Source organism: Vibrio sp. 10N.286.49.E11 (genome assembly GCF_041469505.1).
GTDB lineage: Bacteria > Pseudomonadota > Gammaproteobacteria > Enterobacterales > Vibrionaceae > Vibrio > Vibrio crassostreae_C.
In genome coordinates this window covers 1-86,650 of sequence record NZ_JBFRKQ010000007.1, presented here as the reverse complement: position 1 = coordinate 86,650, position 86,650 = coordinate 1, and the positions used below count along the sequence as shown (strand labels likewise).

At 43.5% G+C, this 86,650-nt stretch carries 53 protein-coding genes and 5 pseudogenes; 23 read left to right on the top strand and 35 right to left on the bottom strand.

Translation table 11 applies throughout. The features are described 5' to 3' along the window. Positions 1–217 precede the first annotated feature (217 nt). Together AB4167_RS02200 and AB4167_RS02195 are read right to left on the bottom strand one after the other, a co-directional pair. On the bottom strand, positions 218–445 hold the full coding sequence (locus tag AB4167_RS02200; RefSeq protein ID WP_102336615.1) for a YegP family protein: 228 nt from the start codon (positions 443–445) through the stop codon (positions 218–220). 126 nt (positions 446–571) lie between these two features. Next, positions 572–1,351 (bottom strand): hypothetical protein, encoded by a 780-nt coding sequence (locus tag AB4167_RS02195; protein ID WP_372136063.1) that lies wholly within the window; start codon positions 1,349–1,351, stop codon positions 572–574. A 562-nt stretch (positions 1,352–1,913) separates the two neighbouring features. On the opposite strand from AB4167_RS02195, the gene AB4167_RS02190 reads away from it, so the two are divergent. Continuing rightward, on the top strand, positions 1,914–3,128 hold the full coding sequence (locus AB4167_RS02190; protein ID WP_372136062.1) for a hypothetical protein: 1,215 nt from the start codon (positions 1,914–1,916) through the stop codon (positions 3,126–3,128). Positions 3,129–3,484: 356 nt separating this feature from the next. Here AB4167_RS02190 and AB4167_RS02185 read toward each other — a convergent pair. The 3 genes and pseudogenes from AB4167_RS02185 to AB4167_RS02175 form a co-directional block, all read right to left on the bottom strand. Then, positions 3,485–4,404, bottom strand: a pseudogene (locus AB4167_RS02185) (IS5 family transposase). Positions 4,405–4,863: 459 nt separating this feature from the next. Then, positions 4,864–5,193, bottom strand: a pseudogene (locus AB4167_RS02180) (metal-dependent hydrolase); the annotation flags it as partial. A 227-nt stretch (positions 5,194–5,420) separates the two neighbouring features. Next, on the bottom strand, positions 5,421–6,230 hold the full coding sequence (locus AB4167_RS02175) for a sulfite exporter TauE/SafE family protein (protein WP_372136061.1): 810 nt from the start codon (positions 6,228–6,230) through the stop codon (positions 5,421–5,423). A gap of 344 nt (positions 6,231–6,574) precedes the next feature. Between AB4167_RS02175 and AB4167_RS02170 the strand changes: the two genes are divergently transcribed. Then, entirely contained in the window at positions 6,575–7,552 is a 978-nt protein-coding gene (locus tag AB4167_RS02170; protein ID WP_372136060.1) for a DUF1852 domain-containing protein, read from the top strand. 45 nt (positions 7,553–7,597) lie between these two features. Further along, a complete protein-coding gene (locus AB4167_RS02165) occupies positions 7,598–8,626 on the top strand; it encodes a methionine synthase (RefSeq protein WP_017062410.1) in 1,029 nt (342 codons plus the stop codon). 211 nt (positions 8,627–8,837) lie between these two features. Here AB4167_RS02165 and AB4167_RS02160 read toward each other — a convergent pair whose 3' ends face one another. The 8 genes from AB4167_RS02160 to AB4167_RS02125 form a co-directional block, all read right to left on the bottom strand. Next, positions 8,838–9,239 (bottom strand): hypothetical protein, encoded by a 402-nt coding sequence (locus AB4167_RS02160; protein WP_017062409.1) that lies wholly within the window; start codon positions 9,237–9,239, stop codon positions 8,838–8,840. Next, positions 9,232–9,681 carry an N-acetyltransferase gene (locus AB4167_RS02155; protein WP_136973884.1) on the bottom strand — a complete coding sequence of 150 codons (450 nt, stop codon included), beginning with the start codon at positions 9,679–9,681 and terminating at the stop codon, positions 9,232–9,234. The genes AB4167_RS02160 and AB4167_RS02155 overlap by 8 nt, the downstream gene beginning before the upstream one ends. Positions 9,682–9,767: 86 nt before the next feature. Next, positions 9,768–10,172 (bottom strand): N-acetyltransferase family protein, encoded by a 405-nt coding sequence (locus AB4167_RS02150; RefSeq protein ID WP_372136059.1) that lies wholly within the window; start codon positions 10,170–10,172, stop codon positions 9,768–9,770. Between the two features lie 46 nt (positions 10,173–10,218). Continuing rightward, positions 10,219–10,686, bottom strand: coding sequence for a cold shock domain-containing protein (locus AB4167_RS02145; RefSeq protein ID WP_372056914.1), 468 nt, complete (start codon positions 10,684–10,686; stop codon positions 10,219–10,221). A gap of 106 nt (positions 10,687–10,792) precedes the next feature. Then, on the bottom strand, positions 10,793–11,293 hold the full coding sequence (locus tag AB4167_RS02140; RefSeq protein ID WP_372136058.1) for an opioid growth factor receptor-related protein: 501 nt from the start codon (positions 11,291–11,293) through the stop codon (positions 10,793–10,795). A gap of 467 nt (positions 11,294–11,760) precedes the next feature. Further along, on the bottom strand, positions 11,761–12,234 hold the full coding sequence (locus AB4167_RS02135; protein WP_017063648.1) for a response regulator: 474 nt from the start codon (positions 12,232–12,234) through the stop codon (positions 11,761–11,763). Continuing rightward, positions 12,221–13,576, bottom strand: coding sequence for an ATP-binding protein (locus AB4167_RS02130; RefSeq protein ID WP_372136057.1), 1,356 nt, complete (start codon positions 13,574–13,576; stop codon positions 12,221–12,223). The genes AB4167_RS02135 and AB4167_RS02130 overlap by 14 nt, the downstream gene beginning before the upstream one ends. A gap of 6 nt (positions 13,577–13,582) precedes the next feature. Further along, positions 13,583–15,001, bottom strand: a complete 1,419-nt coding sequence (locus tag AB4167_RS02125) for a DASS family sodium-coupled anion symporter (protein ID WP_372136056.1) — start codon at positions 14,999–15,001, stop codon at positions 13,583–13,585. 483 nt (positions 15,002–15,484) lie between these two features. On the opposite strand from AB4167_RS02125, the gene AB4167_RS02120 reads away from it, so the two are divergent. Next, on the top strand, positions 15,485–18,502 hold the full coding sequence (locus AB4167_RS02120) for an EAL domain-containing protein (RefSeq protein ID WP_017069971.1): 3,018 nt from the start codon (positions 15,485–15,487) through the stop codon (positions 18,500–18,502). A 122-nt stretch (positions 18,503–18,624) separates the two neighbouring features. Next, positions 18,625–18,735 (top strand): annotated as a pseudogene (locus tag AB4167_RS02115) (DUF3103 family protein); the annotation flags it as partial. 146 nt (positions 18,736–18,881) lie between these two features. On the opposite strand, the gene AB4167_RS02110 reads toward AB4167_RS02115, so the two are convergent. Continuing rightward, positions 18,882–19,199: a Dabb family protein gene (locus tag AB4167_RS02110; protein WP_009846539.1), complete on the bottom strand. Its 318-nt coding sequence runs from the start codon at positions 19,197–19,199 to the stop codon at positions 18,882–18,884. Between the two features lie 232 nt (positions 19,200–19,431). Continuing rightward, on the bottom strand, positions 19,432–19,671 hold the full coding sequence (locus AB4167_RS02105) for a hypothetical protein (protein WP_372136055.1): 240 nt from the start codon (positions 19,669–19,671) through the stop codon (positions 19,432–19,434). Positions 19,672–19,752: 81 nt separating this feature from the next. On the opposite strand from AB4167_RS02105, the pseudogene AB4167_RS02100 reads away from it, so the two are divergent. Beyond that, positions 19,753–19,863: pseudogene (locus tag AB4167_RS02100) on the top strand (LysR family transcriptional regulator); the annotation flags it as partial. 127 nt (positions 19,864–19,990) lie between these two features. On the opposite strand, the gene tnaA reads toward AB4167_RS02100, so the two are convergent. The 3 genes from tnaA to AB4167_RS02085 all read right to left on the bottom strand — a co-directional run bounded on the left by tnaA (position 19,991) and on the right by AB4167_RS02085 (position 25,026). After that, the gene (tnaA, locus tag AB4167_RS02095) at positions 19,991–21,463 is read right to left on the bottom strand and encodes a tryptophanase (RefSeq protein ID WP_102394496.1); all 1,473 of its coding nucleotides are present in this window, start codon (positions 21,461–21,463) and stop codon (positions 19,991–19,993) included. Between the two features lie 760 nt (positions 21,464–22,223). Next, positions 22,224–23,924 (bottom strand): GTPase family protein, encoded by a 1,701-nt coding sequence (locus AB4167_RS02090; RefSeq protein WP_372136054.1) that lies wholly within the window; start codon positions 23,922–23,924, stop codon positions 22,224–22,226. Beyond that, the gene (locus AB4167_RS02085; RefSeq protein ID WP_372136053.1) at positions 23,911–25,026 is read right to left on the bottom strand and encodes a YcjF family protein; all 1,116 of its coding nucleotides are present in this window, start codon (positions 25,024–25,026) and stop codon (positions 23,911–23,913) included. The genes AB4167_RS02090 and AB4167_RS02085 overlap by 14 nt, the downstream gene beginning before the upstream one ends. 239 nt (positions 25,027–25,265) lie before the next feature. On the opposite strand from AB4167_RS02085, the gene AB4167_RS02080 reads away from it, so the two are divergent. After that, positions 25,266–25,793: a peptide-methionine (S)-S-oxide reductase gene (locus AB4167_RS02080; protein WP_372136052.1), complete on the top strand. Its 528-nt coding sequence runs from the start codon at positions 25,266–25,268 to the stop codon at positions 25,791–25,793. Between the two features lie 166 nt (positions 25,794–25,959). Here the strand turns inward: AB4167_RS02080 and AB4167_RS02075 are convergent, their stop codons facing one another. Continuing rightward, positions 25,960–27,576: a polysaccharide lyase 6 family protein gene (locus AB4167_RS02075; RefSeq protein WP_372136051.1), complete on the bottom strand. Its 1,617-nt coding sequence runs from the start codon at positions 27,574–27,576 to the stop codon at positions 25,960–25,962. A gap of 85 nt (positions 27,577–27,661) precedes the next feature. Next, a complete protein-coding gene (locus AB4167_RS02070) occupies positions 27,662–29,434 on the bottom strand; it encodes a sodium:solute symporter family transporter (protein WP_017067389.1) in 1,773 nt (590 codons plus the stop codon). A gap of 509 nt (positions 29,435–29,943) precedes the next feature. On the opposite strand from AB4167_RS02070, the gene AB4167_RS02065 reads away from it, so the two are divergent. Both AB4167_RS02065 and AB4167_RS02060 read left to right on the top strand, forming a co-directional pair. Beyond that, positions 29,944–30,555 (top strand): toxin-antitoxin system YwqK family antitoxin, encoded by a 612-nt coding sequence (locus AB4167_RS02065; RefSeq protein ID WP_017061462.1) that lies wholly within the window; start codon positions 29,944–29,946, stop codon positions 30,553–30,555. Positions 30,556–31,597: 1,042 nt separating this feature from the next. Further along, entirely contained in the window at positions 31,598–32,347 is a 750-nt protein-coding gene (locus AB4167_RS02060) for an oligogalacturonate-specific porin KdgM family protein (protein WP_017069963.1), read from the top strand. A gap of 134 nt (positions 32,348–32,481) precedes the next feature. Here AB4167_RS02060 and AB4167_RS02055 read toward each other — a convergent pair whose 3' ends face one another. The 3 genes from AB4167_RS02055 to AB4167_RS02045 all read right to left on the bottom strand — a co-directional run bounded on the left by AB4167_RS02055 (position 32,482) and on the right by AB4167_RS02045 (position 36,056). Next, positions 32,482–33,198: a 3'-5' exonuclease gene (locus AB4167_RS02055; protein WP_086969655.1), complete on the bottom strand. Its 717-nt coding sequence runs from the start codon at positions 33,196–33,198 to the stop codon at positions 32,482–32,484. After that, entirely contained in the window at positions 33,198–35,060 is a 1,863-nt protein-coding gene (locus AB4167_RS02050; RefSeq protein ID WP_372098158.1) for a DUF294 nucleotidyltransferase-like domain-containing protein, read from the bottom strand. The genes AB4167_RS02055 and AB4167_RS02050 overlap by 1 nt, the downstream gene beginning before the upstream one ends. A gap of 276 nt (positions 35,061–35,336) precedes the next feature. Beyond that, the gene (locus AB4167_RS02045) at positions 35,337–36,056 is read right to left on the bottom strand and encodes a FadR/GntR family transcriptional regulator (RefSeq protein WP_010438385.1); all 720 of its coding nucleotides are present in this window, start codon (positions 36,054–36,056) and stop codon (positions 35,337–35,339) included. A 342-nt stretch (positions 36,057–36,398) separates the two neighbouring features. Here AB4167_RS02045 and AB4167_RS02040 point away from each other — a divergent pair, with 342 nt between their 5' ends. The 3 genes from AB4167_RS02040 (at position 36,399) to AB4167_RS02030 (ending at position 39,588) form a co-directional block, all read left to right on the top strand. Next, complete coding sequence (locus AB4167_RS02040) at positions 36,399–37,175, top strand: SDR family NAD(P)-dependent oxidoreductase (RefSeq protein WP_372136050.1); 777 nt, start codon at positions 36,399–36,401, stop codon at positions 37,173–37,175. Positions 37,176–37,349: 174 nt separating this feature from the next. After that, a complete protein-coding gene (locus tag AB4167_RS02035) occupies positions 37,350–38,072 on the top strand; it encodes a FadR/GntR family transcriptional regulator (RefSeq protein WP_017061468.1) in 723 nt (240 codons plus the stop codon). A 148-nt stretch (positions 38,073–38,220) separates the two neighbouring features. Next, a complete protein-coding gene (locus AB4167_RS02030) occupies positions 38,221–39,588 on the top strand; it encodes an MATE family efflux transporter (RefSeq protein ID WP_080582237.1) in 1,368 nt (455 codons plus the stop codon). Positions 39,589–39,829: 241 nt separating this feature from the next. Here AB4167_RS02030 and AB4167_RS02025 read toward each other — a convergent pair whose 3' ends face one another. After that, positions 39,830–40,867: a polysaccharide lyase family 7 protein gene (locus AB4167_RS02025; RefSeq protein WP_017072469.1), complete on the bottom strand. Its 1,038-nt coding sequence runs from the start codon at positions 40,865–40,867 to the stop codon at positions 39,830–39,832. 538 nt (positions 40,868–41,405) lie between these two features. Between AB4167_RS02025 and AB4167_RS02020 the strand changes: the two genes are divergently transcribed. Then, entirely contained in the window at positions 41,406–42,266 is an 861-nt protein-coding gene (locus AB4167_RS02020; RefSeq protein WP_372136049.1) for an oligogalacturonate-specific porin KdgM family protein, read from the top strand. 190 nt (positions 42,267–42,456) lie between these two features. Continuing rightward, on the top strand, positions 42,457–44,283 hold the full coding sequence (locus tag AB4167_RS02015) for a hypothetical protein (RefSeq protein ID WP_372136048.1): 1,827 nt from the start codon (positions 42,457–42,459) through the stop codon (positions 44,281–44,283). A 933-nt stretch (positions 44,284–45,216) separates the two neighbouring features. On the opposite strand, the gene AB4167_RS02010 is transcribed toward AB4167_RS02015, so the two are convergent. From AB4167_RS02010 to AB4167_RS01980, 7 genes are all read right to left on the bottom strand, one after another. After that, entirely contained in the window at positions 45,217–46,785 is a 1,569-nt protein-coding gene (locus AB4167_RS02010) for a polysaccharide lyase family 7 protein (RefSeq protein ID WP_017069952.1), read from the bottom strand. 421 nt (positions 46,786–47,206) lie between these two features. Further along, a complete protein-coding gene (locus AB4167_RS02005; RefSeq protein WP_229647048.1) occupies positions 47,207–48,955 on the bottom strand; it encodes a polysaccharide lyase family 7 protein in 1,749 nt (582 codons plus the stop codon). A 237-nt stretch (positions 48,956–49,192) separates the two neighbouring features. Continuing rightward, the gene (locus AB4167_RS02000) at positions 49,193–51,064 is read right to left on the bottom strand and encodes a methyl-accepting chemotaxis protein (RefSeq protein WP_102428434.1); all 1,872 of its coding nucleotides are present in this window, start codon (positions 51,062–51,064) and stop codon (positions 49,193–49,195) included. 1,054 nt (positions 51,065–52,118) lie between these two features. Further along, positions 52,119–53,000 carry an NAD(P)-dependent oxidoreductase gene (locus tag AB4167_RS01995; protein ID WP_372136047.1) on the bottom strand — a complete coding sequence of 294 codons (882 nt, stop codon included), beginning with the start codon at positions 52,998–53,000 and terminating at the stop codon, positions 52,119–52,121. 541 nt (positions 53,001–53,541) lie between these two features. Beyond that, the gene (locus AB4167_RS01990) at positions 53,542–55,620 is read right to left on the bottom strand and encodes a DUF4962 domain-containing protein (protein WP_372136046.1); all 2,079 of its coding nucleotides are present in this window, start codon (positions 55,618–55,620) and stop codon (positions 53,542–53,544) included. Between the two features lie 218 nt (positions 55,621–55,838). After that, positions 55,839–57,617 carry a sodium:solute symporter family transporter gene (locus tag AB4167_RS01985; RefSeq protein WP_102332117.1) on the bottom strand — a complete coding sequence of 593 codons (1,779 nt, stop codon included), beginning with the start codon at positions 57,615–57,617 and terminating at the stop codon, positions 55,839–55,841. Positions 57,618–58,341: 724 nt separating this feature from the next. Further along, positions 58,342–59,061, bottom strand: a complete 720-nt coding sequence (locus AB4167_RS01980; protein WP_017069949.1) for a FadR/GntR family transcriptional regulator — start codon at positions 59,059–59,061, stop codon at positions 58,342–58,344. A 265-nt stretch (positions 59,062–59,326) separates the two neighbouring features. On the opposite strand from AB4167_RS01980, the gene phnD reads away from it, so the two are divergent. The 4 genes and pseudogenes from phnD to phnE (AB4167_RS01960) all read left to right on the top strand — a co-directional run bounded on the left by phnD (position 59,327) and on the right by phnE (AB4167_RS01960) (position 62,936). Continuing rightward, positions 59,327–60,283 (top strand): phosphate/phosphite/phosphonate ABC transporter substrate-binding protein, encoded by a 957-nt coding sequence (gene phnD, locus AB4167_RS01975; protein ID WP_048607068.1) that lies wholly within the window; start codon positions 59,327–59,329, stop codon positions 60,281–60,283. A gap of 143 nt (positions 60,284–60,426) precedes the next feature. Next, on the top strand, positions 60,427–61,245 hold the full coding sequence (phnC, locus tag AB4167_RS01970) for a phosphonate ABC transporter ATP-binding protein (protein WP_102320520.1): 819 nt from the start codon (positions 60,427–60,429) through the stop codon (positions 61,243–61,245). After that, positions 61,242–62,095: pseudogene (gene phnE / locus AB4167_RS01965) on the top strand (phosphonate ABC transporter, permease protein PhnE). The gene phnC and the pseudogene phnE (AB4167_RS01965) overlap by 4 nt, the downstream one beginning before the upstream one ends. Positions 62,096–62,105: 10 nt before the next feature. Continuing rightward, positions 62,106–62,936, top strand: coding sequence for a phosphonate ABC transporter, permease protein PhnE (phnE, locus tag AB4167_RS01960; protein ID WP_372136045.1), 831 nt, complete (start codon positions 62,106–62,108; stop codon positions 62,934–62,936). A gap of 98 nt (positions 62,937–63,034) precedes the next feature. Here phnE (AB4167_RS01960) and AB4167_RS01955 read toward each other — a convergent pair whose 3' ends face one another. The 3 genes from AB4167_RS01955 to AB4167_RS01945 form a co-directional block, all read right to left on the bottom strand. After that, entirely contained in the window at positions 63,035–63,832 is a 798-nt protein-coding gene (locus AB4167_RS01955; protein WP_372136064.1) for a fumarylacetoacetate hydrolase family protein, read from the bottom strand. A 321-nt stretch (positions 63,833–64,153) separates the two neighbouring features. Further along, entirely contained in the window at positions 64,154–66,307 is a 2,154-nt protein-coding gene (locus tag AB4167_RS01950) for a heparinase II/III family protein (RefSeq protein WP_372104967.1), read from the bottom strand. A gap of 2 nt (positions 66,308–66,309) precedes the next feature. Beyond that, positions 66,310–68,508 (bottom strand): heparinase II/III family protein, encoded by a 2,199-nt coding sequence (locus AB4167_RS01945; protein WP_372104969.1) that lies wholly within the window; start codon positions 68,506–68,508, stop codon positions 66,310–66,312. Between the two features lie 333 nt (positions 68,509–68,841). Between AB4167_RS01945 and AB4167_RS01940 the strand changes: the two genes are divergently transcribed. The 5 genes from AB4167_RS01940 (at position 68,842) to AB4167_RS01920 (ending at position 74,482) form a co-directional block, all read left to right on the top strand. Further along, on the top strand, positions 68,842–69,177 hold the full coding sequence (locus AB4167_RS01940; protein WP_009846518.1) for a cupin domain-containing protein: 336 nt from the start codon (positions 68,842–68,844) through the stop codon (positions 69,175–69,177). Positions 69,178–69,211: 34 nt separating this feature from the next. After that, complete coding sequence (locus AB4167_RS01935; protein ID WP_017061485.1) at positions 69,212–70,144, top strand: sugar kinase; 933 nt, start codon at positions 69,212–69,214, stop codon at positions 70,142–70,144. A 73-nt stretch (positions 70,145–70,217) separates the two neighbouring features. Continuing rightward, a complete protein-coding gene (locus AB4167_RS01930) occupies positions 70,218–70,844 on the top strand; it encodes a bifunctional 4-hydroxy-2-oxoglutarate aldolase/2-dehydro-3-deoxy-phosphogluconate aldolase (RefSeq protein WP_017069898.1) in 627 nt (208 codons plus the stop codon). Between the two features lie 851 nt (positions 70,845–71,695). Further along, a complete protein-coding gene (locus AB4167_RS01925) occupies positions 71,696–73,462 on the top strand; it encodes a sodium:solute symporter family protein (RefSeq protein WP_017061487.1) in 1,767 nt (588 codons plus the stop codon). Positions 73,463–73,717: 255 nt separating this feature from the next. Continuing rightward, the gene (locus AB4167_RS01920; RefSeq protein WP_017061488.1) at positions 73,718–74,482 is read left to right on the top strand and encodes a transporter substrate-binding domain-containing protein; all 765 of its coding nucleotides are present in this window, start codon (positions 73,718–73,720) and stop codon (positions 74,480–74,482) included. Between the two features lie 75 nt (positions 74,483–74,557). Here AB4167_RS01920 and AB4167_RS01915 read toward each other — a convergent pair. Beyond that, positions 74,558–86,650, bottom strand: a 12,093-nt coding sequence (locus AB4167_RS01915) for a cadherin-like domain-containing protein (protein ID WP_372136044.1), incomplete at its 5' end; no start/stop codon positions are given.

Below are 86,650 nucleotides of genomic sequence, written 5' to 3'. Positions count from 1 at the left end.
GACCTCAGGTCGCACGGACATAAATGCGTTACTAAAAATCGAACATTAGCAATTCATGAATAATTTTTTATAAGGCAAATGTTGACTAGCATAGGCTTATTAGAAATTAACTCCGTGCTAGAGATAAAAACTTCAACTAGGCTGCTTAAACTGTGAATCTAATTTATAAAATCAATTAAAAGGTGAAAATGGGGGAAACTCCCCCCATTTTTTGAGATTAAGTTAAATCATCAACTCTAGAGTTTGCATTAATCTTAATAGACTCTATGCCATCTAGTGCCGAAGCTTTAGCCTTATACATTTGACTAGTTAAAACAACTTCACCATTTCCGGCTTTTAATACAAAGTAAAATCGTTCGTCGGAACTCTTCATTACTTCATAACGGCCCTCTTTCTTTTTGAGTGCTTGATTAACTGCGTTTCTTAATAACTGTTCATTATCCATTAAATTAAATCCCTCTAAGATGTTTATATGAGCATGGTTTAGTGACTGATACGGATCATTTTCAGACATTCAAGTCGGGTATACAGCAACAGCACAAAAGAAATCAAAACACACCTATCAAAAAGTCTATAAATCATAGAGGTAGAACTTGAGTTCATAACCATTGCCACTTGGCCATTGTTCCTTAACTAGTTTCCAACGATGTTTACCATTAGCCATAGATAAAGGCAGTTTTGAGTGATCTTTAACTGCTTCTGCAATTTCTGTCGGTAGTTCCAGTCCAGTGCTTTTTAGTGACAGAGTTTTTGCCGAAGAAACTAGTTTATCAAATGACCTTTTAGTGTTGTTAGGAGCATTCATATTCAGCACTAACCAAGCCTGACCTTTCTGGTAATAGTATGCAATGTTGTTGGGCATTCCAGATGAGCCAACAATATTTGCGTCAATATTTAAATAATCGGAGTTACAAGATTTATACTCTTTGTTCCAAGCCCTTGTACTTAATTTATCGTCAGACAAAAAGTCACATTCTTCTGGTCGAGAATCTGAGCCAGAGCCAGAAAATATACCGACCAAAAATACCCCCCCTAACACCGACCAAACCACATTTTTCTTCGATTTTCTTTTTAACGGAAGTTCTGTTGAGATCGGGTTGTTGCCAAGCTTCACAAAACTATCATAGATAGCCAAGTAAGTTTTTTCTTTCATAGTAGCAACGAAAGATTGAGTAGAACCTAACTCAACAGTTACGTAATACTTCTTTCCTATTGCCTCATTCTTTTGAAGCTTAACAACGTCTTGTATAGGTATTTCTTGTACGTTGTAAGTCCCTGTAGTGAGTTTATTATCTTCGAAAGTCCAAAGGCCTAGCTCTATGTCACCCTTTTCAACTGTTATCGTTTTCATTTGCTCGAATAAATCCTTTTTGTCGAGGTGTGAATTGCCACCAAATCCATAGACACTTTGTGGCATAAGAAAAAATAGGTCAAATGACCTCATATAGAAATGAGAAACAGAACAGATCTAGCCTAGAATAGGGTAATTTTTAGTAAGCCATGATCACCGCTGAGAAGTCTCTGGACATTTCTGAGTCAGTGATTTTGCTAAATTAGCAATTCATGAATAAATTAAAGGACGGCAAATCGTTAACTTTATATCCGCTATCGGTAGTACTGCTCATACAACCTACCGTTAGAGGTGGCGCCCTTCAATAAATACTCGTTCCAGGTAAAAAGTTCACAGTGCCTTGGCATCCAATTCTCGCTGTTAACTGCTAGTAGACTTATAACCACTTATAAATTAACGATTTAATGGGTTCTGTTTATTATCGAATTGTGACTAATTCTGTAGACATAAAAACCAGGTTACATAATAATCTCAATCAAATTTCTAAATGGATCAACCAATACCTGCGCTCTCAACACTAGATGTTAAGTGGATATTCATTTCACAACGGTTGGAAAGACCATTGCGCAAGTTATGGGTAATTAATCAAATCGGAAACATCATCATGTCACTCTCCATCATAAAAAAACAAATAGCAATTACGTTGCTATTGGCGTTATCAGGATGCTCATCATCCGTCACATCTTCTAGTTCAACTGTTCCATCTGAACCTGTAGTGATCGACCGCAGCTTCAAGCCTGTAATTGGAGATAGTTACGACAATTACCTTGTGAATAGCGCTCTTTCCCTTGCTGCCTTTAATGTTGCTCAACAATACCCAAGCATCAATACTGCTCGAAATTATTACTATGATCTTTACAGTGATGATGGCTGGAAAATTAAGTTAAGAGTGCTCCGAGACGATACTGACGGAATTTATGCGTTTCAATATAACTTCACTGATGAGGATAAAGTTGTAAATCTTGGTAACTTACCAAGGCAACTGCAACTTGAATACAAAAAGGCGTTAGAAATATACACGCCTGAAATGCAAGAACTACATCAACTCGCAACAAAATACAGACAAATTTATCGCCTTGTGAGCGATGCCAACCCTGACTTAGAACTAGAATCGGAGGTTGATTTCTACAGCTTAAGCAGGAAAAGCTATCCATTCATATCATTTAATGCAAAGGACAATCTTAGCACTCAAGTATCGGATCTTTCTGAAAGTATAAAGAGTGGTGCTAAAGCTGATTTCATTGACGCTCTTAAGTCTGACCGTTTTGTGTTTTGCTCAGGTAACCCTGATAACTTAAAACTGTGCACCAACAAAAAACCAGTTGAGCTTTACGGACTAAAGATGGGAATAAGCAGTAGCTGTGAGCTAACAAACTCGAGAGATTATTTATCATCTAGTTCTCCTTTTTACAGCTTTAATAACAATGGCAAAAATCCGATTTTTATCAAAGAGCAGAGGTACATAAAGGGTAATAACCTCTCCCTTCCAAAAATCGATAAAGTTAGATTTGCTTTCCTAGAATATGGGGAAGGCAAGTGTGAAGATAAATTGGTTTTAATCGAGACCTCGTTTAAAACCCAAAGTGAGTCCGTCTTCCAAGATGTTCGAAATTTTGTTGCAAGAAAAAACTACAAAGAGACCGGAATGGACATTCCGTATAACAAATACCGAACAAGGAGTGTTGATTTCAGATCTCAACAAACTGACATTTCCGTTAACCTTTCATACGAAGATAAGTATATGACGCTTCGTTACAAGCATGACTCATATAATTAACGGTCTTAAGTACTCGATGACCAATCCTAGTCATCGACTACTCATAAAAACGTGCTAACGGGTTGCCTAATTTTGACAGCGCTCATGATCTTAAATATGAGCGCAATAAGTCAGATTTAGTAGGTAATTAATTGTAAGTAAATGAATTATGAACTGATCGGTTAGATCAATACTAGCAAAAGCACACGAAATAGTTTGTTCTTACATTGAGAACGTAATCAAGTAAAACTCATAGTAGGTAAAAGCGTGTTTGCTATCGTCGGTTCATATAACCTCTGCGGAATGAAATAGCAGAGGAAAAGGGCTTTGTTGCGTAATTAAATTTAAAGATAGAACAACCCCGTTTCGCGTATTTCTTAATCAATACGACAAGTTTCAGGCATACCTAACCCAGTAAGCTTGTTCACGCTTTTATCATCGCGTAAGTTTCACCCACCTGGGCATTGTAATTTCTTAAGCTCAATCGTCCTCCTAGCAACTGTTTAACTCGATACATCGCTGTTTCTGACAATGAACGTTTGTGGTATCCATACCGCTCTTTCCAATACTTATTTGAGCCGTATAATTTCTGGCAACCCACGGCGAGATTTCGAGGATGACCACGCTCCCAGAAGGCTGCCCCTTCTCTTGGGGGAATAAGCGCAACGGCTCGCTTCATCTTAATAGCAGCGCGACACGCTCTCGTGTCGTAAGCGCCATCACCAGACACCTCAAGGATGCTTCGACGTGTTTGTTTCAGTAGGTCCGGGAGTACTTCACCATCTGTAACCGTTGATAAACTTAGCTCGGCGGCAATGATCTCATGAGTGCTTGTATCAACTGCAATATGCAGCTTTCGCCAGACTCTCCGCTTGCCATCCGTCCCGTGTTTTTTGACTTTCCATTCACCTTCGCCATAAACCTTAAGGCCAGTTGCATCAATGGCTAGGTGTTGTATCGCTCCTCTCGCTTTAGTCTTAAATGAGACCTCAACTTGCTTGGCTCTACGACTGATGCAGGTGTAATGCGGACAACTTAACGGCACATGGGCTAACCTAAATATCGAGTCGATAAATCCTTGCAGCGCTCTCAGTGGCATAGAAAAAACTCGTTTCACCATGAGTGCTGTCGTAATAGCTAAATCACTGAACCGACGTGGCCTCCCGCGCTTATTCTGTTTGCTTTGCGCCCACCCACTTATTGCTTCTTCATCGATCCAGAAGGTCAGAGAACCACGGTTAATGAGCGATTGGTTGTATTGCTTCCAGTTGGTTGTTTTGTAACAAGGTTTAGGCATAAGGCTACGAGAGAGAGTGGTGGTAGCTGATCAGATCGTAGGTTCTTGATTTAGTTCCATTGAATTACGCAACAAAGCCTCTGTAGAGTATTAAATAATATGATAGAGAGTTAATGAGCACCTAATCAGACGGTGACGATTCAGATAGTATAGGCCCCGCCTACCGATTATCCCTTCAGGATGCTCTGTACCACACAATAACACGCCAAATATTATGTATATAAATACCCTTTGTCATACAAAGCCTCATTTACTAACAGAAAATCTATCATCGTTATTTTTATCAATGTCTATTTTCTAGTAGTCTATTCTACAAAATTTACTCAATAACAAAATAAACTGTTAGTAGGGAATCTTTGTATTTAAAATTTCACTTTGTATCTCTCGACTATTGCTAGACGCAGAACTATCACTCATTTACCTAACAGCCTAACAGAAAATCAGTCAGTATTTCGATTTGGTACAAGCGTCTAACAGTGCATGAGTACCATAGCCCAGAGCGCAAAACAGCCAACTTTGTTTGAAAGAAAGCCAACGTTTTTTTGCAATCAGGTGATGCAGAACCAAAGCGCAGATCAAACTGCCAATGGGAATAAAGAAGAGTGAATGGGTAAATTGTCGATGAAATTCCAAAGCCAACAAAGGGTCACTTTGAGACTTAATCAGTGCATCCAAATCTGGTGCTAACCCGGAGAGCAGCCCTAATACCCCAGCAACAACCAAATGTTGTTTTTTGCTGGCAGATTGTGACAAAGAAGCGCCTAACACGCCCTGCGTTAAAGGATCCATAAATCACTCATTGATAGCATTCCGTTGAATCAAACAAAATACATTTAGCTATAGCGGTGAACTGTTCATAACTAAACGGTTTTATCAATATACTCATGTACATAGTTGTATAAGCATAGACCGATAAACAAAAAAAGAGCAGTTATGAAACTGCCCCTTTCTAATTATTGGTGGTTGATCAATTTATTCGTTTTTGTTCTGTATATTCACACTTGAACGATCTTTTATTAACGAGCAACCATGCTTGCTGCGATAACCACCAGCAGTACTGAGAAGATTTTCTTAACCGTTGGAACCGGTAAATGGTTGGTGGCTTTTGCGCCTAACGGAGCCGTAAACCAAGACGTGCACACAATACCCAACAGCGCAGGCAGATAAACAAAGCCAGCAAAGCCATCTGATAGAGCAAAGTGGCTGCTGCCTGAACTGATGTAACCTATCGAGCCAAACAACGCGATCACAATGCCACAAGCCGAGGCACAACCGATGGCCTTTTTCATATCGACAGAGAAGAACGTTAATAGCGGAACCAGCAATGCTCCGCCACCAATACCTATCATGGCAGATAAGCCACCCGTAATGGTTGTCAGCACAGTGAGCACACCTTTGTTCGGCAGTTTTCGTTCCTTAGGCGCATCATTTTTGCTGCTTAAGAACATCTTGATCGCAATAAGAACCACACTCACAGCAAACACAATACGAACGACTTTTTCCGGTAACAACGCCGCCATAAAACCACTAACCAATGCACCCAGAGCAACACCGAGCATGATCCAAGGCGCCAGATCCCAAGGCACTTTGCCATTCTTGTGGTGAGCGAGTGCAGAAGAAGTAGAGGTGAAAAGTATTGATGCCAACGAAGTAGCGATGGCCGCAACAACCACTTGATCCGCAGGTAGAATCTCTAAGTGAAGTAAAATGCTGCTTAGCACCGGAACAATGATCAGCCCTCCGCCAATCCCCAAAAGCCCGGCAAGAAAACCAACACCACTGCCTAATAATGCACAGTATAAAATCAACAACAGCAATTCACTCATTTCATCCATCTCTTAATTAAATTAATCGTCTTAAATAACACACTATTAATGCGGTTATATTTCCATCAAGCTAATTAATATAACTGACACCGGCTTAAATATTCAAACAGAATAGATCATGAATATTCCTCATGTTCAATGTGAAGTAATACCATTGTTAATGGTGAACCTATCAACGTATAAAAACCTTAAGCGATTAACTTTATACGACATTAATTCTACTAAGCATTAATTTCAGACAGCATAGCCTTCGATTCTTAATCCGGTCACAAGCAAAAAATAAAAGCCGTTTTAATACTAAAGACCGAGAGAATCAGAAAAAAAAATTGGGATACCAAATCAGCATGAATAAAGAATTTAATTTTACGATTAAGAGCATTAGCCTCGACGAAAACTACCAGCCTGCAGACAGCACGCGTATCACTACCAACTTTGCTAACCTGGCTCGCGGTGACAGCCGTCAAGCGAACTTACGCAATGCACTACAAATGATCGATAACAGTTTCAACGCGTTAGCGCACTGGGATAACCCTAAGGGCGACCGCTACTCTGTTGAGCTTGAAATCATTTCTGTTGATATGGATATTGAAAGCAACGGCGAAGCATTCCCTTCAATTGAAGTGCTGAAAACCAATATTGTAGACCGTAAAACTAACGAGCGTATTGAAGGCATTATCGGAAATAACTTCTCTTCTTATGTTCGAGATTATGACTTTAGCGTACGTCTATTGGATCATAATAAAGGCCAAGATAAATTCAGCATTCCAGAAGATTTTGGTGACTTACACGGTAAGCTTTTTAAATATTTCGTTAACTCTGACGCTTACAAAAAGAACTTTAATAAACGACCTGTTATTTGCTTAAGCGTGTCAGATAATAAAACCTATTACCGCACTGAAAACCAACACCCAGTATTAGGTTTTGAATACCAACCGAATGAGTCTTCTTTAACTGAGCAATATTTCAAAAAGATGGGCTTACAGGTTCGTTATTTCATGCCGCTAAACAGTGTTGCACCTTTGGCCTTCTATTTCTTTGGTGATCTGCTGAACGATTACTCTAACCTAGAGCTTATCAGCACCATCAGTACCATGGGTACGTTCCAGAAAATCTACCGACCTGAGATTTACAACGCGAACGCGGTTGCGGGTAACTGTTACCAACCAAACTTGAAAAACTTGGATCACTCGCTGACTCAAATTGTGTACGACCGTGAAGAACGAAGCCAGCTAGCTGTTGAACAAGGTAAATTCGCAGAAGAGAAGTTCATTAAGCCATACCAATCAGTTCTAGAGAACTGGTCGGCAAATTACGCACTTTAATCGTCTATTGCGCTCTCAAACCACCCAAGGATAGGCAATATTATTATGAAAACACTATTACCGACTTCAACAGCGGGCAGCTTGCCGAAACCGTCTTGGCTTGCACAACCAGAGACGCTTTGGTCGCCATGGAAACTTCAAGGCGATGAACTCACAGACGGCAAACAAGATGCGCTGCGTGTCTCTCTGCACGAGCAACAGCAAGCAGGCATTGATATTGTGAGTGACGGCGAACAAACACGTCAACACTTTGTAACGACCTTCATTGAACACCTGAATGGCGTTGATTTTGAAAAGCGTGAAACCGTTAAAATCCGCGACCGTTACGATGCGAGTGTACCGACGGTTGTAGGCCCAGTTTCTCGTCAGAAATCTGTGTTTGTTGAAGATGCGAAGTTCTTACGTCAGCAAACCGACCAACCGATCAAATGGGCTCTGCCGGGGCCTATGACCATGATTGATACACTTTACGATGCGCATTACCAAAGCCGTGAAAAACTGGCGTGGGAATTTGCAAAGATCCTCAACGAAGAAGCCAAAGAACTTGAAGCGGCAGGCGTGGATATTATTCAGTTCGATGAACCTGCGTTTAACGTGTTTTTTGATGAAGTGAACAATTGGGGCATCGCTTGTTTGGAAAGAGCCATTGAAGGGCTTAAGTGCGAAACAGCAGTCCATATTTGTTATGGCTACGGCATTAAAGCGAATACGGATTGGAAAAAGACATTAGGCACCGAGTGGCGCCAATACGAAGAAGTCTTCCCTAAGCTGCAGCAATCGAATATCGACATTATCTCTTTAGAGTGTCACAACTCTCATGTACCTCTTGAGCTGCTTGAGCTCGTACGAGGCAAGAAAGTAATGGTCGGTGCGATTGATGTTGCAACCGATTCGATTGAAACACCGGAAGAAGTGGCTAGCACTCTACGTGAAACACTTAAGTACGTTGATGCCGACAAGCTCTACCCTTGCACCAACTGCGGCATGGCTCCCCTACCTCGCGAGATAGCCTCAGCGAAGCTTAATGCGCTAAGTGCTGGCGCAGAGATCGTTCGTAAAGAGCTTTCAGCGTAACGCTTTCCTAAAGAACAAAAACTATGCCTTTAAGCCTAAGTATCATATTGATGCTTAGGCTTTTTGTTATGTGAGTTAATGAGCTTTACGCGCTGCTTACCAGGTTTTATCTAGGTCTTGAGCATATAAAGAGATCACTCGTTGGTACTCTTTAATCGCATCGCTATTCGTCGTGGAAACTAAAAGCTCAAGTAACAGCGATGTCGCTTCTTTATGGCGACCTAGTTCGACACGCTAACATACGGCTCCATTCTTCTTTGCTCATTGCGCCTTTAGAAAGGTAAATATTGTGTTTCTGCATTGCACCTTTCGTGTATGAAAGCTTGATGAATGAGCCAATTTCAAACGGAAGAAAGCTACGCTGTAAAGTCACATCACAAGCAACGCCATTTAAACGTACATGACCGTTCGTGATTTCAAACGAGCTATCGCGAAGCTTCCACCACAACATTAGAATTTTTATTAATGGAGGAACACAAATTATCAGCCCTATGGTTAGCAGCGATGAACGATCACCGTCTGATATCCAATAGACAAGACCTAGTGCAATAACAATAAACAGCAACTCTGAAAATAAGTATTTAACAAAATTTAGTTGGATACGGTTATCCATGACACTCTCTCAATGATGACCCTAAAGGCAGCTCCATTTCAACGAGCCCTTTCACTTCAGACAACTGAGTAAAACCTTTTGATTGATAAAGCTTAATGGCGGGGTTCTCACTGAACACGCGCAACACTAACTGAGCCGATGCTTGATTGTTCGCATGTTCAATAGCCAAATCGAGACACTTAGAGCCAAAACCTTGACCTTGACAGTCAGCTAATATCTGCAAGTCCCTAAGAAACGTTGTACCACTAGCGTAACTGAAGCGAACAACACCAATACGGCGATCCCCCACATAAATTTCATAGTTATCCAGCTCATCCCAGCTGCGTAAAAACTGGCTATGACCCCAAGCGATTCCACGAGCTTGATAGTAACTCGCCATATTCGTTTTGGTGATCGATTCAGCGAACTTAGGCTCTGAACCTTTGACCAACCTTACTTCCATATTGTGTCCTTTTTTTCCTAGGCTAAACATTGAGTAATATGTAATTAAAGTACCAAGAGTATTGCATCATGTTTGAGCCATTCTTATCACTCTGCTCCCTTGTTTAATGCCTTCTCTAACCACATTGAACTGATGTATTGGCCGTTTTTCTTCGCGTATTCATTGAGCACTCCTACTTCTCGAAATCCAAAACGTTTATGCAGTGCTATTGAAGCCTCATTAGGCAAAGCAACACCTGAGACTACGCGGTGAACATCATAATCACTAATCGATGCAAATAGCTGAGAACACGCGAAGCCTAATACCACACCACCTTCTGTCGCGACATACAGTTGATGTTTACTTTGGCTCGAAAATTGAGAAAACCACTGTTGGCGATTTTCCAACGACAACTTCTCTTCTTCAAAGCGCGCATTGGTATGTTCAATATAAAAGTTGAAGATATCGGTGATGCCTGCAATATCAGGTAATGTCCCTACTCTGATTTCCATGTAATGTCCTTTTAGTTGTCTATTTGGAATGACTAATAAACAGGCATCAATAATGACTACAGAGCTGACTCTCGCAAGGAATACCATCACGATCACCATCTATTTTCACATTTGGACAGTTTGCCAAATAAAACTTTGCTTCATCACAAGATAGCATCTCACTACAATGCGTTTTACCTTGGCAACTAAACCCCATGTTCTCATATGCGGGATTTAACTTAGGCTCCAATACCAAAAGATACAAACCTGCGCAAATAAGACCGACGAAAAGTGCAGACAAAATAATTGAAAGAGGGTTAGATTTGGATGGTTCTATACCAACTAGTTGAGCACTCGAAGCGCTGAGTTTAGAGCCACTATTCGACAATTGAAATTCAACTTCATCCCCAACTTGAGGACGACGATAACCGTCCGTAAACTTCGATATATGAACAAAAACATCGCCCTCTAATTCATCTGAGTTGATGAAGCCGAAGCCTTTCTCATCAACCCAGCGAACAATTTTTCCATTCATAGCTATTCCTTCTTCAAACCGCTTTCAACTCTTGACTCATATCACCAACATTATGCAGATTACATTATGGCAGCTCAATAAAGGGCTTAGATTTAAGTAAAAGTATCTACCCCTTTAACGCATTACGCCAATACTGAACGGTTTTCTCCGGCACCGAGCCAGTCTCGGTCGCCGCTGATACTATGAAGTCACATAAGCGAGTTGCGACTTCTTCATTACCTAACAAGTATAAACTGCGAATGGCTCGCGTTAACCTTAGCTGGTTATGGTCATGATTCTTTAACCATACGTGATTAGCCGGGCTAAGTGGTAACGATGAAGATATTTCACTCCCGTTTCGCTGCATACCCCAAAACTCAAGCATCAGGTCAAGCACTTGTAGATGAGCTGTGCGGAGCGCTTCTGAATTAGCAAAAAGCACCTTATCTTCTTGAGTAACCAACGGGGCATGTTGATTAAACTTAGTCCCCTCATCTATTGGGAAGAACACTTGAATGTACTTATGGTCATGCTCCAACCAAAAATGATTGTAAGCCAATAACTGTTCTATATTTCGACCAAATTTGTCCGGCGCTTCACCAGATATAAAGCGAGCAATCTCACTCATTTTAAAATCCTACTGACTATAAACCCCCACTTGTGGGCGAATGCATTATTACGCAGTAAGCCGTCAAAAGCCTAGTCCTTTACGTTGTAAGTACCGATTTGGCTTAGAACTCCACGTCCCACGCGTTAGGAATCACTTTTGAATAATTTCGACTTACTTTTCTAACAAACGACACGGGAACTCTGCGACACATTTTAGCTCTGCTGTATGTTCAGGGAATCGTTCCTGAAGAAAACACAATGCATCCGTTGGCGTTGGCGTTGGCGTAGCGTATGAGTTTTAGACTAAAGCCAGCAACCAGTGTGTTAATAACTGAGTACCAAAACCTGAACGACTAAAAGAGGTAGGTAAAATAAGCAGCGAAAGATTACATCTTTCAAAGAAAAACCCTTCAGAAAGCGTCCTTCGGTGCATAGAATTTCAAGCGACTTACACTAGTGAATAATGTAAGTCGCTAACATAAGAGGCTAACGCAAGCGTCTGAACACAACCTGCTGGTCGAGCTCATTCTGATAGTCCGTGTAATCAAGACCTTGATCAAATATGTACTCAGTGACAAGAGTACGAATGCACTCAACCAATGTGCTTGCTTGCCAAGGCTTTTCAAAGTAACGGTCGATACCTGCTGCATTAATCGCATTGATGGTATCAGTATGAGTGGCCTGCCCCGTAAGAAGAATTTTCTTTGTATTCGGAAAGCGGCTGTCATGGAACACTTCGGTGAGTAACTCCACACCCGTTTTCCCTGGCATCACATGATCAGACACGATGACGGTAATGTGTTCGCCTTCTGCGTCAAGTTCATCAATGAGATCAAGCACTTCTTGCGCTGATTCACAATCTTCAATATTCAGCCAACTCGCCAGCGGCTCTAAATCTTGTATCACTGCGCTCAGTACTTCTCTCTGGTCATCGACACAGATTAAATTAAGCTTCTCCATGTTCACCCTCTATTGGTAACTTGATTCTAAATACAGTTTTAGAAGCATCACTTTTCACAATGATACTTCCGCCATAACCTGCCACAATCCGCTTAACTACTGATAAACCCAAGCCCAATCCAAACGATAGACCACCTTTTTTAGTGGTGAAGTTGGGCTGAAATATCTTTCTACGAGTCGCCTCGTCTATCTCAGGGCCGTTATTCGTGATCGTAACTAATATTCTTTTCTTACTTAATCTGGTTTGAATTTCTATTGTGGCATCGTCTGAATTCGACATTGCATCACAAGCATTCTTTACAATGTTGACCCAAATCTGAACGAGCTCTGTTTTCGAGCCTTTAAAAGACGGTAAATCCGCAGGGCTCAATCGCACAGACACTCTACGTAACTCACTTTGTAACAAGGATAAGGCATGATTAATGGAGTCGTTAATATCAACCGCTTCTTCGGTGTCGATATCAACTCTGCCAAGTTGTTTAACCGATTTTACGATGCCGACGGTGTGTCTAGATGCCAAACGCAAATCATGTAAATCACAGCCCATCTGCCAAAAACGAATCGCTTCTTCTGGTTTTTTCAGCCAATGCTTTGAAATAACGTCTGTTGCAGATAAAGCATCAATTGGAATCGCCTTTGCAAGAGAGCGAGCAATGTTTTTGTCTAAACCATATTTTCTTTCAAATTGTCGCCCACGTGTTCGTGCTTCTGACGACGACGTTTTCTGACCATGCATTAACCCAAAATCGAAAAATTGACTGGCTTCTGGATGCACTTCTTCAAGCAGATCCATGATGACCGTTTCAAGTCGACCAGATTTACTATTTACGACACCAATAGCGTTGTTAAGCTCATGAGCAATCCCTGCAGCCAATTGACCCAAGGTCGTCATTTGCTCAGCAGTATGTAACTTCTCTAGCGCTTTTTGTTTCGCTATCGCTTCTTGTGTTGCGCGGCGTTGACGCCGCGACAACTCATTGACAATTACAGGTGTGAACTGTGCGGTAAGAGGACCAAATTTACGTTCATCTTCTGCAGGCGTGTCTTTATCGATCCACGCTAACTCAACATCGGTTTTAGCAACAACCGTTGAAGATGCTGTCCAATTACCTGAAAAGAAGCTATGAACGCCTATAAAAGCCCCACTACCCGCGCTAAATACTCGCACTTGCGGTGTATTCGCATCGGTATAAAACCCTTCCAGTTCTCCACTAAACACATAATATAAACGAGTGTTTAACGCTGATTGTTCAATAATGGTGTTACCGGCACAGCACGTCACCCGACGTTCTGTTTGGTTAAAATAGCGCTCGATAAGTGCTTCTAGCTTTTGTTGATACACGTATCGTTATCCTATGTGACCAATTGAATGTAGCACCCACACCATAACAAAACTCAGTAGCACACCAACCACACCCAAAATAATACCGATTCTGGCCATTTGATTACTTTGCACATGACCAGTGGCATGAGCCAACGCATTCGGTGGCGTACTGATTGGCAGCGACATACCTAATGAAGCGGCAAAGGTCACAACCAAAATTAACGTTAGCTCACCGCCTAGTGGCGTGAGTGAAGCCATAGACGAACCTAATGCCGCCATAATTGGCATTAACAAGTTAGCCGTTGCGGTATGAGACATAAAGTTTGCCATTACCAAACACAAGAACGCCGCTCCGAACAACACCACATAGGGTGAGTAAGCATCAAACGGAATGCTGTGTACCACGAGCCTTGCTAAGCCAGTTTTATCGAGAGCTAAACCAAGCGCGATACCACCTGATACAAGCCACAGTACGTCCCAAGAAATCTTTTTCAGGTCTTCTTTATTGATGATCCCTGTGAGTGAGAACACAGCGACAGGAATCAGAGCGACGGTATAAGAGTTCATGCCATGGCTTGAACCCATTAACCAAAGAATGATGGTCAGCGCAAAAGTGACGTACACCGCAATGGCTTTTGGCGTTTTAAGGAATTTACCTTTAATACTTAGCTCGATTTTCTTTTGGTCAGCTTTGTACATAAAGCCGATTAAAAACCACGCTAACGCCATCATAATAACGACAAACGGCACACCAAATGCCATCCATTCGCCAAACGTAATTAGGTTATCTCCAACTAAATATTTAAGTGCGATAGCGTTCGGGGGGGTGCCGATCGGGGTACCAATGCCACCGATGTTAGCGGCAACAGGGATACAAAGCGCAAACGCTACACGACCGGGGTCTTTCGGGCCAAACACAGCCAGTACCGGCGTTAAAATAGATAGCATCATTGCCGTTGTTGCCGTGTTAGACATAAACATCGAAAAGATACCAGTGATCAACATTAAGCCGAGCATCACAAACTTTGGGTCTTTTCCAAATGGCTTCAACAACACGCGAGCTAAGTTTACGTCTAATCGATACTTAGTGGCGGCCATCGCTAAGAAAAAACCGCCCAAAAACAGCATGATGATTGGGCTGGCGAATGTCGCCATGATATCGCTGTATTTTAACAACTCACCAAAATGCTCCTCCCCATGCTCAAACCTTAGAAAGATCAGCCCTTTATCCGACAACATCAATAATTGCAGAACGATAATAACAACAGACGTCGCGTAAATCGGGATAGGCTCGAACACCCAGCACAATGCCGCTAATAAAAAGATCGCAATAACGCGTTGTTGAATAATCGTAAGGCCTTCAAATGGAAACGCTGATAGCGGCATTACGAGGATAATGAAAGGAATTAAAATGGGGATAATGTATTTAATATAGGGGCGCATAGCACAAAACTCTTCCTGAGATAACAACTACTTAGAAATTAGATTTACAGCTCTAATTTAGATCCGACAACGAATTATCGAGCTCTCGCCACTATCTCACTCTCGGCTAGATCAATGATTATGTGATCACGATATCCCCTTTTTCGATTCTGTGCGCTACCTCTACGTTTGTATGCCATTTATTGTTGCAATTAAATTCAGGAGAGTGGTTTCTGCGTTTCTAGTCATAATCCGTTCCGGTTATTCTAGGTACTGTCAGAACAGATCAGTCGCTTAAGTCATGTCCATAAATTGAGGACCGCTTCTGAGTAACCTCTCAAATATATGAGTTAGACTTACTCGGATTGTGCGTGGTTTTGCATTTCCTTTTGCCGTAAGTTTATTTTCAAGCTCGCTTAGTAGAGCATGGAAGAAATAATAAAAAGATACCTATTCTCCCCCGAAAACAGTTCTACACAACACAACTTTCGACCGGCTAATAACATGACTATTGTTACATCTAAAAAACGTCCTACCGTTGGCATTGTGCTGCCTATGCTCAGTGGCTTCTACATGGGCGAGCTAAATGCAACCCTTAGAAGGCTTGCGAAAAACCATAAAGTCAATCTGATCTTCATCCGCTCGGGTGAGCGAAGAGATTTTAAACTTCCTATATATTTTAATCATCTCGATGCCCTTGTGGTCGTTCTCCATGCAGCGACAGTAAAGTTGATCGAAGAAGCTATAAACGCAAACATTCCAGTCATTTCTATTGGAGCAAGCTATGCGCCGCTGCCCGTTGAGCAGTATTATAGTGTGCAAAGCGATGGTGTCACTAAGCTCTATGAATGGTTACAAAGTCAAGGACACGAAGAAATCGGCTTTTGTGGCGATCTCACTGTTAATGATATCAGGTCTCGCTTCAAAGCGTATCAACGCACGGTGATTGATCATAAAGGCTCATTCAACCAACGCCATTTCTTCCGCGTGTCGAATTGTTCTCTATCTGGGGGACGAGAAGCCGCAATAGAATTTATACAGCGTAAATCCAAATGCACTGCGGTTATCTGCGCAACTGACCACAATGCTGTAGGTATGATGGAGCAACTGTCTCACAGCAATATCTCGGTACCTGACGATGTCGCCATCGTAGGCATTGATAATATTTTCGTCGGTCAACAATTCAATCCCAAGTTAACAACAGTAGACCAACAGCTTGAGCTTCTAGCGACGCAAGTATTTCACCGCGTGTTGGAACGTATTTCTGGGAAGCCTTTTAATAATGCCAATAATAGTGTCCCGCAAAAGCTCATCGTTCATCAGTCTTGCGGTAACACAAACCCAGATCTCGAACATAAAGAAGATATCAACTCAACTCGCCAAATCCTCTTAAATGTGCAAGGGCGTTCTCCCGCTGAGATATTCGAAAATTTCTATTCACAAGCACAAGGAGGTTTTGACTCAATTAGAGATGCTCAAAGCCTTTACGGAAACAATCTTGACTGGGCCTGTCTCGCTGAGTGTAATTCGGAGCAATACACTATTAGGAAATGGGTAGAAAAAGGCATGACTCAGCCAACTACCCTACCGCAACAAACAGATATTCAAGACGATATTCGCAATTTCCCATTTTTCGAACGCTATGATCATTTCGTTGCTTCCATTCTTCCTATCAACTCAGGGCAAGAAGATCACTGGAAGCTCGTCGCTGTTGTTGATTCATTGCAAGATCACCAAGATATCGGTACACAATCGGTATTCAACAATTATTTAGATATGCTCGCACTGTTCATCGAGCGCGACGAGCTTATCAATACAAGTAACAATCGTCAGAAGAACTCCCAACAGTTGTTGCAACAGCTCAAAGTAGTATCTAACAGCTCAAACGATGGTATCTGGGATTGGGACTTACTAACCAATACTCTTGTCTGGAACAGTCGGTTAACCAAAATGATTGGCTGTCAAGATACCTTTTCTGATCGTAAGTTAGGATGTGACCATCTGTTCCAATATATACACTCAGAAGACTTAGAACTTCTCGAGTCCGCCATTCATAACCACTTAAACGAAGAAGTACCGTTCAAATGTGAATTCAGGATGAAGACGCAACATCGCGGATATATCTGGGTTCATGCCAATGGCTCAGCGGTTCATAATGCAGAAGGGCAGGCTGTGCGCTTCATTGGCTCAATGACGGATGTAACTCAAGAGCGAGAAGATGCGGAAAAGATTCAACACATGGCGTATTATGATGCGCTTACTGGCATCGCTAATCGCCGGAAAATAATGGAAAGCATCGCGCAACACATTGTGAATCGACCTAACCAAAAACGCGCGGTCATGTTGATGGATCTTAACCGTTTTAAGATTATCAACGACTCTTTTGGTCATCACGTCGGTGATGCACTTCTTTGCCACGTGACCAAACATATTCAGAACGTGCTATCAAGTGAACACCTTGTCGCACGTTTGGGAGGTGACGAATTCTTGTTTTTGTGTAATGTCAGTTCCGAAGCAGACATCAACGCACTCGCCACGCAGATTTTAAATGCCGTTCAAAACCCATTGATCGTTGATGATATTGAGATTATCAGCCAAGGAAGCCTAGGCATCGCTATGTATCCTTATGATGGCGTAAGTGCCGAAGAATTAATTAAGCAGGCCGACATTGCCATGTATCAAGCTAAAAAGCTGGGAGGACAAAGCTATCTCAACTTTCAAAGGTCAATGGCAAAAGAGACGGAAAACATAATCGAAATAGAGCACCAACTCAGTCGTGCCATCGCTCAACAAGAAATAAAGGTGCACTACCAACCTCAATATTGTGGGCAAGATGAAAAGATTACTGCTGTTGAAGCACTAGCAAGATGGGAATCTCCAACATTGGGGGATGTCCCTCCTGACCAGTTTATCGAGGTTGCTGAATCAGCTGGCCTAATCAGCAAGCTTGGTGAATGTATCATTCATCGAGTTTGTAAGGATGTTGAAGGATCTGAATGGCTACAAACCATGAGCCATATTTCCATTAATATCAGTGCAAAACAGCTGATACAGCCTCACTTCGCTCAAGAAATCATTCGAACTATTCGCCAATACCAGCTTCCTTTGACGTTATTCTGTATTGAGATAACCGAGTCAGCAGCAATTGTCGATTACGAGTTATGCATAAACTCACTTAAAGAACTACACGATGTAGGAATTTCTATCTCTCTTGACGATTTTGGCACGGGATTCTCTTCTCTATCTCTACTAAAGCAACTTCCACTAAGTGAAGTAAAGATCGACCGTTCATTTATCTCTGACATAACTCAAGGGCAGACCAACTTAGACTTCGTCAACACTATGATCATGATGGGTAAAAGCTTGGGCTATCGTGTTGTAGCTGAAGGGGTGGAAACTGCTGATCATAACCAACGCCTAAACGGACTGGGGATAGATCTGCTGCAAGGTTATTACTTCAGTAAACCTCGACCATTAAGTGAACTGGAATCAGAAGTGGCTATCAAATTGACTAGAGCTTAACCGTGGCACAACGGCATTATTTAAAAGTAATGCCATTCTTATTCACGCTTTGCGTTAACTTTACTGCCTATTGGCAGGTTAACGGAATAAAAATGAGCGTAAACAGTAGATGACATAAAGGTCGTTTAGAACCACAGATAGACCTCGTTGAGATGCCTTATCTGGACTACGACAAACAGACGTACTACCCCAATCAGACAGTTATCTTCTGGCCTCGCTACCGCTGGGGCGCAGGCGGGAATGCTGTCGCATCGTTTGCACCAGTCACTATTTCGCCAACAGAGTAAGTCGTTTCTTATTTAGTTAGGGCTTAAACGCTAGGCCCTAACTCTTCATTATCGAAGGTAAGTCAAACACAAGAGACCTGCTCAGAACCTAATTACAGGGAGTAATCAAACACAATGATGTCTTCTAAAAGCGGACGAAACACATCTTTCAGCGCATCATGCTCAGGGTGCGGAAGGTAATTCTGGCGGCCTTCTTCATCGGCGAATGTCATTAACACCGAGTGGGTATAACCTTGATTCTTGTTTTCAGGGCTGTCATTTAATCCCCATTCAACTGAAGTGACCCCTTCAACCTTGTTTGGCATCGCTTCAAACAGCATCTTTAGTTTTTGAACCTCTGAAGCCTCAGCGTTTTCTTTAAACTTAATCAGTAGAATATGACGAATCATTCCCGTTTCTTTTTGAGTCATTCCTTGTCCTTTCGAGTCGTTCGCTTACTGGTTTGTAATGCTTAACCAACACCTAATAGCGATCTAAATTAGAGAACAACAAAATGCCACACGTTACACAACATGCCAAGGCTAGATCGCTAGAGTTTATAAAATACTCCACAACCCAATAACGAAAAATGCTGCACCCGAGGGCGCAGCATTTCTCATGACAATGGTGATCACAATGACAATGGTAAGCACATCTTTAACGTTAATCACGACGACCTGTAAGCTGGATCGTTTGGTCTTGATCTACGTTCTTTTTGAATTGGATTCCGCCGTTAGACGCTTCATTTCTTCCTTCCAGTGTTAAGTCAGATTCAACACGCTCAGCCTTTACTTGATTACCTTCGCTTCTTGTCATGTCGATAGTCCCTGTATACGTACCGTCGGCAGCAAAAGCCGTGTTCATAGATAAAGCCATCAATCCAAGTGCGATTAACTTGTTCATACATCACCTCATTGTATTTCTAATTCTTTGTTCGTTTGGTATCTGTGTTTTTGTTGGAGTAACTTTAACAATCGAACATGAACCATAGATGTGAGCTATGTGATGAGCTGCCGCCGCTCGCAAAAAGACGCACCTTTGAATCAGTGGTTATTCCAAATGTTGAAGTCTACCCTGAAAAACAAACAAGCGTAGTTCAGCTTTTAACGGGTTAACTACTTAAAGGCTTAACTGCCTAACTCCCCTACCATCCAAAAAAAGAAAAGGCTCCCGAGGGAGCCTTTGATTAAGGTTCTAGTGACTATTCGCTTATGTTTTTATTTTAAAATGCTTCTTCGAGCGTTTGTTCGTTCTTTTTTTCTGTTTGTTTCTCGCTGGTCTCTACCTCTTTCAAGCGCGCAGTGAAGTGTCTTAACACCGGCGGCTCGTAGGTAAAATCGAGCCCTTTCACTTGTCCTGCATTCTCTTTCACTTTTTCGAATGCTTCGATAATGAAGTCCATGTGTGTTTGTGTGTAGGTCGCGCGAGGAATGGTAAGGCGCAACAACTCAGCAGGACATGGGTGTTGTTCACCTGTTGCTGGGTCGCGTCCTTGCAGCAAAGACCCAATCTCAACCGCTCTGATACCCGCGACTTTATAGAGTTCGCACGCCAAAGCATGTGCGGGAAACTGACCAGCCGGAATATGAGGCAGCAATTTACCCGCATCGACAAACGCAGCATGACCGCCTGCTTGCTGGCACACGATGCCCATCGCTTCTAAGCCATCAACAAGGTATTGAACCTGGCCAATACGGTACTCTAACCAATCTTGGCGCATGCCGTCATAAAGGCCAACCGCAAGACGCTCCATCGCGCCACCTTCTAAGCCACCATAGGTTGGGAAGCCCTCTTGCACCACACACAAGGTTCGACACTCTGTGTACACATCCATGAAAGCGTCGTCTTTAAAGCACAACAAGCCGCCCATTTGTACCATGGCATCTTTCTTGGCAGACATAGCTAAACCATCCGCGTATTTGTAAGACTCACGCGTGATCTGTTCGATTGTCCAATCCTGATAACCCGCTTCACGTTGTTGAATGAAGTAGGCATTTTCTGCGTAGCGTGCCGAGTCCATGATCACAGGAATATCGTACTTCTGAGCGATTTCATACACGGCTTTTAGATTGGCGATAGACACTGGCTGTCCACCAGCAGAGTTACAAGTAATGGTGCTCACAATGTAGGGAACATTGGCTGCGCCCGCTTCTAAGATCGCTTCTTCCAGCTTCACCACATCGAAGTTGCCTTTGAAATCCGCGTTCACTGAGGTATCGAACGCTTCTTTGGTATAAACGTTCTTCGCCACACAGCAATTCACTTGGGTGTGGCCTTGTGTTGTATCGAAGAAGTAGTTCGACAAGGCGACCATTTTGCTGCGATCGAGCCCTTTCTCCATTTCACGCTTCTTAATAAGAACCGGAATGTAGATCTGCTCTGCACCGCGTCCTTGGTGTGTTGGAATCGTCAACTCGTAACCGAAGATATCCTTAACCGCATTCGACAATGCGTAGTAACTGCGGCTACCACTGTAAGCTTCATCACCCATTAACATCGCGGCTTGCATACGCTGAGTGATAGATCCTGTTCCGCTGTCTGTCAGTAAGTCGATAAACACATCATCACTGTCGAGCAAAAATGGGTTCATGCCCGCGTCGACAATGGCTTGTTCACGATAGGCGCGAGTTGTTCTTTTTACTGGCTCTACAACACGAATACGAAACGGTTCTGGTAGATGTTTGAAGTTTTCCATAATAATACCTTTCAATACATTCCGATCAGGTCGAAATGTATTTTCTTTAGATGTCACGATTCCTCACTATTAAATTAATAGTTCCGTATAAAGATACACAGAAAATTAACAGTGAAAATAAACAAATTAAATAATGACTTATTAATCAAACCTAAACAGAGGCTAAGATAATTAGCGAGAACGACAAAAAACGAATACCCTACACGGAATAATAAGTGCGACATTCATACGTTCAAAGGTTATCAAAGCTGCTGATAGGTAAACAAAGCTCGCTGCTTTGCTGGCGCGTGACGCCCAGAGGGTACTACTCTGAAGAAAGGTGGAACGAGAGTTGGTGATCTAAGGTATACCAAGCTAACAAGGTTAGCCAAGTTGTTGATTGCCATTTCAGATACATGTTCACAATATATCCCTACGTTGAAATCAAGATGATCCGAAGTTTAAATATAGTGCAATTGTTTTATAAATACAGCTTAAAAAAGTATAAATGTGATCAATATTTAGAATGATGATTAAATACGATAGCGTGTTATATAAAATGTGAATCACAGCTGTTTATATACTATTAAACTAGTTCAGCGAGAACCTTAATAATATCAAATCCCTTTTGAAATCAACACCTCTCTAATAAGGGGCGAAGATAGCTGTTTTCTAAAAAAGCCATCATCTAATAAAGCCAAGATCCAAAACTCGCCGATCTAGAAAAGATAAATTCTGATGAGGCTCAAACCTCACCAGAACCGTATTCGCAGTGAATGACTTACTTCTTCTTCACGGCTTGCTTGATGGCCATTTCAGCCAGTTTTGGTGTCGCCGCTTTCAATACGCTGGGTGCCACCTTCTTACCCACTTTGACTGCTTTATTCAGATGGCCTTTAACCGACGAGCCTCTTTTCATGGCTTCTAAACGTTGGCGGTTTCTCTGAACGTTATTTGCGTCAGCGATACGCTCTATCAACGTCTGCCTTAAAGTATCTAAACCAAACTGTACCTTTTCTGGCGCAATCGCCAGCGGTAACACGATATCGGTTTGCAGCAATATATGATTGTATTCGAGCGCTTGAGCAATGATCTTCGCTTTGGTCGATGTTGGATTCTCTAAGTCATACGGTGGCTGCCAATCGTCTACAGGCTTTAATCTGTCTACCTGATTCACAACCGACACCACAATCGGTTTCTTGCGTGAGATGTTCTTAGGATCGTCATAGAAAGCATCAAATCTATCTTTCAATTGCTTATCCAAATCACGTGCAGACTGATTGGCTTTAAGCACCCATAGCACCACATCCGCTTGGGTCATCTCTTTCAGCATTAAGGCTTCGGTTTTAGGATTGCCATCAAGCCCCTGAAGATCAACAACGCGAACATCATTGTCGTCGACAAACGCGTTATACACCGTTGAAGTGTCGGTTGATGGCAGCACATCCACTTCTGCAACCAACTCTTGCTTGAGTGCATTGATAAGTGAAGATTTACCCGAACTGGTTTGTCCCACCAGCACGATTCGCACAGGCTCTAGCTTTGGAGCAAAGCGTTGTTCGTCGAGTTCAGAAACATCAGACACTTTAAGTGCCTCATCTTCAATGCTGAAACGTCCGCTGTAGAGGTCAATCGCCACCGCCGCAACTTCATCTAACAAGGCTTGTTTGGCGGCGTATTGCATGTCATCAACCACACCCCTTGTCATCGTTGCTGTCGCTTGTTCTCGTCCTAAATCAGAAATCACCTTGAGTGGATTCAAATACAAGTTTTTAAGGTGGTTACCCCAAATAGCCGCTTTGAAGATCTTCTGTCCTAGCTCACCGTATTTATCGTAGGCTTCGTAGCCCGCTTTGATGTAAGAAACCTTGAGATACTCAATGCCGGGGATATGCTCTCGCACTACCAATTTGTAGCGTCGGCTGACCTCTTCGAACAGCTTTAGCCCTTCAGGAATCGAAAAATCGAGTGATTTCTTATCAAACTTTTTCGCAACAAATTCAAGTACCTCTAAACCGGTTTGGTCTAGGTTACCCCACTCTATGTCGACCATTAATTGTTGGCGTACATGGTGTTTTGAATCATTCCAGATCGACAGTTCTTTTTGAGACCAATCAGCCGAAGCCTTAACCAATGCATCGTTGATATCAGCTTTTTTATGCTGTGATTCAGCTTCAGCAGTATCCTCGCCAAGGCCGCCACTCTCTTTATTCGAGAAAGACTCTTTATTTGAAGAGCGGCGTGAAGAGCGGCTTGAAGAATCGCGAGAAGAACGACTAGAAATGAACAAGGGAATGGTAAACACCAAGGTACTCACGGCAATGGCAATCGACATTTCGAGTAGGTAACCGTATTTGACCGCCAAGAACACACCAAAGCCCATCATGATAATGCTTGGGAAGATCGCCGAAATCAGGGCAATGCCCCAGCGTCCGCTCGATAGCACCGCCAGTAATCGAAATAGGTTTCTAATTTTCTTCATAACCCGACGCCGCCTTTCCTTTTTTCAGAGATTCTTTGTAGATCTTCTGCATCTCTTGTTCAGACACTTCTTCACCTTTGTTCTTATGATAGAAGTAAAAACAAGCCGCGCGACCTAAACCATAAGAGGTGCCGAAACTCATTGCCGCTGCAGCCACCGCACCTACCGTTTGACCATAAACTGGAATCAGCTTTATCAACTGTCGAGTGCCCAGCTTCATTCCGTATTGCAAAGCAAAGCTGCTTCCCAGAGTGCCTATCAACTCACTAAAGACTCTCTTATTCCATTCGACCCCATATTGATTGGCCAAGCTGTGAAGCATTTTGGCTTGAATCGCAGGTACCGACACCAAACCAACACCCGGAATCAGGTCACTCGCTGCGGCACTTCCTGCATACCAAAGCACTTCGTTTTCTACTTGATCAAAGTTGGCTTCTTCTTGCGTGGAATGTTCTTTGTCTTGCACCATCATTCCTATCACCGGAAGAATACTGCTCAGCTTTTCTAACAAGATGTCATAGTTGTAAACCGCTTCGCTGTTAGACATAGCGTTGTCATCCGTTTCGAAATCGACCGCTACCGATTCAAACTCTTTACCCCAAGCCTTCTCTACTTGGTTGTTGTTGAACTGAATTTGCCTTGCTCGATCTGGTTCACTGGAAGACAACACCGCCGTATGAACCAGCAACAAGTGTTTAATCTTCTTCTGTTTCTTAATCTGTTTTAGAGCCGTAAGCACAGCGGATTGTTCAGGTTCGTCGGCTTTCATTACAACGACTAACGCATTACCTGCCTGACCAATCTCTTCCAAATCCTCTTTCGCATCGTAATTCGCCTCACTTAAACCTCTGGTATCGAGAAAGCGCATCACCGGTTTGTCTTGCGGAAACTCATACGACATCGCCGTCATGGTACAAGGCGCAAAACCATTGCCAACTTCGACAGAAGAGTCGCCAGTCACCGCTTGAATAAACGATGACTTGCCCGCCCCCGTTTTGCCCAACAGCCACAATGTAGGAAGATGCTTGCGCTGATATTCATGGGCCTGAGTCAAGTCTGGGTTCTTGCTCGGATTAATGAAGTCTTTTATTTGATCAAACATGTTTAGAGTAACGCTCACTTGATGTTGAGATTCGAGTTGATGACAAAGCAATACTGACTTATATAATCACAAATCATATTAAACTTATGTTTGTTCAGTCGCACAGGTTTACAATGCCTAAATGCTTGTTTTTATTTGCGCGCTCATTTTTATACACGCTTTTTTATACGTGCGGGTATCATCGCATTGATTCGGGTACCTAACGAACATCAACAAACACAGAGAGCTCAAAGAGAAGTATGGAACAAATTTATTTAGCTGGCGGCTGCTTGTGGGGTGTACAAGAATTTATTAAGTACGTTCCTGGTGTTATCAGCACAGAAGCAGGCCGTGCCAATGGAAGCGCCCAGCTAACAGAAAACGGGACGACGCAATGCGATAGCACACAAAGCGACGGCACACAAAGCGATTACAATGGCTACGCGGAGTGCGTACAAATTGAATTTGATCCAAACATCACGTCAGTCACGATTTTGATGGAACACTTGTTTGAGATTATCGACCCTTACAGCTTGAATAAACAAGGTGTCGATGTCGGAGAGAAATACCGCACAGGTGTATACAGCACTAATGCAGAACACTTAACCGAAGCTAAGCACTATATTTCTTCAAGAGATGATGCCGACCGTATCGCTGTTGAGGTGTTGCCGTTGACCAATTATGTTGCCAGCGACGACATCCACCAGCATCACTTAAGTCACTTCCCTGAAGATCACCACTTATGTCATATCCCTTGGGATCTACTGCATAAGTATAAATCACAGTAGTCTCGACGTAAGATTGAGATGATCACGACCTAAGATCGATAAAGCCTCAACAGACATTATCTGTTGAGGCTTTTTAAGTGTTATGGTCAGGACAGCTATCGTGAATTGATTTGGTAGCTCAAGCCATTAACCTTTAGCCATTAGCCATTAGCCATTAACTAATAAATTACTTAGTCGTATTCTCAAGCACGTAGTCTGGACCCGCTGTTTCAGCTGTCACAACCGCAAGTTTAGACACGTCTGCGCCTTCACCTTGGTAAGCGTTAATGCCATTTTCTACAACGACTTTTGGTAGCTCAACCGAGTAGCCTTCGATCAGTTCAGAATCCGTTACTTGACCTACGTAAGTTTCGTCTGTGTAGGTTGCGCCGACTAATGGGTAATCTTGCGTTGCACGCACACTTACAAATTCAGGAGATTGCGAGTTATCAACCACGTTGTGTTTGAACGCCACATCAACGCCCGCATAAATGCCTTCCACTTCTGCGTTGTCAAACAAACTTACACGGTGGCTTTGGTTGCCGTAAACAATGCCCCACTCAGTGTCGACTAGAGAGTTATTCTCGATGGTGATGTTTTTCGGTGTCCACTGCTTGTTCAGCTCTTTGCCTTTCACCGATTGATCTAGCTGCTCACCATTCGCTACGTCGATAATACCTGTGTTAATAACAATGCCGCCACGTAGGTCAGCGTTGCCTTCGATCAAACCATCGCGGCCTCGAGTGTTTGCAATGTAGTTATTGCGAATCACATGATCTTCATCGTAGATACGGACGCCGCCGGTTAGGCGCTTTCCATTGCCAAGAATCATATTGTTCTCAACCGTGTTGCCTTTTCCGTGACGCAGTGAAATAAGCGCGGTGCTTTGGAAAATAGTATTACCTGAGATCGTGTTGTCGCCCGACTTAATCGAGATAAGCTCACGCTCACCATCCATATCGATCATCAGGTTGTTCACGAACTTAGAACTTGAATCCCACTGTGAAGCTTTAGAATCACCAATACGGATCGCTTCCCAGCTGTTGCCGTTGTAACGAATCGCTTCTTTGATATCGAATTCATTGAATTGGTTAGGCTTTTGATCCATGAAGATATTATTTGCGATCAGGTGGTTGTCGGCTGTGTCATCTTTTTGTACACCGATCAAAGTGCCGCGTTTTTGCTTACCTTCGAAACGGTTGTTGATGACTTTGCCATCTTTACCCCACAGAGAAACCCATAGGTACTTTGGATACTCAGAACGACGCTCGTCTGGCTCGTACGTGTAATCATGGTTGAAGTAGTAGAATGTTGAGTTTTGCAGCGTGTTGCCATTACCCATCATACGTACTGCACCAAAGCGTTCGTTAGGACCGCCCTCAGTAAATACCAAGCCATCAAGCGTGATGTCATCGCCTTTCAGTTCAAACTGAATCAAACCAGTGATCCACGCAGAGCCTGCTTGCTCAGCCTTGATAGTGATGTCATTCGCCGTGATCGTCACTTGACCTAAGTTCGCGTATTTACCGGCAGGGATAACCACTTCGTCGCCATCTTTTAGGTTTTCAAATTGTGCTTTAAGCGCAGCCACTTGCTCTTCCGAAGCAACGGCTAAAGTGTCGCCATCTACCTCTGTTAAGCGGTCACTGCTCAATAGGTAACTACGGTCAATTTCGCTAACAGCAGGCGTAGCTTGTTCAGCGACACTGACTACGGGTGCTGTTTTTTCTTGTGTTGTACAGCCTGTTGCAAAAGCGAGTGTGAACGCGCTAATAATGCTTACCGATAATAATTTTTTGTTCATCGTACATCTCACATTAAAGTTTGGATTATAAAAATGACGACCACCCGTTCAGGTGGCCGTGATGTTATTTAGGATGCGTATTAAATTAGCCTTCGGCTGGAGTCACTTCGTCTTGTTGCTCGACTTTGTCATCGACTGCTTTAACAAGTAACAGACCAACAGAGAACACAATCAAGCCACACAGAACGAATACCATGCGTCCCCACATTGGGTTTGGCAGTACGAACATAGTCATTACGCCCACACCCGCTACCGCGATAAGTGAACCCAACATACGACGTTGCTTGTTATCCAGTTTCTTCTGTTCATTACTTTCAGCAACTAGTGGCGTCGCTAGGTTGTTGAAGAACTTGTCTACGTCTTTCTCACGGTGCTCAGCAAGAGGCTTGTAGAACAGTGTTGAAAGAACAAAGAAGCCAGCAGTAAATATGATGTGACCGATAAGGCCGATAGCCACTTTCAGGTCAGCCCACTCACGGCCAGTTAGTTCATTTAGACCGAACCAGTTTTGAATCATGTCCGCAGTGATAACGAAACCAACGAAGTAAGAAACCACACCACCTACAACTAGCGTGCCCCAACCTGCCCAATCCGGTGTTTTACGGATGAAGAAGCCACAGAATGCTGGAATTGTCATTGGGAAGCCGATCAATGCGCCCACGTACATCATGGTGTCGAAAAGGCTCAGACCTTTAAGAGAGTTGATGAACAGAGCAACCAAGATGATCGCGATACCGAAGAAGGTAGACGTTAGTTTAGAAACAACCATTAGCTCTTTCTCTGTCGCTTTAGGACGAAGAATCGGCTCGTAGAAGTTCTTAACGAAGATACCTGAGTTACGGTTTAGACCTGAGTCCATTGAAGACATTGTTGCTGCGAACATAGCGGCAATCAGAAGGCCAACCATACCTGCAGGCATGTATTCTTGAACGAAGTAAAGGTAAGCGAAGTCAGCGGCTTTGCTGCCAGCTTCTGGGTAAGCAGCTGCTAAATCAACACCTTGACCAGCCATGAACCAAGAAGGCATGAACCAGATGATTGGACCAAGCGTCATTAGTACACAAGCAAGCAGTGCTGCTTTACGTGCGTTGTTTGAATCTTTTGCAGCAAGGTAACGGTAAGAGTTAAGCATGTTGTTGGTAATGCTGAACTGCTTTAAGAAGATGAACACAGCCCAGATGCTGAAGATGCTCATGTAATTAAGGTTGTCACCCGTGATGAACGAATCCGTTGGGAAGTCGCTAATGATCTGCGTAACACCGCCACCGTGGTAAATAGCAACGACTGCACATGTCACCGTTACTGCCATGATGATAACCATCTGCATAAAGTCAGATGCGATTACCGCCCAAGAGCCGCCCGTCACTGACATCACCAGTACAACCAGACCCGTTAGGACAATCGTCGTTGTCATATCAAAGCCGAAGATACCCGATGCGATGATTGCTAGACCATTCAACCAAATACCTGCAGAGATAACGCTGTTTGGCATACCAGACCAAGTAAATACTTGCTCATTCACCTTACCAAAACGCATACGAATCGCTTCAATTACCGTCACAACACGCAGTTGACGGAACTTCGGAGCGAAGTAAAGGTAGTTCATTAGGTAACCGAATGCGTTCGCGATGAAGATAATCGCTACGGCAAAGCCATCGGTAAAGGCTTTACCTGCTGCACCAGTAAATGTCCAAGCACTGAACTGGGTCATAAATGCGGTTGCACCTACCATCCACCACAGCATATTACCTCCCCCACGGAAGTAATCACTTGTCGTACTTGTAAACGTTCGAAACATCCACCCTATCGCAATTAAGAATAGGAAGTAGATGCCAACTATCAGGGTATTGAGTTCCATCGTTAGACCTTTTATTTATGTTTTTTTGTTGAGGTCACTATAAATAAATGGCAAGCATATTTGTACTACAATAATCCAAATGCGTGACAATGATCTTACAGTCTGACACTCAATTAATCATACAAGTGATCGAGTTCAAAGTTGCACCACCTAGGAGCGCAATTCCTCAAGTCAGTGCAGTTATCCGCACTAAATTTCGACCAAAACCCCGAAAAACATGAACAAAGTCTCTAAAAATCGAAGATTCATCGTTAAAAACTATTATTCTTGACGATCAAAGCTTAAAGAAGAGCAGCAAAAATATCGTTAGATATAATTTATAAAAATGAATTAAACCAATGCATTTGTAGTACAAATAAGATCGATAATTTGCTTTTAAAAGTTCCCTATATTAGGCAGCCAATAATGAAAACTTGAAAACCACTATTAGATACTGACAGGGATACACGGAAGTGAAATGCTTTTAACACACCCGTTACACTTTCCCCGTCCAATAAAAAGGTGTCATTATGAAGAAATACGTTCCAATCTTAATTGCTCTTAGTACGGTATCTTCTATGAGCTATGCAGCAACACCGCGTGAAGATGCTGTTGACTACTTACAGATGCGTAAAGGCGTGGCTTACCAAGTAAACCATTCAAAACCTTTCACTGGTCAATTTGAAGAGAAGTTCGATAACGGCCAAGTCGCGACCCAAGCTCAGTTTGCCGATGGCTTAGAACTTGGGCTAGAAACTAACTGGTATCCGAATGGCCAAGTCGCTTCTAAAGTGAATTACGTAAAAGGTGAACTGCAAGGCAAAGCTGAAACCTGGTATCCAAACGGACAGAAAAAAGCAGAACTCAATTATAAAGACAATGAACTATCAGGCACCGCCTCTCGCTGGTATCCCAATGGGGAACAAAGCTTGACAGCTGAATACAGCGACGGACAAAAAGATGGATTGGTAACGGACTACTACCCGAACGGAAATAAGGCCAGCCAAGCGAAGTTTGATGAAGGTGAAGTCGCGAACGGAAAACTTACTCGCTGGAATACTAACGGTGACAAAGTTGAAGAACTGACCTTTAAAGATCACAAAGTCACCTCTAAACAGGTGTGGATGCCTACAGAAAGCTAAGCCTCAAGAACAGCTCTCACGGAGCTCTTTGATATAACTAAACGCCTGCTGTTAAAGTTTGCAGCTACACGTCTGCAACTAAGAGACAAGAGAAGAGAAACGAACATTCATGTGATTAAGCGTGAATGTTCGTGGCTTTGATGCTGTAACAGACTCACTTGAGCGTGTTGTCATCAACCTAAAAGCCTATTCTTAAGCCGCGGTTTACACGCTTATTGAGCCGCACACGACTCTCTACTCAAATTTCAAATAAAAAAACGCTCATGTTGCCTGTATCAACATGAGCGCAAGGGTAGATCTTCGACTACCATCTCCTACCTTTCTAGATGAAAGCAGAAGTTATAATTAGAATAGTTGGGAGCAATAATCAAAATGCTTTCGCAAGCACTTCAACGATTTCTTCTTTGTCGCTGATGAGAACAACGGGTAACGATTCGAACCCAGTTCATTCCTATCAAGTTCATACTTATATAGCAGGCTATGTCACTACCTTGCCTACTACATTTCAAACCTTCTCTGATTGAGCTTTAAATCACCTCAAGTAAATGTCTCATGTTCTTAAAGCGGTGGATTTAATCCATTTAGCTTCAAGACCACTCTTACTTATTCGGCTTCACACCGTCTGTTCATGCAATCAACACAGCAAAGTTATGTGTTGCTAAAGAAAGTTAGTAAATAATAATGTATTACAAATAAAAATGGTATCTAAAGGTTCAATTTTTTGCTGTAGCGCACATTTATTGATGAACAAAACTCTTCAAAACCATGATCAACAGCCAAACAAATCACTAAAAAACATCAACTTAACGAAACAACTCGATTTTGTAACCCTTTGTAAATAGTGGTTTTGTCCTAACAACACGATCAAGTTCACAGATCATCACGCCTCGGATCGCTACCATATTTGTATTATTTAAATGCAAAACAAATTTGAAATAACCAAGAAATAATTTCAAAAACAAAATGCATTTAAGACAAGAACTACTCTATTTGGCTTGTAATTATGGCCAATACTCAACCATATAAATATGGAATTAATACCATGAATAAAACTAAAATCGTGATTGCTGTGGCATCTGTACTCGCTGCTGGCTCTGTATCTGCTGCGTCTTTCGATATGAGACACGAATACAAGAGTCATACAGATCAACACGCTACTCGTGTAAAACTTGGCGATAGCATTGGCAACTTCCTTGTAGATATCGAAGCGAAATTCAAGGGAGAAGACGGTAAATTCATGGAAGATTTGAAGAACAATGGTTGGGAGCTTGGTCTAAACTACCGTCATGTACTAAACGATAACTGGACAATGACTTACGGTATGCCAATTGAAGCTCGTGAATCTGGCGTTACATACAAGCCTCAAGTTCGTGCAACATACAAAGTGGATAGCGTTGATGGCCTAAGCCTAAGTGCTCGTTACCGTTACGATATGAGACAGAACACTAGCAGCTCAGAGTATCAATTCGATGACAATGGTGATGTTATTGTTGATAGTGACGGTGTTCCAATCACGGTTGATAAAAACGTTTCTAATCAACGTCGTCACCGTCTAACGGCAAACGTTAACTACTCAATGGAAAACTGGCGCTTTGGTCTAGAAGGTAACTACTACAAAGCGGATGGCTATGACATCTACGACAACGACGATACCAACTACGAGTTGAACGCAAGCATTCGCCATATTATGGGTCAATGGGCACCATATGTAGAGTTTGGTGATGTGAGCACTTCATCAACTAAAGCGACTCGTGAACTGCGTAGCCGTGTTGGTCTAACTTACAGCTTCTAATCGATAGCTACATGAATAATCTAAGATAATTACTGTCCTAATTTTCTAAGACCTAAACAAAAGCCAGCTTAATCGCTGGCTTTTTTTCCTTTAAAATCAGTAAAATAAGAGCCGCGCACTTGCAGCTCTTTTTCCTAGTGACTAATCCGATAGAGAAAGGCAACGGTCACATTATCGTTAGGCACAACTCGCTTCTGCTGAGCCAAAAACAATTCCGCTGTCGAAACGGCATCGGCTAATGCATTGTGGCTGTTGTACTCAGGAAGCCCGTACCTTTCGCGAGTCCCTGCCAAGGTTAAATCGACTTCTTCATGATTGCTGATCGCTTTCTCCATGCTTTTCTCAATACACAAGGTATCAAGCCAAAGCAGAGGAATCGCTCTTAAACCGTAGCAGCGAAGAAGGTATTGGCTAATGAACTTCTCTTCGACCACACAAGCGTGTGCGACAATGATCTTGCCTTTTGCTGCTTCGAAAAACGTCAGCATCGCATCATGAATAGAGGCGCCCTCTTCTAACATTTGCGGCGTAATATGGTTGATAACAGCGGTTTCAGCGTTGATCTGCGAATCGTTATTCAGATAAATATGCTTGGCTGACGCTAAATCGATTCTCCCTTTAACCACATCGACCCACCCCATAGATAAGATAAGGTCTTGCTCGCTGTCTAAGCCCGTGGTTTCGAGATCTAAAATGATGTATTCGCTGTCTTTGGCCAAGTCCGTCATTTCAGGACAAGGCTGCTCTACGAGATCATGTAACGCCTCTGGCAACTTAACCGTTCCCAAATATTGCTTACGTTTACGTTTAATTCGCTCAAGCGGGTGAAAATAGTTTAACAAGGCTTTCATTAACGTGCTCCGAAACGAATTTTCGCCGCTTCTTGAAGGTCAGCAATGATCCTAAAGGCATCTTTCAAATGTTTACGCTCAAAGCTACCAAAGCTATCTGGGTTGATGTTGTTGTCAGGCACATCCCCGTTCTTCAGCGCTTCAAGTTGATGGCCAAAACGGAAAGAGAGAATGAACTGGTAAGCACCCAGAATGTTCTTGAATGCATCGTCGCTCAGCATGCCTTTTTCATTAGCAGCAGCGAAACGTTCGTCAGTCGCCGACAAGTCGCACTCCACAGCAAGGCCATAAATACGCGCTAAGTCGATAATCAAGTTGATCGCGTACTTCTTCACGTTCAGCGTTTTCTTATTCTCACCTGACTTCTCTAGCACTAAGCTATTGAAGATGCCAAGTGGCGGGTTGGTATTGACCGCGTCTTTCACTAGCGTGCTTAAAAACTCACGGTTACCGCGAATATTGCTATGCAGCTCATCGCGCAGAATACCTTCGAACTCACTGTTGCCGTAGATAGTACGAATTTCTAGGAACACACTGATATTAAGCAAGCGTTCGTACTCTGGGTTAGCCACCCACTTCTTGTAGTAGTGCTTCCATACACTGAGTGGCTGACACCATTTTGGCGTCGCAGCCATGAAATTACCTGGACATAATGGGTAGTGACAGCTTGCTAAGCCGTTGGTCACCATCATCGCTAAGTGTTTGAAGTAAATACGGTCACTGTCGGTTGCATCGTCAGCAAGAACAATCGCGCTGTCTTGGTCCGACAACATGTGCACTTCATTACGTGCGTGCGATCCGGCTACGATCCAAGAGAAATCACACGGTGGTGGGCCTAACTTATCAATCGCTATTTGAATCAATCGACGGGTGTAGGCGTCCATAATCATGGTCATTACCTTGCCGACGGTTTCAGGCGCCACTTTACCTTCCACCAGCGCTTCAAAAATAGCTTGTCGCTCTGAGGTGAACGAAGACATGGTTTTCACGCTGCCCGCGTATTTGATTTTCTCGATCAAGAATATCGCTTGAACACGGTGGTTTTGAACCAAATGAGACGTAGTAAGAAGACCAACGACCTTATTCTCTTTCACAACGGGCAAGTTACGGATATTAAATTGCATCATGATAGAGGCCGCATGCAGCACCAGATCATCCGGTTTTACAGTAAGTGGAGAGTGCGTCATTACCTCTGAGATCAGGCTATCAGTACTCACGCCGTGGGCAATCACTCGCTTAGTCATGTCTCGGTCGGTGATCAAACCAACAATGGTTTCACCTTCATAGATCACGGCACACGGTGAGCGTTGATGAAGCATTTCAACCGCAACCGACTGGATGGTTTGCTCAGACTTAACAATTGCCACCTGCCCGCTTGCCACTTCCTCAACTTTACGAATGAACAGGCCTTTCTCTTTATTCGACCAGACCACATCCAGTGCCGACTTCAAGCGAACCTGCGCCTGTGAAGCAAAGTGTTCTGCGCAACTTGGAAAGGCTTTGAAAAGCGTTTGAAGTGCCGAGTGTGGAATCACATAAAGTAAGGTGTTTTCGATTGCGACAGCTCTATAGCCTTTTTCGTCGTTGACTTCAGAATCTAAGAACGTAAAGCCAAACAAATCTTCACTGCCTAGACGGGCACGAAGCACACCGTCCGATTTTCTTTGCTCCATAGATCCTGTTCGAATGATATAGAGCGACTTTTCTTTTCCTGACTCGCATAGATCGACGACATCCCCTTTGGCTAGATAGGTAATCTGAACATTAAAAGCGAGGTCACGAAGCGCTTCTTTAGGGATTTTATCGAAAGGGTCTATCTGACCGATGAACTGAAGAATATTTGGCAATAGAGACTGAGGCATATAATCACACTCGCATTAATTTGATTAGTATTATTATATAACTAACAATGCTGGTTACTAGCGGTTTTAGCAAAACAACGCACATAAGACTAAATATTGGACATCGGTCAAGTTTTCATCAATTTTGGATGTAAAAAAAGCACGTATTAAACGTGCTTTCAATAGATAACTGTCTGTAGTAACAGCAATTTTAGGTTGACTCCACTAGGTATCCAGAGCAACGTTCGATAGAAACGGCTAAGACCTTAGAGTTGAAACCTCACCCAAAACACTAAGCTAGCTTGCTACTGGCAATCTGTGGTTAGTATCTAATAGATGACTTGCAGAAGCTTGGCGTGCTTTATCACTGTTACCCGCCATGATTGCTTCATAAATTTGACGGTGTTCATTAATACACGTACTTCCCTCTTCTGAAGAATGAGAAATAAAGTTAACAAACATTGTCGTTAAGATATTGCCAAATGGAAGGTAAAAGTCATTACCTGTTGCATTGAAGATGAGGCTATGGAATTTCATATCAATATCTAGCCAACTGTCTTGGTTAAACTCTTCAGCACCTGATATTTCTACCATCTGTTGGAAAATGCCCGACAGTTCAATGCGTTGTTCAGCGCTCGCGAACTGAGCAGCCAATGCACATGCTTCTGGTTCAATCGCGCGACGTAAGCCCAAAAACTGATGACAGAATTGGTCTGTATCTGCCAAACCATCCATCCATTCGATCAATTGCGGGTCTAAAAAGTTCCAGAACGCACGGTCAACAACGCGAGTACCGATCTTTGGTCGAGATTCTAGTAGGCCTTTTGAAGTAAGAAGCTTAACCGCTTCTCTTAATGCAGTCCTACTAATTCCAAATTGCTCACACAGAGCCATTTCACCAGGGATAATAGAACCTTGAGGCAAATTGCCCGACAAAATACCACGAGCGATTTCACGTGCAACTTGCACATGAAGGCTTCGCTTAGAGCCTGAAATAGAATTGAAAGAGCCAGCCATGTGTCTACTTACTTATTAGATATGTATTATTTAACCCGGACTATAGCACTGATTTATATCTGCACCAACTAAGTATAAGAATAACGTGAGGTCACGAATGATATAGGCTAGCGAAGATTTTATGAATATTATAAGTATTTAGTTCATCAAACTAATTAAAAACATTTATTCATACAAATGGTTCTTATTTACACCGTTTTTTGTATGCGCAAACTCACAAAACGACTCTTACTCTCACTATTTATGTCGTTGATGATCAGTTTTGAGATGACTATCCTTGAATACCGCAAGTGTTATTGTATGATTTATTAACGCGAATAATCTACAATATAGGCGACTGTGATGTTTAACGATTTAAAAGGCAAACGCATTCTAATTACTGGCTCTACTGCAGGTATGGGCTTAGCTACAGCACGTATTTTCGCAAAGTATGGTGCAAAAGTTGGTATTAATAGTCGTGCTTCTAGCCCAAAAGTTGATGACGTTCTATCTGAACTTACCGCACTGGGTGGCGATGTTGCCTTTTTTCCTGCAAACCTAATGGACACATTAGAGTGCGAAAGGTTAGTCAAAGAGTTCACTGATCATTTTGGTGGCATGGACGTGTTGATTAACAACGCCGGTGGCCTTGGTGGTCGCGCCAATCTAGAAAATATCGATGATGAGTTTTATGAGCGCGTAATGAACCTTAATGTTCGCTCTGCGCTGATGACAACCAAGTTCTCTATCCCGCACTTACGCGCCTCTGCTGCTGAGTCCGGGCAAACATCTTGTGTGATTAGCACGGGTTCGATTGCCGCTCGCGAAGGCGGTGGTGTTGGTGCAGGCATCTATGCCGCGTCTAAGGCTTGGTTACACGACATTCACCGCAATTGGGTGAAAGAGTTCGCGCAAGACAATATCCGTTTCAACATTGTTTCACCGGGCACTATCGACACCGCATTTCACGATGGCAAGAGCGACGATTTGAAAGCGACCATTGCTAACAACATTCCAATGGGACGCTTTGGCAATATTGATGAAGTTGCTCCTTCATTTGCTTTCTTTGCATCGCACGCTTGCAGCGGTTACATCACAGGTCAAATCCTAGATGTTAATGGCGGACAAATAACGCCTTAGTTAGCTGGTTTATATAAGCTCACTCAGCGATTTAAGTTCGCCACACTATATAAGGTCAACAGACCAGAGTAGATGAGGGAAAACCTCACACTAAATTCGACGTATACACTGACACTAAACACCAGATTCGTCTGGCTTTTAGTGTTTTCAAAGTTTCAATTTCAGGTGGTTTAAATGTCAATATTTACATTGGTGGAAGATTCAAGCCGCCGAATTCATGTTCAAGTGGCGAGACAAATTGCTCGCAAGATCTTGTCAGGCGAGTTAGAAGAAAATCAAAAGTTACCCAGCGAAATGGAGCTGTGCGAAATCTTTGGAGTGAGCAGAACTGCCCTTCGAGAATCAACTAAGCTACTTTCGGCAAAAGGTTTAATCGAGTCGAAGCCAAAAGTGGGCACTCGTATCAAACCGAGAACACAGTGGCACTTCTTGGACCCGCAATTGCTGTACTGGATCCAAGATTTAGAAGATACTAAACCCTTCTTGTCTCAATTTTTAGGCTTAAGAAAAGCGATTGACCCGGAAGCGTGTGCGCTCGCTGCAACCAATGCAACTGTAGAGCAACGCAAAGAGCTTTCGATTCTTTTCCAGAAAATGACCATCGCAGCAAATAGCTTCGATTATGAAGAGTGGACGACCAACGATCACCTGTTTCACCAAACGATTTTCTTATCGACAGGTAATCAATTTTACATTCCATTCGCGAACATTCTGTCGACTATCTTCAAGCAGTTTATCGACCACTCCGCTGAAGGCGGTCGCTTCTGTTTAGAAGAACACAAAGCGATTTACGACGCAATAATGTCTGGCGATACCAAGCAAGCTCGAATTGCTTCTCAAGTCCTGCTAGACGATGAGAACCAAAAGCTCTCTAGGGTTGAATTAGCCATCGCATAACCGAGATTAACCAAACTGACTTGTTTTTCAAAGACACAAGTCAGTCTTGTTTTAGCACCCATTTTTTAACCATCAACTACCGTAGTGTTTTCTTCTTTAAACGCTCTACTCCGCCACCTCAGAGAAAGCTTACGGTTATACACATAAGGTGTTGTTTGTGTCTTCACAATCGTACGTAAGGAAAAATTTCTCTCTCGCCTGGCCCCTCGCCTTAAACGGTATCTTGATGCAGTCGATGTTGATGATCGACACACTGCTTGTCTCTCCTCTTGGTGAAATCCCTTTAGCTGCAATGGGGATTGCGACGACTATCGTTGCCTTTGTACTGGGAATTCAAATGGCGCTGGCAAACGGTACTCAGTTAGTATTAAGCCGCGCAGTGGGCTCTGGCATCGCCGCATCATTATCTAAAGCATTTTGGGCAGGGTTATTTATCAACCTTGGCGTAGCAACACTATTTTGGCTTCTACTTACTTTTTTCGAACAACCCTTGATTCAAGCTTTAACAGATGACGCTTCCCTTCACTTAGAAATCAGCCGCTATCTAGACATCTCGAAATACATCGTTATTTTTACCGCGTTAACGCAGGTGATCATTGCTTTATTTAATGCGCTAGGCAGAACTAAAGTCCCATTCAAAGGTTACTTAATTGAACTGCCTATCAATGCTGTACTCTCATATGTGCTGATTCATGGTTTTTCTAATTTTGAAGGGATTGGAGTACAAGGCGCTGCATTAGGCAGCATTATTGCAATAACGATCCGCTTGCTGTATTTGGTTTTGTGCGTGCATTTAAGCTCAGCGATTTCACTCAAATTAGACGCTCAGCGCTCTGAATTCTTTACCAACGTTCGCCGTCACTTTATCGAAATATTCCCTGTAGCAGCGAACGTGACCATGCTTTTGATTGGCGCAACGATATATCAATTGTTGTATTCGCAACTTAACATCAACGCTTACGTAGCGATTACTTTGGTGATGCCTTGGATCAGGGCTGTCTCTCAATTTATTACCGCTTGGGCTCACTCTTCCGCAATTACTATCAGCCAAGCGATTGGCTCTAAAAAGATGGATGACCTAGTCAAAAACGTCGATACCAGTATTGATATTGCGGTCGTCATTTCTTTTGTGTGTGCAATCTTGTTCGCAGGATTAAGTCTGGTCATTGGTGACATTTACCCGAACTTGGATGAGTCTACCTATCAAGCATTGGCCGTTATCGCCCCACTCTACATCTTCTTGCCGATTGTCCGTGGCTACAACACGGTTCATGGGAATGTACTAAGAGCACTAGGAAAAACGACCGCAGTCTTCAAAATCAACTTTACTGGTCAATGGGTAATTTCAATTCCATTGTGTGCATTGATCATCTTTGGATTAGACGGTTCTATCTTTTGGGCTTTCGCTATCCAACCATTCGAAGAAGTCGTTAAAGCTTTCCCATTCCGTCATTTGGCTCGAAAGTCTCTTAAAGAGTTTGATGCCGACAAAGCTAAAGAGTTGATGTATGACTAAACTCCGTATCGAGTTGCCGTCCTAAAATCTTCCCACGCGTTCTGAATACAACCTTGTCTTTTGACAAGGTTGTATTGTTTCAGCTGTACCGTTCATTGGTAAGCTTCATTGTACTCTCGCTGATACCCGGCTCATCTTAAATCTCATAGAAAACAAAAAGACCACTCAACATTCGGTTAAGTGGTCTTCGAAAATATTCCTTAAGGACTGCGTCTAGCTAGCCTATTGGTTATGCTATGTGCTATTTACCGTTCAACTTAAGCGCTGAGAAAGTCACACTGTTGTAATCGCCATTCTTTTTATCGATAGCGAAATCGCCAGTACCGCCACAACCAGGTCCCCATACAGGGTGAGAATCGCTCACGCTACATTGGCCGTATGCGCCCGCTTTGTAGTAAAAATCATCTTCAGCATAGCCCGTTGGTGAGTCAAGTTCATCGATGCCCTTACTCAGGTCGATTTCATACTTAACGGTATCGTGACGCTCGGTTTCAAACGTTAGGTACATCATGGTGCCTTTCACTTCCACTTTGTAGCTAAACTCTTCACCAAGAGCAATGCCTGCTTCACCCGGTTCCGCTGGGTTTTCCCACGTGTTACCCCAAACAGGGTAAGCTATATCGGCACGGTTAGGATCTTTTTTCTCTAGGTTACGCTCATAGTTCCAAAATACTGAACCCATTTCTTGGCCAGGAAACTTCTTATAGAAGATCTTTAGTGGTTCATTACCATGCCCGTAACCAGTTCCAGCTTTGATTAACTCATTATGTTTTTTAGCGTGAATCTGACCAACAACCACCGAGTGAGCTGGGTACTTTTCTGGGTACTTAGCGTTAATCGCTACGTGATTCACTTTTAGGGTCGCTTCTAGCGTGCCGCCAACGGCACTGTACTCGCTTGCTGATGGATGGCTAGACAATGCCCATTGGTTTCCTTTGTCCGCCGTATCGATTGAGAAATCAGCACCGCGTGGCATCTGGCGTAACTCAGAGCGTGCGTTTTTCGAGTTCTTCGTGGTAATAGCTTGGTTTTGTACTTCAAAGACGAGATTACCGTCTTTATCAAGGTGGAAGAAATCGCTGTGTGAGTAGCTCATCATTGCCACCCCTTCGATTTCGTCAACACGTCCATCTTCATTGATATCTGAAGGTATAGTTATTTTCCAATTGTGCATATCGAATTTATCGGCAGGTACGGGGTAAGAAACACCGTTATTTGCGAAAGTAACCATTGGTACAGTCGCTAATAGCGCCACTGCTAATATGTTTTTCTTAAACATGACTCATCCTTTATTGTTAACAGATACCGAGTACACACTCAGTACAGAAACCACTTTTGAACACGAATTAGTACTAAATATTTTCTCTTCGACTTAAATAAGCCAACCGATAAATAGAATTTACATTTAGCCATTTTGTAACTTTTATTAAACATCTGGCTATGGTTTATATTTATGCCTCTCAACATGCTCCCTATGTTTAAGCCACGATGGTTAAAATCATCATTATTAACATATAGAAACACTTAATATTTGTATTATTTTAACACATGCAAAAAAGTGAGTTTCTAAGGTTTGTGAATATGAGAAGTACGTCATGATTGATTTAATACACAAGCCCTAAATTGAGATATTCATAACATTTAGCTATATACTTGGGCCATTAGTCAGAACTTTTTGATAGATCTCACAGAAATCTGACTCAATAATAAATACCATATTTGTCATACATTAATTTAATACCATGTAAGGTATTGGTTTGTGAGCCACGGGTACATTGGATGTATCCAGAATTAAAAAATAATAGTGAGACAAAGGTATGAATTCTGTTACAAAAATTGCTGCAGCTGTTGCATGTACTCTTTTAGCGGGCACAGCTACTGGTGCATCTCTTGATTATCGTTACGAGTATCGTGCTGCGACGGATTATACAAAAACAAATGGCGACACGGCTCACGTAGACGCTCGCCATCAACACCGAGTGAAGCTAGGTGAAAGCTTTAAACTGTCAGATAAGTGGAAGCACTCAACGGGCCTTGAAGTTAAATTCCATACTGACGATTCTTACTACGACGCAGATTCTGGCGAAGTTAAATCAGCAAACAGTAGAAGCTTCTATGACGGCAATTGGTATATTTACGGTATGGAAGTAGAAAATACAGCAACTTACAAAGTCGATAACAACTGGTATCTACAAGTTGGTATGCCGATCGCTTGGGACTGGGATGAGCCGAACTACAACGGCGGTGACTGGAAGATGAAAAAAGTCACTTACAAACCTCAATTCCGTGTTGGTTATAATGCGGATATGGGATTAACGACTGCCATTCGTTACCGTCACGAGTATACTGATTTCCGCAACCATACACAGTTTGGTGATAAGGATTCAGAAACTGGCGAACGTTTAGAATCAGCTCAAAAATCCAAAATAACGCTAACAGGTGCATATAAAATTGAGTCTCTACCGAAGCTTGGTCTTTCTTACGAAGCAAACTATGTAAAATCTTTGGATAACGTACTTCTTTATAATAGTGATGACTGGGAATGGGATGCTGGCTTAAAAGTAAACTACAAGTTCGGTTCTTGGAAACCTTTTGCTGAGATTTGGTCTTCTGATATCAGCTCATCTTCTAAAGATCGCGAAGCAAAATACCGTGTTGGTGTTGCTTACTCATTCTAATTAGAAATAGTCAATTTATAAAATACCCCTCTCATCTTGTAAATTTTTGGGGCATATTTTAAGCACTTTATTTAAATAATAGGATGTTCTAATTAACGTTAGTTTCATCCTAATAAATATTTAACGACTATTCATTATCTATTTCTTATGTGATTTACATATGGATTTAATATCATAAAGAGAATATTTTATGCAGATTTCTAAAGTCGCTACAGCTGTCGCTCTTTCGACAGGTTTATTATTTGGTTGTAACAGTGACGGTTTACCTATCCCGACCGATGGTTCTACTGATCCAGGTAACCAACCTTCAGCATTAACTACGGGTTACTGGCAAATCAGTGATGGTAACTCCGCTTCAATATCCGCGTCATCAAACGCTGATCTACCAAATGTTTATGTTTTCCAAGAAGATGGCAATCATAAATACTATGACGATGATGATGACTTAGGTACTTACACGATTAAAGATGCAAGTGCTTCTACTAATAATTATGATGAAGAAGCCGGTACGGTCTCTTTCACATATTATGAAACAGGCACATCAACGATCGAAATTCTAGATGGTGTTTTTTCTTTCGATGACGCTGGTGCTCTGAATATTTCAGATAACACCACTGGCATAGACTACTCTGGTTCAGACCAAACTGCGACTGACGCCGTACAAGAAGCTATCAGTAAAGCCAATGAAGCAAATGGTATCAATGGCTACGTTCAAATCTTGGACACCAACAATGGTGGTGTAAAGAATGATGTGGGTGAACTACGTTTGAAATTGTCTGACAGCAGCACAGGGGCAACAGTAGACAGTATCGCATCAGGAAAGGTAACCGTTGACTTAATCTACCAAGTAGATGAAGACACCGAGCAAGAAGCGAATGGTTCAGGTAACAACGCTTATATTAGTCTCTACGCTTCTGGTACTTCTAACACTAATTTACACGGCGAAGTTATTTTTAATGCTGGAGAAATTTTCTACCGTTCCACGGTTACCGATAGTAGCGGTAAACCTCAAATTCCTGATGAGCCTGTAGGCACTTACACTTTAGGTGAAGATCTCGCGGTTGAAATCAGTTGGGCGAGCGGTTACTACACATTCAAAGTCAATGACACTGTATACGACAATAGCGGCAACGGTTTTGAGGCTTTCGACAAAGCTGCCGTTACTATCGTGTCATTGAAGCTTGGTGATACTTCTAACACAACACACTACGAGTTAAACGCTGACAACTTTAAAGTTTATTCGAATGACACAGCTTCTGATGAGCTAGTATTTGAAGATAACTTTAACAATTACCCGAATGGCCAAGCGCTATCAGGTAATCCGTACAACAACAATACTGCGGAAGCGACAGTTGTTGTTGATGGCGGCAATACTGAGCCAGAACCTGAACCAGATCCAGATCCAGAGCCCGGCGAAGTAACAGACAACTTCGATTCTTATACTGTAGGTACGCAGATCGATGTGGCTAACCCTGCGTACCAGACAAAAGGTGTTGATGGGGTTTTAAATACAGCAGTGATCAGTAGTGACTTTGCCAAGTCGGGTTCTAACTCTTTACGAATTGAAGATGGTGCGGACTCAACCACTGATAATAACAAAGCTATCGTTGGCCGCGACTTTGCTAATGGCGCAGCAGAAACTGGCTCTGTTTCTACATCTGTATACATCCCTAGCGATGGCTATGTAAAAGCATCATACATTTTCTTAGGTTCTAATAACGATGCATCATCTAGTGGTCGCTTCACTGAAGTTGTATTTACATCTAGTATGATTAAATTCCGCAACGAATCAGGCAGCCAAGTTGACCTTGCTTCATACTCAAAAGACACATGGGTAGATGTGACCATTTCATGGGTAGATACAGACATTACCGTCAATGTTGATGGAACAGACTACACTGGGTTAAAAGCTGAAAGTGCAGGTGGTTCCCCGACCGCTATTGCGCTATACAATGGTGACAATGGTTCAAAAGGGACATACACCTACTTCGACAACCTAGATTCAGACCTATTCTAGTTCTCACTAGAAAGTCTGTTTGACTTGATTGCTAGATAAAACAAATCCCTATCAACGTAATTTGATAGGGATTTTTTATTGTTAGCTCAAGAATAAAAAGCAGACTGGCGATTCAGTTAAGCTCTCTGACTCAGCGGAACTTTGCTTCAGCGTTGAATAAGCACCGATGCTGCTAGTAACGAATGCCCCCTTGCCTCTCTAACTTATTTAACCCTCTCAAAAGCCCTGTATCTATCATAGATAAACAAAACCCCTCAGCTCTGCACTCAACCCACAAATTATTATTCAGCATCACCGTAGCATACAATCAAGGTATTTACGGCCTGCAAGCAACTAACCCTCAAGCGTATCCCCTTGAGTACTAGATGCGTTTGATCATCGACTTGAGCCCGCCTGAGTATTTCATTAAGCATTGGCGCTAATAAAGTGATGGCTAACCGCCCTTCTATTTATGCAAGAGTTAGAGCACGATTTATGGCTGTTGCTAAGAGTCTTGCTAAACAACCCAAAAGTGACGGTTTCAAGAACAAAACGGGAGTAATCAGCCGAGCTAACGCTTATTAGTAGACCAGGCAAAACAATACGTTCATGTGTAGACGTCGCATTAGTACATACCTTGAGAACGAAGTCGAAGTTTTCTAGCTATGGCGATTCCAAAATAATATTGGCATTGTTTAGCTTTGAATGAGAGCCAATATGACCTGTTATCAGCTGAGATTAATCATGACTGAGGTTAATGGTGATCGGCGATTGGGGAGAGGATAGTAACTGAAACTGATAATGACTACAGTTAATACTGAATGAGCTTAATGATATTGTCTTAAACTATGTGTAACTGATAACTTCAACTTAAACGACAGGCACAAAAAAGCCTCCAAACCCTGAGGCTGGAGGCTATTGCGATAGCTTAATATTAAGTGTTATTCGGTTAGATTACTTTTTGTATTGATCGTGCGATACGTCTAGTTGGTAGAAAGTCGCTTGTGAATAATCATCTAGGTCGCCGCTGATATTTTGGTTGTAAACACCGGCCTTGAAGTACATGTACTTGCCGCCTACGTCGTAACCGCTGTTGCTCATATCAACCACTTGTACAACGTCGTCTTTGCCTTCACGCATTAACGTTACAGTCATCGTGTTGCCTTTAACGTCAATACGGTAGCTGAACACTTCGCCAAGTGCGATACCATCGTCACCCACTTCAGCCGTCATGTCGCCCACTAGAGGGTAGAAGTCCTCTTTAGTTGCATCTTGGCTTTCGTGTGCGAAGTAAACCGCACCCGTTGCTTGGTTTGGCAGTTTACGGTAGTACAAACGAATTGGTTCATCGTTTTGATCGTGAATCTGACCAATGATAAAGCGGCCTACTTCGTTCGCATTACCTGTTGTTGTTGCGTGATCGATTTTCAACGTTGCTTCTAAAACGCCATCAATACCAGCAGCAGCTTCTAAGTCAGACTCAGGTGCGCTTGAGAATACCCAGTTGTTCTTGTTAACACCTTTAGTGCTAATAGACTGGTCACCACGGCGCATCATTTCGCGAAGCTCTGTACGCGCATACTTAGTATTTTTAGAGGTACGAACACCTTTCACGTAAGACTTGAAGACTAGACCACCATCGTCAGCTGTGTAGAAGATCTCTGGGTGTTGGTAACCGTTTGCAAGGTTCCACTCAGAAACATCATCAGGCTTACCGTTTTTGTCATGGTCGAATGGTTGAGATAGGTACCAATGCGTCATGTCAAAGTTTTCGCTTGGCGCGTTACCTGCAACTGGTGTCGCTGGCAGGCCTGTCGGAACTGGCAGTGCACTGCGTGTGTCACATTCAACTGAGGTCTCACAAGGGTAAACCGCTGCTACACCAAAGTTACCTGAACGAAGATCTTTACGCGCATCTTTACGTGCTTTTTCCACTGCTTTCATTTCAGCGATAATAACTGCTTCTGCTGCTACCACGTCTGAAGTGATGATATGGCTAGCAGGACATGCGTTAATGTTACAGTTAACCGCAGCTAACCCTGTCACACTGTTCCAACCATTTTTGGTGTTACCGTGACCAACGTATCTTACGTAGCGCGCTTGCACTGCTGGCTCGAATTGGAAACGCTCTAGGCCGATCGCTTTACCTGAGCTCAGTTGGTTTTCAAGTACGGTTGTCCAGGTTTCACCATCGACACTTACTTGAATATCAAATTTAGACTGGCGCTCGTTACCTTTGCTGAAAGATGCTTGAACCGCATCAAATTCTTGAACTGAACCATAATCTAGCATTGCCCACTCACCGTCACCCGCTGAAGACCAACGTGTAGTTAGGTCTTGGTCAATGAGACGATCAGGTCCGTTACCATCATGGCTACTAGCGGCAACAGCAACTGGCGTCAGAAGCGCTTCACCAGTTTCTTTGTTATTTGGGAAATCAACAGTCGGTGTGCTCGTGCTCGCACAACCAACTGCAAGTAAAATAGAAGAAGCGAGTAAGGTTTTTAGAGTAATTTGTTTCATATCTAATCCATTATTATAATACAAAGACAGCGTTCGTAAGTGAAAGATAAATTGGCAAACACGAGCTATAAGGCGTTTTCTCTCTCAGTATTTGCGATAACACAAAAATATTACGTAATCTTATAATACAAATAAAACACTTCGTTGAATAAATGAGACTGGGAACACTTTTCGCTTTTTCCATACTTTAACTGGATCACACTTCCTATTGATAAAAGACAACATATGAAAATTTAGAATGCGAAATGGGCTATCAAGGGCGAAAAATCCGAGCGGTAATGGTGAGAATGTGCATCACTCGAGCAGAGCATTTATCGTTCAGAACATCTCATTTAACAGTGTCGCAGCAGTTAAAAAAAGACCACATTGTTAGGAATCAATATGGTCTTTAAAGCAGTCATTGTTGTTACTCAAACGTTAGCTAATTCAAATAGTGTTCAGCTCTAAGAGAACTAAAGCTCACATCAAACACTTCACCCGCATAGTCGCTATCAGGCTTAAATTGTGGATAGATGCCTGCTTTGAAATAGAAAGCGATGTCTGTCGATGTCCAATCTGATGTTAACGAAACCGTGTCCCCATCTTTATCTGTGTAATCTTGTCCCCAAGGGATTAAATGAGAAACGGTGTTGGTTCCATCTAAATCATGAGTCGCCAAGTAGATACCGTCTTGATTGGCACGAATCGTATATCGCCACTCTTCACTTGCCGAATAAGTCCCTAACTCGACACTGAACGGGTCACAATGATTACAGTCTTGGTTGTTGCGCTCAAAATCAGAGTTCAGTATCACTCTTACTGGCTTACTCTCGCCTTCCCATAACAGTTTCACCAATGCTTGATTGATCTTCCAACCATGGATTTGTCCAAGTACCACTTTTGGATCTTGATTGTTGATGTTCGGGTAATCTTCAATTCGCAAGCTTGCGGTTAACTCGTGACTGGTAGCGTTCGTTCTAGTGTCGTCCAAATACCAACTTGTATCTTCATCGCTGGTGCTACAATCCGGTTGAACACTGCTTTGATACAACTCCCTGAGCTCAGAGCGAATATAGCTAGAGTTTTGGGTAGAGGTGCCGTATCCCATATCCGCTCTAAAGTGCATTCTTCCTTCATCAGTATTGAAGTAAGAAAGATCAATATCACTGTCGTACACATCGCTGTCATTTGAAAGAAGATCTTTACTCGATTCACAACGTTCTGGTTCTAACTCAGCAGCACTGTCACCACCGCTTCCATACCAATCATTCTTACTCGGTGGAATAGTCAGCTTCCAATCATTAATGTCCCAATCGTTTGATCCATCGATTTGAGTCGTGGTGTATCTCAACGCCTGATAGTAAGCAATCGCTTCACCATTCTCAAATTGGTTATAGATACCCGCTTTGAAGTAGCTCAATAAATGCTGCCAGTAAGCGATGTCTTGATTCACTTTTACTTCATCATTCACTTTGAGCGACAGTGTGTTCTCATAAACAGAAAGATCAAATTTGGTAAAACTGTCCAATTCCGCCTCACCTAAATCGTAGCGATTGTATGACGTGGCATAACAATCCGAAGAGTCAGCAGCGCTGCTACAATCAATGGCATTGTTTTTCATGACTGCCCAGTAGTGACCTGTGAGGCCATCTCGTTCTTGCTCCCAAACCACACGCAATAGCGGATGAGGGATATAACCCGTACCACTCTCATCAGTCCCCTTATTGTGTATCTGCAGCAACGTCACTTCATCATGATCAGCGGGAGAACTCGCCATGGCATGCTCAATATCAGGCAAACTTATTTCCGCATACAGGCTTCGCCTTACGCCCGCTTCGTTGATATCGAAGTTTTCTCCCTCACGAACTTCAGAGCGCATCTTGTAGTTCGTCATTTTGAAGATAAGATTTTCCGTCTCTTCATCAGCATAAAAATAATCACTGACATAACCATCGAAGTTACCATCTTTGACTTCAGAGGTTTTATTGCCCTCCTCTCCATTAGGATCAGAGACCTGAAGATCTGAGCTGGAAAGGATGTTTTGATACTTGGTAATATCATAGGGAGCAACAACACCAGCGGGCATTCCTGGGTTATTGGTATCGGAAGGATCACTGCTGTCACTGGAGCTGCTTCCACCGCAGCCATACGTAAGCGAAGCGAGTACTACGACGAAGATTGGCTTATTCACATTTATCTCACTTATCCATAAGAATAGAGTGACAATGTATATTTGTACTATTTTATGTCAATTATATATTTATCAGAATGTGAGATGCGGCAAATGAAGTGGGATGAATGAGTATTGCGTAGAGTTAGACTCAAGAAAAACGCAGAAAGGCCACTCTAAACTCGCAAGCTATTGAGTGGCTCTCAGATCAACAACTAAACTTAGTATGTTGATTTTTAAATATAAATATTAGAAAAGTTAAACCTTAAAGCTGCTCATCAAGTCACTAACGCTGCCGTTAAGTGTTTTGATTTCTGCTGATTCAATCAACTGATCTTGGCTTAGCTTATTAAGCTCCTCAACAAAGCTTTCAATCTTATGCATGTTCTTAGCAATGCTCTGAATAAGAGCGTTCTGCTCAACAGACGAACCCGAAATATCGTTATTAAAACGACTTACCGTTTCCATCTGTTCCGTTAGCTTGGCCAACATATTTACCGCTTGAACCACTTGGGCACGCGTCATTTCACAGTTACTTTTGGTCAACTCAATCGATTTAACCAAACCATCTGATTTAGACTGCAAGCCAGACAGCGCTTCATCAATTTCAGAAGTACTGATTTGAGTTCGGTTGGCTAACGCACGGACTTCATCAGCAACCACCGCGAAACCTCGGCCATGCTCACCCGCTCTCGCCGCTTCAATTGACGCATTCAATGCCAGCAAATTAGTTTGTTCCGCAATTCCTCCAATCACAGACACGATAGACTGGATGCTCTGCGTTTCATTCGCCATTGAGCGAATATCATCAGAGGTGGTGCAGACTTGCTTCTCAAGATCACTGATATAGGTTTCCGTCACGGTGTTAATTTGTTTCGTCTCATCACTGAACACAGCGGCCTCTCTTGCTGCTTCTGCCGCCGACTGAGAACTCTTCTCGACTTCGTTTGATGCTTCAGATAAGCCGTTAATTGCAGAGACCACTTGAACCGTTTCATCAGTGTGAACTTTCAGTACATCGCTGGTTTCTTTACAACCTTCACGAATACTCAGTACCTTAGTATCGAGATCCGAGTTCTTAAATTTGACGTCCTTAACCATCTCTTGCAGACCAATGATGAACAAGTTGATGTCTTTGGCGATATGCCCTAAGTCATCATTCCCCTTCTCAACAAGCCTTTGAGTCAGGTCTCCGTTACCTTGAGATAGATCGTGGACGATTTTTCTCAGTGACACGATTGGGCGGTAGAAGCGATTCAGCAGTAAAATCATCAATATCACCGAGCCAAGCACACATGCCACGATAAGGATACGCGCACTCGACATCACGCCATTCAACTGATTGAGCGCGAGTTCAGGATCGATACTAGATATCATGTACCATTCTTTCTGGCTGCCAATATCCACTTTCTTGGCCATCAAAATTCTCTGGTTGCCATCAATCACACCCTCAATGAATTGGTCAGGCTGTTCAATGGCACTATTGAGTCTCATCTGAGTATCTGCAGAAGATATATTGCTTTGCGGAAGTACGTTTTCGACTGTTGAAGCGACCACCATCCCTTTCTCGTCGATAATAATGCCTTTGGCTTCGTAGATACTGTCCAGCTGTTTAAGCTGAGTTTCCAAATCGTCAAAACGTATGTCGGCCATGATGACACGATCTTGGTATGAGTAGGTCACACCGATCATAGGCACTTGAGTACTCTTAGTGAAAAACAGATCACTAAAAGATAAGCCTGATTTCAATTTGGCTTGTTGATACCAAGGTCGAACGGTTGGATTGTATTTTTCTTTTATCCCTACACCGTTAGGAAAAGACTCTGAAGGGCGAGAGGTATAAGAACGGCCGTCGTCAAAACCCACCACAATCTTGTCAATGCCACCCAGCTTTGCAGCATAATGCATGAGTGCTTCATTCGGCACTTGGTATGGGGATTTCATGAACTCTTGTGCAACAGAGTTAACGGTATCGATGGTGCGCTGAACGGTATTTTCTATTTGATTAATTTCTATCGTTAACGAGTGATCAATCTCGTTATAAATCGTTTGGTTTACTTGATCAGTCGCCAAGTTAAGCGTGAACCAGTTCGTAAATGCCAAGGCACTGGAACTGACGATCGCCACCATTAAAATCAATTTTCCTTTAAACCCTAGAGACAATTTTGAATTCATAAAACTCATAATCCATATCAACCTATGTCTATTATTTTTATCCGAATGAAATGGTCATTTTTTAGATATTCGAAGATACGGGAAGCAAAACTTGTTCATGCCGTTCCATCGTCACAACCATCAATTTAATTAATATTGTATGTTTAATTTACTGCACTTTCTGTGAGCAATCTTGACATATTAAAACTGGCTAAAATAGCCCTGTGACATAGTTATCATTTATGCGTTTTGACTTTCATCTCATTGAATAAAATCACTATAAATTTGTAAAACGTCCAATTTCATAGTGAAAAGTCATATTTCTGTCGATAATTATCATCACCAGATTTTACTGTCCCACGCTACCTAATAGTATGCAAAAATGAGTCTTAACTCACACTTCTACCAACTAACCATTCACTCAAGGCATTCAATCTTAAAATTTATTTGTAATACAATAAGCCTTAAGTTATGGTGTATTTGAATCATAACTTAAGTTCTTTCTGGATGCTTTTGTTCAGTTCAAAGTGATAATTGAAGCAGCCGCTTTAAGGTCATTGAACTCGTTTAACGTAGAAACTGTCGGGGGATCTCGTTATTCGTTTTTTCACTTTCTATTGATCATTTGTTTTTCCAGACGGCTCGTCCGAACATGCCCATACAGTCACCAGCTGTGTGGGTTTTTTTTACTTTCTTTTCAGACCCGATATACGAGCGGTGTTAAGCCATCGCCAACAATCAGTTAAGTGCACTGGTTTAAGCTTGCGAGGAAAAGTAAGTGAGTTGGTGCTAGAAGGCTTTGAATTTACAAATAGATATAGATATAGATATAGATATAGATATAGAAACAAAAATAGGAATTGAGGCAGTAACAAAGTTGAACAGAGTTTTGAGTAGGTGTAGCTGAGGAAGTAGAAGTAGAAGAGTTTAACGAGGGAACAAAGGGTTGGGTATGGCAGATAAAAACGAACCTCGCTGAGGTATCGCCGCCTAAAAAGACAGGCAATACCCTAGCGAGGTCGTACGTCGATTACTTCTCTAGTTTAGCGAAGTAGTCGAAGATTACTGGTACGTCGTTGTTACCCATTCCTGCGTCAACAGCAGCTTGTAGGCTAGTTGCAGTACCTTGAGCAATTAGAGACTCAGTACCTAGCTCTTCACAAAGAGCAAGGAAGTAACCAAGGTCTTTGTTTGCGTTAGCAACAGAGAAACCTAGCTTCTCTTCGCCGTCTACCGCATAGAACTTACAGAATTGCATGAACGGAGAGTTAGATGGACCTGCAGACATGATGTCAAACAGTTGTTGGCCATCAACACCAGCGCGTTGAGCAACAGCGAAAGCTTGAGACATAGTCGCAACAGTCGTCATACCCATGAAGTTGTTTACAAGCTTAGTAACGTGACCAGAACCTAGAGCACCTAGGTGGAATACGTTTTCGCCTTGCTCTTCAAGAACAGGTTTAACTTTGTTGAAAGTTTCCATGTCGCCAGCAGCCATGATGTTCAGAAGACCATCTTTAGCGTGTGCAGGAGTACGGCCTAGAGGTGCGTCGATCATGCCCACGCCTTTTTCAGCTAGAGCTGCGCCGATTTTCTTAGTAGAAGCAGGGATAGAAGTACCGAAGTCTACTAATACTGCGCCTTCTTTGATGCCAGCTAGAACGCCGTCTTCGCCGTAAACGATTTTTTCAACAACAGCTGAAGTTGTAAGACAAAACTGAACGATGTCACTTGCAGCAGCTAGTTCTTTAGCAGAAGTGAATGCAGTCGCATTGCCGCGATCTGTAACGCGAGCAACAGCTTCAGCGCTTAGATCCATTACGTTTACGTGGTAGCCGCGCTTTTGTAGGTTTTCAACCATGTTGCCGCCCATAAGACCTAGGCCAATGAAACCGATTACAGGTTTAGTCATGTTCAAACTCCAAATATAGTATTGTATGATTATATGGTCATTATAATAACGACGTCTTTTCCGTTACGCAATAGTTTTAGGGTAATCCTTCAATGCTTAGACGCAAGTTGTGACGGGGATTCACTTTACGAGAAAATATGGTCACGCTTTGTACTTACAAGAGCGATATCCCAATCAAAAAATAACCTATTGATGAAATAATGCACTCTAAATGTCATACGATTAATGAGAATAAGCCACTCCAATAACGATTATTAACCTGCCGTCCCTTTTTTCAGACAAGATTAAGGCTGCCCACTGTCAGTAGTTGACAAATTATTGGAAGACAGTCACTGCCCTAGCCTTAGTAAGGTTTACTGAACACGGGTTTTAAACCAAGTTTTGTCGCCACTTACTAAGCCTGGCACTCTTGCTACTTAGCCTCTAACTAACCAACGCAACCTCTTCCCACCTCGTAGGCTACTGCCTGTTCTGTGCAAACAAAAAAACTCCGAGCTTTCACTCGGAGTTTTTAGTATCTAGCTTCTGTTGCTTCAGCGAATTACAGTTCGATTGAAACCGTTTCACCATCAACATTTAGCATTAGCGTGTTGCCTTCAAGCTTGTGAGACACTTCAACTTGCTCGCCTTCGTTCTTATTAGGAACAAGAAGCGTAAGGATGTTGTGCTCTTTTGATGGCTTGAATTCCACTTCAACGTGACGGTGGATTTCAAGATCTTTGAACTCGTATGGGTCAACTTCGCCAAAACCTTCAACGTTCTTAACTGACGTGATGTTATCAGCAGACTCGTTGATGAAGTTTACGTCTAGGTGCGCAACTTCGCCACGGATAGTGAAAGACTTGTCTGCCACGTCGTTTGCGAAAGTTGTGTGCATTAGCCAAGTCATGTCTTTCTCTTCAGAAAGCGTTGCCTTGTCTTGCATTACGAATACTTTACCTTGAACAAACCAGACCTTACGCTTGTAAGATTCAATTTCAGGAACGAAGTACTTGTAAGACGCTGTCGCATCACCTTCAACCATCTTCACATCAGATTCAGTGTCGAAATCAGAGATGTTGCCGCCCGCTTCGATACAGAAGCGATCTTGGTGGTTTTCGTAGCCCGTGTTCTTGTTCTCGCCGTACTGACCTTTACCGCCAAATAGTGGAAGGTTCTTAGAGAACGTTTGACGACGCCATTTCGTGTGCATATCAACACCGAAACCACCGTAGTAACCTGTTACTGACGCTAGCGTTTCACCAAATGCGTGAAGCGTAAATGCGTTTTGGTCACCGTGAGAGTGGCTGATTGAGCCAAACGGAGAACATTTGAATACCATGTGAATATGGTTATCACGCTCAGTCATCTTGTTGTGGAATGCAGCCCAACCCGTGATTGGGAATACTTTCAACAGTGGGTCATTCGATGGTGCTTTCTCTTCAGGTGCATCCCAAAGGAAGTTAAAGCGAAGATCATCGTAACCGAAGTCCCACCAACCGAAGTTGTAGAATTTGGTGTGTGCTTCAGTATCACGGCCTTTCAGTTGGTTGTAGTACCAAACATACTCAGGCTTCTGGTTAACACCTGCGTAATGCTTGATGTTGTAAGCCAGTTTTAGACCTGGGAAATCACCGATTGAAGACTGGTCACAGAAGCTCGCGCGCTTAGAGTGAACAGGCATGCAGTAAAGCGGGAAATCACCTGTGTTTTCGTAGAATGTTTTGTTGAACATGTCTACGCCACAGTATGCTTTCAATAGATCGAATGCTTCGCCTAGGAATGCAGTTTGTGTGTTCCAGTAGTCAGGACCTTCAGCCCAACCGCCGTCTACACCGCCCCATGGTGGGTAGTGTACTGCGTAGTATTCTAGAGCGTATGCAATGTACTCGCCTGCTTTCGGGTGATCGTGGTAAAGCGCGATACACGTTGGGATGATAGCAGAAGAGATAGAACGAACACCGTGGCTGTTCAGTGGGTTGTTCAATAGATCAACCGTCACTTTCAGGTGGTGCATGATTTCGTCTAGACGCTCAATCAAAGCATCTTGAACTTGCTGACGTTCTTCATCTGTAAAGTAACCGTGTAGCCAGTCGTAACCCCAAGCCATAGCCGCGATAACACGGAAAGCTGCTTCATCGTTATAGCCACGAGAAGTCACGCCTTCTGGATCGTACGTAGACAGTTTTAGAGTCCAAGCTTTTGCTTTAGCAATGAGCGCTTCGTCTTCTTTCACAACACCAGCAATTGCTAGGTTACGTGTCGCGTTCAGTGCCATTTGGCAATCAACGTACATTTGACGCCAGTAAGGACGCCATAGAGAAGCTTTACCTACCGTCTCAGCTGGGTACGCTTGAGGCTCTTCGAAAGGAGCAGTCTCAAGGAACTTAACTGTCGAGTTGTTATAGAAATCATCAAACATGCAGTGAGCTTCATCAGCTTTCACTTTCGCTTTGAATTCTTCTAACTGATCTGCTTGAACAAGAAGACGTGGACGTGCTTCGCTCAAGTTGTCTAGGAATGATAGGTCGAAGTCACGTGTTTGGACTTCGATAGGGAGTAGGTCTACAAGATTACCTGCTGAAGTATCATTCTCCAGCTTCATCTTCCTGATTGCATCAAGAGATTTTTGGTCGCTCATTCTAACTCACTTATTTTTCAAGTTGATTGAAAGGAATTAGCAATAATATACGTCTTATTGTAGGACAATTGAATCTATTTCGGTTCGATTGAACCATTTTGTACAGTTTTCGTGATTTAGGTCAGATATCTTCCACCTGACAGTTTTTCCGTTTCGCAGAACAAAAAATGCGACGCCCTTTCGAGTCGTCGCATTCTATTATAAACGTTTTCTCTATATTAGCTTTCGGTTACTGCTTTCGCTTGCTTGCCGCCGTCATCGACCGCTTTAACCAATAGCACACCAACACCACCAACAATCACACCACAAAGGATAAAGACTAGACGTCCCCACATTGGGTTAGTAAGTAGAGCCATTAGCATGATACCGACACCCGCTACCGCAATCAGTTTACCAAGCATTTCACGCTGTTTGTTATCCAGTACTTTCTGTTCTGCTGACTCCGCAACTAATGGAGTAGACAGGTTACCGAAGAACTTATCAACGTCTGCTTGACGCTTCTCAGTTAATGGCTTGTAGAACAGAGTTGATAGGATGAAGAAACCACCTGTCAGCGTAATGTGAGCAATCAGACCGATAGCAACCTTAACATCAGACCATTCACGGCTTGTTAGCTCTTCTAGACCGAAGATTGAAGACACCATTTCAGCGTTAACAACGAAACCCACGTAGTAAGAAACAAAACCACCAACCACTAGCGTACCCCAACCAGCCCAGTCCGGAGTCTTCTTAATAAAGAAGCCAAGGAATGCAGGAATTGTCATTGGGAAGCCGATCAGTGCGCCTACATACATCATGGTATCGAACAGGCTCAAACCTTTAAGCGAGTTGATGAACTGTGCAATAAGGATGATAGCAATACCAAACACGGCAGAAGTAATCTTAGAAACCGTTACTAGTTCTTTTTCGCTAGCCGTACCTTTACGAACGATTGGTTCATAGAAGTTCTTAACAAAGATACCCGAGTTACGGTTTAGACCAGAATCCATTGAAGACATTGTCGCTGCAAACATCGCCGCAACTAGAAGGCCAACCATACCTGCTGGCATGTACTCTTGTACGAAGTATAGGTAGGCAAAGTCACCCGCTTTCTTACCTGCATCTGGGTAAGCTGCTGCTAGGTCGACACCTTGACCTGCAATGTACCAAGAAGGCATGAACCAGATAAATACACCACAAAGCATTAGCACACACGCTAGTAGCGCCGCTTTCTTCGCGTTCTTTGAGTCTTTAGCCGCTAGGTAACGGTAAGAGTTAAGCATGTTGTTAGTAATAGAGAACTGCTTCACGAAGATGAAGAATGCCCAAATGCTGAAGATGCTTAAGTAGTTAATGTTGTTACCAGAAAGGAAAGAACCGCCTTCCGCTACAGGGAAGTTATTCACGATTTCACCAACACCGCCACCTTGAACAACAGCAACAACAGCACATGTCACGGTTACTGCCATGATGATAACCATCTGCATAAAGTCAGATGCAATTACCGCCCATGAACCACCCGTTACAGACATTGCCAATACAACCAAACCGGTAATCCAGATAGTTGCTGTCATGTCGAAACCGAAGATACCAGAAGCGATGATTGCTAGTGCGTTTAACCATACACCGGCAGAAACAACACTGTTTGGCATTGAAGACCAAGTGAACACTTGTTCGTTAGTCGCACCGAAACGCATACGAATTGCTTCGATTACCGTTACTACACGTAGTTGACGGAACTTTGGAGCAAAATATGCGAAGTTCATGAAGTAACCAAATGCGTTGGCTACGAAGATGACCGCTACTGCAAAACCATCGTTATACGCTTTACCTGCCGCACCGGTGAATGTCCATGCACTAAACTGGGTCATAAAGGCGGTTGCACCAACCATCCACCACAACATGTTACCGCCCCCGCGGAAGTAGTCACTGGTGGTACTTGTAAATGTTCTAAACATCCAACCTATCGCAATCAAGAATAGGAAATAAATGCCGACAATAATCGTGTTGAGTTCCATCGTGTATCCTTTGTCCGTTGTATTTTGTTACGAGGACTATAGGAAATCTCAAACTTTATTTGTAGTACAATAATCCAAATAAGTGATGGCGATCTTATTTTGATTGATTAAGTTAATTATATATATGACATAGGATGGAATATGGCCAATCCATCAAGGCAATTACTGGTGTTTGAGGTAAAAACTCAAAAAACAAGGCCAAAGAACATCACACCCATTAAAATCAAAGACTTATGAGAAAGTGAGACTTTGCACACTTATTAACAAATACAACCAAACACATATAAATATAAAATCCTCAAAAATAATAAAAGCCAAATCAGAGCTAAATCACCCTCATTTATCACACAATAAACCAGCGTTTTTTATCTATTGAGAGTGGATAATTTCATTAGAATTCTACTTAAATTAATCAATATAGAAGAGGCATATCCAGTTCAAACGATGGTAGATTCAAAATATACAAAAATGAAAAATCATGGATGACGCATAATTATTTGGGGGTCGAGAGTGTCTAAAAACGAATATCGAGCGTAATATTATTTTTATTATGATGGTAAAGAGAACGACCGCTAGGCGTATACAAGAAGGAACTGGCTTAAGAAGGAGTTAAGCGAGGATGAACCAAAACAGTGCCACACATGGTGCAACACGCTTTCTAAAAAAAAAAGGCATGCACATGGCATACCTTTTTGACTGGTTCAAATGAAGTTGAAAACCGTGTTTAGCTTGCAGTGGCTAAACGGTGGTTAGCATCTTGCAAGTGAGCCGCTGACATTGTACGAGCTTTTTCACTGTCGCCAGCCATAATCGCTTCATAGATTCTACGGTGTTCATTGATACATGTGCTGCCCTCTTCAGAAGAGTGCACGATGAAGTTAACGAACATGGTCGTCAGAATATTGCCGAATGGCAGGTAGAAATCGTTACCTGTTGCATTGAAGATCAAGCTGTGGAAACGAATGTCGATGTTTGTCCAACTTTCTTGGTCAAATACTTCAGCAGCATCCACTTCTACCATCTTCTGGAAGATCTCTGAAAGCTCGATACGTTGCTCAGCAGTCGCAAATTTTGCAGCTAATGCACACGCTTCAGGTTCAATCGCACGGCGAAGGCCTAAAAACTGAGAACAGAATTGGTCTATGTCGGTTAGACCATCCATCCATTCAATCAGTTGAGGATCAAGAAAGTTCCAGTATGCGCGATCCACTACACGAGTACCGATTTTCGGGCGGGACTCTAACAGGCCTTTAGAAGTCAGTAGTTTAACGGCTTCACGAAGTGCCGTACGGCTGATACCAAACTGTTCACACAGCGCCATTTCACCAGGAATAATAGAACCTTGTGGCAGTTCACCAGACAAGATTCCACGAGCGATTTCACGCGCTACTTGCACGTGCAGGCTGCGCTTCGAGCCCGAGATTGAATTAAAAGTGCTAACCATAAGTTCACTTATTTTATATGTTATGTTTATGTATTATTTAAGGATCACTATAACAGGATTTCAACCTAGCGCCAATTGAGTAAATTAGCAACGAGTCGTGCCCTATTAATTTACTCAATGAATCAAACACTTATAAAGCATCTAACTCCATACCACTAGAAACATTATGTTACACCATTCATAAATCCGTCATCAAAAGGCATCGGTTCTGTCATCCTCGATTCCTATACTTCCTTCCAACAAATCACTCAATTGGACTAACATAATGAAACCGACAAAAACAAATCTCACGCTTAAGAGCGCTATTACTGCTGCGCTGATTTTTTCTGGTTCTGCATTAGCAATGGATACACGATACGAAGATCGCTCTGGCAACTTGGTTGCTGATGTTCCTCAAGATGAATCACAATGGGTTGACCCAAACACGCTAATTTTTGCTTATACGCCAGTTGAAGATCCTGCAGTATACGCTGATGTGTGGAGCGAGTTTTTGAGCCACCTTGAAAAAACAACGGAAAAGACGGTTCGTTTCTTCCCTGTTCAAAATAACGCTGCTCAAATTGAAGCAATGCGTTCAGGTCGCCTACATATCGCAGGTTTCAACACAGGTTCTACACCACTGGCGGTTAACTGTGCAGGCTTTGCCCCATTCACAATGATGGCTGCAGAAGATGGCTCTTTCGGTTACGAAATGGAAATCATCACTTACCCTGGTTCTGGCATTGAGAAAGTGGAAGACCTAAAAGATAAGAACCTAGCGTTCACATCACAAACGTCTAACTCTGGCTTCAAAGCACCTTCTGCGATTTTGGACGCTGAATACCAACTTCAACCTGACCGAGATTTCAAACCAGCATTCTCTGGCGCACACGACAACTCTATTTTGGGTGTGGCGCACAAAGATTACGATGCTGCAGCAGTTGCTAACTCAGTATTGAACCGCATGCTTTCACGCGATGTTGTGAAAGAAGACCAAATCAAGAGCATCTACAAATCTCAAACCTTCCCGACTACCGCTTACGGCACAGCGCACAACCTGACGCCAGAGCTGCAAGAGAAGATTCAAAAAGCGTTCTTCACTTTCGATTGGGAAGGCACAAAGCTTCAAGAAGAATTTGAACGTAACGGCGAAGCGCAGTTCGTTCCTATTACTTACAAAGAGCACTGGGAAGTGATCCGCACTATCGATACGGCAAACAAAGTCTCTTACACGTGTAGCTAAGTTCAACCGAACTAAAAAGCCAATCACACACCGATAAAACTAACTGCAGGTGTAATCGCCTGCAGTTATTCACCACTCTTTCCGGTTTACTTTCCATGCCTGTCTCAGGCGAACTCTTAGTACACCGCTCTTATAGGAATTCTATGTCTACTCTTACCCTTAAAGGGCTTACCAAGCACTACTCCAGTTCTGATAAAGCCCTTACCAACGTTAGCTTGTCGGTCAATGCCGGTGAAGTGGTTGGTTTAATTGGTCCATCTGGTGCGGGTAAATCAACGCTTATCCGTTGTATTAATCGGCTCACCGAACCCACCAGCGGCGAAGTGATCTTTTCCAATACCAATCTAGAAACGCTGTCTAAGCGACAACTGAGACAATCACGCCGTGAAATCGGGATGATTTTCCAAGAGTACGCGCTGATTGAGCGTTTGACGGTGATGGAAAACGTACTTTCAGGACGTTTGGGTTACGTGAATTTCTGGCAAAGCTTTACTCGCCGTTTCCCTGAATCGGATATCCAAGCCGCTTATGCGCTACTCGACCGTGTTGGATTGTTAGAACACGCCAATAAAAGGGCCGATGCTCTGTCGGGTGGTCAGCGTCAACGTGTTGGTATTGCACGTGCACTTGCTCAGAAACCGAAATTACTGTTGATTGATGAACCAACGGCCGCACTTGATCCACGTACAGCGCGCCAAATCATGCGACTGATCAGTGAGATTTGTTCAGAGCAACAGCTCCCTGCCATCATCAATATTCACGATGTTCAATTAGCAAAGCAGTTTGTTGACCGTGTTGTCGGCTTAAATGCAGGTTGTGTCGTATTTGATGACAAACCAAACCTGCTCACTGAATATGTTTTAACGCAAATCTACGGTGAAGAAGACTGGAGTCAACAAGCAGAAGAAGAGGCCGATGACCTCATCATCACAAGTCCTCGCCTGTCTGAGGCAACAATATGACTCAACCATATCCAAATCAAGTTCAGCAGCATTTAAAGTCAGGAAAACAGAATTCCAAACAATACCCGACACAGTGGACAAAGCCGCCAATGATTTCTAGCCCATGGTTACGCTGGAGCTTAATCATCATTGTCGCGGTTTACTTGTACCTTGCGACTCAATCGGTACACGTCAACTGGACTCGAATTTACGAAGGCAGCGAACGCGGCTGGCAGTTCATTTTGGCTTTCATGAACCCAGATTTTGGTGGCCGATGGAACAACATCTCACAAGGTTTGATTGAGAGTTTAACCATGACCCTGACATCAACCGTGGCGGGTGTCCTTCTTTCAATCCCATTCGGATTAGGCGCAGCGAAAAACCTTGCCCCTACGCCTGTTTACCTATTCTGTCGTGCGTTTATTTCGATCGCTCGTAGCTTACAAGAGATCATCGTTGCGATTCTGTGTGTGGCTCTGTTTGGCTTTGGTACGTTTGCGGGTTTTGTCACGCTGACCTTCGCAACCATCGGCTTTCTCGCGAAATTGTTTGCCGATGAAATTGAAGCCATCGACCCAGCACCACTCACCGCAATGCGCGCAACTGGCGCAAGTTGGTTACAACAAGTGAACTATGCGATTCAAGCGCAGGTAATGCCACGCTTTATCGGGCTTTCGATGTACCGACTCGACATCAACTTCCGAGAGTCAGCGGTAATTGGCATTGTTGGCGCAGGGGGTATCGGTGCTACATTGAACACGCAATGGACCGTTACGAATACAGCGCAGCGGCCGCTATTCTATTGATTATTATTGTGATTGTGATGTTGTGTGAATACCTATCGACCATTATCCGCAAGCATGTGCAGTAAGGAACGACCAATGAGCACGCTAAATGACACCTCTACAAGCGCCATGAATCGTACCCAATGGCAGCGTTACGACAGTAAACAGAGCCTTATGCTTTGGCTTGGCTGGCTTTGCTTTGTTGCGCTAACGGTTTTTGCATGGCAAGTCATGAACAAGGACACGATTTGGTACTTTGTGACTGACTCACCGAATCAACTTGCTGATATTTCGTCACGTATGTGGCCACCAAGATGGAGCTACTTAGAGTCACTTTGGAGCCCTTTGTGGGACACCATTAACATCGCAACAATTGGCACACTGTTAGGAATCGTACTGGCATTTCCAGTTGCATTCTTAGCCGCACGCAACACAACGCCAAGCACAACGTTTATCAGGCCTATCGCACTGTTCATCATTGCGGCAAGTCGTTCAATCAACTCATTAATTTGGGCACTCCTGTTAGTGGCTATCATCGGCCCAGGGTTACTGGCCGGTATTATTGCGATAGCGCTACGTTCAATTGGTTTTGTGGCGAAGTTAATGTATGAAGCGATTGAAGAAGTGAATGCAACACAGATGTCTGCAATCCAATCGACTGGAGCTTCTCCGCTGCAGGTATTGAACTACGGTATTCTTCCGCAAGTGATGCCAAGTTTCATCGGCACGAGCTTGTTCCGCTGGGATATCAATATTCGTGAGTCTACCGTCTTAGGTTTGGTGGGCGCTGGCGGTATCGGCTTAAAACTGCAAGAGTCGATGGCGATGCTGGCATGGCCTCAAGTGACTGTGATTTTCTGTGCGATTCTAGTGACGGTCATCTTCTCCGAATGGGTGGCAGCCAAAGCAAGAAAAGCCCTTATCTAAATAATAAAAACAACGTCAAATAGACGGTTAGTTAGGATCAAAGCCTACTCAGTGAGTAGGCTTTTCGTTTGTTGCAACGTGATAAACATTTTTCACCATCAGAACCGCACTTCGTTGACCACAGTCCCTACCCCTTCAATCGTGACACTCACTTGGTCCTTGTCGGACAAAGCATAAGTTCTACCTGGCGTGCCCATGAAAATTAGATCGCCCGGTTTGAGGGTAAAATAATGGCTCAAATAGCTCACGACTTTTCTTGGCTTGTGGATCATGAACGAAGTATTTTCTTGTTGAACCACTTTACCGTTAACACGAGTGGTTAACTCAACATTGTTGTAATCAATGCCGCGCACAATTGTGTTGCCAACTGGGCCAAAACCATCGGAAGCTTTCGCTCGGAGCCATTGTAAATCGGCGCCTTGCCAACTTCTTTCAGTAATATCGTTGCCCACCGTGACGCCAAAGATCGCTTGTTCGGCTTCTTCTTCACTGGCTTGACTGAGCTCTCTACCAATCACAACCACCAGCTCGCCTTCAAAATGAACGTTTCTTGCTTTTGCTGGCACTTGAATCACTTCGCCCGTGAGAATCAAAGAAGAAGGAAGTTTAAGAAACATCGGCGGTTGTGCATCGGCAGGTGAGGCTAAATGGCTAGCGAAGTTCATTCCGACAGCGAAGACTTTCTCTGGTTTTGTCGGCAGTAACACCTCAACCGACTCTAACGGGATCGAATTTTTTGCTACCGAATATTCTCCAAAGATATCGCCGCTGACCGGTAACACAACGTCATTGTCTAGCTTTCCATAGCTGACTTTGTCTTGGTATTTAAAACGGACAAAATGCTCACTGCTCACCTCAACACTGTTATTTTCTGCCGCCAATGCGACGCCAGACATCGTAACTATTGCCAATAACCACTTCATCCTTGAATCCCTTCATTTTTAAATTCTAAATTATACTTTAGCCCACTCTGTAGGATACGAAGAAAAAGAGAAGCTCTGTAGCCCTCCCTCTTATCTCGCCCCATATAAAAGCAGCACGCATAAAAAAACCGAGCAACTCGCATGAGTTACTCGGTTTGACTTATTCCCGATGTTTCAGTCGTTGTTGGTATCAACGAACGATTTGCAATCACGACTGAATTCAATGTGATGCTTCGTTCCCGCAAAGCACCACATCAATACATGCCATCGTTAAACGGCATGTATGTTAATCATTTACAGTTGAGCAAATGATCCTTCCCACGAGTATGTCTCACCCGCGAACTCAACAGTGTGAGTTGCTTGCTGCGTGTCTTCAGCTTGGTTTGAGATACCGTAGTGGTAAGTGTTACCAGAAGTAGTCTGAATGCGAACAACAGTCCCGACACTGTTATGGCCCACAACAGATACTGATTTAACTAGACCACGAGCGCCTACAGAGGCTTCGATAGACTCGTTAAAGTAACCATGCGTTTCTAGTACAGAAGCAAACACGTGGTTTTGACCAGACTGACGTAAGATGAACGCAGGCTCACTCTTAAGGTTGAAGTCTGGATCGTTAGCACCAGTGCGAGCAAAAATCACTTCGCTGCCCGCATTCGCGCTGGTTACTAGGCTGTAGTAGCTGCTGTCATGTAGCCAGCTTACTAGAGAACCTTCTTCGTTCACTTTGCCTGAAGCAACGTTCCATAAATGTTGGTAACCGTTGTCTTCACCTAATGGCTTAAGCGTTGTTTCCATGTTGTAATCGAAGTCAGTGCGAATGATTTGACCCGAGTGGTGAACTGGTAAGTCGTACTGGTGCTCAGCGTCAGCTTCGATGCGGTACACATCAATTACTAGCGGTTTTTCGAACTCAGGTAGTTCAGCAAGAATCACGCTGCGTTGCATGTCTACGCCAGTGTAGTACTCAGAAATTGTGCCGCTCATACCTTGTAGCGACTGGTCGTCTGCTACGAAGAAGTGCTTCTGACCAAACTTAGACTCAGCCAATGCTGTGTTGAAGTTGTTCTGCGTTTTCTGATCAACCGTTACTGTGTTGTGAGCAACCGTCTGCTTACAGTAAGACTTGTTCTCCGGGATGTAACGACCGCCAAACTTAGGCTCAACGTTTACCCAACGACCGAAGCCGTAATCGTGCAGCACTTCGTGGCCACGGTTGAATACGCTTAGGTGCAAGCCATCGTAGTGACCATGGTCTAGCGCAGAATGGTACTGGTGGTCTGAACCGTGCTGACCAAACCAGATCAACGCCATTGTGTCGTCGTCTTGCACATCACGGTGACGAAGGATGCTTACGCCGCCTTTTTCGCCTTCAGGCCCGTCTGTTACAAACAGGCTACCCCAGTTGAATGGTTTGATGTCGTCTGCTGCATCAACCGCATCAGACAGTGTTTTACCAGAAGCATGAACCCAAACATTTTTTTGGTGATCAGCCATACCAAGCAGAGTTTCAGTCTGCTCGTAACGGTGGTAACACACAGACGTCGCCATGATAACCCCTTCATCGTTGATAGAAATCGTCTTCGATGAATCGTTCAGAGCAGGCAATGTGCCGTCTGGGAATGCCGTTTTGAATACAGAGTAAGACGTTGTCTTGATCACTGAATCGTTGAATTCATAGATACCAACTTCAGGCTGACGACGTTCAATCGCCTCTGCAAACAGGTAGATTGGACGTAGCGAGAAACGGTGGTAGTAAGGACCTTCCATGTAATAGCCGTCTGGCGAGAACAGTTGGTCAAGTTGCGCTAGGAAACCGCCGCTTACTTTGTCCAATTTCAGGCCGTAAAGTGCTTTATCTACAGACTCTTGATCGTTGATCGCGTAACCACAGATACCTACCGCCGCCACTGCCCATAAGCCGTGGTTGTGTACGATATCGAAGTCGTGTGCGTAAGTAACAACGAACATTTCGATCATTTGCTTCAGAAGATCGTCTTCGATAAGACGCTTCTGCTCTTCAGAGATAGTGTGGTAAATGCAGCTGTACGCACAAGAAGCGTAAAGCATCCACATGTTCTCGTTCAACGTTTGGTGGAACAGCTTACCCGGAGGGTTAGTGTCACGGCTTACGTTGCTTTCCAATGTTGGGTATACCGTCGCGTACGCAGTTAGCATATCAACGATGTAATCACGGTACTTTGTTTCCTCTGTGATCAGGAACAAACGACCCGCTAGATCCATATGGATGTAGTTTTGCTTGTGACGGTTGTGCTCGTAACCGCCACCTTCACCGTGACCTGGTACTTCGATGCCAACTTCTGCCATGTACGCGTCAGTTTGTTTAATGTCACGAGTCAGTGCGTTACCTAAAAGGCTATCCTTGCCAAGTTCTTTACGAAGCTCTGCTGCTTCATCAAAGTTAAGTAAAAGTGGTTGATAGCTCATTATTATTTCCCCTGCTCTGCTCTGCTTGCTAATTCTGGGTTTAAAGTTGTCTCTACTGAGTAGAAGCCTGTCCAGCTGTATACTTTGCCGTTCAGTTCTACCTTGTGTTCAGTGTTGTCAGTCGCACCAAGTTGGTTGCTGATCATCACGGTCACATTTGATTTTTCTGTGCTGATTTCGACGACTGAACCTACATTTGTATGCGCGACAACCTTGATGTCTTTCACAACGCCGCGAGCATTGACTGATTGCTCGAACTCTTCGTTGAAGTAACCGTGCGTTTCAAGAACAGAAGCGAACAGTGTTGTTTCGCCCTTGCTACGTAGAATGAAAGCAGGCTCTGAGCGTAGGTTGAAGCTTGGGTCATTCGCGCCAGTGCGAGTAAAGATAACTTCAGCATTGTCGTTAGACGTTGCACCTAACCATGTGTAGTAGGTGTTGTTCTGTAGCCAGCTTACCAGTGCTGTGCCCTTCACTTCACCGCTTGCCACGTTCCATAGGTGTTGGTAACCGAAGTCTTCACCTAGCGTGTTCAGCTCTTTGTTTGCTTGGTATTCAAAGCTAGTGCGAACAATCTGACCTTGATATTGGTGTGAGTAGTCGTACTGATGCTCACCTTCACCGCCTTTCTCAGAATCTAAACGGTAAAGATCTAATAGTAGCGGAGATTCTAATTCTTCAAGGTTTAGCATGAACACGCTGCGTTGCATGTCAAAACCTTCGTAATGATCGTTAGCAAATGCGCTCATGCCATTGATTTGCTCGTCTTCTACTTTGAAGAAGTGTGGCAAGCCGTGTACTGCATCTGCACGTTCAACGTCAAAGTTGTTCTGACATTTTTCATCAATCGTTACTGCGTTATGTGCAATTGTTTGACGAGCGTAAGATTTGTTTTCGTCTAGGTAACGGCCGCCGAATTTAGGCTCAACGTTCACCCAACGACAGAAACCGTATTCACGCAGTACTTCTTGACCACGGTTGAAGAAAGAAATACCCAGCGTATCAAAGTTACCGTGACCCATGCCGTGTTGGCCGTAGTTCATAACAAGTTGAGAAACGTCGCCTTTCTTATCCTGCATACGGATAAAGCCTTGCGCGCCGTTGTGACCTTGAGGGCCTTCGTTCAATTCAACACTTGGCCAGAAAGGCATGCCGATTTCTTTCTCAGCAGACGCTGCTTCGTAGGCTTTAGATAGCTCAAGACCACATGGATGCATCCAAACTGCGTCTTGAATCTTCGCCATACCAAGAATGTTTTGGTCTACGCCGTTTTCAGAAGAGTAATGCTTGCTGTAAACACTTACTGCAACCTGAACACCCATGTCTGTAATACCCATAGTACGAGAAGCATCATTCAGAGCCGGGAACTCACCGTTCGGGTAAGCCGTCGCCAGCATCGCTTGTACTGTGTTACCAATCACGCCGCCTTTGTAGTTGTAGATATCCACTTCAGGCATATGACGGTGAATCACTTCAGCGAACACACACGTTGGACGAATCGCATAACGGTGGTAGTAAGGACCTTCCATGTAGTAGCCAGAAGGTGCAAACAGCTGAGAAACTTGCGCTAGGAAGCCGCCAGTGTCGTTACGGTCAATGCCGTACACCGACATTTCAAGGTATTCACGCTTGCCAAGAGCAAGACCACAAATACCGACAGCCGCTACTGCCCAAATACCGTGATTGTGAATTCGGTCGAAGTCGTGTGCGTATTTAACCGTGAACATTTCTAACATTGGTTCAAAAATGCGAGACTCAATATTGTCGCGTTGTTCTTGTGTCAGGGTTGAAGCAACACAAGAGTAAGCTAAGCTTGAGAACATTAACCAGCAGTGTTCGTTCAGGATTTGGTGGAACAAACGACCTGTAGGGTTAGTGTTTTTCTGTACGTGGTAATCAAACGTTAGGTATTTATCTGCGTACTCTTCTAGTAATTCTGTAACAAAGTCAGCGTACTTTTGCTCTTTAGTGATCAAGAACATGCGACCAGCTAGATTCATGTACGTGTAATTTTGCTTATGGCGGTTATGTTCGTAACCACCAGCCTCACCATGACCTGGGACATCAATAGGTAAACGCATGAATGCTTCTAGATCTTTCGCGTTCGCTGCAATGGTTTTGCCCATTAAGCTAGAACGGCCCACTTCAAGGTGAAGTTGCTCTATTTCTGCTTCAGTCAACAATACTGGTTTAGTCGTCATATTCTTTGTCACCCTCAATAAAGAGTTTATCTGCTTAAACTTTGATTAAATTTTCAAACTCCATATAAAGTAATACAATATGAGCTTTAATTATACCTATTCGTCGCTAAATGATGAGTAGAGTCACATAATTAGCCATAAGTCATTGATGTAGCTGGCTAATGGTAAATATTAGCCATTTATTAAGTTGTTGATTTATTTACGCTATATAAAGTATCGCTTGATCAATATCACACAAATTTAGATATATTGTATTACAATTAGGCTCATTCCCTTATGATGGATGCAAGTTAAGTAACACTTAAAAGATTTAAACAGATTAGGAGATACACAATGAACTCTTTCTTTATCCTAGATGAAAACCCATGGGAAGAACTTGGTGGCGGCATTAAGCGTAAAATCGTTGCTTACACTGACGATCTAATGGCAGTACACCTATGTTTTGATAAGGGCGCGATTGGCCACCCTCATACTCACGAAATCCATGACCAAATCGGTTACGTAGTTCGTGGTAGCTTCGAAGCTGAGATTGAAGGCGAAAAGAAAGTCCTTAAAGAAGGCGATGCTTACTTCGCTCGTAAACACATGATGCACGGTGCAGTTGCACTAGAGCAAGACAGCATCCTTCTTGATATCTTCAACCCTGCGCGTGAAGATTTCCTAAAATAATAAACAGCGCAACCTCAGTTGCTAAGGTAAGCATATGAAATCATTAAACATCGCGGTCATTGGCGAGTGCATGGTTGAGCTACAAAAGAAACAAGACGGGCTTAAGCAAAGTTTCGGTGGCGATACACTAAATACTGCACTTTACTTGTCTCGCTTAACAAAAGAGCAAGATATCAACACGAGCTACGTAACAGCGTTAGGCACTGACCCATTCAGTACCGACATGTTAGAAAAGTGGCAAGCGGAAGGTATCGACACTAGCTTAATTGCTCAGCTTGATCACAAACAACCAGGGCTTTACTACATCGAGACCGATGAAACTGGTGAACGCAGTTTCCACTACTGGCGTAATGATGCTGCAGCAAAGTTCATGTTTGACCAGGAAGACACGCCTGCTCTACTTGATAAGCTATTCTCTTTTGATGCGGTTTACCTAAGTGGTATTACGCTTGCTATCTTGACAGAGAATGGACGCACGCAGCTATTCAACTTCTTAGACAAATTTAAAGCGCAAGGCGGCCAAGTATTCTTCGACAATAACTTCCGTCCAAAACTTTGGGAAAGTCAACAAGAAGCGATTTCTTGGTACTTGAAGATGCTTAAGTACACTGACACGGCTCTACTGACGTTCGATGACGAGCAAGAGTTGTACGGCGACGAAAGCATTGAACAGTGTATTGCACGTACGTCTGAATCTGGTGTGAAAGAGATCATCATTAAACGTGGTGCTAAAGACTGCTTAGTAGTTGAAAGCCAAAGCGCTCAGTACGTTGCTCCAAACCCAGTAGACAACATTGTTGATACTACAGCGGCTGGCGACTCGTTCAGCGCGGGCTTCCTAGCTAAGCGCTTAAGCGGTGGCAATGCACGTGATGCAGCGTTAGCAGGTCATATTGTGGCAGGGACTGTGATTCAGCATCCAGGTGCTATCATTCCTCTAGAAGCGACGCCTGATCTGTCTCTATAATTACGCACTTTAACTATTAATCAAGGGTTTGCTTAGTTGAAAGCAAGCCCACATTTAACGTGAGAAAGAATTCATGACTACATTAAATGAACAACTAGCAAACCTAAAAGTAATTCCTGTAATCGCTATCAACCGTGCTGAAGACGCTATCCCTCTAGGTAAAGCACTTGTTGAAAACGGCATGCCATGTGCAGAAATCACGCTACGTACAGAATGTGCAATCGAAGCGATTCGCATCATGCGTAAAGAATTCCCAGACATGCTAATTGGTTCAGGTACTGTACTGACTAACGAGCAAGTTGACGCATCTATCGAAGCTGGCGTTGATTTCATCGTAAGCCCAGGTTTCAACCCGCGCACTGTTCAATACTGTATCGATAAAGGCGTTGCAATCGTACCGGGTGTTAACAACCCAAGCCTAGTTGAACAAGCAATGGAAATGGGCCTTCGCACGTTGAAGTTCTTCCCTGCTGAACCTTCTGGCGGTACTGGTATGCTTAAAGCACTAACAGCGGTTTACCCTGTTAAATTTATGCCTACTGGTGGCGTAAGCTTGAAGAATGTTGATGAATACCTATCGATTCCTTCTGTACTTGCGTGTGGCGGTACTTGGATGGTTCCAACTAACCTTATCGACGAAGGTAAGTGGGACGAACTAGGCAAGCTTGTTCGTGATGCAGTTGATCACGTTAACGCTTAATCTATTTTAGATTGAGTGATGAAGCCTCACCTCGGTGGGGCTTTTTGTTATCTGGCGTTTATTGCGCTGACTAACCGTAAACACGCTAAATCAACGTTGTGTTTCCCCCACACCCTATCGCCTTTCTCCCTATGGCCTCGTACAGCTCCACGACTAAGACGGGCAAGAACGAGTAATGTAAGGCTTTCAATCTACGTCAGTATGCATCTAACGAAGCGTTACTGGTGTCCCTACTGCCTATCTACCCCCTTTTACCCAGCCCTTTATCCAGCAATGTTCCTTTTCGATACGTCGTCAAACATCTCTCATCGCATGCACTGATGGCCACAATAGACAAAGTGCGCCGCAAAATGTGTCCCGTCATCGAGTTTAACGCCCACTCAGTGACAAAAATTCCAAATACGCACCTCTATGATGAATAAATAGCATAGAAAGGCTTCATGGCCGCAGATAAACAGAAAATAGCGAAGTGAAAACAATGAGCTACACTTGAAATCTCAATACAAAAATTTTCAGTATAGGGTTCCAAATTAACGTGAATGTCGTCGCACAACACACCAATTTGTAGCACATTTGTTACGGTTATAATTAAAATCTTATAGATACGGCAAAGTAAGCGCTTTTGTTTATATTGTAATACATATAAACATTTAACCCTCAATTTATTTTAGATCTCAAACAAAATACACTCACATTTAAATTCAATTAAAACAAATACTTATACAACCACGTGTTAGAGACCGAAAAATCAATGCGACCTAGATCATACTAAAGACATATTGTAGTACAAATAAACCTTGGGACGCGTTAATCTAAGCCCAGTTAATTATGATATTTAAAAGGCTGAAAAGATGACTATTGATACTTTTGTTGTTCTCGCCTACTTCTTCTTTTTAATCGCGATTGGTTGGATGTTCCGTAAGTTCACCACCTCTACAAGTGATTACTTCAGAGGGGGCGGCAAAATGTTGTGGTGGATGGTTGGTGCAACTGCCTTCATGACACAATTTTCAGCATGGACGTTTACAGGTGCCGCAGGACGCGCATTCAATGACGGTTTCGTTATTGTAATCCTATTCTTAGCCAATGCTTTTGGCTACTTCATGAACTATATGTACTTCGCTCCAAAGTTCCGCCAACTTCGTGTGGTAACGGCGATCGAAGCTATTCGTCAGCGCTTTGGTAAAACGTCTGAACAGTTCTTCACATGGGCAGGTATGCCGGACAGCCTTATCTCTGCAGGTATCTGGCTAAACGGTCTAGCTATCTTTGTAGCAGCGGTATTCAACATCCCAATGGAAGCTACCATTGTGGTAACGGGTATGGTTCTAGTATTGATGGCAGTAACCGGCGGCTCTTGGGCGGTTGTTGCTTCTGACTTCATGCAAATGCTTGTAATCATGGCCGTGACAATCACTTGTGCGGTAGCAGCTTACTTCCACGGTGGCGGCTTAACTAACATTGTTGCTAACTTCGACGGCGACTTCATGTTAGGTAACAACCTAAACTACATGAGCATCTTCATCCTTTGGGTTGTATTCATCTTCGTGAAGCAGTTCGGTGTAATGAACAACAGCATCAACGCATACCGTTACCTATGTGCAAAAGACAGTGAAAACGCACGTAAAGCGGCAGGCCTAGCATGTATCCTTATGGTTGTTGGTCCACTAATTTGGTTCCTACCACCTTGGTACGTTAGTGCATTCATGCCTGAGTTCGCTGAGCAATACACATCAATGGGCGACAAAGCCGGTGATGCTGCTTACCTAGCATTCGTACAAAACGTAATGCCAGCAGGTATGGTTGGTCTTCTTATGTCAGCAATGTTCGCTGCAACGATGTCTTCTATGGATTCAGGTTTGAACCGTAACGCTGGTATCTTTGTAATGAACTTCTACAGCCCGATTCTTCGTAAAAATGCGACTCAGAAAGAGCTGGTTATTGTAAGTAAGATAACGACTATCATGATGGGTATTTTCATCATTGCGATTGGTCTATTCATTAACTCTCTGCGTCACTTAAGCTTGTTCGATATCGTAATGAACGTAGGTGCGTTGATTGGCTTCCCAATGCTTATCCCTGTCCTACTAGGTATGTGGATTCGTAAGACACCTGACTGGGCTGGTTGGTCTACTCTAGTGGTTGGTGGTTTCGTTTCTTACATCTTCGGTATCTCTCTGCAAGCAGAAGACATCGAGAACCTATTTGGTCTAGAAACAGCGCTTACAGGCCGTGAATGGAGCGACTTGAAAGTAGGTCTTAGCTTAGCTGCTCACGTAGTGTTCACAGGTGGTTACTTCATCATGACTTCTCGCTTCTACAAAGGCCTATCGCCAGAGCGTGAGAAAGAAGTTGACCAACTATTCACTAACTGGAACACGCCGCTTGTAGCGGAAGGTGAAGAGCAACAAAACCTAGATACTAAACAGCGTTCAATGCTTGGTAAGCTTATCAGCACAGCAGGTTTCGGTATCCTAGCAATGGCTCTGATTCCAAACGAACCAACAGGACGCTTATTGTTCCTACTATGTGGTTCGATGGTACTAACCGTTGGTATCCTGCTGGTTAACGCATCTAAAGCTCCGGCTAAGATGAACAACGAGTCAGTTGCCAAATAGCTAAACAGCTAAATAAGCAGCTAACAAGTTAAACCAAAATGAAGCCCATGTTATTCGATAACATGGGCTTTTTGTTTGTCTTCGGTTTATCAAAATAGAATATGAAACGCATCTCGATTAATGCGCATAAAGCGTAGAAATACCTATCTCCTGCCCTCGTTTTATCTTCTTTTCCAACCTTTCCAATGGTTTGATCTCTTTCTCTGATTGTTTCTGTTACTTTGAATGACAACACAAACACAACAGACAATTACAATGAAAAAAACATCACTATTACTTGCCTCCATTGCTCTGGCACTTTCTGGTGTCGCACAAGCTGACCAGCTAGAAGACATTCAAAAATCAGGCACTTTGCGTGTGGGCACTACTGGCGACTACAAGCCTTTCTCTTACTTCGATGGTAAAAGCTACTCTGGCTACGATATCGATGTTGCACAGCACATCGCGGAACAATTAGGCGTTGAATTGAAGATTGTTCGTACCACATGGAAAGATCTACTGACCGACCTAGACGACGATAAGTACGACATCGCGATGGGCGGCATTACGCGTAAAATGCAGCGTCAGTTAAACGCGGAACAAACTCAAGGCTACATGACCTTTGGTAAGTGTTTCTTGGTTGCGAAAGGCACCGCAGAACAGTACGACAGCATTGAGAAAGTGAACCACTCTTCTGTTCGTGTGGGCGTGAACATTGGCGGCACTAACGAGATCTTTGCCGACGCGAACTTGCAGAACGCAAGCTTCACACGCTACGAGAACAACCTCGACGTACCAAAAGCAGTAGCGGAAGGCAAAGTTGATGTGATGGTGACAGAAACCCCTGAAGGTCTGTTCTATCAGGTAACTGACGAACGTCTTGAAGCGGCCCGCTGCGAAACCCCGTTCACCAACAGTCAGTTCGGCTACCTGATTCCTAAAGGTGAACAACGTTTGTTGAACACGGTGAACTTCATTATGGATGAGATGAAATTGAAAGGAGTTGAAGAAGAGTTCCTGATCCACAACTCCCTTAAGTAACTCTTTTCAATTTATACCGTAACAAAAAAGAGGCCAGCAATGCTGGCCTCTTTCGTTATGGTTCAATGGTTCGCTTTAACCGTGAGTTATCACATTCTGCTGTACCAATGCATCCAGAATGTCCGAAGGCATGGTGCTACTTAAGGTTAGCTGTGGCGCAAGGTCTTCAACCACAATCACCTGTTCCGTAGTACCTAAGCCATCCGGGTTGATCGTAAGCTCAATATCATCCCCGTCCACTTTCGCGTCTATTTGTTGTAGCAACGCGGTCATGTCTGGAGATGTATTTTTAAGCTCCGGCAACACTTCTCTCAAGTCAATGCTGTCCCCTTCCGACAAATCAAAGTCGGTAATCGTATCTTCAACACCATCTTCGATGTTAAGCCATACGAACGAGTCCATACCATCACCACCAGTCAGAATGTCTGAGCCTCCGCCGCCAATCAGGGTGTCGTTACCGTCACCGCCAACAAGCGTATCGTCACCTGCGCCACCTTCAAGTCGATCATTCCCTGAACCACCCGTTAAGTCAGTCGCATTAGCACCAGCCAGTAACTGAACATCATCGGTTTCCGAAGCCAAGTTAATATCAACTGCGTTAGACACAATGTTCAAGTTAAGGTCAATCGATGCAGAGGTTGCTGTATCGTTGTTGTCAGTCTCTTCAGAAACCGCCTCGACTTTCAGTGTGTAGTTACCTGGAGTTTGAGAAAGCCCAACCGCTTGCAAGCTTTCAATTGCATCTGCCGTTGCTACCCAAACACCACCGCCAAGATCCGTCACAGAACCCGCAGCACTGGTGATTTGAGCGCCAGCAGGTACATCACTGATATGCAGCGTTAGCTCTTCTGTAATGTCCGTTAAGGCTGCGATAATCCCAACTAAAGGAATGCCACTCGCACTCACTGATTGGCTCGCAGTAATGTTTCTCACGTAGTTAGATGCAGGGTCAATCGATAACGTTGGCGCGTTAGCCACTGGTGTCACCTGTATCGTAAACTCTTCTGGTGGTGTTTCGATAATAATTCCAGATGGATTACCACTATCCTGAGCTACCACTTGTAACTGAATACTGTTCGATGGGATATATTGCGTATTCACAAACACGCCAACAGGGGTGGTTGGTGTATTAATGATTGCATTGATATCCGCCGGTGTACCTTCCAGTATGATTGAGCTTGTGTCCTGCCCGCTAACAGTGACAGTGGTTGTTCCTGGCAGAGTTACCGATAAAGCACCAAAATCGACACTCAAGGTAACCGTCATGAAATCGTCGGCATGAACGCCTACATAGTCAGGGTCTGCTACGGTAATGCCACTAATCAATTGCTCGACATCTTCGTCAATGACAGGCGTGACACCGTCACCATTAATGATTGGCGAATCATTAACACCTGTCACTGTTAAGCTCAAATCGCCGGTGTCTGTTAGGAAGTCATTAGCGCCGTTGGTTGTACCATCATCCTCTACGGTATAGGTAAACTTAACGTTGCCGTTGTATTCATCAGCTGCCGTAAATACCCAGTATGGGCCAGTGATCGTAGCATCATCAGCACCACCTACGTTCTCGAAGCGTTGTAGTTGACCTTGGCCTTCATCGAGCGCCAGATTAGTCACGGTAATCGTGTCGTTTTCCGGATCGCTCGTCGCAGCAATTAAATAGCCCTCTTTGATGATCAACTGACCTTCTTCAAGGATGGTGCCCAAGTCGATGTCCGTTGCCACCGGCTGATCATTCACTTCCGTTACCTTAATGGTAAAGGTCGTTTGATTGGTTTGAGCAGTATTCGGATCTCCAGCATCAATCAGACCGTTATTACCACCATCATCAACAGTGGCAGTGACTGTCGCAACACCTCCCTGATTTAGGTAATTCTCATCCGCACCCAATTCGAATCTGACACTACCTGTATCCAGAGCAGTATTTATATTGGCCAAAGTTCCAGAGAGAACAATGGCGCTGCCACTAGTTGGCGTAGAGGTAACACCCGTTGAAGAGGTGTAAGTCAACGTACCTTGGTCGACCGATAATGTTAGTGTGTAAATCGCGTTCGGATCATCATAAACGGCGTCTGGGTCCTCTATCTTAAAGCCAGACATATCACTCAATGCAATAGAGGTGTCTTCCGGCGTCTCTAAGTTTTCAATATTGACAAAGGTTGATTGGTCATTGATCGGATCAACCACCAAGTCGACACTGAAAATGGTTTCCGCCCCTAAATACTCAGTGTTATCCGCATCTGTATCTACTGAGCGAACAGAAATAGACAAAGGTGTATCAATACCAAGCGTATTACCTGTGTCTGAATTGTGCTCACCGGAGTTAAACACGATCTTATCGAGTGCTGTTGCCTCTACGTCTAACGTCCATGTATCAGAGGCTGAATCGTAAATACCTAGTGTTGTTCCATCCGGATGCAAAATTGACGCGTCTTGTGGAACATTGCTGACCACAACACGGATGGTTTCTGGCGAGTTTTCAGTATAAGTCCCACTCCCCGATGCAGAAAATGCGTTATCCAGAATAGTCGTGTTGATTTCAATATCAATATTTTCGCCTTCTAAACCGACTACCGAATCAGTCGGATCCGTATCAATATCGTCCCCTACAGGAAGTACATGCACTTGGAAACTTGGCAGAGTACCTGCGTTAGTTGGTACACCGAGCAAAGATTCTTGCGTAAACACCTCAACACCAAACTCAAAAGTACCGCTGAAATCTTTCGGAGGCAGTACCGATATTTCGCTCAAATCGAATGAATTCGAGACATTTGAAGGCAATTGGACACTCCACACGCCTCCACCATTATTCTTAACCGTGAAGTCTGAGGAGTTATCTACCCTGAATTGGAAGCCATCAGGGACATCAGTAAACTTGATAGAGACAAACTCTTCCGAACCATCTAAATCCGTCAAAGCAATCGACACTGGACTTGAGCCAGCGAGTGAAATCTCTTGGTCTTCACTACCCGTTATTTCAATGACATCTGCGTTCGTTCCAGGACCAGTGATCGCAATATCATCCACCACAGGGACTACGTCAAAGCTAACCGACGTTGAGAAAGATTCGATTGTGGCATCCTCAGTTGTGTCAGGAATATCTTGATTGAAGGTCGCCGTATCTAAAATGTTACCTGTCACAGTAACGTTCACAGTACTGACATCAGCACCATTTACGTCATCATAAGTCGGGAAGTTCTCTTTCGGTTTAAACAACACGCCTGACAAGGCACCATTTTCAATTTCACTTTCGGTGAAAGAGATGGATGTGCCCAATGGCGTTCCAGTATCACTGTAGAATTCGCCATTGCTTGTGTCAGTTAAGGTTAAAGTGATATCGGTGAAGCGTTCATCACCGCCTTCAACACCATTGACTTGGTCTGCAACCGAACCCGAGAAATCAAGCACAATATAGGTGTCTTCATAACCCACAGCTTCAGCGCCCGGTTGACCATCGATATCGACAGGGTTCAACGAGTCATCCAAAGAACCAGTAATATCGACAGAAATACTTGGCGCTACATCTGTTACAGCAGAGACTTTAATGATGGCGCTGGTATCAAGTACCTTCTCATCACCCGATATCAAATCTTTGGTGATCACCGTAAATGGCAATTTAAAGTCCCCAGAATAATCTGCGGGTAAATTCAACACCAAATCAGAGAAATCTGGCGTTACACCTTGTACCAAAGTGGACTGATACACATATTCGCCGTTAACGAAGTCAATCTCACCACTACCACCGATGCTAATGTTAAGTGTTTGGGTAAGGTCCGATGGGTCAAGAAACACGGTATCATCAATAACGATGGTAATTTCGTCGTTAAATGTATCGCCACCACTGAAACTAATGATACTTTCAAGCGCGTCACCAAGCATGAGCTGAGTATCTTCAATCGCGTCGATTGTCTGGTTCGGAGTTGCAGCGATATCAGCAGCAATTTCTCCTCCACCAACGATCTCTTCAGGGAAGGTCAAAATAACATTACCCTCTCTTGGAGCAATCGCAGAATTCTGGTCACTCAATTCGTCTCCCAAGTCTTCAACTTGAGCAAACACCTTCATTTTGATACTGCTGTTATTGTTTTCATCACCATCAGTGTATGGAGCAGTTAGATCTAAACCCTCAGGTGCGCTAATCGTAAACGCATCTTCGTCTGTGACCACCCAGCGGCCATCACCCTCATACACAGCACCAGTCACAAGCAGTTGACTCAATACCTCTTCTGGTAACGCGCCATCAGACGTAGTAGTTAATTGAACCACGACCTCGTTAACGACTTCGTTGATAGGAAATACAGGAGAGACATCATCTTCTCTGTAACGGATAACGTACTCACCATCCAAGATCTCAATACCACCACCATCTACGGCTTGGTTATCACTATTGGTTGTGAATTTGATTACACCCGCAGCATCAGATGTAATTGATGTTAACTCACCACTACCGTCTTCATTGGAGAAAACGATAAAGTTATCGTCAACTCCATCTCCATCTGGATCTTTAGGTTCCACAACAGGCACAACTTGTACTGTGATGGTGCCTGTAATTGCTGGATTAGCAACTACTCGGCCGCCCTCACCAACAATCGCATCGTCGGTGTACTCGAAATCTCTCTCCTCCATCTCAACGACGGTTGTCAGCGTAAAGTCGACGCTTGAGTTTTCTGGTGGTGTCATTTGGATAAAGTTGTTCGCCAAAGCAATCTGAGTAAATTGCTCCGGTGTCTGTGAGGTGTCTTTCGGTGTAATGATTAGGGTGCCGGCCGTGCTGGAATCGACCGTAACATCACCATTGACCACCGCGACTACATCCGTTGGAATGCCATTAATGGTAATTGAAGTGAAATGTTCGTCATCATCAATGTAATCATCACCTTGTGGATGCCAATCAATATTAATAGCGGTGTCTTCATCACCGGTTGTGGTGTTGCTATAGGTTGCAGAAGTGTCGATTCTAGGTTCAACCAACACTCGAACTTCTTGATCAAACGTTAAGGTGTGTCCATCGTTCTCGGTAACGACAATCTGCCCCTTGATATGAATATTTTCTGTCGACGAGTCAATCGGACGAATTCGGATACCAGAAGTAATACCTTCCTCTGTGATATTCGCTTCATAGATTGGTTTATCTAAATCAGGGTTTCCGTTAATGTCATCTTCATACCCAACGAAATTAAGGTCAATAACCGTACCATCACCGTCTTCGATTACCACGCCCTCAGGGATACCTGATAGAATAACGGTTATCGCTTCAGAACCATCGCCAACAAGAGGATCATCAGCTGGGAGATCTGGTTTTCTCTCACCAGATAACACCGTGAAATCTAGAACAGCGTAGTTGTCTCCGCTCTGACTCTCTTGGATTGTGGTTTGTACCCCACTCACACCGCCATCTGTAAACTCTTCCCAATCGGTACCATTAGTTCCACCAAATGGTACATCAGCAACACCAATGACCTCAACATTGACTGTTTTAGGACCAAATGTGATTTCATCAACTACTTCACCCGTTGAAAGATCTGCCTTGTCTTTGACAACACCTAACACATCAAAACTAAAGTCTTCATTACTGTGCTCTTTGGGTATCACTTCTACGTTGGCAAGTTCAGAGTAAAGAATCTCTTGATAATCGACACCCTCAATTGTCACGGTTGGTACAAGGGTATCGGTCCCAAGTAAATAAAGCCCAGCCCCCTGAGTGATATTATTGATTCGTACGTATAGAGTTTCCGACGTATCCAAATCTTCAGATGGTGTCATCGTAATCACTTCATCAAGAGTGAACGCGACTCTATTGCTAGGATCCCCAACAGTATCTGGATCGAGAATATTATCTTCATTGATGGTTTTGCGATTCACGCTTAAGGTGCCTAAGTCGGCGTCTGGGAGTACATCAATAACTAATGTTCGTTCTTCAGAGGTGGCAACCTGTTTACTGTTAGCACCGCTATTATCGCCATCTAGGAATGGATTACGGGTTTCTTCCGTCAAAGCCACTACTTTAAAGCTAATGGTGCCCGAGAAGTTATCAATCGGGTCGACGACTGTGCTATTGATATCTGCCGCATCAATAACATATGGGCCTCCAACAGGCCCTATCGGATTACCTGAGCTATCCAATAGAGTGAACTTCCCAGCGCCTTCATCAACAGTAAGTTGATATGTGAGTGTTTCAGGGAGAGAAGTATCTTGAGAATCAGCCTCGAGGTTAAGAGTGATGGTATTTCCATCTTCCGTTACCGGAATCTCTGTACCCATGCTGTCTGTATCAGGAAGATAAGTATAAGTGCTATTTGCATCATCCCACTCAGCCTCATCTGCTACGGCTTCAATTTCAATTCTAAAGTTGGAGCTTACCGTATGGTCAGGTGCCCCGTTGTTGTCGATCTCCAATTCATAATTTATTGTGGCTCCACCATTACCGGTACTAACGTTTCGGTCTGGTACAAAATAAAGATTATCGATGGTAGCTATAACATCTTTTGGATCAGTAGAGTCATCGGGATCAGGCATGAAACTCTGAACGATATTTGCACCATCTAGAACATAGTTCCCATCTACGTCTGTCGACAATTTCACATATTCAGCACCATCAAAGTAATAGAAGGTACCTCTATGGTTGGTATTATCGAAGATCTTCAGTTGGCCGATCGCCTCCGTGTTATCTTGGTCGTACAAGTTTACTTGTAATGCGACTTGAGCAGGTGCATCAGGTAGACCGTCTTGATTATCAAAGGTGTTTTCTAGGTCTGTTGGTTCACTACCCGCTGCATAATCAATTGATGCATCACGACCAATATCCTCTGTTGTCGTCACTTTCAGCGACACAGCCGTTGAGTCTTGATCAACGATAGTAATATTCAGTGGCGTTTCAGAGGTATCTAAATCCGCATCGATTGCAATTACGTTGATCGAGAAGTTGATCTCATCGCCGTCATGATCTAGATAACCATTGGCTCTAAATTCGACTTCACCGTTCGAGTTTATACGCAAGCGACCCAACTCTCTCTCTACTGTTCCTCCACTTCCATCATCGGTTTGTTCATAAACACGAACCTGCTGGCTCCCTAAGTTTAGGTCATAACTACCACTAAATGCTCCACTCGTTCCTCCCCTGAAAACGATATCAACATCACTATTTGAAATCCCTTCTATTTGGGTGAGCACAGCGGTGTCGGCACCTTGGTCTGTTGCACTCGCAAACATGTTCACCAAAGAGCCATTGTAGTTTTGCCCTTCTAGGCGAGAGATAGACTGAGTTGTCACTAGAGGAATATCATCGGTGACCGTAATATCCAGTGCGATTGCATTAGACTGGTCGCCATCGAAATCTTCGGCTACGACAGAGAAATTCAGCAGTATGCTATTTTCATCGTCAGCTATAGGGTGTGTGAGCGGTTTAAACAGTTCAAACTGATAGCTGTTGTCCTTAGTATCAAACACAACTTCAAACACAGCCTCGTTGCTTGTCTCAGTTTGTGCTGTGTAGGTAAATGTCGTACCACTCTCAACAACCGGAAGCCACTCTAGGGCTTCACCATTAGACGTAAGCCCTGTTAGCACTGCATCAGGGTTAACCAACTCATACAACACAACACCATCCGCACCTTCATCAATGGTAAACAAACCATTAATGACGGTATCTTCAGATTGGTCAGAGCCTATACCCGCTAAGTCATCTTCATCGACAATCACTTCACCCGTCGGCGGCGTCATTTCCGGAATATCATCAATGACTTGAATTGGTAATTGATACTGGTTGGAATCATCACCATCACTATCAACAGCCACTACATCAAAGGAGATAAGCAGCTTATTTCTCGCCTCTGAGCTAGGCTCATGGTCTAGAGGACCAAGCAAGGTAAATGTGTAAGCACCATCATCAGTCAGAACTAATGTGAAAATTGGCGTTCCGCCAGGGTCAGTTGCACCTTGGTAGGTGGTCGTGTTAGCAGCACCTGTGATCTCAGTGATCTTAATACCTTCATTGCCAGACGATAGCGTCGCTTCCAACATTGAGATATTTCTCAATTCGTAAGTTTCAACTTGGTCAGCTCCTTCGGTCGTCACAAAACTTCCCGAGGCTTGCGTTGGTGTTCCAATCTCCTCTTCATCCACAACAAAGGTGCTGCCAACCTCTATCTCAGTAATTTCAGGCACGTCATCGGTAATGGTGACACTGAGTGGTGTCATTGCTGAATCGGTTTCATCGGTGTCTACCGCGTAAACAGGCAAGGTAAATAGTTGATCATTGTTACCTTGAACGTCCGCATGGTCGATCTCTTCGAGGAGCGTAAATGTGTACTCGCCTAGCACTGACGATGAGAAGCTAATTTCAAAGATTTCAACTTCTGGCCCAAGAAGAGAGTCTTCCGTAATAAATCCTATATAGCCACCGGCAACTGAAGGGTCCTCTTTCAATTGAATCGCTAATCCATTAGACGTTAGAGCTCCGCCGACATTAAATTCATTGGTCGCAATACGGAAATAGCTAACGTCGTCACTACCCGCAGTAAAGGTTATCTGCTCTGTTTGGCTCACAGGTAAACTTGGTGAAGAACCATCGGCTAAGTTCACTTCACTCAAGCTCACTGGTGGAATGATATCAATCGTCGGTGGAGCACCATCACTAATTACTAACCTAACGGTTGCGTCTTCTAGATCGAGATCTTGGTCTTGAGATGCAACAACGATGTTCTTAATGATATCGCCATTTTCATGGTCTAGGTTTCTATTCGGCTCAAAGCGAATATCACCATTGAGTTTAATAAACAGTGTCCCTTCTGGGTAAACAAATACTTGCTCATTAATATCGTTTTGATCGAGAAGAACCTCAGCCCCACCATCATAGGTAAATTTAGTAACTGTTGAACCATCTGCACTTGGACCCGTTATTGTTTCAAACACATTGCTGCTCGCCGTGCCCGAGGTTGGCTCAGTGACTAGTAAGTCTCCAGATTGCATCACTTGAACATCATCCCCGATAACTACTTCAAGTTGCTTAGGAGCGGACACATCACCATCGGTGTCTTCGGCATAAACCGATAAATCGAAAGTAATGTCATTGTTGCCATCGCCAGGCGCATGGTCTAGTCGCTCTAGTAGTGTAAAGGTATAAATGCTTGGGTTTGAACTATCAAACGTTAAGGTGAAGATAGGCACCTCAACGCCCGGTGAAACCGTCGTGAATGCTAAATAGTCACCAGAGTTTGCTGGCTCTTCCCTTAAATCAACCACTAGTCCATTCGACTTGATTAATCCGCCAGTGTTAAATAGAGACGTGTCGACAACAATTCTTGCAATGTCGTCACTGCTAGCGATGGATGTGATTGTATTGGTTTCACTAATCAGCACCGAGTCAGGAGAAGATCCGTCTGCTAAGTTACTTTCAGATAAGTTAACGCCGGGTACTACATTCAGCGCGGGCCCTTCACCATCAATGATGGTCAGTCGAACACTCGACATGAAGATATCGTTATCGAAATCCGATGAAGTGAAAACGATATTTTTAACGATATTCCCGGCAGAATGATCAAGGTTTCGATTTGGCTCGAACCTAACATCACCATCTAACGTGACGAACAAAGAGCCTTCAGTAAAGGTAAACTCTTGCTCACCCGTCACGGTCTGATCGAGCGAAATGGATAATCCACCATCGTAAGTAAACTCGGTGATGGTCGCGCCGTCCGCGCTTGGCAAGGGCATAACATCAACCGTTGCTGTTGTCGGCGTGCCAGAGCTTGGTTCTGTGATCGTAAGAACCCCATCCTGCATTTGCTGAATGTCATCTTCAATCGTCACAACGACATCTCGTCTTGTTGATTCAGAATCATCTGTATCGACAGCATAAACTGGCAAGCGGAAATTCAAATCGTTGTAATTGAGACCATTAAGGTGATCGAGTGCTTCCAGCAAGGTAATGGTAAATTGGCCCTTGTTAACACTATCAAAACTAATCGTAAAGACATCGGTTTCTGCACCGGAACCGTTTGTGGTGAATCCGACGTAGCTGCCCGAATCCGCTGGTTCCTCCTTCAATTCAACGACTAAACCGTTTGATTTCAGTAACCCGCCAAAATTAAATTCATCCGTAGCGATTCGGAAATGACTCAGGTCATCACTCCCTTCTGTGTAAGTGATGGTATGAGTTGAACTAACTGGCCCTGCCGTCGGCATTGAACCATCGGATAAGTTCACTTCAGATAAGTAAACGTCAGGGACAATGTTGATAACAGGATCAACGCCATCCGTGATAGTAAGCGTCACCGTTGCGGTTTCAACATCATTATCGAAATCGCTTGTTGTCACGGTAATGGTTCGAACAATATCGCCATTCGAGTGGTCAAGGTCTCTATCTGGTTCAAAACGGAGCGAGCCATCCAACTTAACGAACAACCGTCCGTCAGCAACTGTGAACTCTTGCTCTGTAAAATCAGTTTGAACAAGCGTAAACGGCCCATCTGCCCCGTACATAAACTGGGTAACGGTCGCACCATCTGCACTTTCTGTAGGCATAACATCGACAATACTTGTAGTTGGCGGACCACCTGCTCCTGAAGTCGTCACAGGTTCAACAATACTTAAAGTACGATCTTGCGTTTGCTGTAAGTCGTCGGTAATGGTGACGTTCAAAGAGGACGATGCTGAATCGGTGTTGTCGGCATCAACCGCTATCACAGGGATATCGAAATCTAAGGTATTAGAAAGGTTACCATCAGCGTGATCTAAAGCCTCTAAAAGCGTAAATGTATATTGACCAAGATTGCTGTTCGAAAATTCAAGTGTGAACACGTTCGTTTCAACATTTGAAGCGCCGATAATAAAGCCAACATAGTTCCCCGAATCAGTAGGTTGCTCTTTAATTTCCACTGTCAGGCCGTTCGACTTCAATGCACCTGACGAATTGAAGTTCGTGCTATCGACCCTAAAGTGCGTCACATCATCGCTACCATCAGTAAACGTAATGACTTTGGTTTCACTGACAGCTGTCCCTGTAGAGGCAGAACCATCAGCTAAGCTTGCTTCATTCAGAGCAACATCAGGAATAAGATCAATCACTGGTTCATCGCCATCTTCTATCCTCAGCGACACAGAGGTGCTAACAATATCCCCATCTCCATCGACTGAATTAACCGAGATAGTTTTGACGATATCGCCACCAGAATGATCGAGGTCTGGCACAGGTTCAAATCGCATGTTTCCGTCTATAGTGACGTATAGCGTACCCTCGTCATAAGTGAACGACTGCTCGCTTGCGATGTTTTGATTAAGAGTTTGTAAAGCCTCCCCATCATAGCTGAAGCTCGTTAATGTCCCTCCGTCCGCACTGCTGTCCGGCATAAGGTCAACAGTATTGGATGTTTCAACACCTGTTGATGGCTCTTTCGCTGTCAATGAGCCAGCGACTAAAGCTTGAATATCATCGGTAATCGTCACCGATAGTGGTGACATGAGAGAGTCATCGCCATCGGTATCAACGGCATAGACCGGCAAGCTGAACGTCAGATCGTTGTTACCTTGGATTGGTGTGTGGTCAATCGCTTCCAAAAGAGTGAAGGTGTATTCACCCAAAGTGGAGCTGCTGAAATCGAGAGTAAACACCGTGGTTTCGACATTCGAAATATCGGTCGTGAAGCCAATATAATTGCCGGAGCCTGTTGGTTCTTCTCGAATCTCAATGACCAAGCCGTCTGACTTGAGCGCGTTGTTAGTATTAAACTCACTTGGTTCTAAACGGAACTTCTCTACATTGTCACTTTGATGAGTGAACGAGATGGTTTCTGTTTGACTCACTGCCCCCATGATTGGTGACGAGCCATCCGCTAAATCTGCTTCAGCAAGCGCGATGCTTGGTACCGATTCAATGGTTGGGATATCACCATCAATAATCGTCAGTGTGACAGTGGCCGTTTCAACATCCACATCACCATCACTCGAAGTAAACACCAGTGATTTAACGATATCGCCACTCTCGTGGTCTAAATCACGGTTCGGCTCAAAGCGCACGTTACCTTCAATGGTGACGAACACATCACCCTCAGTGAACGTAAATTTCTGCTCACCTGTGATTGTTGGGTCTAAGATTTGAGCCGTGCCACCGTCATAGGTGAACTGGGTAATCACTGCGCCATCGGCACTTTGCGCTGTCATTACATCAATCGTATT

What these genes read in the sequence shown, in the direction of transcription:
- AB4167_RS02080 (WP_372136052.1), top strand. Translation starts at nt 25,266, where the DNA reads ATGGAACAAATTTATTTAGCTGGCGGCTGCTTGTGGGGTGTACAAGAA.
- AB4167_RS02010 (WP_017069952.1), bottom strand. Translation starts at nt 46,785, where the DNA reads ATGAAACAAATTACTCTAAAAACCTTACTCGCTTCTTCTATTTTACTT.
- tnaA (WP_102394496.1), bottom strand. Translation starts at nt 21,463, where the DNA reads ATGGAAAACTTCAAACATCTACCAGAACCGTTTCGTATTCGTGTTGTA.
- phnC (WP_102320520.1), top strand. Translation starts at nt 60,427, where the DNA reads ATGTCTACTCTTACCCTTAAAGGGCTTACCAAGCACTACTCCAGTTCT.
- AB4167_RS02175 (WP_372136061.1), bottom strand. Translation starts at nt 6,230, where the DNA reads ATGAGTGAATTGCTGTTGTTGATTTTATACTGTGCATTATTAGGCAGT.
- AB4167_RS01955 (WP_372136064.1), bottom strand. Translation starts at nt 63,832, where the DNA reads ATGTCTGGCGTCGCATTGGCGGCAGAAAATAACAGTGTTGAGGTGAGC.
- AB4167_RS01995 (WP_372136047.1), bottom strand. Translation starts at nt 53,000, where the DNA reads ATGACTAAACCTGTAATCGGTTTCATTGGCCTAGGTCTTATGGGCGGC.
- AB4167_RS02075 (WP_372136051.1), bottom strand. Translation starts at nt 27,576, where the DNA reads ATGAACAAAAAATTATTATCGGTAAGCATTATTAGCGCGTTCACACTC.
- AB4167_RS02140 (WP_372136058.1), bottom strand. Translation starts at nt 11,293, where the DNA reads ATGAGTGAGATTGCTCGCTTTATATCTGGTGAAGCGCCGGACAAATTT.
- AB4167_RS02040 (WP_372136050.1), top strand. Translation starts at nt 36,399, where the DNA reads ATGTTTAACGATTTAAAAGGCAAACGCATTCTAATTACTGGCTCTACT.
- AB4167_RS01935 (WP_017061485.1), top strand. Translation starts at nt 69,212, where the DNA reads ATGAAATCATTAAACATCGCGGTCATTGGCGAGTGCATGGTTGAGCTA.
- AB4167_RS02170 (WP_372136060.1), top strand. Translation starts at nt 6,575, where the DNA reads ATGAATAAAGAATTTAATTTTACGATTAAGAGCATTAGCCTCGACGAA.
- AB4167_RS02070 (WP_017067389.1), bottom strand. Translation starts at nt 29,434, where the DNA reads ATGGAACTCAATACCCTGATAGTTGGCATCTACTTCCTATTCTTAATT.
- AB4167_RS02000 (WP_102428434.1), bottom strand. Translation starts at nt 51,064, where the DNA reads ATGGTGGCGATCGTCAGTTCCAGTGCCTTGGCATTTACGAACTGGTTC.
- AB4167_RS01950 (WP_372104967.1), bottom strand. Translation starts at nt 66,307, where the DNA reads ATGAGCTATCAACCACTTTTACTTAACTTTGATGAAGCAGCAGAGCTT.
- AB4167_RS02050 (WP_372098158.1), bottom strand. Translation starts at nt 35,060, where the DNA reads ATGCCTCAGTCTCTATTGCCAAATATTCTTCAGTTCATCGGTCAGATA.
- AB4167_RS02120 (WP_017069971.1), top strand. Translation starts at nt 15,485, where the DNA reads ATGACTATTGTTACATCTAAAAAACGTCCTACCGTTGGCATTGTGCTG.
- AB4167_RS02150 (WP_372136059.1), bottom strand. Translation starts at nt 10,172, where the DNA reads ATGGAAATCAGAGTAGGGACATTACCTGATATTGCAGGCATCACCGAT.
- AB4167_RS02195 (WP_372136063.1), bottom strand. Translation starts at nt 1,351, where the DNA reads ATGAAAACGATAACAGTTGAAAAGGGTGACATAGAGCTAGGCCTTTGG.
- AB4167_RS01940 (WP_009846518.1), top strand. Translation starts at nt 68,842, where the DNA reads ATGAACTCTTTCTTTATCCTAGATGAAAACCCATGGGAAGAACTTGGT.
- AB4167_RS02085 (WP_372136053.1), bottom strand. Translation starts at nt 25,026, where the DNA reads ATGTTTGATCAAATAAAAGACTTCATTAATCCGAGCAAGAACCCAGAC.
- AB4167_RS01945 (WP_372104969.1), bottom strand. Translation starts at nt 68,508, where the DNA reads ATGACGACTAAACCAGTATTGTTGACTGAAGCAGAAATAGAGCAACTT.
- phnD (WP_048607068.1), top strand. Translation starts at nt 59,327, where the DNA reads ATGAAACCGACAAAAACAAATCTCACGCTTAAGAGCGCTATTACTGCT.
- phnE (WP_372136045.1), top strand. Translation starts at nt 62,106, where the DNA reads ATGAGCACGCTAAATGACACCTCTACAAGCGCCATGAATCGTACCCAA.
- AB4167_RS02200 (WP_102336615.1), bottom strand. Translation starts at nt 445, where the DNA reads ATGGATAATGAACAGTTATTAAGAAACGCAGTTAATCAAGCACTCAAA.
- AB4167_RS02165 (WP_017062410.1), top strand. Translation starts at nt 7,598, where the DNA reads ATGAAAACACTATTACCGACTTCAACAGCGGGCAGCTTGCCGAAACCG.
- AB4167_RS02055 (WP_086969655.1), bottom strand. Translation starts at nt 33,198, where the DNA reads ATGAAAGCCTTGTTAAACTATTTTCACCCGCTTGAGCGAATTAAACGT.
- AB4167_RS02110 (WP_009846539.1), bottom strand. Translation starts at nt 19,199, where the DNA reads ATGACTCAAAAAGAAACGGGAATGATTCGTCATATTCTACTGATTAAG.
- AB4167_RS01920 (WP_017061488.1), top strand. Translation starts at nt 73,718, where the DNA reads ATGAAAAAAACATCACTATTACTTGCCTCCATTGCTCTGGCACTTTCT.
- AB4167_RS02065 (WP_017061462.1), top strand. Translation starts at nt 29,944, where the DNA reads ATGAAGAAATACGTTCCAATCTTAATTGCTCTTAGTACGGTATCTTCT.
- AB4167_RS02090 (WP_372136054.1), bottom strand. Translation starts at nt 23,924, where the DNA reads ATGAAGAAAATTAGAAACCTATTTCGATTACTGGCGGTGCTATCGAGC.
- AB4167_RS01985 (WP_102332117.1), bottom strand. Translation starts at nt 57,617, where the DNA reads ATGGAACTCAACACGATTATTGTCGGCATTTATTTCCTATTCTTGATT.
- AB4167_RS02045 (WP_010438385.1), bottom strand. Translation starts at nt 36,056, where the DNA reads ATGGCTGGCTCTTTCAATTCTATTTCAGGCTCTAAGCGAAGCCTTCAT.
- AB4167_RS02025 (WP_017072469.1), bottom strand. Translation starts at nt 40,867, where the DNA reads ATGTTTAAGAAAAACATATTAGCAGTGGCGCTATTAGCGACTGTACCA.
- AB4167_RS02060 (WP_017069963.1), top strand. Translation starts at nt 31,598, where the DNA reads ATGAATAAAACTAAAATCGTGATTGCTGTGGCATCTGTACTCGCTGCT.
- AB4167_RS02020 (WP_372136049.1), top strand. Translation starts at nt 41,406, where the DNA reads ATGAATTCTGTTACAAAAATTGCTGCAGCTGTTGCATGTACTCTTTTA.
- AB4167_RS02155 (WP_136973884.1), bottom strand. Translation starts at nt 9,681, where the DNA reads ATGGAAGTAAGGTTGGTCAAAGGTTCAGAGCCTAAGTTCGCTGAATCG.
- AB4167_RS01930 (WP_017069898.1), top strand. Translation starts at nt 70,218, where the DNA reads ATGACTACATTAAATGAACAACTAGCAAACCTAAAAGTAATTCCTGTA.
- AB4167_RS02145 (WP_372056914.1), bottom strand. Translation starts at nt 10,686, where the DNA reads ATGAATGGAAAAATTGTTCGCTGGGTTGATGAGAAAGGCTTCGGCTTC.
- AB4167_RS02015 (WP_372136048.1), top strand. Translation starts at nt 42,457, where the DNA reads ATGCAGATTTCTAAAGTCGCTACAGCTGTCGCTCTTTCGACAGGTTTA.
- AB4167_RS02160 (WP_017062409.1), bottom strand. Translation starts at nt 9,239, where the DNA reads ATGGATAACCGTATCCAACTAAATTTTGTTAAATACTTATTTTCAGAG.
- AB4167_RS02105 (WP_372136055.1), bottom strand. Translation starts at nt 19,671, where the DNA reads ATGAACAAGTTAATCGCACTTGGATTGATGGCTTTATCTATGAACACG.
- AB4167_RS02035 (WP_017061468.1), top strand. Translation starts at nt 37,350, where the DNA reads ATGTCAATATTTACATTGGTGGAAGATTCAAGCCGCCGAATTCATGTT.
- AB4167_RS02135 (WP_017063648.1), bottom strand. Translation starts at nt 12,234, where the DNA reads ATGGAGAAGCTTAATTTAATCTGTGTCGATGACCAGAGAGAAGTACTG.
- AB4167_RS02125 (WP_372136056.1), bottom strand. Translation starts at nt 15,001, where the DNA reads ATGCGCCCCTATATTAAATACATTATCCCCATTTTAATTCCTTTCATT.
- AB4167_RS01980 (WP_017069949.1), bottom strand. Translation starts at nt 59,061, where the DNA reads ATGGTTAGCACTTTTAATTCAATCTCGGGCTCGAAGCGCAGCCTGCAC.
- AB4167_RS01990 (WP_372136046.1), bottom strand. Translation starts at nt 55,620, where the DNA reads ATGAGCGACCAAAAATCTCTTGATGCAATCAGGAAGATGAAGCTGGAG.
- AB4167_RS01925 (WP_017061487.1), top strand. Translation starts at nt 71,696, where the DNA reads ATGACTATTGATACTTTTGTTGTTCTCGCCTACTTCTTCTTTTTAATC.